This window comes from Bradyrhizobium cajani (assembly GCF_009759665.1).
In the GTDB taxonomy this organism is placed as follows: domain Bacteria; phylum Pseudomonadota; class Alphaproteobacteria; order Rhizobiales; family Xanthobacteraceae; genus Bradyrhizobium; species Bradyrhizobium cajani.
In genome coordinates this window covers 57,672-152,524 of sequence record NZ_WQNE01000021.1, presented here as the reverse complement: position 1 = coordinate 152,524, position 94,853 = coordinate 57,672, and the positions used below count along the sequence as shown (strand labels likewise).

The 94,853-nt window shown below is 62.4% G+C and carries 92 protein-coding genes and 2 pseudogenes (1 of these 94 only partly in view); 32 read left to right on the top strand and 62 right to left on the bottom strand.

Annotated features, from left to right (window positions below):
* Positions 1-4: 4 nt before the first annotated feature.
* The 4 genes from GPL20_RS24055 to GPL20_RS24040 are packed head-to-tail and all read right to left on the bottom strand — an operon-like array spanning position 5 to position 2,096.
* The gene (locus GPL20_RS24055) at positions 5-589 is read right to left on the bottom strand and encodes a TIGR00645 family protein (protein WP_157332227.1); all 585 of its coding nucleotides are present in this window, start codon (positions 587-589) and stop codon (positions 5-7) included.
* Positions 590-622: 33 nt separating this feature from the next.
* On the bottom strand, positions 623-1,261 hold the full coding sequence (locus GPL20_RS24050) for a TerC family protein (protein WP_157332225.1): 639 nt from the start codon (positions 1,259-1,261) through the stop codon (positions 623-625).
* Entirely contained in the window at positions 1,258-1,620 is a 363-nt protein-coding gene (locus tag GPL20_RS24045) for a hypothetical protein (protein WP_157332223.1), read from the bottom strand. Before GPL20_RS24045 ends, GPL20_RS24050 begins: the two co-directional genes overlap by 4 nt.
* A 2-nt stretch (positions 1,621-1,622) precedes the next feature.
* Positions 1,623-2,096 (bottom strand): TerB family tellurite resistance protein, encoded by a 474-nt coding sequence (locus GPL20_RS24040; RefSeq protein ID WP_157332221.1) that lies wholly within the window; start codon positions 2,094-2,096, stop codon positions 1,623-1,625.
* 498 nt (positions 2,097-2,594) lie between these two features.
* On the opposite strand from GPL20_RS24040, the gene pdxR reads away from it, so the two are divergent.
* From pdxR to GPL20_RS24015, 5 genes and pseudogenes are all read left to right on the top strand, one after another.
* Positions 2,595-4,049, top strand: a complete 1,455-nt coding sequence (pdxR, locus tag GPL20_RS24035; RefSeq protein WP_430641849.1) for a MocR-like pyridoxine biosynthesis transcription factor PdxR — start codon at positions 2,595-2,597, stop codon at positions 4,047-4,049.
* A 74-nt stretch (positions 4,050-4,123) separates the two neighbouring features.
* A complete protein-coding gene (locus GPL20_RS24030) occupies positions 4,124-4,753 on the top strand; it encodes an FMN-binding negative transcriptional regulator (RefSeq protein ID WP_157332217.1) in 630 nt (209 codons plus the stop codon).
* 142 nt (positions 4,754-4,895) lie between these two features.
* Positions 4,896-5,099: pseudogene (locus GPL20_RS24025) on the top strand (phosphate ABC transporter ATP-binding protein); the annotation flags it as partial.
* 205 nt (positions 5,100-5,304) lie between these two features.
* Positions 5,305-6,534: a carboxylate-amine ligase gene (locus GPL20_RS24020; RefSeq protein ID WP_157332213.1), complete on the top strand. Its 1,230-nt coding sequence runs from the start codon at positions 5,305-5,307 to the stop codon at positions 6,532-6,534.
* Between the two features lie 26 nt (positions 6,535-6,560).
* On the top strand, positions 6,561-6,785 hold the full coding sequence (locus GPL20_RS24015; protein ID WP_246250876.1) for a hypothetical protein: 225 nt from the start codon (positions 6,561-6,563) through the stop codon (positions 6,783-6,785).
* 89 nt (positions 6,786-6,874) lie between these two features.
* Here the strand turns inward: GPL20_RS24015 and gor are convergent, their stop codons facing one another.
* From gor to rpiA, 3 genes are read right to left on the bottom strand one after another with little or no spacing between them, the layout of a single operon-like run.
* Positions 6,875-8,263, bottom strand: a complete 1,389-nt coding sequence (gor, locus tag GPL20_RS24010) for a glutathione-disulfide reductase (protein ID WP_157332211.1) — start codon at positions 8,261-8,263, stop codon at positions 6,875-6,877.
* Between the two features lie 50 nt (positions 8,264-8,313).
* Entirely contained in the window at positions 8,314-8,835 is a 522-nt protein-coding gene (locus GPL20_RS24005; RefSeq protein ID WP_157332209.1) for a DUF2059 domain-containing protein, read from the bottom strand.
* Between the two features lie 2 nt (positions 8,836-8,837).
* The gene (gene rpiA / locus GPL20_RS24000) at positions 8,838-9,551 is read right to left on the bottom strand and encodes a ribose-5-phosphate isomerase RpiA (RefSeq protein WP_254125119.1); all 714 of its coding nucleotides are present in this window, start codon (positions 9,549-9,551) and stop codon (positions 8,838-8,840) included.
* Positions 9,552-9,705: 154 nt separating this feature from the next.
* Here rpiA and GPL20_RS23995 point away from each other — a divergent pair, with 154 nt between their 5' ends.
* The 5 genes from GPL20_RS23995 to GPL20_RS23975 all read left to right on the top strand — a co-directional run bounded on the left by GPL20_RS23995 (position 9,706) and on the right by GPL20_RS23975 (position 14,599).
* Positions 9,706-10,380: an HAD-IA family hydrolase gene (locus GPL20_RS23995; RefSeq protein ID WP_157332205.1), complete on the top strand. Its 675-nt coding sequence runs from the start codon at positions 9,706-9,708 to the stop codon at positions 10,378-10,380.
* A gap of 156 nt (positions 10,381-10,536) precedes the next feature.
* Complete coding sequence (locus GPL20_RS23990; RefSeq protein ID WP_167533178.1) at positions 10,537-11,001, top strand: hypothetical protein; 465 nt, start codon at positions 10,537-10,539, stop codon at positions 10,999-11,001.
* A gap of 109 nt (positions 11,002-11,110) precedes the next feature.
* Positions 11,111-12,163 (top strand): GTP 3',8-cyclase MoaA, encoded by a 1,053-nt coding sequence (moaA, locus tag GPL20_RS23985; RefSeq protein ID WP_157332201.1) that lies wholly within the window; start codon positions 11,111-11,113, stop codon positions 12,161-12,163.
* A gap of 171 nt (positions 12,164-12,334) precedes the next feature.
* Complete coding sequence (locus GPL20_RS23980) at positions 12,335-12,916, top strand: TRAP transporter small permease subunit (protein WP_157332199.1); 582 nt, start codon at positions 12,335-12,337, stop codon at positions 12,914-12,916.
* Positions 12,917-12,943: 27 nt separating this feature from the next.
* Entirely contained in the window at positions 12,944-14,599 is a 1,656-nt protein-coding gene (locus GPL20_RS23975) for a TRAP transporter large permease (protein ID WP_157332196.1), read from the top strand.
* Positions 14,600-14,781: 182 nt separating this feature from the next.
* On the opposite strand, the gene GPL20_RS23970 is transcribed toward GPL20_RS23975, so the two are convergent.
* The 5 genes from GPL20_RS23970 to GPL20_RS23950 all read right to left on the bottom strand — a co-directional run bounded on the left by GPL20_RS23970 (position 14,782) and on the right by GPL20_RS23950 (position 21,026).
* Positions 14,782-16,218 (bottom strand): sensor histidine kinase, encoded by a 1,437-nt coding sequence (locus GPL20_RS23970; RefSeq protein WP_254125121.1) that lies wholly within the window; start codon positions 16,216-16,218, stop codon positions 14,782-14,784.
* A gap of 1 nt (position 16,219) precedes the next feature.
* The gene (locus tag GPL20_RS23965; RefSeq protein ID WP_157332194.1) at positions 16,220-16,894 is read right to left on the bottom strand and encodes a response regulator transcription factor; all 675 of its coding nucleotides are present in this window, start codon (positions 16,892-16,894) and stop codon (positions 16,220-16,222) included.
* Between the two features lie 142 nt (positions 16,895-17,036).
* On the bottom strand, positions 17,037-17,600 hold the full coding sequence (locus tag GPL20_RS23960; protein WP_157332192.1) for a MarR family winged helix-turn-helix transcriptional regulator: 564 nt from the start codon (positions 17,598-17,600) through the stop codon (positions 17,037-17,039).
* A gap of 577 nt (positions 17,601-18,177) precedes the next feature.
* The gene (locus GPL20_RS23955; protein ID WP_157332190.1) at positions 18,178-19,131 is read right to left on the bottom strand and encodes an ABC transporter substrate-binding protein; all 954 of its coding nucleotides are present in this window, start codon (positions 19,129-19,131) and stop codon (positions 18,178-18,180) included.
* 167 nt (positions 19,132-19,298) lie between these two features.
* Positions 19,299-21,026, bottom strand: coding sequence for a cache domain-containing protein (locus GPL20_RS23950; protein ID WP_157332189.1), 1,728 nt, complete (start codon positions 21,024-21,026; stop codon positions 19,299-19,301).
* Between the two features lie 655 nt (positions 21,027-21,681).
* Between GPL20_RS23950 and GPL20_RS23945 the strand changes: the two genes are divergently transcribed.
* The gene (locus GPL20_RS23945) at positions 21,682-22,539 is read left to right on the top strand and encodes a metal-dependent phosphohydrolase (protein WP_157332187.1); all 858 of its coding nucleotides are present in this window, start codon (positions 21,682-21,684) and stop codon (positions 22,537-22,539) included.
* Positions 22,540-22,724: 185 nt separating this feature from the next.
* On the opposite strand, the gene GPL20_RS23940 is transcribed toward GPL20_RS23945, so the two are convergent.
* The 5 genes from GPL20_RS23940 to GPL20_RS23920 form a co-directional block, all read right to left on the bottom strand.
* A complete protein-coding gene (locus tag GPL20_RS23940) occupies positions 22,725-23,075 on the bottom strand; it encodes a YunG family protein (protein WP_157332185.1) in 351 nt (116 codons plus the stop codon).
* A 387-nt stretch (positions 23,076-23,462) separates the two neighbouring features.
* On the bottom strand, positions 23,463-24,551 hold the full coding sequence (locus tag GPL20_RS23935; RefSeq protein WP_157332184.1) for a TRAP transporter substrate-binding protein: 1,089 nt from the start codon (positions 24,549-24,551) through the stop codon (positions 23,463-23,465).
* A 164-nt stretch (positions 24,552-24,715) separates the two neighbouring features.
* Positions 24,716-25,804, bottom strand: coding sequence for a TRAP transporter substrate-binding protein (locus tag GPL20_RS23930; RefSeq protein ID WP_157332183.1), 1,089 nt, complete (start codon positions 25,802-25,804; stop codon positions 24,716-24,718).
* 228 nt (positions 25,805-26,032) lie between these two features.
* Complete coding sequence (locus GPL20_RS23925) at positions 26,033-27,172, bottom strand: Mrp/NBP35 family ATP-binding protein (RefSeq protein WP_157332182.1); 1,140 nt, start codon at positions 27,170-27,172, stop codon at positions 26,033-26,035.
* 108 nt (positions 27,173-27,280) lie between these two features.
* A complete protein-coding gene (locus tag GPL20_RS23920; protein ID WP_157332181.1) occupies positions 27,281-27,715 on the bottom strand; it encodes a VOC family protein in 435 nt (144 codons plus the stop codon).
* A gap of 186 nt (positions 27,716-27,901) precedes the next feature.
* Between GPL20_RS23920 and GPL20_RS23915 the strand changes: the two genes are divergently transcribed.
* The 5 genes from GPL20_RS23915 (at position 27,902) to GPL20_RS23895 (ending at position 32,734) form a co-directional block, all read left to right on the top strand.
* Entirely contained in the window at positions 27,902-28,774 is an 873-nt protein-coding gene (locus tag GPL20_RS23915; protein WP_157332180.1) for an NAD(P)-dependent oxidoreductase, read from the top strand.
* A 118-nt stretch (positions 28,775-28,892) separates the two neighbouring features.
* Positions 28,893-30,173 (top strand): sodium:proton antiporter NhaD, encoded by a 1,281-nt coding sequence (gene nhaD / locus GPL20_RS23910; RefSeq protein WP_157332179.1) that lies wholly within the window; start codon positions 28,893-28,895, stop codon positions 30,171-30,173.
* A 134-nt stretch (positions 30,174-30,307) separates the two neighbouring features.
* A complete protein-coding gene (locus tag GPL20_RS23905; RefSeq protein ID WP_157332178.1) occupies positions 30,308-31,903 on the top strand; it encodes a sensor histidine kinase in 1,596 nt (531 codons plus the stop codon).
* 44 nt (positions 31,904-31,947) lie between these two features.
* Positions 31,948-32,151, top strand: a complete 204-nt coding sequence (locus GPL20_RS23900; protein ID WP_157332176.1) for a DUF1289 domain-containing protein — start codon at positions 31,948-31,950, stop codon at positions 32,149-32,151.
* A 28-nt stretch (positions 32,152-32,179) separates the two neighbouring features.
* Positions 32,180-32,734: a TIGR02281 family clan AA aspartic protease gene (locus GPL20_RS23895; protein WP_157332175.1), complete on the top strand. Its 555-nt coding sequence runs from the start codon at positions 32,180-32,182 to the stop codon at positions 32,732-32,734.
* A 5-nt stretch (positions 32,735-32,739) separates the two neighbouring features.
* Here the strand turns inward: GPL20_RS23895 and dusA are convergent, their stop codons facing one another.
* A complete protein-coding gene (gene dusA, locus GPL20_RS23890; RefSeq protein ID WP_246250871.1) occupies positions 32,740-33,699 on the bottom strand; it encodes a tRNA dihydrouridine(20/20a) synthase DusA in 960 nt (319 codons plus the stop codon).
* Between the two features lie 271 nt (positions 33,700-33,970).
* Between dusA and GPL20_RS23885 the strand changes: the two are divergent.
* Both GPL20_RS23885 and GPL20_RS39640 read left to right on the top strand, forming a co-directional pair.
* Positions 33,971-34,099: pseudogene (locus GPL20_RS23885) on the top strand (lipoyl synthase); the annotation flags it as partial.
* A 134-nt stretch (positions 34,100-34,233) separates the two neighbouring features.
* Positions 34,234-35,424 (top strand): hypothetical protein, encoded by a 1,191-nt coding sequence (locus GPL20_RS39640; RefSeq protein ID WP_246250868.1) that lies wholly within the window; start codon positions 34,234-34,236, stop codon positions 35,422-35,424.
* A 58-nt stretch (positions 35,425-35,482) separates the two neighbouring features.
* Here GPL20_RS39640 and GPL20_RS23875 read toward each other — a convergent pair whose 3' ends face one another.
* The 29 genes from GPL20_RS23875 to dinB form a co-directional block, all read right to left on the bottom strand.
* Positions 35,483-35,965 carry a hypothetical protein gene (locus GPL20_RS23875; protein WP_157332171.1) on the bottom strand — a complete coding sequence of 161 codons (483 nt, stop codon included), beginning with the start codon at positions 35,963-35,965 and terminating at the stop codon, positions 35,483-35,485.
* 96 nt (positions 35,966-36,061) lie between these two features.
* Entirely contained in the window at positions 36,062-36,598 is a 537-nt protein-coding gene (locus tag GPL20_RS23870) for a tetratricopeptide repeat protein (protein WP_157332169.1), read from the bottom strand.
* A 64-nt stretch (positions 36,599-36,662) separates the two neighbouring features.
* Positions 36,663-37,061, bottom strand: coding sequence for a hypothetical protein (locus tag GPL20_RS23865; protein ID WP_157332167.1), 399 nt, complete (start codon positions 37,059-37,061; stop codon positions 36,663-36,665).
* Between the two features lie 11 nt (positions 37,062-37,072).
* Positions 37,073-38,701, bottom strand: coding sequence for a type II and III secretion system protein family protein (locus GPL20_RS23860; protein ID WP_157332166.1), 1,629 nt, complete (start codon positions 38,699-38,701; stop codon positions 37,073-37,075).
* Positions 38,702-39,121: 420 nt separating this feature from the next.
* Entirely contained in the window at positions 39,122-39,532 is a 411-nt protein-coding gene (locus GPL20_RS23855; protein WP_157332165.1) for a TadE family protein, read from the bottom strand.
* Positions 39,529-40,881: a pilus assembly protein TadG-related protein gene (locus GPL20_RS23850; protein WP_157332164.1), complete on the bottom strand. Its 1,353-nt coding sequence runs from the start codon at positions 40,879-40,881 to the stop codon at positions 39,529-39,531. The genes GPL20_RS23855 and GPL20_RS23850 overlap by 4 nt, the downstream gene beginning before the upstream one ends.
* 8 nt (positions 40,882-40,889) lie before the next feature.
* Positions 40,890-41,372 (bottom strand): hypothetical protein, encoded by a 483-nt coding sequence (locus tag GPL20_RS23845; RefSeq protein WP_157332163.1) that lies wholly within the window; start codon positions 41,370-41,372, stop codon positions 40,890-40,892.
* A 5-nt stretch (positions 41,373-41,377) separates the two neighbouring features.
* Positions 41,378-42,289, bottom strand: coding sequence for a type II secretion system F family protein (locus GPL20_RS23840; RefSeq protein ID WP_157332162.1), 912 nt, complete (start codon positions 42,287-42,289; stop codon positions 41,378-41,380).
* Positions 42,286-43,218: a type II secretion system F family protein gene (locus GPL20_RS23835; RefSeq protein ID WP_157332161.1), complete on the bottom strand. Its 933-nt coding sequence runs from the start codon at positions 43,216-43,218 to the stop codon at positions 42,286-42,288. The genes GPL20_RS23840 and GPL20_RS23835 overlap by 4 nt, the downstream gene beginning before the upstream one ends.
* Complete coding sequence (locus tag GPL20_RS23830; protein ID WP_157332160.1) at positions 43,215-44,651, bottom strand: TadA family conjugal transfer-associated ATPase; 1,437 nt, start codon at positions 44,649-44,651, stop codon at positions 43,215-43,217. The genes GPL20_RS23835 and GPL20_RS23830 overlap by 4 nt, the downstream gene beginning before the upstream one ends.
* Positions 44,648-45,844, bottom strand: coding sequence for a CpaE/TadZ family protein (locus GPL20_RS23825; protein WP_157332159.1), 1,197 nt, complete (start codon positions 45,842-45,844; stop codon positions 44,648-44,650). Before GPL20_RS23825 ends, GPL20_RS23830 begins: the two co-directional genes overlap by 4 nt.
* Positions 45,844-46,791, bottom strand: coding sequence for a Flp pilus assembly protein CpaB (gene cpaB / locus GPL20_RS23820; RefSeq protein ID WP_246250855.1), 948 nt, complete (start codon positions 46,789-46,791; stop codon positions 45,844-45,846). Before cpaB ends, GPL20_RS23825 begins: the two co-directional genes overlap by 1 nt.
* Positions 46,792-46,804: 13 nt before the next feature.
* Positions 46,805-47,311, bottom strand: coding sequence for an A24 family peptidase (locus GPL20_RS23815; protein ID WP_157332157.1), 507 nt, complete (start codon positions 47,309-47,311; stop codon positions 46,805-46,807).
* Between the two features lie 417 nt (positions 47,312-47,728).
* Complete coding sequence (locus tag GPL20_RS23810) at positions 47,729-47,935, bottom strand: Flp family type IVb pilin (protein ID WP_157332156.1); 207 nt, start codon at positions 47,933-47,935, stop codon at positions 47,729-47,731.
* Between the two features lie 321 nt (positions 47,936-48,256).
* Positions 48,257-48,472 (bottom strand): hypothetical protein, encoded by a 216-nt coding sequence (locus GPL20_RS23805; protein WP_157332155.1) that lies wholly within the window; start codon positions 48,470-48,472, stop codon positions 48,257-48,259.
* A gap of 43 nt (positions 48,473-48,515) precedes the next feature.
* Complete coding sequence (locus GPL20_RS39635; RefSeq protein WP_246250852.1) at positions 48,516-48,806, bottom strand: hypothetical protein; 291 nt, start codon at positions 48,804-48,806, stop codon at positions 48,516-48,518.
* Positions 48,807-49,139: 333 nt separating this feature from the next.
* On the bottom strand, positions 49,140-50,129 hold the full coding sequence (gene dhaK / locus GPL20_RS23795) for a dihydroxyacetone kinase subunit DhaK (RefSeq protein ID WP_157332154.1): 990 nt from the start codon (positions 50,127-50,129) through the stop codon (positions 49,140-49,142).
* A gap of 38 nt (positions 50,130-50,167) precedes the next feature.
* A complete protein-coding gene (locus GPL20_RS23790) occupies positions 50,168-50,599 on the bottom strand; it encodes a hypothetical protein (protein WP_157332153.1) in 432 nt (143 codons plus the stop codon).
* On the bottom strand, positions 50,596-52,221 hold the full coding sequence (ptsP, locus tag GPL20_RS23785; protein ID WP_157332152.1) for a phosphoenolpyruvate--protein phosphotransferase: 1,626 nt from the start codon (positions 52,219-52,221) through the stop codon (positions 50,596-50,598). Before ptsP ends, GPL20_RS23790 begins: the two co-directional genes overlap by 4 nt.
* On the bottom strand, positions 52,199-52,513 hold the full coding sequence (locus tag GPL20_RS23780; RefSeq protein ID WP_157332151.1) for an HPr family phosphocarrier protein: 315 nt from the start codon (positions 52,511-52,513) through the stop codon (positions 52,199-52,201). Before GPL20_RS23780 ends, ptsP begins: the two co-directional genes overlap by 23 nt.
* Positions 52,506-52,892: a dihydroxyacetone kinase phosphoryl donor subunit DhaM gene (gene dhaM, locus GPL20_RS23775; RefSeq protein WP_027557143.1), complete on the bottom strand. Its 387-nt coding sequence runs from the start codon at positions 52,890-52,892 to the stop codon at positions 52,506-52,508. Before dhaM ends, GPL20_RS23780 begins: the two co-directional genes overlap by 8 nt.
* Complete coding sequence (gene dhaL / locus GPL20_RS23770) at positions 52,889-53,503, bottom strand: dihydroxyacetone kinase subunit DhaL (protein ID WP_157332150.1); 615 nt, start codon at positions 53,501-53,503, stop codon at positions 52,889-52,891. Before dhaL ends, dhaM begins: the two co-directional genes overlap by 4 nt.
* Entirely contained in the window at positions 53,500-54,507 is a 1,008-nt protein-coding gene (locus tag GPL20_RS23765; RefSeq protein WP_157332149.1) for an ABC transporter ATP-binding protein, read from the bottom strand. Before GPL20_RS23765 ends, dhaL begins: the two co-directional genes overlap by 4 nt.
* Positions 54,500-55,597 (bottom strand): ABC transporter ATP-binding protein, encoded by a 1,098-nt coding sequence (locus GPL20_RS23760; RefSeq protein ID WP_157332147.1) that lies wholly within the window; start codon positions 55,595-55,597, stop codon positions 54,500-54,502. Before GPL20_RS23760 ends, GPL20_RS23765 begins: the two co-directional genes overlap by 8 nt.
* 6 nt (positions 55,598-55,603) lie before the next feature.
* Complete coding sequence (locus tag GPL20_RS23755; protein ID WP_157332144.1) at positions 55,604-55,816, bottom strand: hypothetical protein; 213 nt, start codon at positions 55,814-55,816, stop codon at positions 55,604-55,606.
* The gene (locus tag GPL20_RS23750) at positions 55,813-56,766 is read right to left on the bottom strand and encodes a carbohydrate ABC transporter permease (RefSeq protein WP_157332142.1); all 954 of its coding nucleotides are present in this window, start codon (positions 56,764-56,766) and stop codon (positions 55,813-55,815) included. Before GPL20_RS23750 ends, GPL20_RS23755 begins: the two co-directional genes overlap by 4 nt.
* A complete protein-coding gene (locus GPL20_RS23745) occupies positions 56,763-57,722 on the bottom strand; it encodes a carbohydrate ABC transporter permease (RefSeq protein ID WP_157332140.1) in 960 nt (319 codons plus the stop codon). The genes GPL20_RS23750 and GPL20_RS23745 overlap by 4 nt, the downstream gene beginning before the upstream one ends.
* 101 nt (positions 57,723-57,823) lie before the next feature.
* On the bottom strand, positions 57,824-59,170 hold the full coding sequence (locus GPL20_RS23740) for an ABC transporter substrate-binding protein (RefSeq protein WP_157332138.1): 1,347 nt from the start codon (positions 59,168-59,170) through the stop codon (positions 57,824-57,826).
* 351 nt (positions 59,171-59,521) lie between these two features.
* Positions 59,522-60,769 (bottom strand): DNA polymerase IV, encoded by a 1,248-nt coding sequence (gene dinB, locus GPL20_RS23735; protein WP_157332136.1) that lies wholly within the window; start codon positions 60,767-60,769, stop codon positions 59,522-59,524.
* 583 nt (positions 60,770-61,352) lie between these two features.
* Between dinB and GPL20_RS23730 the strand changes: the two genes are divergently transcribed.
* A complete protein-coding gene (locus GPL20_RS23730) occupies positions 61,353-61,745 on the top strand; it encodes a VOC family protein (RefSeq protein ID WP_157332134.1) in 393 nt (130 codons plus the stop codon).
* Between the two features lie 245 nt (positions 61,746-61,990).
* On the opposite strand, the gene GPL20_RS23725 is transcribed toward GPL20_RS23730, so the two are convergent.
* The 5 genes from GPL20_RS23725 to GPL20_RS23705 form a co-directional block, all read right to left on the bottom strand.
* The gene (locus GPL20_RS23725) at positions 61,991-63,082 is read right to left on the bottom strand and encodes an ABC transporter ATP-binding protein (RefSeq protein WP_157332132.1); all 1,092 of its coding nucleotides are present in this window, start codon (positions 63,080-63,082) and stop codon (positions 61,991-61,993) included.
* 9 nt (positions 63,083-63,091) lie between these two features.
* On the bottom strand, positions 63,092-63,925 hold the full coding sequence (locus GPL20_RS23720; RefSeq protein ID WP_157332130.1) for a carbohydrate ABC transporter permease: 834 nt from the start codon (positions 63,923-63,925) through the stop codon (positions 63,092-63,094).
* A 10-nt stretch (positions 63,926-63,935) separates the two neighbouring features.
* Positions 63,936-64,886 carry a carbohydrate ABC transporter permease gene (locus tag GPL20_RS23715; protein WP_157332128.1) on the bottom strand — a complete coding sequence of 317 codons (951 nt, stop codon included), beginning with the start codon at positions 64,884-64,886 and terminating at the stop codon, positions 63,936-63,938.
* Positions 64,887-65,017: 131 nt separating this feature from the next.
* Complete coding sequence (locus GPL20_RS23710; protein WP_157332126.1) at positions 65,018-66,280, bottom strand: ABC transporter substrate-binding protein; 1,263 nt, start codon at positions 66,278-66,280, stop codon at positions 65,018-65,020.
* A 1-nt stretch (position 66,281) separates the two neighbouring features.
* On the bottom strand, positions 66,282-67,163 hold the full coding sequence (locus GPL20_RS23705; RefSeq protein ID WP_157332124.1) for an N-acetylmuramic acid 6-phosphate etherase: 882 nt from the start codon (positions 67,161-67,163) through the stop codon (positions 66,282-66,284).
* Positions 67,164-67,319: 156 nt separating this feature from the next.
* Here GPL20_RS23705 and GPL20_RS23700 point away from each other — a divergent pair, with 156 nt between their 5' ends.
* From GPL20_RS23700 to GPL20_RS23670, 7 genes are all read left to right on the top strand, one after another.
* The gene (locus GPL20_RS23700; protein ID WP_157332122.1) at positions 67,320-68,198 is read left to right on the top strand and encodes a glucosamine kinase nucleotide-binding domain-containing protein; all 879 of its coding nucleotides are present in this window, start codon (positions 67,320-67,322) and stop codon (positions 68,196-68,198) included.
* Entirely contained in the window at positions 68,189-68,944 is a 756-nt protein-coding gene (locus tag GPL20_RS23695) for a GntR family transcriptional regulator (protein ID WP_246250849.1), read from the top strand. Before GPL20_RS23700 ends, GPL20_RS23695 begins: the two co-directional genes overlap by 10 nt.
* The gene (locus GPL20_RS23690; protein ID WP_157332120.1) at positions 68,941-69,966 is read left to right on the top strand and encodes an SIS domain-containing protein; all 1,026 of its coding nucleotides are present in this window, start codon (positions 68,941-68,943) and stop codon (positions 69,964-69,966) included. The genes GPL20_RS23695 and GPL20_RS23690 overlap by 4 nt, the downstream gene beginning before the upstream one ends.
* A complete protein-coding gene (nagA, locus tag GPL20_RS23685) occupies positions 69,966-71,102 on the top strand; it encodes an N-acetylglucosamine-6-phosphate deacetylase (RefSeq protein WP_157332118.1) in 1,137 nt (378 codons plus the stop codon). The genes GPL20_RS23690 and nagA overlap by 1 nt, the downstream gene beginning before the upstream one ends.
* Positions 71,103-71,150: 48 nt before the next feature.
* The gene (locus GPL20_RS23680) at positions 71,151-72,248 is read left to right on the top strand and encodes a Gfo/Idh/MocA family protein (protein ID WP_157332116.1); all 1,098 of its coding nucleotides are present in this window, start codon (positions 71,151-71,153) and stop codon (positions 72,246-72,248) included.
* A 165-nt stretch (positions 72,249-72,413) separates the two neighbouring features.
* Positions 72,414-72,998, top strand: a complete 585-nt coding sequence (locus GPL20_RS23675) for a YdcF family protein (protein WP_157332114.1) — start codon at positions 72,414-72,416, stop codon at positions 72,996-72,998.
* A gap of 190 nt (positions 72,999-73,188) precedes the next feature.
* Entirely contained in the window at positions 73,189-74,259 is a 1,071-nt protein-coding gene (locus GPL20_RS23670; protein ID WP_157332112.1) for a hypothetical protein, read from the top strand.
* A 266-nt stretch (positions 74,260-74,525) separates the two neighbouring features.
* Here GPL20_RS23670 and GPL20_RS23665 read toward each other — a convergent pair whose 3' ends face one another.
* Positions 74,526-75,086: a zinc metalloprotease gene (locus tag GPL20_RS23665; RefSeq protein WP_157332110.1), complete on the bottom strand. Its 561-nt coding sequence runs from the start codon at positions 75,084-75,086 to the stop codon at positions 74,526-74,528.
* Between the two features lie 449 nt (positions 75,087-75,535).
* Here GPL20_RS23665 and GPL20_RS23660 point away from each other — a divergent pair, with 449 nt between their 5' ends.
* The gene (locus tag GPL20_RS23660) at positions 75,536-75,844 is read left to right on the top strand and encodes a hypothetical protein (RefSeq protein ID WP_157332108.1); all 309 of its coding nucleotides are present in this window, start codon (positions 75,536-75,538) and stop codon (positions 75,842-75,844) included.
* Positions 75,845-76,185: 341 nt separating this feature from the next.
* On the opposite strand, the gene GPL20_RS23655 is transcribed toward GPL20_RS23660, so the two are convergent.
* Positions 76,186-76,689: a T6SS effector amidase Tae4 family protein gene (locus GPL20_RS23655; protein WP_157332106.1), complete on the bottom strand. Its 504-nt coding sequence runs from the start codon at positions 76,687-76,689 to the stop codon at positions 76,186-76,188.
* Positions 76,690-76,792: 103 nt separating this feature from the next.
* A complete protein-coding gene (locus GPL20_RS23650) occupies positions 76,793-78,550 on the bottom strand; it encodes a caspase family protein (RefSeq protein WP_157332104.1) in 1,758 nt (585 codons plus the stop codon).
* A 209-nt stretch (positions 78,551-78,759) separates the two neighbouring features.
* On the opposite strand from GPL20_RS23650, the gene GPL20_RS23645 reads away from it, so the two are divergent.
* From GPL20_RS23645 to GPL20_RS23635, 3 genes are all read left to right on the top strand, one after another.
* A complete protein-coding gene (locus GPL20_RS23645; RefSeq protein ID WP_254125128.1) occupies positions 78,760-79,533 on the top strand; it encodes a methyltransferase family protein in 774 nt (257 codons plus the stop codon).
* A 392-nt stretch (positions 79,534-79,925) separates the two neighbouring features.
* Complete coding sequence (locus GPL20_RS23640) at positions 79,926-81,794, top strand: caspase family protein (protein ID WP_157332244.1); 1,869 nt, start codon at positions 79,926-79,928, stop codon at positions 81,792-81,794.
* A gap of 136 nt (positions 81,795-81,930) precedes the next feature.
* The gene (locus tag GPL20_RS23635) at positions 81,931-82,923 is read left to right on the top strand and encodes a hypothetical protein (RefSeq protein ID WP_254125130.1); all 993 of its coding nucleotides are present in this window, start codon (positions 81,931-81,933) and stop codon (positions 82,921-82,923) included.
* Between the two features lie 27 nt (positions 82,924-82,950).
* Here the strand turns inward: GPL20_RS23635 and GPL20_RS23630 are convergent, their stop codons facing one another.
* The 3 genes from GPL20_RS23630 to GPL20_RS23620 all read right to left on the bottom strand — a co-directional run bounded on the left by GPL20_RS23630 (position 82,951) and on the right by GPL20_RS23620 (position 87,170).
* Positions 82,951-83,418, bottom strand: coding sequence for a DUF4384 domain-containing protein (locus GPL20_RS23630; RefSeq protein WP_254125132.1), 468 nt, complete (start codon positions 83,416-83,418; stop codon positions 82,951-82,953).
* 194 nt (positions 83,419-83,612) lie between these two features.
* Positions 83,613-85,391, bottom strand: a complete 1,779-nt coding sequence (locus GPL20_RS23625; protein ID WP_167533176.1) for a caspase family protein — start codon at positions 85,389-85,391, stop codon at positions 83,613-83,615.
* Positions 85,392-85,448: 57 nt separating this feature from the next.
* On the bottom strand, positions 85,449-87,170 hold the full coding sequence (locus GPL20_RS23620) for an NHL repeat-containing protein (protein ID WP_157332100.1): 1,722 nt from the start codon (positions 87,168-87,170) through the stop codon (positions 85,449-85,451).
* A 159-nt stretch (positions 87,171-87,329) separates the two neighbouring features.
* Here GPL20_RS23620 and GPL20_RS23615 point away from each other — a divergent pair, with 159 nt between their 5' ends.
* On the top strand, positions 87,330-87,611 hold the full coding sequence (locus GPL20_RS23615; RefSeq protein ID WP_157332098.1) for a hypothetical protein: 282 nt from the start codon (positions 87,330-87,332) through the stop codon (positions 87,609-87,611).
* Between the two features lie 98 nt (positions 87,612-87,709).
* Complete coding sequence (locus tag GPL20_RS23610) at positions 87,710-88,687, top strand: DUF4424 domain-containing protein (RefSeq protein ID WP_167533175.1); 978 nt, start codon at positions 87,710-87,712, stop codon at positions 88,685-88,687.
* A 9-nt stretch (positions 88,688-88,696) separates the two neighbouring features.
* On the opposite strand, the gene GPL20_RS23605 is transcribed toward GPL20_RS23610, so the two are convergent.
* The 4 genes in view from GPL20_RS23605 to tssM are tightly spaced (at most 6 nt apart) and all read right to left on the bottom strand, a layout consistent with a single transcriptional unit that may run on beyond the window.
* On the bottom strand, positions 88,697-90,505 hold the full coding sequence (locus GPL20_RS23605) for a serine/threonine-protein kinase (RefSeq protein ID WP_157332094.1): 1,809 nt from the start codon (positions 90,503-90,505) through the stop codon (positions 88,697-88,699).
* Positions 90,502-91,278 carry a PP2C family protein-serine/threonine phosphatase gene (locus GPL20_RS23600; RefSeq protein WP_157332092.1) on the bottom strand — a complete coding sequence of 259 codons (777 nt, stop codon included), beginning with the start codon at positions 91,276-91,278 and terminating at the stop codon, positions 90,502-90,504. The genes GPL20_RS23605 and GPL20_RS23600 overlap by 4 nt, the downstream gene beginning before the upstream one ends.
* Before the next feature lie 6 nt (positions 91,279-91,284).
* Positions 91,285-91,986: a type VI secretion system-associated protein TagF gene (tagF, locus tag GPL20_RS23595; protein ID WP_157332090.1), complete on the bottom strand. Its 702-nt coding sequence runs from the start codon at positions 91,984-91,986 to the stop codon at positions 91,285-91,287.
* On the bottom strand, positions 91,983-94,853 hold the 3' portion of the coding sequence (gene tssM / locus GPL20_RS23590) for a type VI secretion system membrane subunit TssM (RefSeq protein WP_157332088.1). It continues 666 nt past the right edge of the window; only the last 2,871 of its 3,537 coding nucleotides appear in the window; the start codon falls outside the window, past its right edge; it ends in the stop codon at positions 91,983-91,985. The genes tagF and tssM overlap by 4 nt, the downstream gene beginning before the upstream one ends.

Sequence of the window (94,853 nt, the reverse complement as noted above, 5' to 3'; positions counted from 1 at the left end):
GCACTCAGCCGTGGCCGGCCGCCTTGCGGTGGCCGCTCTCGCTGAGACGGTCGACCCAGGCGATGCCGATCGCCGAGATGATGAAGGTCAGGTGGATCAGCACCTGCCACATCACGCCACTCTCGGTGAAATTGCTGCGCGACGTGCCGAGATTGCCGGCCTCGATGAAGGTCCTGAGCAGCGAGATCGAGGAGATGCCGATGATCGCCATCGCAAGCTTGATCTTCAGCACGCTGGCGTTGACGTGACTGAGCCATTCCGGCTCGTCGGGATGACCGGTCAGGTTCAGCCGGGAGACGAAGGTTTCGTAGCCGCCGACGATCACCATCACCAGCAGGTTCGAGATCATGACGACGTCGATCAACCCGAGCACGACCAGCATGATCTGCTGCTCGCTGGCGTCGAACGAGTGCGCGACCAGATGGTAGAGCTCCTTCAGGAACAAGAGCACATAGACGGCCTGCGCGACGATGAGGCCGACATAGAGCGGCACTTGCAACCAGCGCGAGCCAAAGATGAGCTGGGCAAACGGGCCGATCTGCGGCGCCGGCGCGGCCTGCGCCGAAGGTGCTTTGGATTGAGACGTCATGGATCACTCCGGAATGCGGATATTAAGGCTGCCTCAGAGACTCGCGATGACCGGCGCGAGTTCCAGCGAGCCCCGATAGATCATCTCGAAGGCGACGTAAACGATGATGGCGAGGCCGACATAGGCGATCCAGCGTTGTTTCTGGAGCACGCGGCCAAGCAAATCTGCGGCAACGCCCATCATCGCGACCGACAACAGCAGGCCGAAGGCGAGGATGTAGGGATGCTCGCGCGCGGCGCCCGCGACCGCGAGCACGTTGTCGAGTGACATCGAGACGTCGGCGGCGACGATCTGCACCGCGGCCTGGCCGAATGTCTTTCGCTGCACCGGCGCTGCACCCGCGCCGCCGCCATGGCTGAAGGCGAGCTGGTTCGAATGCGCGGAGTGCTCGCGCAGCTCGCGCCACATCTTCCAGCAGACCCAGAGCAGCAGCACGCCGCCCGCGAGCAGGAGGCCGATCACTTGCAGGAGCTGGGTCGCAACGCCGGCAAAGATGATGCGGAGTGCAGTGGCGGCGATGATGCCGACGATGATGGCGCGCCGGCGCTGCCCGGCCGGCAGCCCCGCCGCGGCAAGGCCGATGACGACGGCGTTGTCGCCGGCGAGCACGAGGTCGATCAGTACGACCTGGAGCAGCGTGGCCAGCGCGTCCGTGGTGATGAGTTCAGTCATGATCGATCATTTTTCGATGCGGACGGATCGAGCCAATGCGGCTTCTTCCGCTCGACCCAATCCAGGACCTTCGAACGCGAGGAGCGCAGCGGTCGCACGTCTTCGGCAAGCAGCGCGAGGCCGAGCGGCAGCATCCAGACGCCGAGCACAGGCAGGAAGGAGAACACGCCGCCGACGACGAGCAGCGCACCCGAGGGGATCCTCACCCAGCGGCTGGACGGCTTGAGCAGATAGGTGACGGAGTCGCCCATGCGCGGCGGCAGGCGATTGACGAGCTTGTCGAGGCGCGGGTCGCCACCGGCCATCTGGCCGGTGGCACCGTCGGTCCCTGTCGCGCGCTCGTCCGCTGCTGTGCTCATGTTCACTCCTCGGCGGCGGTGCGCCGGTCGGCGCGCACAGCGCCCGGCGCGACCTGCTTTGCACGCGGCAGCGTCAGCGTCAGCAGGCGCAACAGCTTGATCGCCTGCACCTCGTGGGGATCCACATCCTCGTCGGCAGCCGCGACGCGCTCCGACAGTTCCACGAGGTGAGCCGAGAGTGACAGGTCCGCCACTGGCCGCAGCGTCTCGATCACCACGTTGGCGAAATCCGGCTCCTCCAGCCGTTCGGCGAGTGCGTCGAACATGGCAAGCAACCTTTCGTCGTCGATATGCGGCGCCAATCCGCGATCGCGGATGAAGCGGATCACCTCGTCGCGCTCGACCGGCGAGACGCGCCGGTCGGCCACGGCGACGAGCGCGCCGGCAATGACCAGCGCCGCCGCAGCCTGCTCGTTCAGGCTGGACGGCTCGGCGATCTCGATCTCGACTGGATTTGAATGCTTGGCGTCAGACATCGTTGCTCCCTTGGTCTTGCGAGATGCCGCACGGAGCTACGATGGGGACGAATGGTCGGAGAAACTTAACAAAAGGCCCGACAATCGGCCGATCCATCGCATTCGCGCGGGACAGGTCATCCGACATCACGAGGTTTACCGACATATGTCGGCGTCCTCGTCAGAGGGGCCCGGATTCTTGTTCCTGCCAGAAATAAAGATGGGCCCGTCGGAATCAAGGCGATACCACTGCGACCAGCCGCCGCATCGGGTTCCATGTCAGCGGATTTGGTTAAGCGGTTGTGCACATGCCCCGGACGCGCTGCCGCGTGCAACGCTGCTCCGCAGGGCCAGAACTCAAGTCCGTCGTTTCGGTTTCCGCTGCATCAGCCCCGTCATTGCGAGCGCAGCGAAGCAATCCAGAATCCCTCCGCGGGAAGACTCTGGATTGCTTCGCTGCGCTCGCAATGACGATCGCCGAGATATACAACCTCCGCACTGACCCTTCCTGAAGGCTGGATGGCCCGGATGAAAACCAATCCCGGCCGCATGGGCGCGCGCCAGATCTACGAGGCGCTACGCGATCAGATTCTGGCGCGGGTGTACGGGATCGACGGACTGCTGCCGTCCTCGCGGGCGCTTGCCGGCGAGATGGGCGTGGCACGGTCGACCGTAACCGTCGCCTACGAGCAGCTTGCCGCTGAAGGTTTTATCGAGACCCGCCATGGCGCGAGACCGCGCGTTGCCCGCGCCGTCGTCGAGCGCGGACGCATGCGCGCCGCACCGCGTCCGTTGGCGCGCAAGCCGCGGCTGTCGCAATTCGGCGAGCGGCTGCATCAGGACCCTCCGCGCTGGATCGAGCCGTCGCGCGGGCTCGTTGCGAACTTCCGCTACGGCGAGCTCTCGCCGTCGGACTTCCCCGTGCTGGCATGGAAGAAGGCCGTCACCGCGGCCATGACGCGCAAGCCCGAGCGGCTCGCCTATGACGATCCCTGCGGCGCACTGCGGCTGCGGACCGCGCTTCAGGGTCATCTCTGGCGATCCCGCGGCGTCCGCTGCGAGGTCGAGCAGATCGTCGTCGTGAACGGCTCACAACAAGGCCTCGACATCTGCGCACGCCTGCTGCTCGATGCTGGTGATCGCTTCGTGATGGAGGATCCCGGCTACCAAATGGCGCGGCACACTTTTGCGGCGACGGGCGCCGAGACCGTGCCGATTCCCGTGGACGCGGATGGGCTGGAGACGGCGCGGCTCGACGGGGTCGAAGCCCGCCTCGCCTATGTCACACCGTCACATCAATATCCGCTCGGCGGCGTCATGCCGATCGGACGCCGACACGACTTGCTTGCCTGGGCGCGGAAGGTCGATGCCTACGTGATCGAGGACGATTACGACAGCGAGTATCGCTACGACACCAAGCCGATCCCGCCGCTGCATGCGCTGGAGGGCAGCGAGAACGTGATCTATCTCGGCACCGTCTCCAAGACGCTCTCCCCAACCTTGCGGATCGGATATCTGGTCGTTCCCGCCGCCCTGCGATCCCTGTTCGCCGCCGCCAAGCAGATCATGGACCGGCACACGCCACTGATCGAACAGGACGCCCTCGCCGCGATGCTCGAAAGCGGCGCCTATGACAGCCATGTCAGGCGCGTGCGCCGGCGCAACGCCGTACGCCAGCAGGCGCTGCTCAACGCGCTTCGCCGCCGGCTCGGAGATCGCGTCCGGGTCGAGGGCACCGCCGCCGGCCTGCATGTGGTGGCATGGTTCGACGGTCTGCCGCCGAGGCGCGAGGACGCCTTGATCAAGGCCGCCCGCGCAAAGGGCGTCGGCATCTACCCCGTCTCCGCGCTGCTCGTCGGCGCTCGCCGGGCGCAAAAGGCGGTCGGCCTCGTCATGGGCTATTCGGCGCTGGAGGTTGCTCAAATCGAACGGGGTTGCAAGCTTCTGGCGCAGACGGTCGCCGAACTGGACTGACAAAATCATCAAAAACTGGACGTTTATGACAGGCCAGATTCTAGCTATTTCCGGGTCGAGAACGGAGATACGCCATGTACATTCCCCCCGCCTTCAAGGACGACGACATCGAGAGCATACGCGCGACCATCCATGGTGCCCGCCTCGCAAACCTAGTCACGGCCACCGTCGAGGGCCCGGTCGCCACGCCCCTGCCGCTATTCCTCGACGAGAGCGAAGGCGAGCATGGGGTCCTGTACGGGCATCTGGCGAGGGCCAATTCGCAATGGAAGCTGCCACCGATCGGAAATGCGCTCGCGATCTTCAGCGGTCCCGACGTCTATGTGACGCCGTCCTGGTACGCGACCAAGCAGGAGACCGGCAAGGTCGTGCCAACCTGGAATTACGTCGCCGTGCATGCCTACGGCCCGGTGGAGTTCTTCCAGGAGCCGGAGCGCCTGCTCGACGCCGTGACACGGCTAACGAACAGGCACGAGGGCGCGCGCACAAAACCGTGGGCCGTCACTGACGCCCCCGCCGACTTCATCGCCGCGCAACTGCGCGGGATCGTGGGCGTGCGCATTCCCGTCGTCCGGTTCGAGGGCAAGCGCAAGATGAGCCAGAACCGGCCCGAGGCCGACCGTGTCGGCGTTGCAGCCGGGCTCGCGGCAAGCGACAATGTGCATGATCGAGAGGTCGCGCCCATGATCCCGGTTCCGATCTGAAGCATGGCTATCGGCTTGCCCTAGGCAACACCTGCATGCACCATGGCAGCGGAGCATGCCGTCCGTGACAATTTTATGATGCAGCACGTCGCCTTCCGCCACCGCGGATGCGCTGAAATCGCCGCGCCGATTGATCGGCATCAAGATCGAGCAGACGATCGACGAACTCAAGAACGACTATGCGATCGTCATCGTGACCCACAACCTCCAGCAGGCCGCACGGGTATCGGATTTCGCCGACTTCATGTACCTCGGCGAGTTGGTCGAGTTCGGGACGGTGAAGGACATCTGCGTCAACCCGAAGGAGCGGCAGACCGAACGATTCATCACCGGTCGTTTTGGCTGAGGGCTCACGCGCTCCAAGCGGAACATTGGGACGAAACGCTTGTTGTGTCCCCGAGACCCATCCGACATCGCGCGCTGATCGCACGTACGCCCGAAAGCGGGAAGATTGTTCCGTTCGCTGTTGCAATTTCCGGTAAGTGCAACGCGGAACCCGTTCCCGCCAGAAGGATTATCGCCCGCAGCTACCACCTCGGCCGGGTGGCACGATGACATTGTCTACAGACGTCTTGAAACTGCTGCGGCTGGATCCCTCCGACGACAGGCAGCACCTCGTCATCCGCTCGGCGGGGGGAGGCGGCAAGGCGGCGGAATATTCCTTCGGCATCGAGGAGGAATACTTCCTCGCCGATCGCCGCAGCCTGGAGGTCGCGATCCAGACGCCCGACGAACTGTTCGAATCGGCAAGCTGGTCGACCGGCGGCCAGGCCATGCGCGAGATGCTGCAATCCCAGCTCGAGGTCGCCACCAACGTTCACGTCGACGTCAACGACGCGCGCGAAGAGCTCCGTTTCCTTCGCCGCGAAGTCGCGAACGTCGCGGCGCAATACGGCTTTGTCATCATGGCCTGCGGCACCCATCCGACGGCGGTCTGGCGTCTGTCGCAGCCGAGCCCGAAGCCGCGTTACGAGGAGATGATCGAGGATCTGCGCAGCATCGGCTACCGCAACATGATGTGCGGGATGCATGTGCACGTCCAGCTGCCCGATCCCGAGAAGCGTATGGCGGTGATGCGAGCGATGCTGCCGCACCTGCCGCTGTTCGTCGCGCTGTCGGCCTCCTCGCCGTTCTGGAATTCGCACAAGACCGGCCTGAAAGGCTACCGGCTGGCGGCCTATTCCGAGCTGCCGCGCACCGGCCTGCCCGAACTGTTCGAGACCAGGCAAGACTACGACGACTATGTCGGCGCCTTGCAGCGCTCCGGCGTGCTTCCCGATGAAAGCCACATCTGGTGGGCGATGCGCCCCTCGATGAGGCTCCCGACGCTCGAACTTCGCGCACCTGACACCTGCACCTTCGTTGACGACGCTGTCGCCATCGCCTCGCTCTATCGCTGCCTGACGCGCCATCTCTATCTGCGCCCTCACCTTTCGAAGCTGGTCACCGCCGTCGAACGTGCGGTTGCGGTCGAGAACAAATGGCGCGCCCAGCGCTACGGCACCGACTGCATCTTCGCCTCGAAGGACGGGCCGGTCACGATCTCCGAGCTGCTTTCGCGCGTGCTCGACGACATCGCCGAGGACACAGATGCGCTGAACTGCGCCGCCGAGGTCACGCACTGCCGGACCATCGTGGAGCGTGGCAGCTCCGCAGAATTCCAGCTTCGCGCCTATCGCGAAAACGGGGACGACATCGCAGCCGTGTCACGATGGATCGCTACATCTACGCTATCCGGAACGAGCGCCCCAGTCGGGCGCAGCGCGCAAGCGCCGTCATAGCGTCCGCGCAAGCTTGGGGAACGACAATGTCGTTCCTGATTTCGGTGATCGTGGAGAAACGCATGAATCGCGTCACATCTTGCGCCGGCTGCGGCCACGGGCTCGTCCCGATGCTGTCGGCCAGAGGTCGCGCGGAGCTCACCTGCCTCTGGTGCGAAGGCATCGACGCGCGAGCGGTGGAAATGGCGAAGTGGGCGGACAGCCCGTCCGGCAAGCCCGAGCGGCGGACCGCCCTTCAACCGTTCGAGTGAGCGGTCTCAGTTGATCCGGGCAGCCTGCGCGGCTGCAAGTTCAATGCACGGGCATCAGGATTCGGCAGGGCTGGACGCTGAGCGGCGCCCTACTCCGCCGCCTGGCGCACGTGGCGCGCGGTCGGCGTGCGCATGGTGACGAGCTCTTCGGCCGCGGTCGGATGCAGCGCGATGGTCGCATCGAAATCGGCCTTGGTCGCCTTCATCTTCACCGCGATCGCGACCGCCTGGGTGATCTCGGCGGCACAATCGCCGACGATATGGCAGCCGAGCACGCGATCGGTCGCGCCGTCGACGACGAGCTTCATCAGCACGCGGGTGTCGCGCCCCGACATCGTCGCCTTGATCGGACGGAAACTCGTCTTGTAGATGTCGACGTGGCTGAATTGCGCGCGCGCCTCGGTCTCGGTCAGGCCGACGGTGCCGACCTCCGGCTGCGAGAACACGGCGGTCGGGATGTTGGCGTGATCGACCCTGACCTCGCGCTTGCCGAACACGGTGTCGGCGAAGGCGTGGCCCTCGCGGATCGCCACCGGCGTCAGGTTGAAGCGGTGGGTGACGTCGCCGATCGCGTAGATGCTGTCGACCGAGCTCTTCGAGAAATGGTCGACCGCGATGCCGCCGTTGCCCGGATTGATGGCGACGCCGGCGTTCTCGAGGCCAAGATTGGCGACGTTGGGGTGGCGGCCGATCGCGAACATCACCTGGTCGGAGGCGAGGCTCGATCCGTTCGACAGATGCGTGGTGAACTCCTCGCCGTGGCGATCGACCTTGGTCACCGTGCATCCCGTGAGGATAGTGATGCCCTGCTTCTCCATCTCGCTGCGAACATGGGCGCGAACGTCCTCGTCGAAGCCGCGCAGGATGTTGTCGCCGCGATAGATCACGGTGACGTCGGAGCCGTAGCCGGCGAAGATGCCGGCGAATTCGAGCGCGATGTAGCCGCCGCCCTGGATCACGATCCGCTTCGGCAGCTTTTTCAGGTGGAACGCCTCGTTGGAGGAGATCACGTGCTCGATGCCGGGAATCGCGGCGCCATGGTTGGGCGCACCGCCGGTGGCGATCAGGATGTATTTCGCGCTGATCTTCTTGTCGTTCTCGAGCAGGCGGACGGTGTGCTTGTCCTCGATCACCGCACGGCTCTTGACGACCTGCGCGCCGGATTTCTCGACATTGGCCGTGTAGGCCGCCTCCAGCCGCGCGATCTCCTTGTCCTTGTTGGCGATGAGCGTCGCCCAGGCGAAGCTCGCCTGCGGAATGGTCCAGCCGAAGCCGGCGGCGTCCTCGATCTCGTGGCGGACATGCGAGCCGATCACGAACAGCTTCTTCGGCACGCAGCCGCGGATCACGCAGGTGCCGCCCATGCGGTACTCTTCCGCGATCGTCACGCGAGCGCCGTAGCCGGCCGCGATGCGGGCGGCACGCACGCCGCCCGAACCGCCACCGATGACAAAGAGGTCGACGTCGAATTCAGCCATTGTCCACTCCGACCTCTCTCTTTCAGGAACTTCCTGTCAGATAGGTACTGTCAGATTTCCTTGCCACGCTTCTTCATCTCGGCGCGAAACGCGCTCGCAATGGTTTCGGAGAAACTCTGCGCCCACGAATTCATGACCCTCATGCTCTGGTCGATCGCGCGAGGCTCGGCGGCGATCAGCTTCTGGCCCAGCGGCGACTTGTAAAATGTTACGAGATCCTTGAGCTCCTGCTCGGTGAACTGGGCGGCATAGGCCTGCGCCATGCCTTCGCCGATCTCCTTCTCGCGGCCGGCCAGTTGTTGCGCCACGACCGGCGCCAGCTCGTTGAGGTCCTTCTGGTAGTTGAGGTTCTGTCCGATCAGCGTAGCCTTGACCTTCTCGACCATGCCGGGCACCGCGTTGGCGTACATCGAGGTGGCGTTCTTCAAGGTCAGGATTTCCTTGGCCGACGCCACCGCCGCAGCCGAAGCCTTGGAGGCCGGCGCCGCCTGCTGCGCAACGGCCGGGGCGGCCGAAAGCGCCAGTCCCACAGCGAGGGTCGCGGCCGGCAAGAACTTCAAAACACTCTTCATTCCTAGTCTCCTTTCGGCTCACGCCGTTCAATCACGCGGATTCCCTCGCCACCCGCCAGAACTGCCGAGCTGGCCAAGCCGATGAACAACCCATGCTCGACCACGCCGGGAATCGTGCTCAGTGCCTTGGCGAGACCGGGTGGATCCACAATACGTCCGAGCTGGGCGTCGACGATCCAGTGGCCGCCGTCAGTGACGAAAACGTGGCCATCCTTGGTCTTGCGGACCGCCATTTGCCCGGAAACGCCGCATTCGGCAAACGCCTTCTCGATCGCCCGGCGCGTCGCCCCGAGCCCGAACGGGATCACCTCGACCGGCAGCGGAAAGCGGCCGAGCGTCGGCACCCATTTGGTGTCGTCGGCAATCACGATCATTCGGTCCGAGGCCGCGGCCACGATCTTCTCGCGCAGCAGCGCACCGCCGCCGCCCTTGATCAGGTTGAGCGCGGGGTCGATCTCATCGGCGCCGTCGACGGTGATGTCGAGATGGTCGATCTCGTCCAGCGTGGTCAGCGGCACACCGCAGCGCATCGCGTCGTCACGCGTTGCTTCCGAGGTCGGCACGCCGATGATCTTGAGCCCGGCGCGCACGCGCTCGCCGAGCAGCTCGACGAAATGCTTGGCGGTCGATCCCGTGCCAAGTCCGAGCTGCATGCCGTCGCGCACTTCCTCGAGCGCGCGCGCCGCAGCCTGCCGCTTCAACTGGTCCATGTTCACGTTTGCGCCCGCCTCTGCATCGAGAATGTGCCGCCGGCATCGGCCGGCTGCGGCGGCCTATGTAGCCTCGTTTTTCTCGCGGGAACAGGCCTATAAGCCGATCTTATGGCATCGCCCCTTGCGCTGATACGGCCGGGTCGGTAGCGCTGGGATCATGAATTCCCCTCACACCATCGTCTTCGATCTCGACGGCACGCTTGTGGATACGGCGCCCGACCTGATCACCGCGCTGAATTACGTGCTCGACCGCGAAGGCCTGCCGCCGGTGCCGATGGCCTCGGCCCGCAACATGATCGGCGCCGGCGCCCGCAAGCTGATCGAGCGCGGGCTGGAGGCCGAGGGCCGCACCGTCAGCCTCGCCGACATGGACCGGATGACGGCGGATTTCATCGTCTATTACGCCGATCACATTGCCGTCGAATCCCGGCCCTTCGAGGGGCTCGAGGCCGCACTCGACCATTTTGCCGCCCAGGGCCACCGCCTCGCGGTCTGCACGAACAAGCTGGAATGGCTCTCCAAGCGGCTTCTGGACCAGCTCGACCTCAGCCGCCGCTTCGCGGCGATCTGCGGCGCGGACACTTTTGGCGTCCAGAAGCCCGACCCGACCATCTTTCGCGAGACCGTGGCGCGCGCGGGTGGAGAGGTAAAGGCCAGCATCATGGTCGGCGATGCCGGAACCGATGTCGGCGTGGCCAGGCGGGCCGGAGTTCCCGTGATCGGGGTCAGCTTCGGCTATACGGACGTACCGATCGCCGAGCTCAAGCCGGACCGGCTGATCCATCACATGCGCGACCTGCCGGCCGCGGCCCACAGCCTGATGACGGCCTAAGCGACAATCAAGACGCTGATATTACTTCGCTATTTTTCGGCGCCCTGCGTTAACCATCTATTGACTATGCACCGGCCGTCGGTTGCCTGCCCCAAACGACCCTCCTAAGGTCCGTCGCGGGGAATGTGGCGGTTCGTCGCAGTAGAGTGGATGGTCATGCGTCGTGTCATCGCGATTGCGCTAGCGGGAGCGAGCCTTGGTGGCTGCTCCTCGATGTCTTGGGACATGTTCAAGTCGGACCCGCCGACCGTCCAGGTCCGGCTCGAATCCAACCCTCCGGGTGCCGACGCCACGACCTCGCTCGGGCCGGGCTGCAAGACCCCCTGCTCCGTTTCCGTTCCGGCTCCCGAGGCCCCCTTCACGGTGGCTTTCGCCCTGGCCAAGTTCCAACCGGCCAGCGTGCCTGTGAACGTGATCAAGAATCCCGGCGATTTCACCACGCCCGCCTCGGTGACGACCGATCCGAATCCGGTCTTCGCGGAGCTCCAGCCGGCCACGCCGCCGAAACCGGTCCGCAAGCCGCACCGGCCGAACAAGCCGAAACCGGCCGCGCATGCCGCTGCGCCGGCCGAGGCCGCACCGGCCTCGCCGTTCCCCGATCCGGGCGCGGGAAAGCGCTGATCTACGTACACCACCCGATTGTCCTTGCGCGATCCGATGCTTAGATTGCTTTCGGAGCACCGTTGAAGCAAAGGTGCGCCCGTCGCCGTAAGTGACAAGGCAGTTACGCATGAACGGATCTTCCGCGAGCCCCCTCGCAACAGCGAGCCCTCTCGCCGCGCTGTCGAGCCCGATGACCGATCCATTCGGGCGGACCATCAGCTATTTGCGCGTGTCCGTCACCGATCGCTGCGACCTGCGCTGCTTCTACTGCATGTCGGAAGACATGACGTTCCTGCCCAAGGCCGACCTGCTCACACTGGAGGAACTCGACCGGCTCTGCTCGGCCTTCATCGCCAAGGGCGTGAAGAAGCTGCGGCTCACCGGCGGCGAGCCGCTGGTCCGCCGCAACGTCATGACGCTGGTGCGCTCCCTGTCACGGCACCTGTCGAGCGGCGCCCTCAGCGAGCTGACGCTGACCACCAACGGCACCCAGCTTGCGAAACACGCAAGCGAGCTTGCCGATTGCGGCGTGCGCCGTATCAACGTCTCGCTCGACACGCTCGATCCCAAGAAGTTTCGCGAGATCACGCGCTGGGGCGAGATCGACAAGGTGCTGGAAGGCATCGAGGCGGCGCGTGCCGCGGGGCTCGCCGTGAAGATCAATGCGGTGGCCCTGAAGAATCTCAACGAGGACGAGCTTCCCGATCTGATGCGCTGGGCCCATGGCAAGGGCATGGGGCTGACGCTGATCGAGGTGATGCCGATGGGCGAGATCGGCTCGGGCCGGATCGACCAGTATTTGCCGCTGTCGCTGGTGCGCGCGCGCCTCGCCCAGCAATTCACGCTGACGGATCTGGCCGAGAGCACCGGCGGCCCGGCGCGCTATGTCAGCGTCGCCGAGACCGGCGGCAAGCTCGGCTTCATCACGCCGATGACCCACAATTTCTGCGAGTCCTGCAACCGGGTGCGCATCACCTGCACCGGCACGCTGCACACCTGCCTCGGGCACGAGGATGCCTCCGATCTACGCAAACCTCTGCGTGCATCGAACGAGGATACGCTTCTTGCGGATGCGATCGACCGCGCCATTGGGCTGAAACCCAAGGGCCATGATTTCATCATCGACCGCCGCCACGACCGCCCCAGCGTCTCCCGGCATATGAGCGTCACCGGCGGGTAGTCCCTCACCGGCGCGGGCGTTATTCCCCTGAACTATCAACAAACTTCCAATTGACTGGCGGCACGGCCGCTGGTTTGGTGCCTGCTGCCTCAAGCCGTTGCGGCGAAACAAGCCGCGCGCCGCGTCGGCGCAGTCAAGACGGCTGGGGTGAAATCGGGGGAGGACCTATCGTTGCAAGCGCTCCTGAAGCTGAGCAGTGGAATTGACGCGTTCACACGCTGGACAGGCAAGCGCCTGGCGTGGCTGATCCTGCTCGCCGTCATCATCTCGGCGGTCAACGCGATCGTCCGCAAGACCTTCGACACCTCCTCCAATTCGTGGCTCGAGCTGCAATGGGTGCTTTTCAGCATCGTCTTCCTGCTCTGCTCGCCCTGGACGCTGCTCGATAACGAGCACATCCGCATCGACATCGTGAACAACGCGCTGCCGAAGACGGCCCGCAACGTGATCGACGTGGTCGGTCACCTGTTCTTCCTCATTCCGCTGTGCATCGTCATGATCATCACCGGAGTGCCGTTCTTCCTGCGCTCGTTCCAGATCAACGAGCAGTCCGGCAATGCCGGCGGTCTGCCGCAATGGCCCGCCAAGTCCCTGATCATGATCGGGTTCGCTTTCCTGCTCGTTCAAGGCATCTCCGAGCTGATCAAGCGAATTGCGGTGATGCGCGGATTGATGCCGGACCCGCATGAATCCCAGGTGTCGGCGCTCGAGGCGGAAGTCGAGCATCTCGTCGAAGCGATCGAGAAGAAGTAGCGGTTGGCGACGGTTTAGGGGGGAATCATGACCGCATTCATCATCGCCAATATGGCGCCCATCATGTTCGCGTCGCTGGTCGTCATGCTGCTGCTCGGCTATCCCGCGGCATTCTCGCTCGGCGCCGTCGGCCTGTTCTTCGCCGTGGTCGGCATCCAGCTCGGCGAATTCCGCCCGGACTTCCTTCAGGCCCTTCCGGAGCGGGTCTATGGCGTGATGAACAACGACACGCTGCTCGCCATTCCGTTCTTCACCTTCATGGGATTGGTCCTCGAGCGTTCCGGCATGGCCGAGGATCTGCTCGATACCATCGGGCAACTGTTCGGCACCATCCGTGGCGGCCTTGCCTATGCGGTGATCTTCGTCGGCGCGCTGCTCGCCGCGACGACGGGCGTGGTCGCCGCGTCCGTGATCTCGATGGGTCTGATCTCGCTGCCGATCATGCTGCGCTACGGCTATGACCGCCGGGTGGCAGCGGGCGTCATCGCCGCATCCGGCACGCTGGCCCAGATCATTCCGCCGTCGCTCGTCCTGATCGTGATGGCCGACCAGCTCGGCAAGTCCGTCGGCGACATGTACGAGGGCGCCTTCATCCCGGGCCTCGTGCTCGCCGGCCTCTACGCCGGCTACGCTTTCCTCGTCAGCATGATCTTCCCGAAGGCCACGCCGGGCCTGCCGAAGGAGGCCATCGGCTTCCGCGAGGAGGGTGGCAGCCGCGGCCTCGGCTCGCTCGGTATTCTGTTCCTCGCGAGCGGCGTGTTCGGATGGTTCATGATGCGCAATTCGAGCGTGCATGGCGCCGATTACGTCGTGCTCAGCATGTTCTACGGCATCATCTTCGCGTTCGCCGTCGCCGTCTTGAACTGGGTCGTCGACAAGCTGACCGGCTTCCGCTTCCTCTCCAAGATGGCGCAGCAGACCACCTTCGTCATGGTGCCGCCGCTGTTCCTGATCTTCCTGGTGCTGGGCACGATCTTCATCGGTATCGCGACCCCGACCGAAGGCGGCGCGATGGGTGCCGCCGGCGCCCTCATCCTCGGTGCCGCGAAGCGGCGGCTGAGCTGGGACCTGATCCGGCAAGCCGCCGAATCGACCGCCAAGCTGTCGGCATTCGTCGTGTTCATCCTGGTCGGCGCCCGCGTGTTCTCGCTCACCTTCTACGGCGTCAACGGCCACGTCTGGGTCGAGCACCTCTTGACCTCCCTGCCCGGCGGCCAGATCGGCTTCCTGATCTTCGTCAACGCGTTCGTTTTCGTGCTGGCCTTCTTCCTCGACTTCTTCGAGCTGGCCTTCATCGTGATCCCGCTGCTCGGACCTGCCGCCGAGCACCTCGGCATCGACCTGATCTGGTTCGGCGTCATTCTCGGCGTCAACATGCAGACCTCGTTCATGCATCCGCCGTTCGGCTTCGCGCTGTTCTATCTCCGATCGGTCGCGCCGAAGGAACGATACACCGATCGCGTCACCGGCAAGAGGATGGACCCCGTCACCACGGGCCAGATCTATTGGGGTGCGGTACCCTTCGTCGTCATCCAGATCATCATGGTGGGCCTGGTCATCGCATTCCCCGCGATGGTGATGCACTACAAGGGCGTCCAGACCAACATCGATCCCAGCACGATCAAGATCGAGGTGCCGCAGATCGAGCTGCCGCCGCTGGATCTCGGACCGCCGCAGAAGTAGCGGACGCGGCACCTTTTCTTCCTTCTCCCCTTGCGCGAGAAGGTGGCATAGGCGGCCTACGGCCGCCGTTCTCAAGAACGCCGAAGCGAAGCTTCGGCTACGGCGCCGGATGAGGGGTCTGCCTCCGCGTGTTCGCCTGCAAGAGACGACTCGCGGAGCGAGACCCCTCACCCGTCTCGCCGCTATCGCGGCGAGCCACCCTCTCCCGCAAGGGGAGAGGGTGCAGCGTCTGTGCCGCGTCGATTCCTCTCAACGACATTTTCCGCCAAGCTGAACCGCAGCGTGAACTCCGCGCCGCCGCCGGGGAGGTTCTCCACCGCGACCGTTGCCGCATGATCGTCCGCCACCGCGCGCACGATCGAGAGGCCCAGGCCCGCGCCGTCGCTGCGCTGGCGGTCGCGGCGCCAGAAACGCTGGAAGATCAGCTCGCGCTCGGCGTCTGCGATGCCCGGGCCGCGATCGCGCACCCTCACTGAGCCGACCTCGCCCACCTCGACCTCGACGGAGGTGTCCCTCGCCGTGAACTTGATGGCGTTTTCGGCGAGGTTGAAGATCGCGCGCTGAAGCATCTCCGAATTGCCGTGGATCAGCACCGGTGCGTCGGCGCCCTTCAGCGCGATGTCCTTGTGCTGTGCGATCGCGAACGGCGCGATCGAGCCGACCACCTCGGCGCAGACGGCGCGCAAGTCCGCGGTCTCGCCGGGATCGAGCACCAGGGTGTCGAGTTCGGCGATCTCCAGCAGCTGGGCGACGATGCGGCTCATGGCTTCGATGTCGGCATGCAGCGCCTGCCGTGCCGCGCCGTCGCCAAGCGTCTCGATCCGCGCGCGCAGGATCGTGAGCGGCGTGCGCAGTTGGTGGGCCGCGTCGGCCGTGAACTGCCGCTGCACCCGAAAGCCGTCCTCGAGGCGATCGAGCGCCTGGTTGACCGCGGTGACGAGCGGCATGATCTCGCGCGGGATCTGCTCGGTCGGCAGGCGGATGTCGGTGCGCGCCGGGCCGATATTGCTGGCTTCCTCGGACGCCTTCCACAGCGGCGCGATCGCGCGGCGGAAGATGATGATGTCGGTGGCGAGCAGGATCAGCAGGGTCGGGATGGTGATCCATCCCACGCGCCGGAAGAAGTTCGAGACGATGTCGTCGATGATGACGTCACGATGTGCCAGATCCTCGGCGACCTGGATGCGCATCGTCCTGCCGTCGATGATCCGGGTGACGCCGGCACCGGAGATCGTGTCGGACAAGCGCGGCGGAGCCGGCGGCGCGGCGCCTGGTTTTCGGCGCGAGGTGAACAACAGATGACCCTCGGCATCGCGGATCTCGTACTGGTAGCGGCCGTAGGCCTCCGAATAGAGGCCCTTGAGGCTGTCAGGCAGGTTGAACGTCAACGAGCCGTCCGGCTGGACGACGATGCGCTCGGCCAGCACCTCGGCCTGGGCGCGCATGGCGTCGCGGTGCAGCTGGTCGATCTCGGAATTGAGCAGCCAGAACAGCACCAGCGGCAGGAAGATCGCGACCATGGCCACCGCGACGATGTGCAGGAACACGATGCGCCAGATCAGCGATCTGAACGTCGGCGATCTCGCGTAGCTCCTGGCGTGCGCCCCGGCCGCGGACACGCTATTTCTCCTCGGCCATGAGATAGCCGACCCCGCGGATGGTGTGGATCACCACCTTGGCGCCGTGCTCGGCGAGCTGCTTGCGCAGCCGCGACACGTAGACCTCGACCGCGTTGGAGGCGACCTCGCCTTCGAGTCCGAAAATGTGGTCCTCGACGTTCTTCTTCGGCACCACCCGCCCCTGCCGGCGCAGCAGGATCTCCAGCACCGAGGTCTCGCGCGCGGAGATGATGCGTGGCTGGTCGTCGACGAAGATCTGCCGGCTCTCGGTGTCGTAGACGAGGTTGGCGAGGCGCAGCGAGCGGCCGAGCAACTGGCCGGGGCGGCGCAGGATCGCCTCGAGCCGCGCCACCAGTTCCTCCATCGCAAACGGCTTGGCGAGATAGTCGTCAGCGCCGCTGCGCAGGCCGGTGACGCGGTCCTGCAAGCCGCCGCGCGCGGTCAGCACCAGCACCGGCAGCGGCTCCATCTGCCGCCGCAGTTCGCGCAGCACGGACAGGCCATCGCCATCGGGCAGGCCGAGATCGAGGATCATCGCGGCGTAGGTTACGCTGCTCACCGCCTCCCGCGCCTCGGCCGCGCTGCCGACAATGTCGCTCTCATAGCCGGCCGCCGCCAGCCCGCCGGCCACGAGCCGCGACAGCTCGACATTGTCCTCGACGATCAGTAGCCGCATCGCATATCCGCCGGATGTTCCGGTGTAATCACGCGGCTCGCGCCGCGTCTGCGCCTTTTTCCAGCATTCGGGGCGCCTCGGCCAGCGAAAAAGCAGCCGGCAGGCCGGTCGCCTGCCCTGTCAGGTTCGCGTAAGCCCTCTTTTAGGTCTGCCCCTCGAAATAGGCGCAAAACAGGCTCGTCTCCTTCTGTGCTAGGGACTTCCGAAAGAGCCGGCACTTGAACTGACGCTCCTTCCTCTCCCCGCTCTCGATCAGGAACATGCATTGACTGCAAACGTCGGTATGGTGACGGCGCTGAGCGACATCAAGGCCGACCAGGACGCGGCGGAGCGTATCGCGCAGCCGCGATCGATCGGGGACCTCGAGCGCCACAATCTGATCGCGCAGTGCGTTGATCGGATCGCGCTCCAGAAACCTTTCGCCGTCTCCTGTAATACAGAGCGTGATCGAGCGCTTATCATCGGCAGAGGGTTTGCGGGCGACCAGTCCCTTGTTCTGGAGCACGGCGGCGATCTGCGATGCGACGCTGCGGGTCGTACCCAGAAAGCTGGCGAGAGCAGTCGGCGTCCGCGAAAATCTGTTTGCGCGAGCGAGAAAGCGCAAGGCCATCCACTCACGATCGCTGAGACCCGAACGACTGCCTTCGAAAAGCCAGCTGTCGGCTGATTGAATCAGGAGTTGTACGATCTCGATTGCCATACTCATTGACAAGTCCCCACGGGAAACGGCCGTCTTGGCATGTCGATCAGGGATCGAGAGCCGCCGTGTTCGGTGAAAGCTGAATTCCCGTCGGGACTGGTTGAGTCCGGTATACCGTACCGTGAAGTCGAACGGCGGCGGTAAGCACACCTGACGCCGCCACGACTTCAGCCCGATTGCTGGATTCCGATAGCCCCGCGGTTCGGCAAAGGGAACACCGAAAAATTACGTATCACCATCGAAAACAAGTATCGCACTCGCAATGAGATTGTTGGCGGCAAATCTCGCGCGCCAGAACACGTTCGAGGAGCAAGCATCGGGAAGCAGGCCGCACTCCTGTCAGGTTTGTGTAAGCAATGAGGGTGCCCTCACGACGCTACGAATCTGTCCTGTTGGGATGCGAGTCGACACGGCCGCTTCTGCCGGTGGCGCACTGGCCTTCTTCCGAAAGCAACTGACGCGAGCTGACCAGCCCTGAATGATGGCGAACCTCTCGCGTTTCGCCGATCGCGCGGTGGAGTTGCGTGGGCCGGCTGCCGTTTCATGACGGCAACCACGCGCGCCTCCATCGGTGAAATCTGGTTTACTCGATCACCTCATCTGCGCCGGCAACGACCGCGGCGGAGAACGGATGGCCGAGCAGTTTCGCTGCCGTCAAGTTGACGACGAGCTCCACCTTTGTGACCAGTTGAACCGGAAGATCAGAAGGCTTCTCGCCCAACAGAACGCGTCCGGCATAGATGCCCGCGCGCCGGTGCGACTGCATGAAGTCTCCTCCATAGCTCATCAAACCTCCAGCCTTGGGAAAGTCTCGCGTTTGCGTGATCGCGGGTGCGCGATATTTCATCGCGAGAGCCGCCAACCGAGCACTGCGAAATGCAAAATATGGGTCGGAGGTGAACACAAGTCCGCTTGCCGCATCCTTCGCCACCGCCGCGAACACGGATTCAAATTCCTCCTCCTTGCTTGCGTTCAATATCTGCAGTTGAACCCGCAGGGTTTCTGCAGCAGCGTGAAGCTTCTGCAATTGTGATTCTGCGGTCGGACTCGTCGGATTGGCGACAACCGCCAATCTGGTCGCTGCGGGTAACAGGTCGCGCATCAACTCAAGCCGCTTCGGCGACACATCGACACTCAGGCTCGAAACTCCCGTGATGTTTCCGCCCGGCCGCGACAGACTGTCCACCACGCGCAGCTGAACGGGGTCGCCGCCCATCTCGAACACGATGGTCTTGGTCGTCCCCGTGGCTTTCGCGGCCAGCGCCACGGGCGCCCCTCCAGGCGCCACGATCACGGCTACATTTCGGGCGACCAGCTCGGCAGCCAAGGCGGGCAATCGGGAGTACTGTCCGTTGGCCCAGCGAAAGTCGATCGTCACGTTGCGACCCTCGACAAAGCCGGCTTCCGCCAGTCCCTGCCGGAAAGCCTCAAGTCGGCTGGCAAAGAGCTCGGGTGACTCCGGGCAGAGATAGCCAACGACCGGCATCGAGGGCTTCTGCCCATACGAGGCAGTCGTCCACGTCGCGGCGCCTGCCATCCAAAGAAGAACATCACGCCGCCTGGCGCGTCTGCCTAGCGTTACTGCTCCAGAGCTGGCGCACCTCATGCTTGCGGACCCGCTGCCGTCAGGCGTTGACAGAGCATAGCCCCGGATACTCAAACAGTCTCTAACGGATTGTGCCAGGCATCCGCGGCCAGCCTCGACTAGAGAGCATCAAAGGATATTCCGAAGACCGGAATAGCTTTGTCAAATCCCTTGATTGCGCGGTCTCCAAGATCCTCGACGGGGCGCTTGCCCTTCACGTCAGCGGCGACTTTCGCGTCGACCAGGATCTCCTTGTCTGCGGCAGATGCGCACAGTCGGGCGGCGAGATTCACAACGCTGCCAATGGCAGTGTAGTCGAGCCGGTCCTTGTAGCCGATCCGGCCGACAGTCGCCGGCCCGCTCGCAAGGCCGATTCCGAAGCCAACATGGTAGCCAAGCGACCGCCAGCCGGCGATAAGGGCTTGCACCTTCTTCTGCATGTCGACGGCGAGATCGATAGCCCTTAATGCAGGCTCGTCGACCGGGACAGGCGCGTTCACCAGCACCATCAGTCCGTCTCCGGAGAAATTGATCAGCGTTGCTTCGAACTTCGCGATGACCCTGCCAAGGTCTTCATAATACTCCGACAATACGTTCATGACGTCCTCAGGTGAAGCTCCTGCTGAAAACGCCGTGAAACCCCTCAAATCGCAGAAGACAACGACGACTTCCGTACGGCGGCCATCCAGCAGGCTGTCATCGCCGGCTCGATCGACGAGATCGGCGACCTGGGGGGCAAGGAATCGCTTGAGTTTGGCTATGCGCTCCTGGTGCTGCTGCGCCAGCGCCAGTTCGGCAGCCATCTTGTTGAAACTGTTTGCAAGGCGCTGGAGCTCGTCCCCGGTGTGGATTGAGATGCGATGGTCAAAGGATCCGGCACCAATCCTTTCCGTGCCCTCCTCGAGCAGCTTGATCGGCTCGGTCATCCGGTCCGCTAATGCATAGGCAAGAATCCCTGCCAACATGGTACTGATTGCAAGGAACGCGGCGGTCCGCCACAGGGCGCCATAGATCGGCGCGTATGCTTCAGATAGCGGCTGCGCGACCACGACCGTCCAATCGGGGCCCTGTACGGGAGCCGCGCTGGCAGCAACATATTGTCCCTGTGCATCCTGACTCGTTGCGAAGCCCGCCTTCGGCCCGATTGCATCCCGCATAGCCCGAAATGGTCCGGAGGTTGCTTCTTCCGCCCCGCGGAGAACGAGGCTGATGTCGGGATGGGCGATAAGGCGACCCGACCGATCCAGGACAAAGGCAAAGCCGGTCTTTCCGACCTTGATCGCCGAGATCACATCCCAGATCAGCTTGAGGTTGACTTCGGCTACGACTGCGCCGACAGCCGGTCGATTGCCGACAATCGCAACCGTAATGTACGGCTCGGAGCCTCGATAGTAGCTGACGTCGCTGAACCAGACCTGATCTGCTTTGGCACCAACCAGCGCGGGATCGGCTGATCGGTTTGTGCGGCTCTCAATTCGATTGAGGCCGATCCGCGAGATGTAGAGCCGCTCGAGACCATTGCTGTCGAGAAGCGTGAGGCTGGCGATGGCAGGCGCTTGTCGAAGGAGCCGCAACGCGTCAGTCCGCCGGCGTTCGTCGGGCTCGTCAGTCCATGGAAGCTGGACCAGCCAGCCAAGCTGACTTGTGATGCCGTGGATGAAGTCGTGTATTTCGGCGGCCGCGGATGCCGACTGGACGCCGAGCCATTGATCAAGCCTCGCACGCTGATCGCGATAGCCGAACCACGCTTCGGTGACGCCATTGAATGCGAGTGGGATTGCCACAGCCAGGAACAGCGCGATCAGATATTTATGAAAGAGCCCGCGAAACCGATCTTGAGGAATCATGTTCCGGTTTCCTGTACAATCACACAGATACAATAGCCGAGAATAACATGTCGCTGCGCCGTCATGCGGAATTCGTCGAATCCCGACGGATACGGGTGCACTCTTCGCGCTTTTGAGACGGTCTGGTCACGCGGTCTGGCGACAAGAAGGCGCCATGGCTAAGTCGCCGGCCGATACCAGCCTCCGACGGCACAGGTATTCGACGGCGCCAGTCTCCGGCCCACTGGCCATCCAAGTCAATCGGGCGGCGTCAGCGCGCCAAGGCGCTCGGCCCCATCGTGTCGTCCGCCGTTGGTCGTCCGCACCGACAAGGCAAACCATGACTTTGTCTTGTGTGGCCCTGGAGGGGACGTGCCGCCAAGATCGGCGTGATGGCGGCTTTTGTTCTCCCTAAGCGGACGTTGCTACCGGGCAGGCACCGCCGGGCCTCGCTCCCACCGTTGATCTAGGTCAAACATCACCCCTTTCTTTGGCTTCACGTTATGTTCAGCCGCATTTGAGGCGGCGACGTCACTCTTCAGTTCGCTGCAGAAAGCGGAGCATCACGATGCATCCGCGGCGCACCTGGCAACTTCCAGGTCGGCGTCGCATTCTTCCCGTCGCCTCCTCTCCCTCCTGATCCTGACGTGCGTCAACGAACGCGAGGAGCTTGTCCATGATCACGATTCCAGAGTTGACATCCCAGGCGCTCGGCGCGTTCCTCATCTCGGAGACAAAAGGCCGCTTCGGCGCATCGCATGCCAACTTGCCGGAATTGCTCCCCTACGCAGCGAAGCTGGCCATGGAATGCATCGGTAACAGCGATGCACTGTACCACAACGTCGAGCATACCCTGTTGGTTACGCTGGTGGGGCACGACCTTCTCATCGGCCGCTCTCTTCTAAGGCCGACGACAGCCAGCGATTATGCGCACTTTATCCTGGCATGTCTGATTCACGACATCGGCTACGTTCGGGGAATCATTCACGGAGACCAGGAGGGGGTCTATGTCGTCGATGGTACCGGCCGGACGGTTGAGTTGCCGATCGGCTCATCCGATGCAGCGCTTGCGCCATATCACGTCAATCGCTCAAAATTGTTCGCAATAGAGCGGCTCGACGCCGTCGACGAAATTGACGCCGCTCGTATTGCCCAAGCCATCGAGTATACCCGCTTCCCTTATCCGGACGCACCAACCGGCGAACCTAAGGATGACTTGGACGAGGAGGAAGGTTTGTTGCTGCGTGCCGCGGATCTGATCGGTCAACTCGGCGATCCGAACTACATGAAAAAATCAAATGCGCTCTTCTATGAATTTGAGGAGATAGGGCTCAACAAAACGCTCGGATACGCCACGCCCGCGGACGTGGTGTACAAGTATCCTCAATTCTACTGGACCAAGGTTGCACCGCAGGTCCAAACTGCCATCCGCTATTTGAACGTGACCTCAAGCGGAAGACAATGGATCGGCAACCTGTATGGCAATGTCCTTCGCGCCGAGCGAGAGGTCAGACTATCCGGCCCACAGATATAGATTGGCGTTTCCAAACGGTGGGTTCGGCACTGCCGGCAACGAAAAACGCTGGTCCGAAGTTCGTAGGATGGGTAGAGCGAAGCGAAACCCATCGCTCGGTCAGCCCCCGGAACGATCGCGCGCGCTGAATCTCCGGCGGTGAGAGGATGGGTTTCGCTGCGCTCTACCCATCCTACGAGGCCACCCTAACCTGACCTCATACGATTTTCCTGGAACGCTGCTCTGAGTTCAGCCAGTTGATCACTCGTTGCCCCCCGCTCTGCGTCGGCCCGATTTGTCAGGAAGTCCATGTAATCGATCGGCTGATCGAACTGGCTAGCCGTGAAGTCATATCTTCGGCCTTCGATCCGATTGTAGAAATGGTCGCCTTCCGGCAGAGGCGTCTTCAGCAAGTCACCGCCGAAAAGTTCGTGAATGAGCAACGAGGTGACGTTGCATTGCCCTGCCGCCGGATTGATCGCGGTCCACTGGCTGGCGGTCGACGCCGACCATGCCTTGCGCAGCGCGGTTTGAACACCATCTGGATCGAAGCTCATTGTCACGTCCCGGGATCGGCGCCGCCACGCAAATTTCGGATTTTTCGATCATCGCTTTTTGCCACTGTTTTGCCCGACGAGTCAAACGACTTCGCAGCTCGGAGGATAAAATGGAGCGAGGCGAAACCGATCGCCTGACCGGTCTCCAATGGCGTTGTCGAGGCGAAAATACGGGGCAGGCTTCGGCCTAGCCAGGATCGCGCCTTGCCGCCGGTTTGCCCAGCGCCGTCAAACAATTGGCGGCATCCGCCGGGCATCGCGCCCTCACCCCATGTCTACTGTGCATGGGGTTGTTTTCCATATTTTTGTTGGACGCTCTGCTGAACGCCCCAACAACAACGCCCCGAAGCCTTCGCTCCGGGGCGCTGCAATCGACAGATCGTGCGATCAGCTCTGCGAGCGCCGCGCCATGAAGATGTCGTAGCCGACCTCGGCCACCTGGAACCAGGCGTAGCCGTCGCTCGTGAACTTGGCGAGGGAATCGTTGACCTTCTTGAAGCTGGGGTTGGTCGCACCGACTTCGGCGTGCAGCTCCTTGGCGGCCTTGTAGCAGGCATCCATGATCGGCGGCGAGAAGGCGTGCAGCTTGGTGCCGCCCGCGAGCAGCTTCTTCAGCGCCAGCGGATTGGCGGTGTCGTAGCGCGCCATCATGTAATTGTTGGCATAGTGACCGGCCTGCTCCAGCACGCTCTGGTAATATTTCGGCAGCGCGTTCCACTTGTCGAGGTTGACGAAGGCCAGCAGCATCGGCCCGCCTTCCCACCAGCCGGGATAGTAGTAATGCGGCGCGATCTTGTAGAAGCCGAGCTTCTCGTCGTCATAGGGACCGACCCATTCGGCGGCATCGATGGTGCCCTTCTCAAGCGCCGGATAGATGTCACCGCCGGCGAGCTGCTGCGGCACCACGCCGAGCTTCTGGAGCACGCGGCCGGTGAAGCCGCCGATGCGGAATTTCATGCCCTTGAGATCGTCGGGCGTGTTGACCTCTTTCCTGAACCAGCCACCCATCTGGCAGCCGGTGTTGCCGGCGAGCAGCGAGACGACGTTGTAGCCCTTGTAGAACTCGTTGAGCACCTCGCGCCCGCCGCCCTGCATGTACCAGGCCTGGTTGATGCGCATGTTGGGGCCGAACGGCACGGCCGAGCCGAAGGTGAAGGTCGGGTCCTTGCCGAAATAATAGTAGGACGCGGTGTGGCCGATCTCGCAGGTGCCGTTCTGCACCGCGTCGAGCACCTGGAGGCCCGGCACGATCTCGCCGGCCGCGAAGATCTGGATCTGGAATTTGTTGTCGGTCGCCTCAGCAACCATCTTGCACATCATCTCGGCGCCGCCAAACAGCGTGTCGAGCGATTTCGGCCAGCTCGTCGGCATGCGCCATTTGATTTCCGGCATCGACTGCGCGATCGCGGGCGCCGCGAGCGTGGCGGCACCGGCCGCACCAAGTCCTGTGACCTTGATGAAGTCTCTTCTCTTCATGATTTCCTACCCTGATGGATCTGATTGTGGAGCCTTCTTGGCGAGGCTTGGGAGCAGCATGGAACATCGCCGAGCCGAATGCCATCCCGATCGCACTGCGACAAAGAAAAAGCCCGGCCTCCAATGGAGGCCGGGCCATTCGGTCTTACGACTTAAGCCGTAGATCAGCCGCGGGTGCGCGAGCGGATCATGAAGCTGTCGTAGGTGTATTCGGCGACCTGCCACCACAGATATTCGTCGGAGCGGTAGGCCTGCATGGCGTCGATCGACTTCTTGAAGTCGGGGTTCTTGGCCGAGATCTCCGCCCACAGCTCGTTGGTCGACTTGAGGCAGGCCTCGAGCACTTCGTTGGTGAAGGGGCGAAGCTGGGTGCCGCCGGCGACCAGACGCTTCAGCGCCGCCGGGTTCTGCATGTCGTAGCGGGCGGCCATCCAGCTGTTGGCGTTGGCCGTCGCGTTGGTGAGGATCGCCTGGTAGCTCTTCGGCAGCGCATTGAACTTTTCCAGGTTGGCGAAGGCATGGACGGTCGGACCGCCTTCCCAGAAGCCCGGATAATAGTAGTACTTGGCGACCTTGGCGAAACCGAGCTTCTCGTCATCGTAGGGGCCGACCCACTCGGCCGCATCGATGGTACCCTTCTCCAGCGCCGGATAGATGTCACCGCCGGCGAGCTGCTGCGGCACCACACCGACCTTCTGGAGCACCTGGCCGGCAATGCCGCCGATGCGCATCTTCAGGCCGGAGAGGTCGGCAACGGTCTTGATCTCCTTGCGGAACCAGCCGCCCATCTGGGTGCCGGTGTTGCCGCAGGGGAAGCCGATCACGTTCGACTTCTGGAAGAACTCGTTGCCGAGCTCCATGCCACCGCCCTGGTACCACCACGAGTTCTGCTGGCGCGCGTTGAGGCCGAACGGCACCGAGGCGTAGATCGCGAACGTCGGGTCCTTGCCGACATAATAGTACGAGACGGTGTGGCACATCTCGACCGTGCCGCTCGAGGTCGCATCGAGCGCCTGGAGGCCAGGGACGATTTCGCCGGCGGCGAACACCTGGATCTGGAACTTGTTGTCGGTCATCTCGGCGACGTACTTCGCCACCTGCTCGGCGCCGCCATAGATGGTGTCGAGCGACTTCGGGAAGCTCGAAGTCAGGCGCCACTTCACCTCGGGCGAGGACTGCGCGATCGCCGGCGAGGCCACTGCGGTTGCCGCCGCGCCTGCTGCCGACACTTTCAGAAAATCACGACGCTTCATCTTCAGGTCTCTCCTTGCTGGGGCGTTTTCCCCTTAAACTTCTCTTTCGCCACCGCTCATTCCGGCGACGCGTTGGGGCCGCGTCGAACCGAAGGGGCTTGACTGCCGTGGGCCTTTAACACGGAAGGGGCGCTTTCGAAACGCGACATTGGCATGACGGGGCTCTACGAAAGTCGCATCTCCCCAAAGGGATCCCAAGGGATCGAATGGCGTGGCCATGGCGGCCGGCTAGGCCGCGGCGATGACGCCCTTGAGCTGGTCCCGGACATGTCCCGCAATGGCGCGGTAGATCGCCGCATGGGCGCCGTCCGGCTCGCTGTCGACGACAGGATTTCCGGCATCCGAGGTGGCGCGAATCGCCATGTGCAAGGGGATCTCGCCCAGGAACGGTACTCCGAGCTTCTCGGCCTCGTGCCGGGCCCCACCATGGCCGAAAATATCCGACTTGGTGCCGCAATGCGGGCACTGGAAGTAGCTCATGTTCTCGACGATACCGAGCACGGGCACGTTGACCTTCTTGAACATCGCAAGTCCCCGCCGTGCATCGATCAGCGAAAGGTCCTGCGGGGTCGAGACGATCACGGCGCCCTTGAGCGGCACGTTCTGCGCCAGCGTGAGCTGGGCGTCCCCGGTGCCCGGCGGCATGTCGACGACCAGCACGTCGAGCCGGCCCCATTCGACGTCGCGCAGCATCTGCGTCACAGCCGACATCACCATCGGTCCGCGCCAGATCATCGCGGTCTCTTCCTCGACCAGGAAGCCGATCGACATGATGGCAAGGCCGAAGCGGCGGAGCGGAATCATCTTGCGCTCGGCGTTCAGCTCCGGCTTGTCGCGGAGGCCCGTCAGCCGCGGCACCGAGGGGCCGTAGATGTCGGCATCGAGCAGGCCGACCTTGAGGCCGAGGTCGCGCAGCCCCAGCGCCAGATTGAGCGCGGTGGTCGACTTCCCCACCCCGCCCTTGCCGGAGGCGACCGCGATCACGGCGGCGACGCCGGGGATTTCCGACTGCCGCGACATCGGCGATTGGCCGCCCTGCGGCGGCTTGTGGGCATGGACCGGCTGCACCCCGGGCGCGCCACGGCTCGGCGTTGGCGGCGGCGGCGGCGGCGCGGAGCCCGGCTTGCGTTCGGCGGTGAGCGCCACCATGACGGTGGTGACGCCGGGAATGGCGCGGACCGCGGCTTCCGCTTCGGCCCGGATGGACTCCCAGGCCCGCGCCTCGGCGGCATCGACATTGATCGAGAAGAATACCTTGCCGCCAGACGCGCTGATCGCGCTCAGCACATTGGCGTTGGTGAGAGCCACCCCGCGGGGCGACTTGATCCTGGCGAGGCTGTCGAGAACCTGTTGCTGCGTCACGCTCAAAGCGCATCTCCTGAACAGAGCATGATCCGGAAACGTGTGTCGCGGTCTTCCGATCAGATCATGCTCAAGGCTTTAGGATGCCCCATTAGAGCGGAAACGCCCAAAAGGCTACTGCCGGCCGATATCGTCAGCCTTCTCGGCGGGCGCGGCGCCCTGCTCCCGGGCCGCCTCGTAGTTGAGCTCGATCATGACCCCGTTGGGGTCGTGGACGAAGATCTGCCAGAGATCGCCGCCGGGCACCTGGCGGGCCTCGAACTTCATCCCCTTCGACGTCAGCCGCTGCTTCATGCCGTCGAATCCGCTGCTGACGAAGGCGACATGATGGACAACGCCGGAATCCGGCTTTTGTGGCTCGGAGGTCGGCGAAATATCGACGAGGTGCACCACCGGCCTGCCCTCGCTGTACATCCAGGCGCCCGGAAAGGCGAAATTCGGCCGGGCCCCGTTTTCCAGGCCCAGCACGTCCTCATAGAAGCGGACGGTCTCAGCCAGCTTGCGGGTGCGGATGTTGAAATGGTCGAGGACGCCGACGCTTACGCCCATGCCTTCACTCCCTTGATCATGCAATTGCCTGCCCCCGCCATCCTAGCACAGGAGGAGGCCAAACGAAGCCGTTGCCCTCCCGCCGCAAGGGTTTATGGTGCGCCCCAATCCGCCGCCACGGCGGAACCAGGCGCCCCCCGCCCGGCAAGAACCGTAAAAACCCAAACTACGGACAAGGTACCACACATGGCTAAAGTCGCTTTCCTCGGTCTCGGCGTCATGGGCTTCCCCATGGCCGGACACCTCGTGAAAAAAGGGGGCCATGAGGTCACCGTCTACAACCGCACCGCGGCCAAGGCGACGGAATGGGCTGACAAGTTCGGCGGCAAGACCGCAGCGACCCCGAAGGCCGCCGCCGAGGGGCAGGATTTCGTGATGTGCTGCGTCGGCAACGACAATGATTTGCGCGCGGTCACGATCGGCGCCGACGGCGCCTTCGCCGGCATCAAGAAGGGCGCTACCTTCGTCGACCACACCACCGCCTCTGCCGAGGTCGCGCGCGAGCTTGATGCGGCCGCCACCAAGGCCGGCTTCAAGTTCATCGACGCGCCGGTCTCCGGCGGCCAGGCCGGGGCCGAGAACGGCGTGCTGACGGTGATGTGCGGCGGCGCGCAGGATGCCTATGCCGGCGCCGAACCAATCATCACAGGCGCCTATGCGCGGATGTGCAAACTGCTCGGGCCCGCCGGCTCGGGCCAGCTCACCAAAATGGTCAATCAGATCTGCATCGCCGGCCTGGTTCAGGGCCTCTCCGAAGGCATCCACTTCGCCAAAAAGAGTGGCCTCGACGTCGCCGACGTGATCGATACCATCTCCAAAGGGGCGGCGCAGTCCTGGCAGATGGAGAACCGCTACAAGACCATGAACGAGGGCAAGTACGATTTCGGCTTCGCGGTCGAATGGATGCGCAAGGACCTCTCGATCGCGCTGGCCGAAGCCCGCCGCAACGGCGCCAACCTGCCGGTGACGGCGCTGGTCGACCAGTTCTACGCCGAGGTCGAGAAGATGGGCGGCAAGCGCTGGGATACTTCGAGCCTGCTCGCGCGTCTGCAACGCTAAGGAGCATCTTGACGGTTGCTGCTGGGCACTGCGACCGTCCCGGACCTTGTCGCGGCCTGCGCCGCGACGAGGACTGGCAGGCACATTGAGCTGAAGAAACAAGTTCGGGGGGACTGACTTGCTGAGCGTGATCGCCGCCGTTTTCATCGTTGCGTATGCTGCCATCGCCCTCGAACACCCGCTCGGCATCAACAAGAGCGCTACGGCCCTGCTGGGAGCGGGCCTGCTCTGGACCATCTACGCGCTGTCCGTCGGCGACGCCTCCCTTGTGAACCACCAACTCGACGAATCCGTCTCGTCGACCGCCCAGATCGTCTTCTTCCTCATCGGCGCCATGACCATCGTCGAGGTAATCGACGCCCACAATGGCTTCGAGGTCATCACGTCCGTGATCCGCACCACAAAGCAGACCTCGCTGATGTGGATCATCGGCTTCGTGACGTTCTTCCTGAGCGCGATCCTCGACAATCTCACGACAACCATCGTGATGATCTCGCTGATCCAGAAGCTGATCGGCAACAAGAACGACCGCCTGCTGTTCGCCTCCCTCATCGTCATCGCTGCCAATGCGGGCGGCGCCTGGACCGTCATCGGCGACGTCACGACGACGATGCTCTGGATCGGGGGGCAGATCACGCCCGTCAGCATCATGGGAGCGGTATTCCTGCCGTCCCTGTTCAACCTGCTAATACCGCTGCTTATCATTGGCTACTCCGTCAAGGGGAAGGACATCGCCCCGCCGCCGCAACGAGAAGCGCAGGTTCTCAGGGTTGAGGTGTTCGAACGCAATCTGATGTTCTATCTCGGCCTCGGTACGCTGATCGCCGTCCCGGTTTTCAAGGCCGTGACGCACCTCGCACCCTTCATGGGCATCCTGTTCGGGCTGGGCATCCTCTGGCTGGTCGGCGAGATCGTTCACCGCCACAAGGATGAGGATGCACGTCGCCCCCTCACCCTCGTCCATGCGCTGACGCGCATCGACATGAGCTCCATCGTCTTCTTTGTCGGCATACTCATGGCCGTCGCATGCCTGGAGCACGCCCGCGTCCTGGAACTGCTGGCAAAATGGCTCGACAGCACGGTCGGCCGTCTCGACGTCATCGTCGTCCTGCTCGGCCTGCTGAGCGCCATCATCGACAACGTGCCGCTCGTCGCGGCGACGATGGGCATGTACAATCTGGTGCAACACCCGCCCGACAGCTTCATCTGGGAGTTCATCGCCTATTGCGCCGGCACGGGCGGCTCCATCCTGATCATCGGCTCGGCCGCCGGCGTCGCCGCGATGGGGCTCGAGAAGATCGAGTTCCTCTGGTACGCCCGCCGCATCGCGCCGCCTGCACTTGCGGGCTATCTGGCGGGGGCTGCGGCCTATGTGGTCCAGTATGCGGCGCTGCACTGAGCGGCGGCCCGGATCAAAATTAACCGCAGGTTAACGTAATTCTTTAGCTCCTTAAGGCACCTCTTAAGGATTTGTTGCCAGAGATAGACAATGCAGAAGGCCCGTCTCGCGCGGGCAGGAATTGTTGTTGTTCGATGAGTAACCCCGCTGAAAAGCCTGAGGTTGTGCAGCTTCCGGCCGAGCCGGTGAGCGCTCCATCGGCGAGCAGCCGAAGGGCTGCGGCGCAACGGGTGCGCGAGGCGCGCGACAAGTTAACATCGACGAGCGGAACCCGGCCGGCCTTCGACGCCGAGATGCTGCGGCAATATGCCCAGACCCGGCTGTCGGCTTCCTACGTCGTGATGTTGCTGGTGGTCGCCACCGGCGTGCTGTTCGGGCTGTGGATGCAGCCGCTTCCGGCCGCAGCCTGGACCGGCGGCATGCTGTGCATCCACGCGGCGATGATCCGCAGTTGCCGACGTTTCCTGACGGAGCCTGCCTCGCCCGCGGCAACACGCGCGTGGCGGACCCGCTTCGTCGTGCTCGACCTGCTCTATGGCTTGTGCTGGATGGCGATCCTGATCCATCCCGTGCTCGACATGGTCACGGAAACGCTGATGATGTTCCTGATGCTGCTGGTGATCGCAGTGTCGAGCATGCTGGCCGCCAATCTGCCGATCGCCGCCCTGGCCGCCACCGCGCCGGTTGCGGTCGCGATGGCGCTGAGCTTTGCGGTCACCGGCTCGCTGGACAATTACATCCTGGCGGCGCTCGCGCTCGCGGCCGAAGGCTATTTCGTGCTGCTGGCACACCGCCTGCACTCCTCGACCTTTGCCACGCTCGAGGCACGCGCCGAGAAGGACGCGCTGATCGGCGAGCTGGAGCAGGCCAAGGCGATCTCGGACGAAGCGCGCCACCGCGCCGAATCCGCCAACGTCGCCAAGTCGCGCTTCCTTGCGCAGATGAGCCACGAGCTGCGCACGCCGCTGAACGCGATCCTCGGCTTTTCCGAGGTGATGAAGAGCGAGATTTTTGGCGCGCATGCCGTCGCGGTCTACAAGGAATATTCCGCCGACATCCACAATTCCGGCGTTCACCTGCTCAACCTCATCAACGAGATCCTCGACCTGTCGCGGATCGAGGCCGGGCGCTACGAATTGAACGAGGAAGCGGTGTCGCTGGTCGGCATCGTCGCCGACTGCCACCATTTGATGAAGCTGCGCGCTTCGAGCCGCGGCATCACCATCCACGAGGTGTTCGAGCAGGCGATGCCGCGGCTCTGGGCCGACGAACGCGCGATCCGCCAGGTCGTGCTCAACCTGCTCTCCAACTCGATCAAGTTCACGCCGCAGGGCGGCGAAATCTGGCTCAAGGCCGGCTGGACGGCATCAGGCGGACAATATCTGTCGGTCAGGGATACCGGCTCGGGCATCCCCGAGGACGAGATTCCGGTCGTGCTCGCCTCGTTCGGTCAGGGCTCCAACTCGATCAAATCGGCCGAACAGGGTGCCGGTCTCGGCCTGCCGATCGCAAAGAACCTGATCGACCTGCATGGCGGCACGTTCACGCTGAAATCGAAGCTGCGCATCGGCACCGAGGTGATCGTCACCTTCCCGCCGGAGCGCGTGATGAGTGCGCTGGCGCCGCTGTCGGACGATTCTCCGCCGCTCCAACCGGAGGGTTCCGTGATGCCCGACGAGAAGCGCCGGCCGCGCCACAAGCCGATCATGAGCGCCGGTACGGGCTCTTAACGAGATGCTTGCAGACATGCCCGACCATCCCCCACTATGCGCGAATGAGCAAAGAAACGCCGTGCGTCGCCGTCTGCATGATCGATCCCAAGACCAGGCTGTGCTTCGGTTGCGGCCGCACCTTGCCGGAGATCGCGCGCTGGCACGCGATGGAAAGCGCGGAACGACTGGCCGTGATGGCCCTGCTGCCGTCACGCATGACGGAAGCTGGACTTGCGCCGATCGCGGGATCGCCGAAACGGACCTGACCGACCTGCGCACGTGTGGAGGTGCGCAATGATCCGCTTCCTGCTCGTTCTCATCATGCTGGCCGGTACGGCAGGTGCCGTCGTCGCCTATGGTGATCCCGATCAGATCGCGCGCGCGAGCAACAAGGTCACGCACATGTTCCGCGCACGGACCGCCTCCCCCGCCCCCGCCGTGCAGATCTCGCGCGGCCAAGGCGGCGAATTCGCACTGCGCGCCAAGATCAACGGCGTCGCGACGCCGATGGTGATCGATACCGGTGCGACCTCTGTGGTGCTGACCTGGGAAACTGCGAAGGCGATCGGACTGCCGCTCGAGATGCTCGAATATGACGTCGACCTCGAGACCGCAGGCGGCCACACCAAGGCGGCCCGGCTCACGCTCGACCGTCTCGCCGTTGGCCATCTCGTCGAGAAATCGGTGCCGGCCCTCGTCGTGCAGCGCGGGCAGATGAGGACCAATCTGCTCGGCATGAGCTTTCTCGATCGCCTGGAGAGCTGGGGCGTGCGCGCCGACAAGCTGATGCTTACCGGCTATCCGGAGCTGCAAGGCAGCAACCGCCGCGCACGCACGGCGGTCGACTGACCAGGTTACGCCGCCGCCTCCGCCAGCGCCTGTGCACCGATGCGCGCGATCGCATCGCGCAGCACCTCGAGGCCGGCACCCGGTTTTACCCCCTGCTCGGCAAGATGCCGGCGGAAGGCGCGCGCGCCGGGCACGGCGTGGAATGCGCCGACGAAATGCCGCGTGATGGCGTGCAGCCGCGTCCCGCGCGCGAGCTGCTGCTCGATATAGGGCATCATCGCCTCGAGCGCGTCCTGCATCGACGCGTGCGGCGCCGCCTCGCCGAAGATGTCGGAATCGACCGAGAGCAGCCGCCACGGCTCCTGATAGGCGGCGCGGCCGAGCATCACGCCGTCGACATGGGCAAGATGCGCCTTCGCCTCGTCGACGCCCGGGATGCCGCCATTGATGATCACGGGCACGTCAGGCATCGCGCGCTTGAGGCGATAGACGCGGTCATAGTCGAGCGGCGGGATGTCGCGGTTCTCCTTCGGCGACAGTCCGTTGAGCCAGGCCTTGCGGGCGTGCACGATCAGCGCATCGCAGCCGGCAGCGACGACCGCACGCGCGAGCGCATCGAGCGCGACTTCCGGATCCTGCTCGTCGATGCCGATGCGGCATTTCACCGTGACGGGAACCGCGACCGCGCGCTTCATCGCCGCGACACACCTCGCCACCAGCTCCGGCTCCGCCATGAGGCAGGCGCCGAAGCGGCCGTCCTTCACGCGATCGGACGGGCAGCCGACATTGAGATTGATCTCGTCATAGCCGAACGCCTCTCCGATCTGCGCGGCCTGCGCGAGCTCGCGCGGGTCCGATCCGCCAAGCTGAAGTGCTACGGGATGCTCACTCGGATCGAACCCAAGCAGCCGCGCCCGATCGCCATGAATGATGGCGCCAGTGGTCAGCATCTCGGTATAGAGCAGCGCCCGCCGCGTCAGCTGACGGTGGAACACCCGGCAATGCCGGTCGGTCCAATCCATCATGGGCGCCGTGGAAAATTTCCAGCGTAATGCCTTCATCTTACTAAGGTTTTTTAGCCCTGATCGATCCTATATGTTGCTGGACCGACTGAGAAATTTGACTCAACCGCGCTTCCGCAGCTTGGTTCTTCTAGGCTCATTTAGGTCCGGATTGGAAGCGAAAATCGCGATTTCGGTTTCTCAGCGCGCACGTCCCGCACAAGAGAACCCGCGTGCATATGCTACCCGCAAAACGGGCATCGGAAAGATCGGCGGTATTCAACACAGCGCTCAATTGGCGCTCGGCGAAGACCGGGGCGAGCTGCGGCAATTGATGGACGATTTGCGCTCCGCACACGTCGACTTTCTAACCAACGGGCAATATCTGCAGCCCACGCGCAAACATCACCCCGTGGTAAACTTCGCGGCCACGGGCCGACAAACTGAGCGCCGACACCATCGCGCAGAAGCGCCGGGTATCGTAACACTCTCCTGTGTGTTACGAGGTAGCTTTCGCAATGACAGCGATTGGCGCGAACTGCGGTTTGGTGAACCATCGTGCGAAACAAATTGGCGGTTCTAATCGCTTTGGCAAATCGCGCCGAAAGGCGGGCGACGCTCGACGAACTCGACGACGACGTGGCGCGCCTTGTTGCAGAGTCCGCCGAAGAAACCAGAAATCCGGAGCAATTTGCTGCACTCGACCATGTCGACCTATTTGAGTTTGGACTCGTAGCCTGCGAAGGCGACAACCTGCGGCTCACCGAGAACGGCTGGTCGACCCTTCGCGCGCTGGGGATAGCGCCGCAAGAGCCGCCTGCGCCTGATTTTGCACCGACCTCGCAATCACTCAAGCTGATCGACGATCTGATCGGCCCAGAAGCCCGCCGGTCGATCAACCAAAGGGCAGATCCCATCACGCTTCGTAATGAGACAACCGGCTCGCAAGGTCCCCGAAAAAATTCCCCGCCTGCCGCCTCCGCTCGAGCTCCCGCCAGAAACAATGATGATCGGCCGAGCGACGAAGATCGCCCAGACGCGACGAGAAACGAAACATCCACCGCCCATAGTAAGGGCGAGATCGCTCCAGATGCTTTCACCCTGTCGGTCCATAAATTCGGATCCGGGACACAAGACGCCTCCCCGCCTTCCGATCTCCTCTCGAGGCTCACGGCGCGGGTGCAGCATGGGATGAATGTCTGGCGCCGCCACATCCAAAAGGATCAACCGCCGCTAGAGAACCGAAGTTCAGGTGCAAACATCGAGCGCGGACTACTCGCAGTCTTGAGTCTGCTCGCCATCGCGAGCTGCGCTGGCGCGGTCGGCGCTCTCATGCAGGTCAAATCCTTGAAATCAGAGCTGGCCACCCTGCAACGCGAGCTGCCTTCCCTGAAGGACCGGATAGCAAGGCTCGATGAGATCGAAAGGAGCAAAGAAGCCGCAGAGAGAGTGAGCGATCAAAAAAACCAATCAGCGCGAGAAGCTCGCGCTGAACCGGCCCCGCTCATTCTTTCCCGCGAAGAGGCTCAACTCATCCGCGACTATATCAAGCCGGCGCCCATCGCGGGCTCTTCCACGGCCCCGGTCGGCGTCGGTGATTCCATCACCGGGCCGACCATCCCCTTCCCGTCTCCCGTCACGGACAAGGTGCCCAAATTGCTCGGCGCGAAATTCACAATCAGAAACGGGGCGATCATCATCTTCAGGAGGGACAGTCGTCAGGTTGATGCTGTGCTGGGACAGAACTAGCCGGAAGGACTCTGACACCCCAGCAATAGAAATTGGATCCGACTGCTGGCGAACGATATCAAGCTCCCGCCCGAGCCGGACAAAGGTAGAGCAAGTGCGAAATGACGCACGACAGCAGGGTCACTCCCAGAATCCCCGCCAGAATGTAGAACCCTTCGCCTGACGGCACCGCGATCCATCCCAATGCAGCCTGCGTGGTTGATGGTGCGGGACTCTGCCACGACATCAGAAGGAAACCTGCGTATCCAGCCGCGAACTGCGTCGACACGGCCAAGGGCAACTTGGAGTGCATCACGAGACCGGCACAGGCCAGCGCAAAGATCGGCAGCGCAATCCCGAACAGCTGGAAGCCTTCCAGGTCGACGTATCCGCAGAGCGTCTCATGACTGCGCTGAAACAGTCCGAACACCCTCAGATTGAGATACCAAAGCGTTTCCGAGGAAGGCGCTCGTTCAAGAGCACGGGCGGCAAGCTCAGCCGACAGCGTGGCCACAAAGAGTGCCAACGGTCCCAGAAACTGAAGTTTGAGGAGCCGGCTCATGTGACAAGGTTAACGCCACAAACGTTGACCTTGTCTTAAAAGTTCCCCGAATAACAGCCGCAGAGCAGATCGCGCTGAATGACCCGTTAAGACGTGTCAGGGCTGGTTGTTCGGCGGCCTTTCGATGAATCTGCGGCTGCCGTTGAGCAGTTCGAGATTGTTGGCGATGACCGGATTGCCCGGGTCGAGCGAATAGGCCTTCTCAAATTTTCGCCGCGCCGCACTTAGGTTGCCGCGCAGCATGTAGGAGTATCCCTGATCGTTCAGGACCTGAACCGTCTCGCCACCGAGGCGGATCGCCTGCGCATAAGCCTGATCGGCCAGATCGAAGCGACGCAACCGGTCGTAGCTTGCCGCAAGGCCAATCCAGGCCGTCACGTCCTTCGGCGATTTCTCGACGGCGTCCTTGAAATAGCGCTGGGCGAGGCCGTAGCTGCCACGGTTATAGTGCTCCAGCCCCATTCGAACCGGCTCGTCCGACGGATAATATTTGACATCGGTCGGCTCCTGCACGGGGTCCCCGCCCGGCGGATCCACGGGCGCGACGATCGCGGCCTCCCTCAGCGTGTAGTCACACGCTGCAAGGCCAGTCGCCAACCAGCAACACGTCAGCATCAAGATGAGACGCCGCATCAATCCTATCCCCCGCGGCGCAGCAAGTCGCCGCACCGTTCGCAAACAAAAATCAATTCAGACGCTACCTGCCCCCTGCTCCACCGACCGGTACCGACACGCCGGCTGACGAACCCGCCCCCAATCCCTCAATGTTGATGTTCTGCGTCGTCGGCGGCCGCTGGCCCATAGCCTCGGTCGCATTTCCGATATCGGGAAGCTGGTCGACCGGCCGAGTCGTTCTGCCATAACGCGTGACGGCGGCGCCGGCACGTCGAGCATCGGTCGCGATCCTCCTATCGCCGACATAGCGCGGCCAGGGATGGATCGTATGGGTGACAGCGTTGACCTGCTTGGCATCGCCAGCGGTCATCGTGATGGTGTCGGAGCGCTGGAAGTAGCGGTCGACCTCGTCATGACCGGCGACCCCATAACATCCCCCGAGCAGGAAAGGTGCGAACAGAGCCAGATACCTGATGGTCATCGCCCGCTTCCTTAGTTGAGGGTTTTCACGACCGGCTGGTCGACAGCCGCGGCCGGCGCCACAACGGGCGCCCTGACTTCAGGCGCGATGATGTGGCCATACGGCCCCTTCACGTCGCCGCCGGAATTGACGTAGTCGTTGTAACGCTTGCGCACTTCCATCTGGCCGTTGAGGAAGAAGTCGACATCGTTGGCCGGCAGGCGCGAGTCGAGTGGCGAGGCCAATTGCTGGCCGGGCGCAGCCGGCGCAACCAGTCGCGGCGTTACGATGATGACGAGATCCGTTTCCTCCTGCTGGTACGACTTGCTGCTGAACAAGCTTCCAATCACTGGCACCGAGCCGATCCAGGGCAATTGCGAGACGTCCTGCCGGTTGCGGGTCTGGAGCAGGCCGGCGATGGCAAAGCTCTGACCGTCGCGCAGCTCGACCGTGGTCCGCGCGTCGCGGCGGGTCAGCGCTGGAACTCTGGTGCCCTGAATTGTGATCGCATTGGCGAAATCGAGCTCGCTGACCGAAGGTTCGACGCGCAGATTGATCGTGCCGCGCGTGAGCACTGTAGGCACGAAGGCCAGCTCGACGCCGAACTTCTTATATTCGATGGTAATGGTGGGGAATCCGTTGACCGTCGTGTTCGGGATCGGCACCGGGAATTCACCGCCGGCCAGGAAGCGAGCGGCATCCCCGGACAGTGCGATCAGGTTCGGTTCCGCCAGCCGGCGAACAAGTCCCTTCGTTTCCAGTGCGGAGATCAGCAAGTCCACCGAGCCGCCATTGGCCGTTCGAACGATGCTGGTCAGCAAGCTTCCGAACGGGACAGGAGATATGCCGCCCGCGGTCCCCAACAGAGTCCCCGCCGTTCCGAGCAGCGGAAGGCTACCCGTCGGAGGAGCGCCAACACCGCCATTTACGCCGCCAATGGGCACCCGGCCCGCATCCGTGTTCAGCCCACCTAGTCCCGTATTCGCGACATTGGTGCCATTGGCATTCGCCGCATAGAGGTTCACGCCCAGGTTACGGCCGGCGGTCCGATCGGCCTCGAGAAAACGCACCTCGAGCATCACCTGCTGCGGCGCAGCGACGCTCATGGCGTTGACGACGGTGCCGCCCTTGCCAACGGTGCCAGTTGCGATCGCCACGGCCCGCTCGGCGGCAACGGCGTCGGTCACCGTTCCGCTCAGCACCACCTGCCCCTCGGACGACGACACGCGAATACCGGGAGAGCCCGTACTGGCCCGGATGTTCTGCTGCAGATTGCCGGTGTCGATCGCGACCTCGACATCGAGGATCCCGATCTGCTTCATCGAGGAGTCGAACAGGATGACGTTGGTGGTGCCGGTCTGCTTGCCCTGAATGTAGATCAAACGGTCGCTCAGCGACTTCACGTCGATGATGTCGGATGAGCCCGCGACAATGGTCGCGAATGGCGTTTCGACCCTGAAGGTCCGCGACTTGTTGACGATCACCTTGACGCGCTGGACGTCGCTCATCTCGCTGACGATGACGCCGCCGGAAGACCCCCGCCGGTCTGCGGCTCCCGCGCGGTCGGTGGAACTCGACAATGCAAGCCCAGCGCCAAGACTCATCACGATCAAGGCCAGAAGCCTCGCTCGTGCTTCACTCGAAATGCGACCGCACCCCATTTCGATTCCCCCTCCGCCGCAATCGACGGCTATGCCCGTAATTGTACGTTCTCGGCGCCTCTTGACTCTTCTTCACGCACCCCGCCGCAGAGCTTACAACCTGTCCCGATATAAATCGTTACTTCGTCTTGCTGGCGCCCACCGCGCCAAATACGACGCCTAAGAGCATCATCGTCCGTCACGCCTCCTGCTTGCAAGGCCAGAGACTTACCGCGGTGCGGCAACTCAGGCGAATGTTGCTAATTGTTGCCAGCATGCACCACTCTCGGCGCCTTCGCGGGAACCGACTCGCAGCGCGATAGCCTTCGGGATTTCCACGGTTCTCCCAACGGCAGTCCTTATCGATTTTCGGAAGCTCCGTCTCCGCAATCGAGCTGCCTTTTCTTACCGTCAACGAGGCGCACTCCACTATGATGCCCACTAAAACGGAACGTTGGTGGACGCGCTCGGCGCGTTCAACGCCGTGCCCCATATCGGAAACAGCATGGTGAAACCCGGCTGCGATGCCGTAGTGGTAAGTGCGGAGGCTCCCGTGGCCGTACTCAGCGTCGGCGAGAGACCGCCGGCATACAGGAAGGGGGCAAGGGCTTTCTTCTTGTCATCAGGCAGGTAGTCACCGCTACACGAGGGAGTCATTCCTTTGAGAACGGCATCTGTGTAGCAATCGTTGATCATGGCCGCCCGCGCACCGGCGCCCGCGAGCGACCGCAACGACTGCATCGTGATGGCGTAACGGCCGAGATCGAAGATGGCGAACACCAACGTGAAAAACGCCGCCGCGACGACGACAAACTCGAACGACGCGACGCCGCGCTGATCGAGTTTCCTCATGATGACACCAGTCGAACAATTTTGCTTGTCGGCTTAACGCTAGCGGAACATCCCGAATTGTCGAAATTGGAATTGCCCGACAAGGTGATGGCGTATGCGATGACTTGGGTGCAAGTCGTGCTCTGGGTGCTCCCTTGGTATGTCACGGGAGTGTTCGGCACATAGGTAATGCCGCTGAAGTAGTTCGTGGAATTGCCTGTTAGAGTTATGCCATTCTTACTGTACGGCTCCGGATCATAGATCAGCAGGTTGCTCATCAGGTTCAGTACCGAAGCCAAAGCGGTTGGAACTTGTGTACCCGTTATGGACGCCGGCGCTGTGATCTGGATCGTTGGATTTCCTGAGATATTCAGCGAGGCCCCTTTGTCTGACGCCCTCACGAAGTTTGGAGGCAACAGTATCAATGTGGCCGTTCCAGTTATGGTTGTGTTGCCCTGGATGTTGATCTGCCCATTAGCAAAGAAGTAAACCCCGCTCAAATTGTAGGTCTTGTTGTTCTGGAACGAGAACGAGTCATAATAGCATTTGTTAGGGGATCCATACGCTGGCAACGCGATCGGTGAGGTTGTGGGTGGATTCGGGCATGCCCCGTCGGGGAAGTCGGCAGGTTTCAACGCGGAGATCGCTGAGTCCAGTCCGCTCAGCGGGTTGGGTACTGGTGGTGCATAGGTGATCGCCTTGCTGCATTGGTTGCCACCCGTTTGAGTGCACCCGCCCTGCCCTGAGATCGATCCAACCTTGCTCACGTCGATGCCGGTATTGCCCGTGAAGCTCACGGAACCAGACGCTGTGCTGTTCGATGCCAATCCGCAGTTTTGGGCCTGTACGGTCGGACTTCCCTGGAAACTGAGCGGATCATGCAGAGTCAAAACACATGGATTTGCCAGTGTACGAACTTCCGCCGTGGCTGCTGCACGGATATTCACGGTGGACAAACCAAGGATCTTTGCCAGGTAAGCCGGCTGTTGCTGGCTGACAGTGGCCGTCACGAAATTTCCGGCAACTGCGACCGTTACGGCCTGCGCGATCCCACTCGGATGGGTGGTGCACTTCGAGCCGGGGTAGGCGTTGCCGTCTGCCGAGTCGCAGAACGCGTTCTGCGCCGCGAATTCCTTGGCGCGATAGTCCAATGTCTGTGATGCCTGATCCGAGCAGCCTGTCCCCTGAGAGCAGGCCAACCACAGGCCGCCCGAAAAGGCGGCCGCGTCAGCGGCAGTCTGCGCGTGCTGCTTGGTGACGTACCACGACCCCGCCTCGGTCCCGAGTGCGAGAACTCCGACGAGCGGCACCATGGCGGCAACCGTTGCGAATGCGACCGAACCTCGACGGCAACGAAGCATCTTACGCATGGCACATCCTACTGAAACTGCTCCGAGTACGAGAGCGTGAACGTACAACCATTGCCGGTGCCACTCGTGCACAGAACCGATCTCAGCACGATAGGCGTCAAGGTAACGGTCGTCGTATATGAATAGTATCGCGGTTTCACATCGTTGGAGGCTGAGCAGGGGAGATTGCTATCACCGCAAACAAGCCTGAAATCGGAGATCGGATATTTGGAATCGGCTTTAGCAAGTGCCGCAGTCGCCCAGCTCGTCGTGTCTACCGTGACGTCATCTGGCGGAGTGTACTGGATTGAGTATCCGAAGTTTCGCAATGCCTGCCGCGCCGAGGTAAACTGGAATCCGGCGATCGCAACGTCGGCAAGCGGCAGAAGAATGCTCAACATCAGAAAAAGGTAGACTGCGGGCAACTCGAGCGCGACGGCGCCGCGTTGGTCCGCGATGAAACACGCTTTGCGGCTCTTAAGCCTACCGCGACAGGCGCGAACCGTGCTCATGCCTCTTATCCATGACCAAATTTGCTGAACGCACGAATGAGGTGCAGGAACGAACTTCCACCCAGAATGACGAACATCGCTGGAAGCAGAAACAAGACCATCGGAACGGTCAGCTTTGCGCCCAATTTGTGCGCTCGTTCTTCCAGCTTGGTAATGCGTTCGCGCCGCAGGTCCTCGGCGATGCTGCGCAGTGCCTGGCTCAGCGGCGTCCCGTATTGCAGGCTTTGGCTGATCATGGTGCCGAAGCGGCGGAGGCCGTCCGACAAGGTGCCCAGCTTCTCGAAAGCGTCGAAGCGATTTGGCAGGATCCGGAGATCGTCGAGCAGGCCGCGCAAGACACGGGCCATGGCCGGATTGGTCTCGGCCATCTCCGCCGCCACACGCTCCAACCCGCTCTCCAAGCCCATTCCCGCCTCGCTGCACACGACCAGCAGATCGATGGTATCCGGCGTGCCCAGCCGAACGGCGGCATCGAAGCGCCGTTTCAAGACCCACAGAACCAGTCGCGGCCCCATGATGCCGATCATCACGCCGAAAAGCGTGAGGATCAGCACATCCATCTGCTCCCGCCCTGAGAACTGCGCAACCACCAGGGCGACCGCCGGAAACAGGAACATGCTGACAGTCTTGATGCCGATCCAGATCGGCAAGACCCGATGATGATTGAATCCCGATGATTGCAGGACCGCCCGCAATTGCTCCAGATTCTCCTCGGCGTAGAAACGCCGATACCGCATGCCGATCGACGACATCCAGCCGATCATGCCCTGGGAAGCAGTTGACCGGTCAGAAATGCCGATCACGGCATTTGCCACCCGCGTGTTCAATGTACGAATGTGGACTTCGCGGATGACCAGCAGCACGGTCGCAGCCGCGGCCGCAACGGCAAGGGTCGCGATACCGAGAGCGGCAGTCATAGCGCCGTCTCCCTTCTGATCATCCAGCGGATCACGAAGTGCCCCGCAAGCACCGAGCCTGTCGCATAAGCCAGGAGCATGTTTCCAGTCGAGTCATGGAACAGCATATCGACGGATTGCGGGCTGATCGTGTAGAGGATCCCGCCTATGATGAGAGGCGCGCATGAAAGCGCGCGGGAGGAAAAGATCACCTCGCCCGCCAGAGCCTTGGCACGAGCAGCGAGCGCGACCCGCTGCCTCACCGTCTCTCCCAGAGTCTGCAAGGTCTCGGCCAAGCTGCCGCCCGACTTCAGCTGCACGGCAAGCGTCACCGCGAAGATCCCATACTCCGCCACTTGCGTTCGCCGATAGATGCCCTCGATGGCCTCCTCCGCAGGTCTCCCCAGATTCAATTCGTTGCATACGATGGCAAACTGCCCGGCGGTTGGTTGCGGCATCTCGCGCGCGATGGTGCGAAACGCTTCCTGCACCGGCAGTCCCGATCGAACCGTGCTGGTCACCAGTTGAATTGCGTCTGGAAGCTGTCGAAACAGCTTGTCGACGTAGCGACGTTGCTGCCATCCAAAAAGACCCCGCACCACCATGATGCTGGCACCTCCAGCGACGATAGAAACGTAGAAGCTGGAAAAACCGAGGAGGCTGTTGGCATAAAAGATTGCCGCTGCCGTCATGACACCCATGAGCAGCACATAGGCAGGGTGCAAGGCATAAGGGATCTGAGGTCTGTAACTGGCCAGGCGGTGGAGAAAATGCGAACGGGCTCCGGTCTCCGACCGACGAATTGAGGGCAGACCGGCCGACTGCGAGGTCGGCAGAGCCGCGGCGAGCTGACGATCGACGCGCCTTTGCCGAGCATCAAGCCACAGCGACGTGCATGCTGCGCACATCAGGAGGGCCAGGACAATGAGGATCACGGAGGTCGGTATCATATCTGCCTCATCGCCTCAGCCCAGGCTCGATCCAGGCCATAATAGACAAGACGGCTCTTGAACTTTGGGACTGCGTGGGTGGACTTGTAGGTTCCCGATATCCTCCCGTGAACATCCTCGTCCTTGTATTCGAACGCGGCGATGTCGTTGGTGGTGATCACATCGCTTTCGAGGCCGACCACCTCGCTGATCTGGACAATCCGTCGCTGCCCATCCCTCATGCGTTCAACCTGCACGATGAGATCCAGCGCAGCGACGATCTGAGTTCGAATCGCCCGCGACGGCAGATTGACCTGCCCCATCTGCACCATGTTTTCGATACGGGTCAGTGCGTCGCGGGCGCTGTTGGCATGCACCGTCGAGATGGAGCCGTCATGACCGGTGTTCATCGCCTGCAGCATGTCGAATGCTTCAGCACCACGCACCTCGCCCACGACGATCCGATCGGGGCGCATGCGCAGCGCATTCCACAACAGATCGCGCTGGGTCACCTGCCCTGTGCCCTCGAGGCTCGGGGGCCGGGTCTCCAGGCTGATCACGTGCGGCTGCTGAAGCTGCAGTTCCGCTGCGTCCTCGATGGTGACGATGCGCTCGCTGTGATCGATGAACTGGCTCATGGCGTTGAGCAGCGTCGTCTTGCCGGAGCCCGTGCCACCGGAGACCAGAACATTGAGCCGGGATCGGGCAGCAATCTCCAGCAATTGCCCGATGGCCGCGGTCATCGAGCCGTTCTCGATCATCCCGGCCAGATTCAAACGGCGGCTTGGAAATTTTCGGATGGAAATGCAGGGACTATGGATCGCCAGCGGCGGAAGGATGATGTTGACGCGGCTGCCGTCCGGCAGGCGGCAATCCACCATCGGACTGGATTCATCGACGCGCCGGCCAACCCGAGCGGCAATCTTCTGCCCCACCGATGCAATGTGATCATTGTCGCGGAAACGTACCGCGACGCGTTCGAGCTTCCCGCTTCGCTCGACGTAGACGTTGCTCGGGCCGTTGATCATGATGTCGTTGATCGATTGGTCCAACAGGAGCGGACGGAGCGGACCGTAACCGGTCATGTCGTCCGCGATCTCGTCCGCGAGTTGCAGCTGCTCGCGTCCCGACAGTTCGAGACGCTCCTCGTTGGCTATCCCGTGGATGATTTCCTCGATCTGGCGCCGAAGCACCTCGCGCGAGACAGTTGCGGCGGCCGCCGGGTCGATCTGCTCGATGACCCGTTCCCTCAAGGAGGCCGACATGACGGGATGATGGATCGGGCTCTCGTCGCGCGTCGGCGTGACGGCTGGCATCGAAGCGGGCAAGCTCGACGGCGGAGGCGGCAAGATCGCGGCTGCGGAAGACGCGCTCGGCGCCGCCGAAGGAGAGCCTTGCGACAATACGGGCAAACGACCAGGGGGGTCGTCGGGGCGCCTACCAAACTTCTTCATAATCCCAGAAGCCTCCTCAGCCGGCTCTTGCGCTCGGCGCCGAGACCCGTGATCTCCCGGACGATCGGTGCGAGGTGACGTCGCAGTCCTGACACGTGCTTCAGCGCCGGAATTCCCAGATTGACCGCCTGCGTCATGCCCTTCCCGAGATCGGGAATCACCATGTCCGGCTCGGCGCCCAACGCCTTGACGATCGTGGCTCTCGGAAGCCCCCCTGCGCGGTTGGCACGGTTCAGCAAGGTGAAGACCCGGTCTTGGGCAGCAATGTTGGTGACCGCGGCGCGAAGCGCATGGGCATTGCGAAGTCCGGTCACCTCCGCTTCCAGCAGGACCAGCACGTGACGGGACAGATTGATCACGGGGTGCATGGACGGCGGAAACGGGACCGGCACGTCGACGACGATATAGTTGAAGCGCTGACGGAGCAGGCCGAGCACGTGTCTCACGCCCGCTTCGGTGACGTCCAGCTGCGCATCCAGGTCCTCGTCGGCGGAAATCAGGGACACCCGCTCGTTGACTTCGATTGCCGCGCGCTCGATGAACAACGTGTCCGCGCGCATCGGGTTTTCCAGAGCGATCCGCAGCCCGGGGCCGGGTCGAACGCCCAACATCACGGCGGCCTCACCGCCTTGCAGATGAAGATCGAGCAGCGCGACCTTGGCCTTGGTGGTCTCGGCGATCTGGAATGCAAGATTGATGGCGATGCTCGTTGCGCCGGCGCCGCCCTGCGCCCCGCAGATCGAGACCACATGTCCACCGCGATCGACCGGAGCGTGCGTAGCGTCGCCGAGCAGCTTCGGGCGCAGCTGGTCCAGCACCATGTCTCGCGTGAGCGGCTTCGGAAGGTACTCGGTCAGGCCGAGCTCCATGAGGTCGCGGTAGAAAGTGATCTCCCTGCTCTCACCGATCAAGGCTACGCGGACGTCAGGTGGGCAGACGCAGGCCAGGCGCTCCAGCTCGGTGAAGGGATCATCGATGCCGCTGATGTCAGCCACCAGGGCGAACAGGTCGGCGTCCGTTTCGAGCATCCGTATCGCATTGCGGATCGTGCCGTGCCTGATCGAGAGGTTGCTGCCTTCGAGACCTTTGCGCAGGGCAGCAGCACTGAGCTCATCATTGACGAAACAGACGACCTGGTTGCGCGTGACGACGGATGTCGTGCCTTCGGGCGGAGTTGCGATGGCCATGTTCATTAGTGCTTCTCCGTCAGCTTGGCAGTATCACGCATCGCCGTCGCTGTCGGGCCCGCGACGCCCGACGCTCCATCGCAGCTCACGACAGCATCGATGTATTCCGAATCCTGCTTCCTGACGGTGTATTGCTTGACCTCACCGCCGGAATGCACGACCACCGCCGTTCTCTGGCCGGCAAGTGCATTCTGGCGGGCAAGCTCCGGCGAGACATCGCAGCTCGACATCGCGCCGGTGTCTCCCTTGTCCCACTGATCGACCGCCGCGCGTACGGCCAGGGAGAGCGTTCCGAGCTGCTTTGCAACGGTGACTTTCTTGACCTGTTCCTGCGTCAGCTCCAGCGACACGGTTTGCGCCAGCTTGCCTGCTACGCCGTTGATGCCTCGTCCGCCTTCCGTGATCTCCTGGTCAATCGCAATGACCCGGACGTTGCGCAGGACGGTTTCGCTGAGGGCACGACGTACGGGATCCGCCTTCTCGAACACCTGGGTCAGGACGACATCCACATGGTCGCCTGGCCTGATCAGCCCCGAGACACCGGACTCCTCGTCCACCTTGATGCTGATGGCACGGCTATCCGGTGCGAGGACACTGGCGAGGAAACCCCGATCCCGGGGGCGCAGGATGTCTTGCAGTGTGACGGGGCTGCCTGTCTCGACGAACTTGCGAACGAGGGAGCCGGGAAGCCCGATCTTGGTCTCCGGCGTTTCGAGGATCGCTCCTGTCGGAACCTGCTCCGGCGTCACCGAGCGGACCGTGAAATCTTCCTGGCGGGCCAGCGTCCCCTTCGGTAGCGGTCGTGCCGCAACAAAATAACCAACTGTGGCAGGCGCCGCAGGCCCCTTCGCTGTGACCTCCACCGGGACCTGCTTCGGCAGGTTCATGTTGTAGGCAATAAGCCCGAGCGCAGTGGTAGCGAGCAACAGCACCATAATGATCGAAAGACGCAAGCTGGACGACATGTCAAAATCCTCGACTGAAAATGGCCCAGATGCCGCCGCAGGCGATGGCGACGCCGTAAGGCAGCGGTGCATGACGCAAATGACGCCAACGCTCGACCGCGTAGACGCGGCGCGCGAACGACGATCCTGCCGGCGCCATCTTGGGATATGGCAGGTTGCGCATCAGCAGATGCATCAGAGCAAGGACGCCGCCGGCCAGCGCGGTGACGGTCAGCAACTCGACGATGCCCGTCAGGGGAAGACCAACCGCCAGGGCAACCAGCAACTTCACGTCGCCACCACCCATCCATCCCCGCGTATAGATGAAAAACAACAACAGAAAGAGGAGCGCAGCGGATATCAGGGACTCGGCAAGCTGCATCGGGCTGGCGATTTGACTGGCGATTCCGAGCAGCGCCAGCGCCAGGCAAATCTCATTTCTGATCAATCGTGTCGCGACATCGAGCGTCGCAACGTAGAGCAACAACAGGATTTCCAGAATCGAAGCTATGGGAACAATCCAACTCATAGAACGCGTGTCCCAAACTCATCAAATATCGTACTCAGAAAGAACCTGTGGCAGATGCAGATGTCCGCCGGCCCAAACGGCCGTACTAACCTCCGCCAACAGTGGAAACAGCAGTGTCGAGCTTGCTCATTGCGCTGGTTAGCGCGGCCGTCATGGGACCAGTCGCAGCCGCCTTGAATGCCGCACTTACTGTGGCGACAACAAACGCCGTAAGAACTACGTGATCCAAGGAAACCACGCCATCGTCGTCCCTGCCCGGACGCTTCAATGCGTCGATGGAATCAATGCAATATCTCGACATAGGAGAAATCTCCCGAAGGCAACATCTTCAGTAGCGAGTAATCACATTCCTCAAGATGAATTCGTCCAGGATGGCAGAGTGGGCGGAGGGGGCCTGCCCCTCCGCCGCAGGCAAACTCAGAGGGTGCCGATAGCGTCGGTGATTGCGGTGAGGCCAGTGTTCAATGCGCCCCTGATCGTGCCAGCACCGGCACCGTTGAACACGGCGATCACGACGGTGACGACACAAGCCGCGACGATCACGTACTCGAACGACACGACGCCGTCCTTGTCCGTGCGCAGCTGCTTCAGGGCTTCGGTGGTCTTGATGTAAAATTTCAACATGAGCGAAAATCCCTCTTACTAAGATTAATTCACTGACAATGTTGGCACTCAAAATTTTACCGTTGGCCGATAAAACTTTGTGCCAACTATCGGCAAGCTTAAATCAATCGCAACGGGATTGTCATCCGATAATCGTTCGTTAACCCTACCCTTGGGGGTAATCCGAAATCACCAGCGCCGTAAAAATACGGATCGAACGATACGACGATACCGGGGCGCAACAACAAATCGAGCCGCGCTCATCGAAGTTGCGGGAGATCGAGCTTGGCGAGCCGACTTCTCTTGCGACGGCCGTCATACGCGGTGCGGGAACGCACGTCTCTAGTAGACGCACTGTCGGACGTAGTAGCCGCCGCTCACCCGTATCCACTGGCAGGGACTCGGCGGAGGCTCCTTGACGATGACCCAGCCGTGATAATCGATGTTGGTTGGCGCGGTCACGCCGCGCCAAAACACCGCATGGCCCTCGGACGTGCTCAGAATGATCGATGCGCCAAACGATACCAGAGCGGCGCAGAGCAGAAAGAACGTTCGCATTGTCGGCCTCCCGCTTGGACGTTGCTTACAGCAGCCATCAAAATCAGAATGCAAGCGAGTAGCTGAACTTCCGCGCCAGCTCGGGATCGACATATCCACTCCCGTCGATCCATTCGTGAGGACAATAGCCGATCGATAAAGGATCGATGAAAAGTCCGTCTCGAACGATCGCTTCGCGAGTGCCGATCAGACCCGTCGCAACTCTGTCGCCACTCCCCACATCAAGACGCAACGCGTCAAAAACCGCAGTATCATTGATCACGGCAATACTGGCCCGTCTCAAAAGAACGATCTGCAATGAAATGCAGCGTATCGCGTGGGCGCGCGAGAGCAAGCAATATCGTTTTTGCAATTGCTCACACCGGCCGCGGAAACTGATCACCTGAAAACGGCGGACGCTGATAGGCCACCGTCCAGCTCGGACGCCGACTCGTTCTCCCCACCTTGCGCCATCGCGAACACTTGAGGCCAGAAACTTGCGTGAGCTAATCCCTAAAAGGATGCGCCGGCGCACGAGACCGCTGCGCCGATCGTATGAATAAGTCCGCGAAGTCGAGCGTCTGACCACGCTCCTGGGGCAGTCCCCCGCGCTCCTATCGCGACTCCGTCCCCCGAGATCACAACCGCTGCCTGACGGCTGCGGCATCACCCGACCACGACAAATCCATCAGATACCCCAGCGCAGCGCAGCGGTATGCACTGGGGCGTCCCACAGTTCTTTTGCCTGGCTGTCGAGCACGGAGACGGTGATTGAGACACCGGCCATGTCGAGGGACGTCACATAAGAACCGATCAGGAAGCGCGTCGCCGTGCTCCCGAAGCTGTCCAGAATGCGTTTGGCGCTGTTGGCCATCAGATAGAGTTCGATGAGAGGCGTCGCGCCGAACCCGTTGATGAGAAGCAGGACCTCGCTGCCCTTGCCGGGTGCGAGGTCCCGCAGGATCGCGTTGAGCATCTCGGCAGCAATGTCATCGGCAGAGGCCAGCGGCACCCTGCGGCGCCCCGGCTCACCATGAATGCCGACTCCCATTTCCATTTCATTCTCAGCCAGGGTGAAGTTCGGCCTGCCCGCCGCCGGGACAGTGCACGGCAGCAGCGCCACGCCCATTGAGCGGGTGCGCCTGTTAACATCATCACCAAGCATCTTGAGCGCGGCGAGCGGCATCCCCTTTTCGGCCGCGGCACCGACCATCTTCTCCACGATCAGCGTTCCTGCTACGCCGCGACGACCGGTGGTGTAGGTCGATTTCTCGACCGCAACGTCGTCATTGGTCACCACGCTCGCGACCTCACGCCCGGCCATCTCGGCGGCCATGGTGAAATTCATCACATCGCCTTCGTAATTCTTGACGATGAAGAGCACGCCTGCTCCGGTGTCGACAGCCTCCGCCGCCTCGATCATCTGATCCGGCGTCGGCGAGGTGAAGACCCGGCCCGGACAGGCGGCATCGAGCATTCCATGGCCGACAAAGCCCGCATGAAGCGGTTCATGGCCGGAGCCGCCGCCAGAGATCAGTGCAACCTTTCCCGGCTTCAGGGTGCTGCGGCGCACGAACTTCCGCTCGGCGCCAAGCAGCAGGATATCGGCATGGGCTGCTGCCAACCCGTCGAGACTCTCTTCGAGCACCGTATCGGCGCTGTTGATCAGCTTCTTCATGGCGTCCTCCCGGTCATCTTTTTGGCGTTTCGAATTGGTCAGCCGATGCTTTCCGCGTAGCGGGCGAGCTGGGCAGCAAAGTCGACGATGAGCTGCTCGAGCGCGCGATTCTTCTTGTCGTCGCCGAGGTCGGGCACCGTCACGGTAACGACACGGGTGCGCGCCTCGCGATGGGCGCCGCGCAGCCGGCCCGGGTGCGCGCGACCATAGGCTTCGAGGAACGCCGCTCGCTCGGTACCGGAGAGATGGCAAACCTCGAAGATGATCGCGACATGCTTCGCCGGGATCGGCACCAGATAGGCGGGGTTGGTGATCTGGCTAACGAAAGAGCGGTTCTTGCCGAGCGCCGCCGCGAGCTTCAGCCGCGTCCCCGATGGCCGGTTGTCGAGGGCCCGCCGCAGGATCAGCTTGTAGTCCGCGACATTGCTGTCGCCTGGCCGGCTTGCGTCTTCGCCTGCATCGTCACTCATGCGATCACCCCGGCAATGGCGGCCTTGAGCCGCGCCACCGCAATCGGCGAGACCGAGAGCGTCGTCAAGCCTGTCGCCAGCAGCGCGTTCGTCAAGCGCGTATCCGCCGCGGCATCGCCGCAGAGCGAGACCTCGACACCACGCCTGCGTCCGGCCTCGACCGTCCGCGCAATCAGCGCCAGCACCGCCGGATGGCCGGCATCGTTGAGGTCGGCGACAGCGCCGATGTCGCGCGCCGCTGCCATCGTGTATTGGGTCAGATCGTTCGACCCGATGGAATAGAATGCCGCATCAAAATCCTCGGCGCATAGCGCAGCCGAGGGGACCTCGACCATGATGCCGAGCGGCGGCCGGGCGCAGGCGATGCCCTGTGCCGTGAGTGCCGAGAACTCCGCGTCCAGCATGGCCTTGGCGCGGTCGAGCTCCGACGGGACCGCGACCATCGGCAGCATCACCTTCAGCGTTCCATGGACGGCAGCACGGCACAGCGCCCGCAACTGCACGCGAAACACCTGCGGCCGCGCCAGCGAAAGCCGGATTCCGCGCAAGCCCAGGAACGGATTGCGCTCACCATCGACCGTCACGCCGGGGATCGGCTTGTCGCCGCCGGCATCGAGCGTGCGGATCGTCACCGGCCGTCCCGCGGCCCAGTCGAGAATGCGCCGGTAGACCGCGTATTGCGTATCCTCGCCGGGCAGGCCTCTCGATCCCTCGAACAGAAACTCCGTCCGCACGAGACCGATGCCGTCGCAGATTGCAGGATCGAGGCCCCCGAGCTCTTCTGGCGCGGCAACATTGAGAAGAACGGCGATGCGCTTTCCATCCGCCGTCAGTGCCGGCTTGAGGCGACCGGCGTCGGCAGCAATCTGCGCAGCATTCGCCGCCGCCATGCGATGCTCGAACAGACGGCGCGTTTCGGGATGGGGATCGAAGATCACAGTGCCGGCGTCGCCATCGACCAGCGCCAGTGACGGCGGCTGTCCATTCCATGGTAATGGCCCCAATCCGACTACCATGGGGGCGCCGCGCGATCGCGCAAGCATCGCGACATGCGACGACGGTGATCCGCCAGCGAGCGCAATGGCACCGCCGCGGGTCCAGTCAACGGCGAGGAATGTGGACGGCGAAATATCATCACCCGCGACGACGGAATCGCCGGATATCTTTGCGATCGTGTTTGCACCATTCAGGCCGGCAAGCACGCGATCGCGAATGTCGACGAGATCGGCAGCTCGAGCCCGGAAGTATTCCTCGTCCGCGGCGCGATAGCCTGAAATCTCCGCGTCGAGTGCAGCGCGCCAAGCGTCATCCGCAGCCACGCCGGCCGCAATGGCTTCATAGGCACCTTCAGCAAGCGCATCGTCACCGAGCATCGCGACCTGGAACTCCAGGATCTCTGCAGCCTCGTCATGAACCCTCGCAATCAGGTCGGCGAGCTCCACGGCGGCCCCTTCGATCGCCGCCTTGAGCGCCGCCGCCTCCTGCACAGGATCGCCCTTCGTCACCCTGCTCACAACTGCACTCGTCAGCACGGCCACCGGGCCGATGGCGAGGCCAGGCGAAGCGGGATGGCCGGTGAGATGGATCTCGCCCACGATTCTACGCCTCGCCGAAACCGTCATGCACCAGCGCCAGCATGGCCGCGAGCGCCGCCTCACCATCAGGACCGGCGACGCGAAAATGCAGCGTTGCGCCCTGCGGCGCTTTCACACGCATCACCTTCACCGGGCTCTTGGCGTCGGTCCAGGGTCCCTCGGCGGCAAGCGCGATTTCGATCTTCGCGATGAAGCCCTTCGCGCATTGCGTGAGCTTCACCGATGGCCGCGCGTGCAGGCCGACCGGATTGACGAGAACCGCCGAGGCGGTCAGCGGCGCAAACATCTGAGCCGACCGGTTGGCGTTGGCGTCATGCATAGAATTCCTCCGCACTGCGCTTGACGGCGGCAAGCGATGAGCCGCCCGAAGATTCGGTCGCAGCGATCACAGCCCCCTCGACCACCGGGGCATTACAGACCAGCACGCGCGCGCGCCGGTCTTCGGGGAGCATCTCGACCGCCATCTCCGAATTGGTCTCGGCACCACCGAGATCGACGAGGATCGCAACGCCCGCCGGTGACCAAGCCGTCTCGATCGCCTCGAGGATTCCTGCAACGTTCGTACCCAGGCCGCCATCGACATCGCCACCGGTCCAGGCCAGCGGCACTGCGTCCCCGACCATCTGGCGCACCATGTCGGCCGCGCCTTCCGCGATCTTCGGCGAATGCGACACGATGACAATTCCAACGTTGCTCATGTATTGACCTCGAACTCCAGTGTCTCAACTGCTGCGCCGATCAAAAGGGACGCCGAGCGCGAGCCCGGGTCCATATGACCGATGGAACGTTCGCCCAGAAACGACGCGCGACCACGGATCGCCTGCATCGGCGTGGTGCGATCGGCCGCTTGGGCAGCCTCAGCCGCGATCGCCTTGGCATCGCCGCCTCCTGCGAGAACGGCGTGAACCGGCACCAGGACATCGAGCAATGTCTTCTGTCCCGCTTCGGAACGACCGCGCGCCTTGACAGCCTCGATGGCTTTCTCCGTCGCCGCGACCAGATCCGCCCGGCTCGGCTGCTCCGGAAGGGCCTTGCCCAGTTCCATGAAGAAAGTTCCGACCAGCGGCCCCGACGCACCGCCCACCTTCATCACCAACGTCATTCCGATCGCCTTCAGCATTTCCGGGAGCGACTTGTCGGCAAGGCCCGGCAATACGGCAAGCACAGCCTCAAAACCGCGCTTCATATTCAGCCCATGATCCCCATCGCCAATCGCCTGATCGAGACTCGTCAATTCGTCCGCGTGCGAGATCACTGAAGCTGCCAGCGCTCGTACCAATCTTTCCCTGGCTACCCGATCGAGGCTCATGCCGCTACCCTCCAGCCCTTCGCGTCGAAAAACAGCGGTTTGTTCAAACGGAGCGACACGACGTCTCCGGCGCTAAAGCCCGCTTCGGGATCCGCCAGGGTCACAACGGGCCGGCCAGCGAGGTCGAGATGGAGATGACTCTGGTCGCCGAGATGCTCGACCCGCTTGACGGTCGCCGAGACGTCGCCACCACCGCGCGCGATCGTCAGGTGCTCAGTCCGTGCGCCGATGGTCTCGGCACTATCAGGCGCGCCGGCGAACAGGGTCGCCGGCAGCAGATTGATCACCGGCTGGCCGAGCCGCGCCGCGACATGAGCGTTGACCGGATTCTCGTAGATCTCCCGCGGCGAACCGATCTGCATCAGCCGTCCGCCTTCGATCACGCCGATGCGCGACGCCATGGTCATCGCCTCGGTCTGATCGTGGGTGACATAAAGAATCGTCGCGCCGAGGTCGACCTGGATCCGCTTGAGCTCGAGCCGCAGCTCACCGCGCAGCTTGGCATCCAGCGAGGACAGCGGCTCGTCCATCAGATAGATCGAGGGCGAACGGACCAGCGCCCGGCCGATCGCAACGCGCTGCATCTGCCCGCCCGACAGCTGCGTCGCCTTGTTGTCCAGCTTGGTTTCAATGTGAAGAAGACGCGCGACCTCCAGCACCTTCGCGCGGATATCGGCTTCGGGTACGCGGCGGGTCGGCGCACGCAACGCGAATGCCATGTTCTCGAACACGGTCAGGTGCGGATACAGCGAATATTGCTGGAAGACAAAGGCAACATCGCGATCGGCCGGTGCATCACCGGTCACATCGCGTCCGCCGATCCGGATCGAACCACAGTCCGGCCGCTCCAATCCGGCGATCAAACGCAGCGCCGTGGTCTTGCCGGCGCCGGTCGGCCCGAGCAACGCGACGAATTCGCCATCACAGACGGTCAGCGACAGATCGCTCACGGCCTGCGTCTTGCCGAATGCCTTGGAGACGGCGTTGATCTCAACCTCAGCCATGCGTGCCTCGCTCATGTAACGCGGTGCGGATAGCCCGGCCCGACGCCTTATCGAAGATCGAGAGCGTGTCGGGCCGGAAGTCGAGCCCGACAGTCTCGCCGGTCCGGAAGGATCTGCTGCTGGGTGAGCGGGCCTTGAGCGCACCGTAATGCGTCGTCACGGTCACGATCTGCGTCGTGCCCAGATATTCCGTGCCATAGACCTCGCCGCGCACCATGCCGCGATCGGTGAAGCGCACGTGCTCGGGCCGCACCCCGAGCACGAGTTCGCTCTCCGCCATCGCTTCGCGCGCCGCGGGAATTGCCACATCGCGCTCGCCGAGCCTGATTGCCTCTGCGCCAGTCTGAAGGCCGCCACGGAACGGCAGGAAATTCATGGGTGGCGAGCCGATGAAATCGGCAACGAACAGTGAAGCGGGCCGATCATAGATGTCGCGCGGGCTCGCCACCTGCTCGACGACGCCGTTGTTCATCACTGCGATCCTGTCGGCCATCGCCATGGCTTCGAGCTGGTCATGGGTGACGTAGACGGTAGTCGCTCCCAGCCGGTCATGCAGAGCCCGCAGTTCATGAATCATGGCCTCGCGCATCTCTGTATCAAGCGCGCCAAGCGGCTCGTCCATCAGAAAGCATTTCGGCTTACGCACAATGGCTCGTCCAAGCGCGACGCGCTGCCGGTCGCCGCCGGCAAGGCCTGAGACGGAGCGGTCGAGCAGGTGCGAGATTCGCAGTATCCGCGCGGCCTCGACGACCCGACGGTCGCGCTCGGCCGGCCCGATGCCCTCGCACTTCAGGGGAAAGCCGATGTTGCGCCGGACATTCATGTGCGGATAGAGCGCGAAGAGCTGGAACACGAAGGCGATGTCGCGCGCGGATGCGCGGTTCATCGTCACGTCTTCGCCATCGAGCCTGATCGTACCCGCCGTCGGCAGCTCCAGGCCGGCGATCATGCGGAGCGTGGTGGTCTTGCCGCAGCCTGACGGTCCGAGCAGGCAGAGGAACTGGCCGTCCTCCACCGTGAAGCTGGCGGACTTGACCGCATGGAAGTTACCGAAGGATTTGTCGAGCGCCTCGACCTTGATCTGTGCCATCGCGCCCTACTCCCGAACCTTGGACACGATGGTGAACATCACCGTGCCGAACAGGGTCGTCGCAAACGACCAGGAATACAGCGTCAGGGAAAATGGCTGCATCAGCATCACGACACCGGCGGCGATGATCGTGGTTGCCAGGGCTTCGAGTGGACCACGCCGCAGAACGCGGTCGGCGAGATCACGTCGTGCGATGGTTGGGCTGGCATCGAGGCTCATTTGCGAACAGCTCCAAAGGTGATGCCGCGCAGCAGATACTTGCGAAGCAAGACCGTGAACACCACGATCGGCACCAGGAACAGCGTCGTGCCGGCCGCCACCGCGGGCCAGTCCTGTCCGCCCTCGCCGATGATGATCGGAATGAACGGTGGCGCCGTCTGCGCGTTGCCCGAGGTGAGAAGCACCGCGAAGGCGTATTCGTTCCAGGCGAAGATCAGGCAGAAGATCGCCGTCGCAGCGATTCCCGTGGTGGCCTGCGGCAGCACCACCTTCACGAAGGCCTGGAAGCGGGTGTAGCCGTCGATCATCGCCGCTTCCTCGTACTCACGCGGGATTTCGTCGATGAAGCCCTTGAGCAGCCAGACCGCGAGCGAGACGTTGACCGAGGTGTAGAGCAGGATCATCCCGAGCCTGGTGTCCGACAAACCGATGGTGCGGTACATCAGATAGATCGGGATCGCGACCGCGATCGGCGGCATCATCCGAGTCGATAGGATGAAGAACAGCAGATCATCCTTCAGCGGCACGCGGAAGCGCGAGAAGCCATAAGCCGACAAGGTGCCGAGCGCGACTGCGAGCAGGGTCGAACCGAACGCAATGATCAGCGAATTGACGAAGCGCGGCACGTAGTTCGAGGGACCGGCGACCACCATATTGCGATCGCGTGCAATGCTGTCGCACAGCCCTTGCGGCGGTCCTAGCGAGCGGATGAATTCCGGCGTCTGACGCGAGCGCGTCGTGAACAAATTGCAAAAACCTTCGAGCGACGGCTTGAACATCACCTTGGGCGGATAGGAGATCGCGTCATCAGGCGACTTGAAGGCGGTGAGCATGATCCAGACCAGCGGGATCATAGTGATGATGGCATAGAGCACGACGAGCGAGCCGGCAACGCGGCGCGTGGTGGCCGACGGCTCGACGACCGAATGAGCTGTGGTGGCTGATGTCATCGGCTTTTCACCTTGTTCAGCGCCTTCACATAGATATTGGCGAGACCGAAGACCGTCACGAACAGGATGATCGCGAAGGCCGAGGAATAGCCGGTGCGCCAGCTCTCGAACGCCGCCCGCTTGAGCGTGATTGAGGCAACTTCCGTGGTCGATCCCGGCCCACCGCCGGTGAGCAGATTGACCATGTCGAACATCTTGAAATTCTCGATGCCGCGGAACAGCACCGCCAGCATGATGAACGGCAACGCCATCGGCAGCGTGATGGACCAGAACTGCCGCCATTTCGACGCACGATCGACCTCGGCCGCCTCGTAGATGTAGTCAGGGATCGAGCGCAGGCCAGCGAGACAAATCAGCATCACATAGGGCGTCCACATCCAGGCATCGACAATGACGATGGCCCAGGGGCTCAGCGTGACGTCGCCCAGCATCTGGAAGGACGAGGCCGCGCGGCCGGTGAAGAAGGCGACCACGTAATTGAACAATCCGATCTGGGGCTGGTACAGGAACGTCCAGAAATTGCCGACGACGGCCGGCGACAGCATCATCGGCAGCAGGATGATCGTGGTCCACATCCCGTGCCCACGGAATTTCTTGTCGATGAGGTAGGCTAGGCCAAATCCGAGCACGGTCTCGATCACCACCGTCCAGATCACGAAATGCGCCGTCACCTGCATTGCCGCCCAGATGTCGGGATCGGTCAGGATCGACTGGTACCAGTCGGCGCCAAGCCAGATCGTCGGCGCGTTGGCCCTGTTAGCGCGGTAGTTCGTGAACGACAGATAAATCGTCCAAAGCAGCGGGAAGATATTGATCGCCAGCAGCAGCACGATCGTCGGCGTGATGAAGAGCCAGGCGAGCGTCCTGTCCGACAGGCCCCGGATACGACGCGCCACGCCCGGTCGGACCATGACGGCCCGATAGGTGATCCGCGAAGAGGCACTCAATTCATTCATTGCTTTGGCCGATCCTGGCACCGGGTCGTCGACACTGCGACGGTCCGGTCATCTCGAAGGAAAGCCCGGAGCGCGAGCGCACGCGCTCCGGGCGGCTTGCCTCAGAACTTCTTGCCCTCTTCCTTGAAGATGGCCTTCCAGTCCTTGACCAGACCATCGAGTGCTTCCTGTGCGGTGCCCTTGTCGGCCACCACATAGTCATGCACGCGCTTCTGCTCGGCCTGCAGGAGCTGGGCATAGGAAGGCTCGGCCCAGAAGTCGACGACCATTCCCATCGACTGCAGGAACTCCTTTGCAAAGGGCGCGCTGCTCGGAAAGCTCGGATCGTTCAGCACGGACTTGGCGCAGGAATAACCGCCGAGTGCCCACCACTTCTTCTGCACATCGCCGCCGGAGAACCACTTGATGTACTGCAGCGCTTCGGCCTGGTTCTTGGAGTAGGTAACGACCGAGATTCCCTGTCCGCCGAGCTGCGTCGACTGTGCGGCAGGACCGGCCGGATTGACGAAGAAGCCGATCTTGTCGCCGCCGACATTCGGATCCTTGTAGAGGCCCGGGAAGAAGGCGAAGAAGTTCATCTGCAGCGCGACCTGGCCGGACTTGAAGGCATCAAGCCCCTCCGACATGTAGGAATTGGAGGCGCCGGGCGGCGTACAGCACTTGTAGAGCTCCTTGTAGGCCTCGAGCCCCTTCACCGCGCTGGCGGAGTTCACGAACCCATCCATCGCATAGGGCTTCTTCGGATCGTCGTATTTGAAGCCGTAGTCGTAGAGGTAGTTCGACACGCCCATGGTGATGCCTTCCGAACCACGCTCGGTGTAGATCGAGGCGCCATAGACCTTCTTGCCGTCGATCTCGCGGCCCTGGAAGAATTGTGCAATGTCCTTCAGCTCATCGAGCGTCTTCGGCACGCCGATCTCGCGGCCGTACTTGGCCTTGAAATCCTTCTGCACGTCCGGCCGCGCGAACCAGTCCTTGCGATAGGTCCAGCCGACCGCATCGCCCATCGCCGGCAGCGCCCAATAGTTCGGCGTGTTCTTCGGCCACTCGGAATAGCCGACCACCGTCGCCGGCATGTAGTCGTCCATGCTGATTCCTTCCTTCTTGAAGAAATCGTTGAGCTTGACGTACTGACCGTTCTCCGCGGCGCCGCCGATCCATTGTGAATCGCCGATGATGAGGTCGCACAGCGAGCCGTGCGAATTGAGTTCGTTGAGGAATCGATCGGCGTAATTGGTCCACGGCACGAACTCGAACTTCATACCGATACCCGATTTGGCGGTGAAGTCCTTCGACAATTCGACCAGCGCATTGGCCGGGTCCCATGCGGCCCAGCACAGCGTGATGGTTTTGCCCTGCGCCTGTGCGGGCGTGGTCCCCGCTCCGACGCCAAACGCGGAGACAGTAGCCCCGCACGCAACAGCAAGCGCCTTCAATGTCTGTTTCATTAAGCGTTCCCTCCGAGTGGACCGGCCATCGACATGGCGCGGCTTTCCTACCCGCTCGAATGCTTCGAGCAGAGCGACACAGTCCGTGACGAGCTGAATAACTAAACTGGTGTTTCCTCGCGCCACCCGGATTCTATAGGCCCGGCAGGCTCGATTTGTTTAGTGAACCACCAATTACTAAACATTGCAAGCGGAGTTGTTTTCGGCACGGCCTCAGCTCGCAGCCGATAGCGGATACCTGGTGGCGTTCATTCCGCCGCAAGAAGCGGGTCGAACATCACCCCGCGATATCGTTGCTTGTACTGCGCGTTTACGGCAAAGACCCAACCCGCGTCGCGTGACGGTCGAACGTCAAAGATCCTTTTCGGCGAGTTTCCGAAATTCATCGGGCACGGAACGAGATAAGCCCAGCGCTGCCGAACCGTACCCGATGGCATCCCGCCCGAAGCGATTGCGAATCTTGTCGACAGCACGGTCGGCCGCCCACCGCGCCATGCCGATCCTGCTGCCAGTCCGGCGCGCTTCATCCCGAAGTCCAAGCGGCAGCTCCAGTTCGAGATCCCAGTGCTCCTCGAGATGCGACACGGAAATCGCCAGCAAGGAGATGGTCTTCTCGTCCGGATAATCTGCAAAGATCGCGCGCACCAGCCCCTCGGCGAGCTCGGTGAGGATCATGGTTGCGAAAATCGGCGCATCAAGCGTGACCGAACGGGTGACCGACCTCAGATCGGCGAAGCGAACTCGGACCGTCACGGTTCGGCCGGGCCTCGACTTTGCGCGGAGGCGAGTTGCGATACGGTCCGCGAGGTGAAGCAAGGTCGGTCGAATAACCCGCGCTTCGGCCGGCTTTCTGCCGATCGCTGATTGCGCTCCAGCCGATCGGGCCCGACGATGAGATCTGATTTCCCGCGGGTCGCGATTCCACGCCAACGCTGCGAGTTTCTTCCCGGCCGCGGGACCGAGCAATCGCTCGAGCGACCTTCCCGGTAGTTTGGCAAGCTGCCCGATAGTCAGTACACCGATCTTGGCCAGCCGCGCCCGTGTGACCGGGCCCACTCCCCACATCAGCTCGACGGGCAGGTGGTGAAGGAATTCCAGTTCGGTGTCGGGATCGACAACCACCAGCCCGTCGGGCTTGGCCACTTGCGAGGCAACTTTCGCGAGATGCTTGGTGCGCGCGACGCCGACTGAAATCGGAAGCCCAAGCTCGGCCCGTACGCGTTGCCGGATAGCCCTTGCTATTTCGGGAGGCGACCCGAAGAGATGAGTGCAGCCCGCAACATCGGCAAAGGCCTCATCGATGGAAATCCGCTCGACGAGGGGAGTGAAATCGCCGATCACCTTGACGGCAGCGTCACCCAGTCGTTGGTACTCTTGGAAGTGTCCGCCGACAAAGATGAGTTGCGGACAGAGCTCGCGGGCTTGACGTCCGGGCATGCCGCCGCGGACCCCGAATGCCTTAGCTTCGTACGAAGCTGCAAGTACAACCCCGCCGCCAACAGCGATGGGTTTACCGCGCAACGACGGCGAAAGTAACTGCTCTACCGAGGCGTAGAAGGCATCCAGATCCGCGTGCAGGATGGTTGCACTGTCTGCCATCCGAGTCCGCCCCAAGGAAGCTCGCACGAAGAGAACATAATGAGAACGCGCTCCGAGAATGTCAAGCCCGCGGCGCCGACGAACCCGCGCACGTGACACGCGTTAGGTCAGACACCACAGACCTGGGTCAGACATGCGACTTCGCGTTGTGACGCTTAACTTCTGGAATCGGAGCGGCGATCCCAAACGAACCGATCTGATCAGTCGGGAGTTGCACCGGCTGGCTCCCGACCCGGTCGCCTTTCATCAATTCCGACGGACGCCGGATGCGGCCAGCATCCGTTAATCTCGGCGGATTGCAGTTACTCGCTGGCCGAAGTGTGAAACATCACGACGCCCCCAAGGCAGTCTGCGAAATTCAGACCGCAAGGCTCGCGTTCGAGTGCCCGCTGGACGGCCTCTGGCTAAGCGATCATTTCGGCGTCGGTCGATCTCGAGGTGCGCGCCGATCGCGTCTGATAGGCGCCAAAGCTCTAGGTCAGGCTTCCCATTGCCAGTTCCATTGATTGCGTGCCCGTCGAAACAGGAACAACCTCGATGCGCGCCGTGTTTGACTTCACCTGTAACCTAGGGAGATCTGAGCATGGCAATCGAGTTCAATCACACCATTTTGTCGGCTCGCGACAGCAAGGCATCGGCCGAATTCCTGGCCGAGATGCTCGGCCTGTCGGAGCCGCGCCGCTGGGGACCGTTCTACATGGTCAGGACCGACAACGACGCCAATCTCGACTATATGGACTCCCAAGGAGAGCTCGCGCCTCAGCACTACGCCTTCCTGGTCGGCGACGCCGAATTTGACGCGATCTTTGATCGGATTCGCGAGCGGAAGCTGACCTACTGGGCTGATCCCGCGCGTCGCAAGCCCGGCGAGATCAACGATCACGACCGCGGACGCGGCCTCTATTTCGAAGACCTTAACGGGCACCTGCTTGAAATCATCACGCGCCCATATGGTAGCGGCGGCTGGAACCCATAGACCGTATAACGCCGAAATCTGGAAGGGGGCTCGCACCGACTCCATTTTTACTCTCATTGCCAATGGCCGCGAGAACGACGGCAAGCCGAACAGAGATCTCGGTTCCAGAGAGGGACCGGAATTGCCGGATCAATACTCACTTGAGGGCGCGTAAGATAGCGTACGAGGCCCATCATGATTGAATGCTCACACTATCAAGCCCGCTTGTTACCGGTCGGCGCCCAAGCCGGTGGTTTCCCGAGCACTCAAACATCGTTCGGCGTCGCGATCCGCAACCCCGAGGCGTCGAAGACGTGCACGTCCCGAGCCGCAGCAGTGAGCGTGACTCGCTCGCCGGGGGGCGGCGTCTGTCGACCGCGGATTTCGGCTACGAACAGCCTGCCGTCATCGCGGCGCAAATAGGCAAAAGAGGATTCGCCAAGCCGTTCGACAAGTTCGACGACACCTTCCACAGCGAGGGGACCGTCCTCTCCTTGGGCAAGATGCTCCGGACGGATGCCGACCGTCAACGCGTCTCCGATCTTCAGATGCCCCGCCGGCAGGTCGAGGCTACGGAATCCGGGTCCAGCCACGCACGCGCGTCCGCCCTCGACACTCTTGACCCTCGCTTCGAAGAAATTCATCGCGGGCGAGCCGATGAAGCCGGCGACGAACAGATTGGCCGGCGCATAGTAGAGGTCGAGCGGCCTGCCGACCTGCTCGATGCAGCCCCTGTTCATCACGACGATGCGGTCGGCAAGCGTCATCGCCTCGACCTGGTCGTGCGTGACATAGACAATCGTCGATTTCAGCAGTCTGTGCAGATTCGCGATCTCGACGCGTGTCGAGACGCGCAACGCCGCATCGAGGTTGGAGAGCGGCTCGTCGAACAAGAAAACAGCCGGCTCGCGCACGATCGCACGGCCGATCGCAACGCGCTGACGCTGGCCACCAGAGAGATCTCGCGGATAACGCTCGAGCAGTTCCTCGAGCCGCAGCATACGGGCCGCCTCGGTGACGCGCCGCTCGCGTTCAGCCGGCCGCACTCCGGTGAATTTCAATCCGAACGTCATGTTCTTGCGCACATTCATGTGCGGATAGAGCGCGTAGGACTGGAACACCATCGCGATGCCGCGCTCGGCGGGCGCCAGCGTGTTGACGAGCTTGCCGGCGATATGGATGTCGCCGCCCGATGCGCCATCGAGCCCGGCAATCATGCGCAGAAGCGTCGACTTGCCGCAGCCTGAAGGGCCGACGAGAACGACGAATTCACCGTCCTCGATGTTGAGGTTGATGTCGTTGAGCACCGTCGTCACGCCATAACGCTTGTTGAGGTGCTCGATGCGCAGATCGGCCATTCTGACAACCTATTTGACTGCGCCGGAGGTGAGGCCTGCGATGAGTTGGCGCGAGAGGATCACGTAGATCACGACCACCGGCAGGATCGCCATTGACAGCGCGGCAAGCACGGAATTCCAATCGGTGATGTACTGGCCAAGAAACTGCTGCACGCCGAGCGTGACTGTATGCGTCGAGTCGCTCGACGTCAGGATCAGCGGAAACCAGAGGTCGTTCCAGATCGGCACGATGGTGAAGACAGCGACGGTCGCGATCGCCGGCCGCAGTAGCGGAGCGACCACTTCGAAGAAGATGCGGGTTTCCGGCACGCCGTCGCAGCGCGCGGCGTCGCGCAAGTCCTTGGGGACCTGCTGGATGAACTCACTCAATATGAAAATCGACATCGGCAGGCCTTGCGCAACGTAGACGAGGATCAAGGCCGTCAGCGTGTCGTTGAGGCCGGCAGACCGCATCATGCTGAGGATCGCGACGGAGCCAAGCCGGATCGGCACCATGATGCCGATCGACAGAAACAGCGCGAGCGCCGTCGAACCGCGAAAGCGGTATTCGGTCAGCGCCCAGGCCGCCATCGCGCCAAACAGAAGCACGAGTGCCATGCTGACGAGGGTCACGATCAGCGAATTCGAATAGTAGGTGAGGATATGGGAGGAGCGGAAAACCTTCTCATAGCCGGCGAGGCTGAAGGTTGCGGCGTCCGGCGGAGCAAGCGGGCTACCGAAGATGGCGCTGCGCACCTTGAACGAATTCATCACGACGAGCAGAATCGGACCGACCGCGAGCACGCTGTAGGCGATCAGGACGAGATGGACGCCAAGGCTCCTTGCGCGCTGCTCCACCGTCATGCTGCTCCCCTCAGAAAGCGTAACGGCGGATGCGCCGCTGCACGAGGAAGAGATAGAGGCAGAGGCCGACGAGGATGATGAAGAACATCACGGTCGCGACCGCCGAGCCCATCGTCGGATTGCCGAGCTGGAGCTGGTTACCGAAGAACGTGCGGTAGAAAAACGTGCCGAGAATGTCGGTCGCGAAATTCGGCCCCGCAAGCGCGCCCTTGACTGAATAGATCAGGTCGAAAGCGTTGAAGTTGGCGACGAAGGTCAAGACCGACACCAGACTGATCGTCGGCAGGACGAGCGGAAGCTTGATGTGCAGGAAGATGCGGAAGTGTCCGAGCCCGTCGACGCGTGCCGCGTCGATCAACTCTTCAGGGATGTTGAGCAGCGCGGCATAGATCAACATCATCGGGATGCCGACGAATTGCCAGACGGAAATGAGGGCCAGAGTTACGAGCGCACTCGATTCGAGCCCCAGCCAGGGTGCGAACAGGGAGCCCAGGCCCACGGCCTTCAAGGCACCGGCAGCTACGCCCCAGAGCGGCGAAAGGATCAGGTTCCAGGAGAAGCCGACGATGACAACCGAAAGCATCGTCGGCAGAAACATGACGGTACGATAGAGGCCCTTGAGCCTCAGGCCCGGTAGGCTCAGTAATCCCGCGAGCGCAATGCCGATCGGATTCTGCACGCACATGTGCACGGCGAAGAAGATCAGATTGTTGCTGAAGGCATTCCAGAACGGCTTCGACCACAGCGCATCACCGAGCAGGGTTTCGAAATTGGCGAGCCCGACGAAATGCCGCCCGCCAGACGGATCGCTGGTGTAGGTGGACAGCGCCATCGTCGCGACGAGCGGATAGATCGAGAACAGGGTGTAGATCGCGACCGCCGGTCCGAGAAAGAACAGCAGCAGCCCCGCGAGTTTTGCGCGAGGCATCTGGGCGGTGATGTTCGAGACCGATTCTGGCATGAAGAGATAAAGCCTACCGCGCGTTATCGTCCCTCTCCGCGCTTGCGGCTCGTGCAGGGGGCAGCGGAGTATGCAGCAACTGTCGAACAAGGGAAGTCCCTCCCCCGCAAGAGCGGAGAGAGAGACTGGCTTCACTTGGCGGGCTTGTACCACTTGTCGAGGCCGTCCTGCAGTTGCTTGCCGGCAGCATCAGGCGTGAGCTTGCCGTTGACGACCTGCGCGGACACGTTCCACAGCTCGTTCTCCAAATTCGGCGTACCGCGCGACAGGATCTGATACGAGTTGCGGATCGTCGACTTGCAGGTCTGGCGCCATCCAACCATCGTCGCCGCGACGTCGTCGTCGACCTTCACCGGAGTCTTGGCGAGAGGAAAGAATCCGGGAAGCGAGTTGGCGTAGATCGTTGCGAATTCCGGCGTCGTCAGCCATTCCAGGAACTTCTTCGCGTCTTCCTTGTTCTTCGACGCTGCGTTGACACCCATCGCGATGTCGGTGTGATCGGAGATATAGCAATCCGTCGTGCCGGCCGGCTGTGGCGGCGGGAATGCGCCCATGGCGAATTTCGCCTGGCCGCGGAACGTCGAGATATCCCACGAGCCAGCCGCATAGATCGCGCCCTTGCCGAGAGAGAACAGGTTCTGGCTATCGGCGTAGGTCTGCGCCTGGAAGCCTGACCCGAGATACGGCGCCCAGCTTGCGATCTCCTTGAACGCCGCGACGTATTGCGGATCCGTGAGTTTTTCCTTGCCCGCAATCAGGTTGGCGCGGCCGACCTCGCCCTTCCAATAGTCGGGGCCGACGTTCTGGAATCCCATGGTGGCGGCCTCCCACTGGTCAGCCGTGCCCATCACCAGCGGGACGTAGGTGCCGTCCTTCTTGAATTTCTCAAGCACCGCGTGGAATTCATCGAGCGTCTTTGGCTCGGACACGCCGACCTTGGCGAACGCTTCCTTGTTGTAGATGAACCCTGCGATGACGGAGGCGATCGGAACACAGAAGGTGGTTTTGCCGTCGTCGGTTTGCCACGCGGCCTTCGCGACATCAGAGAAATTGTCCATACCCTTGAGGCCGTCAACCGCGTCGAGCTGACGCTTTTGATAGAGCGCGAGCGAGGCGTCGAACGGTCGGCACGTGATGAGATCGCCCGCTGTGCCGCCATCGAGCCGCGCGTTCAGGGCGGCGTTGTATTCCTTGGGCGCCGAGGGCGCGAATTCGATCTTGATGTCGGGATAGTGCTTGTTGAAGGCAGGGATGATCTTCGAGTTCCAGATGTCGGCGTCGTCATTGCGCCAGCTCTCGATCTTCAACGAGCCTGCCTGGGCCGATGCAAGCCCCGCAAGCAACGCCAACGCGGCAAGCTCAGCTCCCATTGCGGCCTTGAATGTCCGTCTCATGCTACGCTCCCTTGTTCGGGCCTTCGCCCGTGATCCCGTTGACGCCTGCGCGGCGCAACGCGTCGTCTATCCGGCCTTCCGCAGCAGCCAGCCACGTCACGGCTTCACTCATGCTGACGATACCGCAGGCAATCAGAATCGCCGGCTTGACCTCGCCGCCGGCCTCACGCAGCGCCGTATCCGCTTTGGCATCGCTGACGCCGGCGATTGTTGCGACGATCCCGCGCGCCCGCTCGCGCAATTTCGCATTGTCGGCCTTCAGGTTGACCATCAGGCCCTGGTGGATGTGACCAAGCTCAAATCCCATCAATGACGAGAGCATGCCGAGCGCGGCCTTTTGCGCGGCTCCGGCCGCGAGCCGTGTCGAGCCGCGCAGCGCCTCCTCCCCGCTCTCGAGCAAGATCGACGCGTCGGCACCGACGAGCAAAGGCGAACCCGGACGATGCGCGATGCCGATCACGAAGGCGCCGCGACGGCGTGCCTCGGCGGCGGCCGCGACGGTGAACGGCGTCGAGCCGCTCGCCGATACGACGATCACGGCATCACGAGTGAGGTCACCGAGCCCGGTCATAGCCCGCTCACCGGCTACGGCATCGTCCTCCGCGGCCCCATCGATGCAGAACGGCTCGGTGGTCCCGCTGGGCAGGACAATTGCGATGCGGCTCTGCTCAAGGCCGAACGTGCCAGGGAGCTCGGCTGCATCTTCGGCCGCCGCAAGTCCGGAGGAGCCTGCACCCGCATAGACCAGACGCCCACCTGCTCGCCAAATCGCGGCGAGGCGAAGCGCGGCGGCGCGGATGTCTCCGGAGGCAGCCGCGACCGAAGCAATCGCTCGGCGGTAGGACGCGAGCATTGCCTCCGCGAATACCGCCTCATCGATCATTCCGACACCGCCGGTGCTGTGCCACCTCTCTCCGTCCGTCTCCAAGCTCGGCAGTACCGACATCGTGAATACCAATGGTAGATACCTCTTGTATTTGTTTTAGCCACGTGACATACCACTTGTCTAGAGGCGTTAAGAAATTTTTTAGGAGGCTCCTTGGCGACGGCCCAGTTCTTCCTCGGTGTGGACGGCGGCGCCACCCGCTGCCGCGCGAGACTGCGGGATTCGTCGGGCCGCGAGCTCGGGCGCGGCCTCGGGCCGGCCTCGAACATCTATCTCGATTTCGACGAAGCCATGCGGGTCGTCCGTGAAACGATCGAGTCCGCGATCGCCGCTGACGCGCCAAGACAGGAAATCGCAGTCGGCCTTGGCCTTGCCGGGCTTTCGGACGAAAAGGAAGCAGAGCGCGTCTCCGCCGCCCTGCCCGGCTTTGCGCGCATCGTCGCCGTCAATGATGCTGTCGCCGCCTGCGTCGGCGCCAATGGCCTCGGCGACGGCGGCCTGATCATCGCGGGCACAGGCTCGGCGGGTATCGCTCGCGTGGGAGCTCGAACGACCATCATCGGCGGACGCGGCTTCTGGCTTGGCGACGACGGATCTGCTGCACGCCTCGGCGAGTCGGCGTTGCGCGCGACGCTGCGTGCGATCGATGGCCTCGAGCCGATGAGTGGCCTGTCGCAAGCGCTCGGGCGCCATTTCGATGACGATCCATTGCGGATGAGCCGCTGGGCAGCGGACGCGAGGCCCAGCGATTATGGCGCCTTCGCACCCCAGATCCTGAACGTCGCCAGGTCCGGAGATATGCGCGCGCGCGAAATTGTCGGCGAAGCAGCTTGTGCGATAGCGGCGCTTGCGAACGCGCTCAATGCGCTTGGCGCCGAGCGCATTGCGCTCGCCGGCGGCTTCGGTGAGCCCTTGCGCCCCTTCTTGCCGCCTGATGTGGCCAAGCGCCTCGCCCCGCCGCGGCGTGACGCAATCGACGGCGCAATCCTGCTTGCCGGCGGAACGCTCGCGGAGGACGCGGCATGTCCCTGACGGTCGAAACCGCGCCGGGCCAGAGGCTCTATCGTGCCGTGGTCGACGCGCTTCGGCGCGAAATCGAGACCGGACGCTTCGCGGAGACGCAATTGCTTCCGGCCGAGCGCGTATTGTGCGAGCTGCTCGACGTATCACGCACCACGCTGCGCAAGGCGATTGCCGATCTGATCGCCGAAGGAGTGCTGTTTCACCGCCATGGCGCCGGTACCTTCATCCATCGCGCAACGCCGCGCGTCGAACAGCCCTCCTCGCGCCTGACGAGCTTCACGGAAGATATGCGGCTCCGCGGATTGGAAGCGAGCTCGCGCGAGCTCGAGCGCGGCGTGTTCCTGCCAACGCCGGAAGAGGCAATGATGCTCGGCGTACGGCCGAACGAGCGCGTGTTCCGGCTCGGCCGACTGCGCCTGGCTGACGGTTCGCCCATGGCAATCGAGCGCGCCGCGGTGCCGATACGCTATCTGCCGGAACAGGATTCGGTCGGAGGCTCGCTTTACGAAGCGCTCTCCGCACGCGGATTCAAGCCGACCCGCGGCCTGCAGCGCTTGCGCGCGACCCTCGTCGATCATGCGGATGCGGAGCTGCTCGGCGTCGCACCCGACAGCCCGGCGCTCTATATCCAGCGCATCGCCTATCTCGCCGACGGATCCTGCGTCGAATTCACGAAATCCTGGTACCGCGCCGACGCCTACGATTTCGTCTCAGAACTCACACTGTCGCCGCCGCCCCGAAAGACACACCGATGACGACCCATATGCTTCAGGAGATCGGCGAAGCAGGCGATGCAGTCGCGCTCCAGCGTGCCCAGAATGCGGAGCGGCTCGCTGAACTTGGGGCGCGCCTGCGCGGCCTCGATCCGCCGCTCGTTGCGACCATCGCCCGCGGCTCGTCGGATTGCTGCGCGCTCTATCTGAAATACCTCGTCGAGATTGTTTCAGGGGTGCCTTGTGCCTCCATCGGCCCCTCCATCGCGACGCTCTATCGTACGCCGATGCGGCTCGAAGGCGGCGTTTCCGTCGCGATCTCGCAGTCGGGACGCAGCCCGGACATCGTCGAACTGCAGCGCGCCGCACGACGCGGCGGTGCGCTCGCCGTCGCAATGGTCAACGACGTAGCCTCGCCGCTCGCGCAAGAGGCCGGCGTGCTGCTGCCGCTGTGCGCCGGAACGGAACGTTCCGTCGCGGCGACCAAATCGATGGTTGCAGGTCTCGCCGCAGGTGCAAGCCTCGTCGCGGCCTGGCGCGAAGATCGGCAGCTCGCGGACGCCCTCACCGGCTTGTCCGAGATCCTGCGCGGGCAAACGGTGCCGCCGCCCGCGGCGATGCTCAGCCAGCTTGCGAATGCCCGCAGCGCCTTTGTCCTCGGTCGCGGTGCCACGCTTGCGATCGCCGCGGAGGCAGCGCTGAAGCTCAAGGAGACCTGCGCCATTCACGCCGAGGCCTATTCCGCGGCCGAGGTCCTGCATGGCCCGGCCGAACTCGTGGCCTCGGGCTTTCCCGTCATCGCCTTCCTGCCGTCCGACGCAGCGCGCGAAGGCATGCTGCCGACACTTACGGTGCTGGCCAATGCCGGCGCAACGTTGATTACCATCGAGGCTGGAGGCGACGACGGGACCGATCGTCTCGCGACGGCAAAAGTCGAGGCGACGCTGCTCGAGCCTATCGTCATGATCCACCGCTTCTACCGCCTTGCCGAGGCGCTTGCACTCCGGCTCGGGCGCGACCCCGACCGCCCGCGCAACCTGCGCAAGGTGACGGAGACCGTCTGATGATCGTTTTGACCGGCGCACGGATTTTCGATGGCGAGCGTTTTTTCGATGACCACGCGGTCGTCGTCGAAGGTGACCGCATCGCCACGGTCCTCCCTTACTCCGAGAGACCTCATGGCGCGACACGCGATCTCGGTGGTGGCCTCCTCGCGCCCGGCTACATCGATGTGCAGGTCAATGGCGGCGGTGGCGTCCTGTTCAACGAGGACCCGACGCCCGAAGGCATCGCCCGCATCGCCGCAGCGCATCGCAAGCACGGCACCGTCGGGCTGCTGCCGACACTGGTAACTGACACGCCGCAGGTGATGGCAGCGGCAATCGCCGCGACGCGCGAGGCGCAGCGCCTGACGCCTGCGACACTCGGCATCCATCTGGAAGGACCCTTCCTGGATCCGGTTCGCAAGGGCGCGCATGAGCTCAGATATATCCGCAATCCCGAACTCGGCGACATCGCGACGATCGTCGAGGCGAAATGCGGCGCCGTCATGCTGACGCTCGCGCCCAATCGGGTCCGCGCGGAGAGCATCGCCGAACTCGCGCAGCATGGCGTGCTCGTCTCGCTCGGCCACTCCGATGCAAGCTATGCGGAGGCGTGCGCGGCCGTCAAAGCCGGCGCACGCGCGTTCACCCATCTCTTTAATGCAATGAGTGCGCCCGCCGGGCGCGAGCCAGGTATGGTTGGCGCAGCGCTCGATCTCAACGAGGTTTTCGTCGGAATCATCGCGGACGGTCATCATGTGCACGAGGCGAATTTGCGTATAGCCTTCGCCGCCAAGCGGCATGACCGCTTCATGCTGATTACCGACGCGATGCCACCGGCGGCCGGCGGGCCCGATCAGTTCGATTTGCAGGGCCGTCGCGTGACTCGCGCACAGGGATGCCTGCGGCTCGAGGATGGAACGCTTGCTGGCTCGGTTCTGACCATGGACGAAGCCGTACGCTTTGCCGTCGAGGTGGCGCGGCTCGGGCTCGGCGACGCACTCGCAATGGCCTCGCGCATTCCGGCGACCTTTTTGCGACGCGAGACGGAGTTCGGCCGCATCGCGCCCGGCTATCTGGCGAGCCTCGTGCATCTCGACCATGATTTGCGCGTGCTGGAAACCTGGATCGAGGGTCGGCCGTCTGACGGCTCCTGATGCACCTATCTGGCGGGCGTTGTCTCGATTGAAGGACGCGATTGAGCCATGTCTTCTTCATCCTTATCGACAGAGCGCCCCATCCGCGTTCTCGTGGTCGGCCTCGGCACCATGGGAACCAGCCACGCCCGCGCCTACGGCGCGGTCGAAGGTTTCGAGCTCGTTGGCCTCTGCACTCCTCGCGCGGCCGATCGCCACGACCTCGAGGTCGAGTTTCCCGGTCTGCCGCGCTTCGAACGGTACGACGAGGCGCTCGCGACGCTGCGTCCCGACGCCGTCGCCATCTGCACCTACACCGAGCATCACGCGGCGATGGCCCTGCGAGCTTTCGCGGAAGGCGCGCACGTATTCTGTGAAAAGCCGCTGGCTGACACGTTGGAGGTCGCCAACCAGGTGATCAATGCCGCGCGCTCGAGCGGAAAGGCGCTGCTGATCGGCTATATCCTTCGCGTCCATCCATCATGGTCGCGCTTCGTCGAGATCGGCCGCACGCTCGGCAAGCCGCTCGTGATGCGCATGAATCTCAACCAGCAATCGGCCGGCTCCTTCTGGGAGGTTCACAAGAAGCTTATGCTGTCGACCTCGCCGATCGTCGACTGCGGCGTGCACTATGTCGACATCATGTGCCAGGTGACGCGCTCGCCGCCGATCGCGGTGCACGCGGTCGGGGCGAGGCTCACGGACGAAATCGCGCCTGGCATGTACAATTACGGCCATCTTCACATCGTGTTCGAAGACGGATCAGTTGGCTGGTACGAGGTTGGTTGGGGACCGATGATGAGCGAGACTGCTCATTTCGTGAAGGACATTATTGGGCCGAACGGCAGTGTGTCGATTGTTGCGAAGGAAAGCACCGATGCGACTGCGAGCTCGGCGGACCATAACACGCATACGCGCACCAATGCACTCCGTATCCATCACGCAGCCCGCAACCCGGAGGGCCGCTTCGCAAGGCCCGACGAATTCCTCTCGACCGAGGACGAACCGAACCACCAGGATCTCTGCGAGCGCGAGCAGCGGCTATTTCTCAGGGCCATCCGTGGCGAGATCGATTTGTCGGAGCATCACGAGGCTGCGATCAACTCGCTGAGCATCGTCTCTGCCGCCGACACCAGCGTTCGGACCGGTGAGGTCGTACGTGTGTAGCAACCGAATTTCGGATGGTCGTTTCACGCCGGCAAGCTGATGAGCTCTCGGATGTCGCTGATCGTCGCGGCCTCGTTTGACGAAGCGGACAACTTGCGACTGATCGACTGTAGGGATATATCCTGACCTACGCTTGTGGAAGCGCGACTGGATCACATTAGACCGATGGCGGAACCGGCTCGAACGCTGACTGTCGAAGAGATCGCTCGTATAAACTCCGTGCATCTACTTACAACGCCTCTGCAGCCGGCAGATCTATTGTTCGTTTTTGGCACACGAGATGGCGTGGTGGAGCGCATAGACGCCGCTTACTCACTCTGGCATCGCCGATATTGCCGTTGGCTACTTGTTAGCGGAGGGATGACGCCGGGCTCCGATCTTACCGAGTGCCGGATCATAAAGGATGGGCTGGTGTCACGAGGTGTTCCGGCTGAGTTGATTTTGGAAGAACATCGCGCGACTAACACGGGCGAGAACGTCATTTTCTCCCTGCCTATCATCGAAGCGAAGATCGGATTGAGCAAAATACGATCGGTAATTTGCTTAGGAAACTTTTGGACGTCACGCCGTTATCCGATGACTCTTCACCGACACTGGCCCGACCCAGAAAAGATGCTGGTTGTCGTGAACCACTACGAAACCCCCAATAACCTCTGGCACACCGACGCTGAGCTTTGTTCGCGGGTGCTCAGCGAATGGGATAAGATTGAGCCCTATAAGGCAAAAGGGTTCATTGCTGAGTGGCCCTAAGGCGCGCGCCTCTGATTTGGTTCAGGCTGCGCCACATCCGTCAACATGCCCTTGCGTGCGACGCCCCTCTTGCCGGAACTGGTTGAAATCCCGCTCGCACAGGCCCCCCGCTAGAAATCCCTGACGGCGCGTTGAACCGCTCCAAAAGCCCAACTGACAAAAAAGTGGGCCGCAAATTAGGAGCAGTTCCATGGGCATTCCAAAAGATGGGACTATGTCGGTGCGCATTACATGCGTCGGTCACGCAAGCCGGCGCTGGAGAAGTGCCCGTACAAAAGCGGCGGCGTCCGCACTGAATCAACGCCTGTCGGAATCCAGGGCGAAGACCATTTACGACCAGGTTGATCCCATCGTCAAAATGCAGCTGCCGGGATTACCGATAGCGCTTGGCCAGAGGGCTGTCGGGAGTACAGAACCGTTCCCGACTGTTAGCGAAGACAACGCGGCCATAGATCGCAGCGTCGTCCTCATGGTCGACTTAGTTTGGACAGGTACGGGGGGTTACAAGAAAGTACCGCGCCCACCCCGACTGATTTATGCCCCGAGCACCTTATGGGAACTGAAAATCGCAGCTCTCTTTGGCGCCTCGGGTATAGGATTTAAATCCAGCTTGCTTCGCGTAAAGATCAAGAACTTAAACACTGGACGCGAACTATCGCTTTTTGGCCCGATTTTCGGCGGTGATCTGACCATCGGACCTGGCATGTTCAAGAAGGTGCCCAAGGTAAAGCCCGTCAACTTCGACAAGGTGGATCCTAAACAATTGCGGGATGCGCAAGTGGGCAAGCCGGTAGTCTTCACTACGCCATTGATGGACTTCGAAGACTGGATCAACGGATCGGAGGGCCAGCTCGTGCGATTAGTCCACGCTCATCTCAAAACTGGCGTGACTAAGTCGCAGACCAGCTTTCTCCAGTTTGTCGGCGTCGATACTCATCCCGGCTCATTGGTATTCGATCTGAAGGCGCTCGGTTTCTCGTTGGGTATCCCCGAGGTGTCCGATCAGGTGCAGGCCGGGAAACTAACCGCCGAAAACCATCCTACAGATATGTACCTCGTCGACACACCTGATGACACTATCCCTATCCAAGTCGCACAGCACCGTAGCGAAGGCATTCTAATCAGTTTCCCCACTGAAAAACATCAGTGGAAGGACCTAAGTTCGAGCCAGCAAGATGAAGTGAGACGATTTGTGTTGAACAGAACGGCAGCCATTCGGGATCTGGCCGACTTTAAAGATGTGGTGGCCCCTACACCTTAATTGAGCATTACGCTGACAAACCACTTTCCTGACAGGCTGTAGCGCGCGGCGCCAACCCAGGGCGCCGTCTCAAGGAAACGCTTGAACGCCCTCAGCGCGTTAACTGCGTCCTTCTTGGTGATGTTCGCTCCGTCGCCAATTTCGTTTGACGACGCCGACGTCGTTGAGCAGCGTCAGCACGCTATTGGACAGGTTGGGGCGAAATCGCTGACATTGACGCGCGCTAAGCGCTGGCAACATCGGGATCAATTGTATCCAGGCGACCGTCAGCCGCCAAATCGCTTGACCAGTTTTGACCCCCTTGCCGTTTCAATTTGCCGCTTAGTCAAGTCGCTACCCACGCTCAAGCCTTTCGTCATGAGATTGCCGCGCAGTGCCGCCGCCTGCCTCTCGTTGGTGTAGTCGATCTCGACGTGGTCGACACTCATCAGATGACCGAGTTCATGAGCCCAGGCACGTCCATTGGCGAAGTCATTGCCGTACCACTGGACGAAGCTGGCCGGTTCGGGATCGCCGTGAAGGTAGGAGCCCCCACCTGCCGAGAGATTCTCAATCGGATTGAGGAGATAGATATGGACCGCGTTATCCGGATCATGGCGCAGGCTGAGAACATCCAGCAGCCGCTGATCATTGTTGCGGGCGTTCTTTGCCATATCGAGCGGCTTGTCCGTCAGGCAATCCTTGATCACGAACACAATGCTGGCCTTTGACCAGATCGTATTGACTACATCCACCGCCTTCTTGGCCGTATCGCAACTCCATTTTGCAGACTCCAGAGCACCTCTTTCGGCAAATGGCGTGATGTAAATTCTCAGCGGAATGGGCATGGGTTTCTCCGGGGTTGGATTTCGACTTCATCTCCTGCACGGTGCGCTTCGCGCCCCGATGAATGGACTTCCAAAACAAGGCAACGCGTCCGGATCTCATCCGATCGAATGAGCCCATCATTCGATCGGATGAGCCCTCCGGCGCGCATGTTGTCACGAGCCGCGCCCATCTATCGGTCAATCTTGCTTTTGCATTCTTCGCATGCTCCACACACCTTGCTTTGAACATCGTGATGACGATTTGGTCGTCGAAACCAGCGCGAGGCTCGGTGCGAACTACGTCTCGATCTGACATATGGATCGGCGCAGTCGAGAATCTGTGTCTTCATCCCAGAAGATCAGCGTTGGATGACCGTGACTTTTACACAAAGCTCGCGAACCTCGATCAGGGCATGGCGGATCGTCGCAAACGAGTCTCTCGCTTAATTAGATCTCAGTGAGGTTTCCCCATGAGCGATGATTTGCTTACTGCAGGGGTTGAACTCAAAGGCTACGTGACCACGCTTCTAGAAAATCTAGAAAAAGACGTTGATGAGCAGTTCGACAAATGGTGCGATGCCGTCACAGGCTATCTCGCTCACCTTATTGGATGTTACGAGGGAGCCCAGAATGATCAAGTATCTGTGTTGCGTGAGCAAGAGCAAGAACGACAGCGAGCTCTCCAGCGCGCTCTATTTCTCCTGAACTTTCTGGCGATTGGCGTAACGGCCTGGCTCGGTGTCGCCCTGGAGAAGGCGGCTGGTCCGCGGGTTCTTTGAATACGAACAAGTTGGGCCCGCCCTGCCGACCAACTGGCTCCAGAAGCTTCCCAAGGAATTCGATGGCGCTCTTTTCGGCAATTTGGGGAAGGACATCACCAATGCGTTGGTTGGTGTGTCGAACGAGAACCTAGCCCAACCCGAGGAGGTCGCGGCTGTCGACGGAAGGACGGTTGTCGCCTGACCGATGCTGAATCGCGATACTGGAACGGCGCCGTCAAGGACTGGCCACGCCAGAAGAAGAGAGACGACTACGACCGCCTTGGTGCCATTCTCAAACAAATGATGCTGGACAACGATTTGCAGATCAAGCGGCGGTGACCTGCTGGCCTCGGCATCCACTACGAACTGAGGTCCCAGAAAAATATCCTGTCATTTGTCACTGCGGAATACCAATCGCTGAAATACATGTCGGCATCGTGTATTTGCCCATTTACCCAGATGTCGGTATGGCCAATGGTACCTGTGTCCGTGGGTTCAAATATGATCACTCCCTTGCGGTTACCCAGCTTGGATGTGCTCGGAAACATCTGCCCGGCGCCATACCTGTTATTCAGGTACTGCCGAAGATCGAGCGTTGAGAATATATACTCCCAACCGTCATTGTCCGTAAGAAACCGAACTTTTTTGACGAGCACGCCACCCTTTCCGTAGTCTCCATCGCAATTCACATAGTGACCATCGACATGGTTGAGCGCCCAAGATATTTTCGAGGCGCATGTATTCTTATGCCCCGGCTCGTCGTGGAACTTCTTTATGGGACCGTTGATCATGGTCTTGAAATCGTCAGTCATACTTGGGTGGTTATTCAACATCGTGTTGTAGTATATGTTGATAAGGCCCATGATCTCCCATCCCTAACAGCGTTATGCTTTGGCGTCGCGGTATCAGGCGACAGAAATGCGCATGCGCACCCGTGGGCGGGTCCGCCTATATCAGCAAGAGTCTTCAGGGCAAGAAAAACATGAATGGCATTCCGCCGCCCTCCGGCTTATTGCCCGCGCTGGCCTCGGCTTTGGGTCTTGCGGGTCTTGCCGGAGCAGGCTCCCTCTCTCTGCGTTCAAGCCTTGCGGACGGGACCTGACGGACCTTGCGCTTCTCGCATTCATCGTCGTCATTCAGAAAGTAGCCCGCAGCGCAAGTAATCTTGACGCAGTGATCGCCGTCGCGTTTGAGGCCGGATCCGCAAATCAACGGGCAAACCCGCGCCGACTTGAGCTTGATCGCGTCAAGCGCATCGGCGCGTGCGGCCTTGGTATCGAACTTGGTGCCGGCATTCTGATTGAACAGCTCAAGCGAGCGCCGCGACGCCGCATCCCACTCCCCACTGGCCGATCCCGTGAGGCAGCCGACCCGACGCAACTCGGTTTGCACCGATTTTGCAAGCTCGGCCGGCGAAAGTGGCGGCGCGGGCGCCTGCGGATTGGGGAGCGCTGCGACTTTTGTATCCGTATTTGAGTTCGTTTCCCGCAGTGGGTCTGGTGCTGACGGTACAGCGTTCTTCGCGGCTGCCGCCGTTTCAGCCGCGACACGCCTCTGTTCGGCCTGAGCGGCCTGATGCTGCGCGGTTTCCTTGGCAGCCTCGGCGGCGGCCCGAGCTTCCTGCGCTGCTTTCAGATCCGAGGCGGCCTTGGCAAGTTGCGTCTGTTGAGCGCCCTCGTTGACGAGCCGCGCCTGTTCCTGCTCGGCCTGACGCGCCTTTTCGGCCGCAGCAACACGCTTCTCCTCCGCATCGATCTTGGCGAGTTGAAGCTTTGCGAGACTTGCGTAGTAGCCATCCGGATACTGGGCGATGAAAAAGTTCAGTGCATCCTTGTTGCCGACCTGCAGCGCGAGTTCGTAGTCGCGCCGCATTTCGGATCGCTGCGTTGTCGACGAGACGGCCTCCTGCGCGGGCGCCCTCGCAGGTTCCTTGGCGGATTCCTTGGCCGGCACCAGCGGCACATCGTCGCCGCCAAGCGTGCCATAGACATAGGGCTCTTGCCGATTACCTGTCGCTTTCATGACGTCGTCGCGAACGAAGCCGAACACTCTGCGCAAATCCAGGCCCGGAGTTCCGATATATTTGACCAGTGCGGCCGCGTAAGGACTGTTCTTGCTGCCGCCGTCCGACGCCGTCGAGCCAGCTTTGGCGGCAAAGGCAACCAGAGTATTCGGCGTCGCCGGCTCAATTCGGGCAAGGCCCCGGCTGATTGCGCGCGAGCCGACCGTTCGTTTCATCTTCTCGGAGAAAGGATTATTGCGGCAAGCGTCGAGGATCACAAGCCGCAGCTGCCTTGCCGGTTCAATCGCCAGCATGACGCGATCGAGCGAAAACGCCTCATCGTACACATCCGTGTCGCGCTCGAGCGTGGCATCGACCGGGATCAGATAGTTCGTGCCCTCGATCTCGATACCATGACCGGCGTAATAGACGACGGCCACATCTGCGTCGCGAGCCTGATCGGCAAAATCGCGCAGCGTTCGCCGCATCTCGACCGCCTGAAGATCCAGGCGGGTTTGCACGACGTCAAAACCCGCACTCCTCATCGTCGCTTCAACAATTGCAGCGTCATTGACGGGATTCGAAAGTGGCGCGGCGTTTTTATAGGCAGAATTGCCAATGACGAGCGCGACACGATTCCCCGCCCATGCCGGCTGACAGAAGAGCAGCGCAATGAGAAGGAACAAGATTCGGCGCAATTTCGCGAATCCGTGCAAATTCATGGCAGTACAACTCTTATAGTGAGCTTTTATCATACGTGTCGCGACGACGGAATCGGTTCAATGACATCTCGCTGATCCGGAAGACCTGCAGAACGTGGAACCGCATCGGAGACGCTGGCGTGGCCGCGCTGGAGATCTGGCCAGCCGATTGACCTCCCCGAATGCCTGGCGTCTAGTGAGGCGGATTTCGAGCGAGCGAGGCCACTGCTGTGACTGACGCGAAGGTCGGCCAGGAGGCGACAGCCAGGAACGGGATCGCCGGTTGCGGCGTCAATCCGTGGCTGGACTGGACCGCGAGGGCAGCCGTGGTGATCGTCTATGGCGCATCCGCTCTCATTGGCGCTGCCAGCATCCCTCTCCTGCTTCCGTCGGACACTGTCCACGAGTGGCTGATGGTCGCGGCAAGCATTGCCAACGTCCTGTTCCTCGGCCTCGTTGCACTGACGGCCATGATCCGGCTGGTCCCGATCATGAAGTCGAAGGGCATTGAGACCCGGATCTCGGCCTTGCTGGGTTCATTTCCTAGCGCCGCACTCGCTTTTCTTCCGAAGGCAGAGCTCGGCCCGATCTGGTCGGCTCTGTCCACGACGTTGATCCTGGTGGGGATCTCGCTTTGTATCGTGGTGCTCCGCTGGTTAGGCAAATCCTTCAGCATTCTGCCGGAGGCAAGGCGCCTTGTGACGGAAGGTCCTTATCGAGTCGTCCGGCATCCCCTCTACCTATGTGAGGGAATTGCGTTGGTCGGCGTCACACTTCAGGTCCTTTCACCGCTTGCCGTGCTTATCGCCATCGTGGTTGCGATGATTCAATGCCGACGAATGATCAACGAAGAACGGATTCTGAGACTGGCCTTTCCGGAATATGACGTCTATGCCGCGACAACGCCTTTTCTGATCCCAGGTCTGATCCCCGCGAAACCTGCGCGATTGGCTCGTCAAGTCGGGCCGGAGCTGTCGACCAAGCCTATCGATCCGCACGCCTGACACCGCGCTTCACATCCCCTCGATGTGCGGTTCAGCGGAACCTTCGTTTGATTTTCGCCGCGCCCCTCGCAGCACTTCAACCGCACCACCGATAAAGAACCATAATATGAATAATATCAATATCTTGCATTGAAATCTCACATTGCTGCAAAGCGTCGATGAACGCAATCATCGTCATCGAGGGGGCACACGACGCGTCGGCGCCAACAATCTTCCGTGCTTTTTGAACGCCTTCACCGAATTAAGCGACAACACTATGAATGGATTGGGCTCGAGATTGATACTGTACGGAGATTTTTGGCGGCCAGTAGCCTGCGAATTATTTGAGCGAGGATCTGCGCGGCCATCTTCGTGACGCTACCATTCCTTGGGCAGATGCTGGACGTTTCGCCATGAACTTGTACAGACACCTCCGAGTTTGTCTTTTCGTTGCTGCTTCGCTGTTCCTTGCCTCTGAGCCAGCCTCGGCGACAAAGCGGGTGGCTTTGGTGGTCGGCAATTCCAGCTATCAGAACGCCCCACTGCTTCCAAACCCGGCCAATGACGCTGCGGCTATCGCCGCGACCTTGAAGGGCGCAGGTTTCGATGTGGTTGACTCAAGGCTCAACCTCGCCGCGACCGACATGCGGCGGGCACTGAGAGAGTTTGCCGATCAAGCGCGCGATGCCGATATTGCCCTGGTGTACTATGCGGGTCACGGCATTGAGATTGATGGAACGAACTATCTGATCCCGACAGACGCGCGACTCGAACGTGACACGGATATCTACGACGAGGCGTTCTCTCTCGACCGTGTCCTGCTGGCAATCGAGCCTGCGAGGCAGCTACGGGTCGTGATCGTCGACGCATGCCGCAACAATCCTTTTGCCGACACGATGAAACGGACGGTCGCCTCGAGATCGATCAGCCGCGGGCTCGCCAGGGTCGAACCCACGGTGTCCAATACGCTGATCGCATTTGCCGCGAAAGCCGGATTGACGGCGCTCGACGGCAACAGCAAGAACAGCCCGTACGCGATGGCCCTGGTCAAGTATATCGCAAAGCCGGGGCTCGACTTGCGCAGGGCTTTCGGCTTTGTCCGCGACGATGTTCTGCAGACGACGGGTAACCGACAGGAACCCTACGTTTACGGCTCGCTGGGCGGCGAGGACGTTGCGCTGGTTCCTGCTCCCAAGGCACAAGAACCGGCACCGGCGGCCAACCCCCAATCGGAGGTTCGTCGAGACTACGAGTTGGCCTTGCAGCTCGGCAACAAGGGCGCCCTGAGCGCGTTCCTTGCCCAGCATCCGGATGGATACTACGCAAGTCTGGCCAAGCTTCAGCTGAACCAGATCGACGCGGAGGAGGCACGCGTTGCAGCGACCGAGAAAGCGCGGCAGGCTGAACAGCAACGAGCTCGGCTTGCCTCGGAAGGGGCTCAGCGCGCGGACCAAGAGAAGGCGGCAGCGGATTCGAAGGCTGCGGATGAGGCCCGAATTGCAGCCGAAAGGACAAAACAGGCGGCGAAGGAGCAGGCAGCCGAGGCCGAACGCAAGCGGGCTGCATCTGAAACCTCGGCAGCCGGCGTGCTCTCCGGCAATAGGCCTGCCATTGAGAATGCAGCCCCTGATAGTCCGGCAGTCGCCGCCCCTGGCCAGGATAACAAGGGCGCGAGGGTAGCCGCTTTGAGCACCGCACCGCCGCAGGCCGATCTCGCCAAGTCGGTACAGAGCGAGTTGAGTCGCGTTGGCTGTTTCACAGGTGCCGTCGATGGCGAATGGAATGCGGCTTCGCAGCGCTCGCTGGCCCTGTTCAACCGGCACGCAGGCACCAAACTGGAGGTCAAGCTTGCAAGTCTGGATGCTCTTGACGCGGTCAAACTCAGGCCATCGCGGGTCTGCCCGCTGATCTGTGATCGCGGCTACAGGCCCGACGGCGACCAATGCAGCAAAATCACCTGTGCCGAGGGCTCGTTCCTCAACGACGACAATGAATGCGAGAAGCAGCGCGGGAGGAAGCCGGTTGCCAAGCGCAATACGGATGACCGCCCGTCGCGCGCGGATCGTTCGGCCCGCCAGAGCCGGCAGCCGACAGCGGACGTTCCGCCGCGACAGGCGAGCCCGAAGCCGCAGGCGGATGGTGCCAGGCGCAGCGCATCAGGCGCGGGAGGACAGATCTACTGCAATGACCTCTTGTGCCGCCCCGTCAAGCGCGGCTGCCATCTCGAATATCGGGGTGGAGGTGGCCCCTACGCCAATGCCAATGCCGAGGTCTGCAACTAGCGCGGCGAGACGCCACGCCGGCGTTGTCAGGAAGCTATCGGGACACCGGATGATCTCGAGTGTGCCGAGCCGACGAGCCTAACCTCGGCTCGGTCGACAAGCTTGTGTCTGACTTGGCCGAAACGGAGCGACCTGCGTGGTGGCGTGTGAGCTTGAGCAGAAGGATGTCAACGTCTTTCCCGGGGTGACGCTCTTCACGAAGCGGAAGGCGCCCGGCATGAAGCCGACGGCGCTTTATCTTCCACCAAAGCACGCAACAGCAGCCACCAAGTTCGATGTCGTGATCTGGCTGCACGGCTTCTACGTCAAAGACCATGAATTCCTGTTCCACAACGATCCCGCGCGACTGCGCGAGCAGGTGCGGGATTCCGGCAAGGACGTGGTGCTCATCGCGCCCTTCCTGGGCTACGAATATGCCGTCGGCGACAGCTTTGCCGGAGACTACAACGTGAAGGACCTGGCAGCCCCGACATGGGGCGAGCGCTACCTCGACGAGATCCTTGGAGCTCTCGCCAACTTCCTGGGCGCTTCCTCGACGTCCATTCCGCAACTGCAGATCGGCAAGCTCATCATCGCATGCCACTCCGGTGGCGGTAACGGCATGCGCAACCTCGTAGGGAGCCTCGGAAAGTATCAGTCAAAGCTGACGGCATGTTGGGGATTTGACTGCCTCTACGGCGCCAGAGCGCAGCCCGACGATGCGACGTTCTGGTACCAGTGGCTGTCGGGACAGAACGGCCGCGCGCTCGAAATCGTGTATGGTCCGTCAACTCTCCCGCAATCCGTGAAGCTGGACCTGATCGGACGCGGGCTGGCGACGACCGATGGCAATCAAGCTCAGCCCCAGCGCCCTGCCCTCAAGAACCTCACCGTGAGCTTGGGCCACTACGATCTATTTCCGGCATTTGGCCAGATGGTCAGGGTCAACGATCTGGACCCGGCTTTCGTGGATCGCTTCATGATTCCGCAGGTCGCCGACCAGCCCCGGCTGAACCATAAGCCCACACCGCGGCGCGGGGAATTCCTCCAGCACGCGATTTCCAACGTTCGCAGCGCCTTTCCCTTTCCGAAGGACATTCACTACATGATCGCCCGGGGCGGCTTCTTTAGCCGACTAAGCAAACTTTAGCCTTCACAAGGCCTTAGCCTGACGGGCTCACTTGATGGTGTAGGATTTGATATCGAAAGACCAATTGTTCGACACCAGTTTTCCGCTGCCGTCGTCCGGCACGCGCAGCTCGCTGGTCCAGGCTGATAGATAGCTCAACGCCGCTGCCTGCCCCTGCAGCTTGCGCGGCAAATCGGGCAGATCGAGCAGTTGCACACGTCGCTCGCTCAGGATCGCAACCATCATGGCGGATCCCGTCGGCGGTGCAACGGCATATTCGAAGCCTTGCTGCCGTGACGCCGAGGTCGGAACGACGAATTCGACGCCCGGCCTGACGAGATTGATGTCGCGACCGTCCGACCGCGCCAACAGTTCGGGCGTCGGAAAGATCTGGGACATCCGCCCTTCCGCGTCGACGTCTACCAGAAGGAGATATCCCGGCTTCCTGGCGGTGACACCGAACGAGATCTTGCCGCCGACGTCGACGGTCTGGCTCGGCAGGACCTGAAGGGACACATTTGCGGCGTTGATCTGCCCGCGCGCTGCCTGTACGGGCCAAAGCCATGGTGCATTTGTCGTGCTGACATGCAGCGATGCCGACGGCAGTGGCGCCGCGGACGCAGCCCCGCTACCCGCCAGCAGCAGGAGTGCTAGCCATGGTCGCTCTAGACGGATCGGCTGCGATGGCGGCATGGCTCGTCCCCGAAATATCAGGGTGCGCTAAAAAAGCCAATCGAAGCGATCCGCGCGTCAGCGGGCAAATAACGCTCGAGGCTCTTGATGACCTGCCCCGAGGCGCGGCGCCGGTTGAGCTGCATCAGGACAGTCTCAAGATCGACCATGCGCTGCTGCGAGGTCACTGCAACGATCTGCTCCGCACCAAACGGCTCGCCCACCCTGAGCGGTAGCCGCAAGCTCGCCGATCGGGCCAGCGCCGCATCGGAACCCACCGGATACAACATCTGGATGGTGCCATCGCCCGACACGTTAAACAGCAGCACCGCCCTTGATGCCACATCAGACAGGTCAACTTCGACGGTCTGGCCGGCGCGCTGCTGTCGATCGTCTGGCCAAATACGCATTATCTGCGGCGACCGGGTCGCCATGCGCTTGAGTTCACGAATTGCCGCCGTCCGGTCGACCACCGTCGGCAGACTGGCGACCTCCACCCCATAGGCGACCACATCACCCCACGCGATCACGTCGTGGGACACAGGATCCCAGATCAGGTCGGGATTGTCGGTCGGTTGAACGGCCTGCATCGTGACGTCCTTCGGAGTCATACTCGCAAAATAGTTCGTCTTGCCGTCGAGCGCCGCCACCCGGATCGGCACCGCGGGACGGAGGGGCGTCGGCGCGGCGCTGGTCGGAACTGCATTGGTCGCGGCGGCAAGGGTCGGAACGGTTGTCGCCTTGGCCGTGACGGCCGACGGCGCAGGTCGCTTTCCCTCGACAGGCGCCGCGGCTCCGGCCTGACCAGAAGCCGCTCTTGCAGCCGGGCCTTGGATCAGCACCACACCGCGCGTCAGTTCGAAAGCGACATCGGTTTCCGGAGTCTGCGCCGGCGATGATATCGTCACAACGTTCTGTCGCTGGTCCGAGAGCTGATAGACCACCTGTCGAACGTTGCTGAAGAGCTCCTTGAGCGTCACCTTTCCATCGTGATTGATGTCGGCGCTGCCTTCCATCGCCCGCGCGACCGCGTAACTGAGAGCCCCGCGCAGGCCATCGATTCCGGGGATCCGCACTTCCGGCGCCTTGGTGTAGCGATCAACCGCAGCCAGGAACGCCGTGTGGTCGAAGTCGAGCTCGGACTTCGGATCGCTGCTGTCTGAAACTGGTTTCAGTTCATCGACCAGCAGCGTGTAGCGCGGCACCTGCCGGAAGCTCATCTCTGCGGCACGCGGATCAATGTCGCGTACCATTCCGCCGCCGTGGCAAGTGTCAGCCACGAAGATCACCTTCGCTCCGCGCAGTTCGAACTGACGGATGAAATGGTTGAACTCGCCGCCCAGAATACGCTCTACGGACCCGGCTGGCGTGGTTTCGAAACCCGGCAGCAGGAACACGTTCTCCATCCCGTCCGGCTCCGATCCTTTAACGCGCTCCGGCTCTTGGGTGCCATGACCGGCGATCGACAGAAAGATGAGGTCGTTGCTCTTTGTCCGCTCTACCAGGGCACCCATCTCGCGCAGGACGCCTGCCCTGTCGGCCCGGGCGTTGGTCAGCTCGACGACATCGCCAACACCCATGGACTTCAGGCTGGCCACGATGTCGGTGGCGTCGGCGACCGCACCCTTCAGTTTGCGCACGTGCTGATAGTCGTCGATGCCGATCACGAGGGCACGTACGGCTGCGCCGTCCGGATTGCTAATCGCCAGCCCTCCTGCCGCACGCGCGTACGGGATTGTCAGCCCGATCAACGCGACGAGTCCGACGGTGGCGCATAGCCGCCCGATCTTATGGTCAAGTCCTCTGGGCATCCGCATCGTGATCCACCTCGACATCATGCCTACCCATTCTGTAGCGCCGACGACACACAGGGTTCAGCGCCTCTTGCTTGCCGTTTTGCGACCCGCCGGCGGCTCGGTCTCTTGATAGGCGTTCGCTGATACTGTCGTCTGATCGTCCGCAAAGGCGCGAAAGCGAACCGGAGCGTAGCCGCGCGCGAGCAGGCTCGCCAAGGGATAGACGTTACGGCAGACGCGGCCGTTGCAGCCACCGGTCGAGGATTCCATCACCTCGGCCTTTCGATCAGGCGTGAACCGCAAGAACAACATCACGTGCGAGCCCGGCTTGTTCAGCGCATCGCCGGGCCTCAGGTCCCAGGGGTTGGCCACGGGCGCTGCGATCGCGGGAATGGCGGCGGTAGTGTAGTGAACACTGAGCCCCCACGCGGCGCTGACGAATGCCGAACAGTCGACGCCCGCCACATCCGGCCGCGGCGCGTTGCGGGTGCAGACATTACCGGCCAGAGTCCCGCTCTCGATCCGCTGCCGGAAGTTCGCGAGCGAACCGTGGCAGCCCCAACAGTAGGGCACGCCGCGCACCTCCTGGTTCACCTTGCCCTGGAGGTACCACGGCCGGCGAATGCGGCTGAAGCCACTGCATTGGCTGTCCGGATCGCTGCCGTAGTTCGCCTGCGTCAGCTTCCACTGGACACCCTCGAATGCAAACGCGGTCTCGATCGCCTGCTGGCGATTGGACGGCCGCACGGCGGCTGTCGCGTTGAATTTGACGTCAGGTTGCGGCGCCGGCGCGGCTGCTGTTCGCGACGGCCTCACGTCGATAACCGAAACGTTGCCCAGGGGCCGGAAGCCGACGCCGACCACTTCAATACCGTCCGGCTTGGTCCGCAGGAAATAGACGTCGCCATCGCCGGAAACCGTGACGAACCTTCTGGTCAGCGGGGTATTTTCCAGAGGCAGCTCGTAGATTCCTTCGAGACGCCCGTTCGCGGCATAGCGCGCGACGAATGTGGAAGCATTCTTCCCCGAGGACGGAATGTCCTCGGCCAGCACGTAGAAGCGGTCGCTGTTGTCAATCTCGAGAAACTCCACCGTGCCGAGCTGGTTGCGTACGCGCAGGCCGAGCTGGCCGATCGTCTCGTTGGTGACCATGGTTTGGATCTCGACCCGAACGCTGGCATTGCCCTTGTCCGGAATGATATCGGCAATCACCGACCCCTTGCTTCGGGAAGCGACATATTGCCGGTCGGGTTGCCGCGTCGTCTTGACGATGGCCGCGCGGGTGTTCTGATCCAGCAAGTCCGCAGCGCTGCCGGGCGCCTGCGAACCCATCTGAGCGAACGCCGAGACGGCGAGCTGATCGTCAGTACCACGGCTCGAGACCTCCTCGAGCTGGATCTCGTCGCCACCGAGGCCGCGTGTGGATTGTCCCGGCGCCGCCTTGAGAGTACGCACGCCGCCATCCCAAACCATGATGTCGTCGTTGTGCACGACGAGGTCGGTCGGCTGGACGTCCCTCGGCATCTTGAGGACGTCAGGATCAGAGTTTGGCTGTTTGGGATCGAACTGCAGAATGCGGCCGTTGACCTGATCGAGCACAAACAAGTTGCCTTGCCCGTCGACAGTGAGCGCTTGCGGACCTGCGAGTTCCACGGCCTGGCTAGCCGGGACGATGCCGACCATGGACGCAGCCGAACCGCCGGCAAAGCTACGCACGACAGTATCGTCAGCGTGCGCCCCGGTTACGAAAATGCCGGCGCCAACAATGAGTACCCAGATCCAATAAGTTGGACGAAGCATGTTCGCCTCGATGTACCCCGAACCGATCGCCGCATCGGATCGACTAATCTGAGATGCCGTTGATGCGGCGCGTCAATTAGTGGTGAGCAATCTCAATCGCGTTCAATTCTATCACTGGACGGTGATAGTCCGAACTGCTTCAGCTTGCGGTGCAAAATCATGGCCAGGAATAGATTTGAGCCGGTCAATGAAATCCAGCCCGACGCGATCACGCTGGTCCTGAAGCGCGATAATGACGGCGCCTCCGGGTCGATCGTGCTGCCGGCAGCCGCGAGCGGGGGGCGGCTGACAACTGACCAAGTGAGCGCACAGTTACCGGCCCAGGACGCCTTTCGCGGGGCGATTCGGTTGGCGAACGACGTAAAGCTCGCGATCGTGGTGTGCGATCCAGACGGGGTCTGGAAATCTGAATGGGGCGACCTTTATCAGCCGATCGAATGACGCGCTCCGGATGGAACCGGCATATGCTGCGGCGCCACATGGAGACTAGCGTGGTGAGTAGACTCTCAACCCGGCCGTCGTTCCGAGTACCAGCCCTAATGGTTGCGCTGTTGGTTGCGAGCGGCTGGCCAGCACGGGCCAACGACTCGGCCGCGGAATTGTCGATCGGCGGGCTCCAGTTCGTTCGCACCAATGACGTCGCCATGGCGAGCGAGGACCTTCGTATCGCGCTCGACAGGGTCAGCGTTCGCTACCAATTCGCCAACGCCACCAGCAAGCCGGTTACGCTTACCGTTGCCTTTCCGTTGCCCGACATCGACCTTTCGGAGGCCGAGAACGTTGCACTGCCGTCGAACGATCCGGTCAACTTCGTCGACTTCGAGACTATGGTCGACGGCAGCCCAGCACCGCTGACCATCGATCAGCGTGCCATGGCGGGCAACAAGGATGTCACCGCCCTGCTCCGTGAGCTCAAGCTGCCGCTGCTGCCGATCGGTGGCCGCGAGATCCGGGTGGCCGACCTGCCCGAGGCAACCCGAACCCGGCTCGTGAATGATGGCCTTTTGATGCCTGCCGGCATGAGCGATAACGGTCGCCAGCAATATGCGCCAGGCTGGACTATCAAGACCTCGGCTGTACGCCAACAGGTGTTTCCGCCCGCACGCACCGTCACCGTCGAACACCAGTATCGGCCGAGCGTCGGCTCCAGCCCTGACACAATTCTGCGCTCGAGCCTGCGCCGCAGCAGCGCGCTCGGTCAGGAAGTCGCGCGTTACCGGAAGGAGTACTGCGTCCAGGATGCGTTCCTCGCCGAGCTCGACAAGCGCGCAGGCAACAGCCAAGCCAACACCGCGAAACTGCAGGAGCGGCGCATATCGTACGTGCTCAAGACCGGCTCGAATTGGGCCGGGCCGATACGGTCGTTCAAGCTGACGATCGACCCGGGCGGCAGCGACCGCCTGGTGAGCTTCTGTCCGGGGCGGCTCAAGGCAACCTCCGGAAATACGCTTGAATATTCGGCAAGCGACTTCAGACCGGATGCCGACCTGAAGATCCTCGTGATCGGAACGTTTTGAGCGTGCCAATCAGTTCGTGAGCAGCACGTAGCGTGCGGCCGCGATGATCGTCACCTTGTTGCGCTGAGCCTCGCTCAGCGCCTGCAGGAAGAACGTGTCGGCGGCCGTCGGTCGCGGCTGGCGCAACGAGTCCAGAACCTGCGGGGTTGCCACGACCAACAGCAATTGCGGACCGTTCGCGCCCCCTGTCGGGAGCGTAAACGAAAGCGAGTCGATGCCGGGCTTCAGAAGATAAGACAGGCTCTGAACTTCGCCGCGATCCGACACCATGAGCAGCTCCACCACGCGGTTGGCGAAATTCTCGATTGTGCCATTGAGAGTTTCGCCAGCTTTCAGCTCCGTCGCCGATAGAGTGACGCGTGGCGCCCGCGCCTGATCGCTACCGACCTGGCTCAAAAATTTGACGGCCGGGCATTGCGCCTGCGTCACTTGCCTGACGCCGACCGAAGCCTCAAATCCCTGTTCCCGCCGGAACGCCTTGTCGAATGTGTCGAATGGGGCAGTCGAGGCGCCGAAACCTTCGATGACGGCGGCGTTTTGGCTCACGGCAACCGGCAGGACGAAGAAGCAGTCACCACCAGTATATTGGGCCACATATTTTCGGATGCGCTCGACTCGCCCCGGTCCATCGGGTGCCGGAGACGACGTCACCGTCGGCGGCACGGGCAGCTTCACCGGCTCCTGGCGTCCCGGCTGTGGTCCAGCGGGCTCGACTTTCGGCGGCGACATTGTCCCGGCGAGTTTCGGAGGTGGCGGCAAAGCCGCCCCACCGGGCGCCGTCCAGACCAGCTTGTAAAAGGCATATCCGCTCCCGCCGAGCAGAAGCAGCACTGCCACTGCGCCCGCACCCAGCCAGAGGCTGCGCCGACTCCGCACGGTTGGTGGCATCCTGTCCTGCGACGACGGCGCCGCGCTTTCCGGCCGCCGCAGCGGATCGAAGCCATACAACGGCGCGTCGGGTGTCTGAGCCGAACCAGTCGGCCTCCAGTTGGCGACCTCCGCCATGGTCGGTCGCAATGCTGGATCAGGCTGCAGCATCTGCTCCAGCAACGGCCGGATGCGCATGTCCAGCGCACCGAGATCGGGCACACGCCGACGCTTCTCCACCAGTTGAAACTGGCTGCCGCCCATGTCGAGCTTCTGTCCGGTCAGCGCATGAAACAGCACGAGACCGAGACTGTAGACATCGGATTTCGCGGTAACCTCGTTGCCGTACAATCCCACCTGTTCCGGTGATGCGTAGTTGTCCTTGCCGGCGAAGCCCGAGCCGATGATGGTCTTGTCACCCATTTGGGTGGATCGGGCGATGCCGAAGTCTATGATCTTGGCCCGCTTGACATCGTCTAGTGGCACGATGATGTTGTCCGGGGAAACGTCGCGATGGATGATGCCGTGCTCATGGGCGGCCTCCAGTCCCGACGCGACACGACGCATCAGTTTGATGAGCGCCTCGAAGGTCAATGGCCCTTCGTCGAGCATGTTCGAGAGCGAGCGCCCGTTGACGAACTCCATGGCGAGGTACGGTCGCTGCAGCACCGGCTCCACGGTGAACAGAAAGTAGCGAACGATCGCATCGTGTGGAAGGTTGTGGAGCGCCGCAGCCTCCCGACGGAACAGCGCGAGCGCCGCCTCGTTGTCGACCATGTCGGGCAGCAGCATTTTCACCGCGACCAGCGATCCGGTCTGAATCTCGCGGCATTTGTAGACCTCACCCATGCCGCCAGCGCCGATCACCGCTTCGATCTCGTAGATGCCGTTGAGCCGGGTGCCGGGCGGCACGCCGTGGTAGGACGATTGGAGAGGATCGTTCGGAGTCATGGTTGCGGCTCCCGATTGAGCGGCGATCGGGTCGGCTCCGTAGATCGCGGCATCAGCAGCCGCACGATCACGATCGTCACGTTGTCGAGTCCTCCGCGATCCAGAGCCGCCGCGAGCATATCGTCGCACGCCGCCTGGGCGCTCCGCGTGGCCGCGTGCTGCAGGATCTCGTCGTCCTGCAAGTGCCTGGTCAATCCATCGCTGCAGATCACGAAGATGTCTTCCGGCTCAGCCGGGCCTGTTACCACTTCGAATTCCGGATCATCGGCGACGCCGACGGCCCGGGTAATGGCATTGCTCGGCCAATCCCTCACGTCTTCGCGCGACAGCGCGCCTTCGGCGATCAGTTCCTCCAGTTCGCTGTGATCATGCGACACCTGGTTGATGCCACCGCGGTTGATCAAGTAGACTCGGCTGTCGCCTGCCCATATGCAGGCATAATAGCCGTCGCGCACGAGCAGAACCGCTGCGGTCGTACCGACGGTAGCCCCCTGTCGCTCTTGGCTAAGCGCCAGGATCTGCCGGTTCGCGCTGAACAGCCGCTCCTCGCATTCCGCCAGCAGGTCTGCGGCTGACTCTGGCGTGCCGATCGCATCAAGGGACTGCACCACGATGCGACTGGCGAGATCGCCGGCCTCATGACCGCCCATGCCGTCGGCGACCGCCCACAGGCCGACGTCGGTGCGTACCAGACATGAATCCTCGTTCCGTTCCCGTACCCGTCCGGCATGGGTGATGCTACCGACCTCGAACAAGGATGGGATGTGTACCATTGCGCATCACCCCGTCCCGGACGCCGCGAAGCCAAGTTCGCCGGTCAGCAGCGTGGAATAGTGAAACGGATCCGGCAATCCACGGCAACTCAGCGCCAATGGCGGAAAGCCTTCGCCTCCCGCAGTCCACCAGAAGCTGGCCGCGGCGTAGACTTGGGGATTGGCGGCGCAAAGTGCGGCAAATGATCCGGCAAATGCGTCGACCGTCGAAGCCTTTCCCATGGCCGCGGCCCCCAGCGACGTGATCGGCGGACCGTCGGCGGCTATCGTCTGCAGACGCGGCACCGCGAGGCGGTCCAGCCCATCGGAGATCTGCTCGAAGGTTGCGGCCCGATCCAAGGTCGAGAGCAAGAATGTCTCGGCTTGACCGAACCATTCGTCCTGCGGATCGATGCTCGGCGGCGGCAGTGAAACGTCATCACCCATCATCGCGTGCAGCGTCAATGGATAGTACCGCCCTACCCCGTCGAGCGAGGGCATGATTGCGCCTGCCACCGTTCTGCCGCAGATCGCAGCGCCGAGCCAGAAGCGCCAGACCGGCGCTGTCAGGAAGGCCTGTTGCCAGCCTGGACCAAGCTGGTGGCGACTTGCCGACAGCGCGGCCTGCACCCAGGGCTCCCAGGCTTCCAGGAAACTGCGCGGGGTCGCGATCGCGATGAAATCGCGTTTCGCGCCGATCTTGCCGAATAAACCGCAACGCATGGTCATATTCCGGTCGGGCAACGAAACTCGCGGAGCACTGACAGGTTCAGCGGATTGCGCAACGATCCGGTTGATATCTGATAGTTGAGCTCGCGCCCGGCGACGATGAAAGTCGCGCTGGCGGTTTCCGCCTTCGCCACCAACGAGCCAGCCTCCAGCATCCGGAACAACGACCAGGGGCCGATGCGCTCAAGCACGGATGGCGGGCCAGTATCATTGCTGACTGAAATTGCCGTCCGCGGCGATGGCCCTGGCCACAGGACGGTCGTCGGAGCATTGCTCTGTGGCTGTGGCGGCGGCGCAGGTTGCGGACCGCCGAAGAAGGACGGAGCGGCCGGTCCGGGAGTGGTCGGGCTCGTAATCGTAGTGCCACCGATCTCGGTCTTGACCGTCACGCCAGGCCCGGCTGCCCCCGGCGGCCGGATCGCGAATGACACCGCCGGCACACCGCCGCCGGTCTGGAAGAAGGCGTCGCGGATATAGGCCGCATTCTGGAATTGCTTGAGCGTGTCCGGCGAGAACGACCGGCCGACGGGGCTCTCCTTCCGCCAGACCCAGTCCGACCGCGACGTGTCGGCGTAAGGTGCCAGGTATTGGGTGAAGAACTTTTCCATAACTCCATTCGGACTGAACAATTTGGCGAAGTCCGCGAGCGGGACCTCCTGGTTGCTGCTGCGGACGAATGGATAGCGGTTGGTCACCGTCTGCTGGCAGACCGGCGTGACCTGATCGCGCAACGTCTGCAGGATCTGTCCGGCGGTCGAGGCCGCAATACTGCCTTCGAACTCCCCGGCTGCCGCACGCAGCATGTCGGAAAACGGCGGTGGCATGCGCGAGGCATTGTTGCGGAGCGCTGCGACCTGGGTCTGAAGCGCAGCCGTCGCCTGTGCGGTCAGTTGCGGGTTCTCGATAATCAGCGTCAGGTTCTGCGCGATGTCGTTCAAATTGGCGATGGTCGAGTCGATCGGCCGGTGAGTGCTCTCGCCCTCGAGCACCGCATGGTAAGGTTTGAACTGTGCCTCGATCGTCGCCCCAGGTGGTCCATCCTGGGCGTTGGTGAAGAGTGCCGGCGCCGGCGCGCTGGCGGCCGCCGCAGCGTTCGCCGGCTTCGCCCGTTCCTTTGTCAGCATCGTCTCGTCGCGCACCGACTCCAAGATTTGCCGCATCGGCGAGGTCGGCGCCGAGAGCGCCCTCAGCACCTCGTATTTCGGCTTGTCGGCGAGCAGCTTCTTCAGGCGCAGGCTCCCGAGCGCCGTTCGCCAGGTCGTCACGAAGTCGTTGGAATAGATGCTGAGCAGATCGCCGGCCAGATTGTCATATTGCTGGTCGATGGCCGATTGCTGACCGGCATCACCCAAGACCCACCGCTCCCGCTTCATCCGCTCCGACAATCCGGGTAATCGGGCGATGAACTTCTGATGGAAGCCGTTATACGTGAAAAACTCTGGCACCCGCACGGCGTCCAGTGGCTGCCCCGTCGTGCTTTCAAACACAACGGCCATGTCCGGCCCGCCGCGGCGGCTGGCGAGCCAGTCGCCGGTGGTCGATGCGCGTGCCTCCGATTTCAAAAACTCGTAAGCACGCTGCGACACGCTCAGGCGCGCCAGGGAATTCTGGGCCTGCTTGATCAACCGGCCGTCGAGCGCGACCAGCGGCGGCTGCTCGGTCTCGAGGTCGAACATCGCCACGAGATTCTCATCGAGCAGACGCCGCCCCTCCGCGTTGGTCGCGCCGGGGTAGAGATTGTCCGCCCAGTCACGTTGCATCCAGGAACGGATCAGTTCGCGGTCCGGCGCCTGCAGGCCGCCGAGCATCAAATAGACCTTCAGCGCCTCGTAGACGAAGGCAGGCTCGTTGATGCGCGCATTGAGCTGCTCCTCCAGGCGATACAGCAGGCGCGGCCGGAACATGCGCTCGAGCGCCGTATGATAGGCCGCCTTCGAGGGCGACATCAACCGCGCGTGCTGACTGAGCCCGTATCGAGCCGACAGTGGCACCGGCTCGTTGCGCGACCCATAGCCCGCCGGAGCGTTGCGCAGCCGGTAGAGCAGCGGCAGCACCTTGTCGAGATCGTGATCGGCGATCAGTGTCTGCTTGATGAGCGGTGCTCCAGCGGACGCATACTCGCTATCCGCCTGCAGGCTCTGCTCGATCAAATCGGAATTGCGCTTGTAGCTGGTTAGCCACGCCGCAATCAGTCCGATCGAGACCAGGCCAATCAACGAAAACGCTGCGGTTTTCAACATCAGTGCGCGGCGCACCGCGGCACGGTCGGTCGAGACCCAGTCAGCCTCACCGATGATGACCTTGGAAATCAGATCGGCGAGGAAGTAGCTCTTGCCCGTGCCCGAATAGGATCCGGAACCGACCTCCTCCGCTCCGAACGTACGCGCCAGTGATCCGATCAATTGGTCGATCGGCGTGCCTTGCTGCGTACCCGAGGTGAAATAGAACCCGCGCAGGTTTGCGTTCACGTGATAGCGCGTCGGTTCGAATATCTGGTTGAGGAAGTCGTGGATCTGGGGCTTGAGCCGCGCCATCTGAGCCGGGAATCCGAACAGTTGCACGCGGTGCTGCGGCGTCGGCTCGTCCTGCAGACGGTCGAGCGTCTCCTCGCTCAGGCGCTCCAGCAGACGGTCGAACTCGACCGGGATCTGCCCCACCAGATTCTGGGTCTTATCGGCGGTCTGGAACGTGGCGCCCCATACCTGACGGCGGCCGGCTTCGCCGAGGTAGGCGAAATATTCGGTGAAACCGGCAACGAGATCGGTTTTGGTAAATAGCGCGTAGACCGGGAAGCTGACCTTGAGCCTCTGGTGAAGCTCAAGGAGGCGCATCCTGATGGCGTCGGCATGAAGCGAGAGCTCCTGCTT

Coding starts and splice junctions, on each gene's coding strand:
- GPL20_RS23995 (WP_157332205.1), top strand. CDS start 9,706: ATGAATTCCCCTCACACCATCGTCTTCGATCTCGACGGCACGCTTGTG.
- GPL20_RS23710 (WP_157332126.1), bottom strand. CDS start 66,280: ATGAGACGGACATTCAAGGCCGCAATGGGAGCTGAGCTTGCCGCGTTG.
- dhaK (WP_157332154.1), bottom strand. CDS start 50,129: ATGAAGAAGCTGATCAACAGCGCCGATACGGTGCTCGAAGAGAGTCTC.
- GPL20_RS23790 (WP_157332153.1), bottom strand. CDS start 50,599: ATGAGTGACGATGCAGGCGAAGACGCAAGCCGGCCAGGCGACAGCAAT.
- GPL20_RS23640 (WP_157332244.1), top strand. CDS start 79,926: ATGAACTTGTACAGACACCTCCGAGTTTGTCTTTTCGTTGCTGCTTCG.
- GPL20_RS23975 (WP_157332196.1), top strand. CDS start 12,944: ATGACCGCATTCATCATCGCCAATATGGCGCCCATCATGTTCGCGTCG.
- GPL20_RS23930 (WP_157332183.1), bottom strand. CDS start 25,804: ATGAAGCGTCGTGATTTTCTGAAAGTGTCGGCAGCAGGCGCGGCGGCA.
- GPL20_RS23915 (WP_157332180.1), top strand. CDS start 27,902: ATGGCTAAAGTCGCTTTCCTCGGTCTCGGCGTCATGGGCTTCCCCATG.
- GPL20_RS23750 (WP_157332142.1), bottom strand. CDS start 56,766: ATGACATCAGCCACCACAGCTCATTCGGTCGTCGAGCCGTCGGCCACC.
- GPL20_RS23675 (WP_157332114.1), top strand. CDS start 72,414: ATGGCGGAACCGGCTCGAACGCTGACTGTCGAAGAGATCGCTCGTATA.
- GPL20_RS23610 (WP_167533175.1), top strand. CDS start 87,710: ATGGTTGCGCTGTTGGTTGCGAGCGGCTGGCCAGCACGGGCCAACGAC.
- GPL20_RS23835 (WP_157332161.1), bottom strand. CDS start 43,218: ATGATACCGACCTCCGTGATCCTCATTGTCCTGGCCCTCCTGATGTGC.
- GPL20_RS23855 (WP_157332165.1), bottom strand. CDS start 39,532: ATGAGGAAACTCGATCAGCGCGGCGTCGCGTCGTTCGAGTTTGTCGTC.
- dhaL (WP_157332150.1), bottom strand. CDS start 53,503: ATGAGCCTCGATCGGGTAGCCAGGGAAAGATTGGTACGAGCGCTGGCA.
- GPL20_RS23830 (WP_157332160.1), bottom strand. CDS start 44,651: ATGAAGAAGTTTGGTAGGCGCCCCGACGACCCCCCTGGTCGTTTGCCC.
- GPL20_RS23870 (WP_157332169.1), bottom strand. CDS start 36,598: ATGCGGCGTCTCATCTTGATGCTGACGTGTTGCTGGTTGGCGACTGGC.
- GPL20_RS23805 (WP_157332155.1), bottom strand. CDS start 48,472: ATGCGAACGTTCTTTCTGCTCTGCGCCGCTCTGGTATCGTTTGGCGCA.
- GPL20_RS23705 (WP_157332124.1), bottom strand. CDS start 67,163: ATGATCGATGAGGCGGTATTCGCGGAGGCAATGCTCGCGTCCTACCGC.
- GPL20_RS23760 (WP_157332147.1), bottom strand. CDS start 55,597: ATGGCACAGATCAAGGTCGAGGCGCTCGACAAATCCTTCGGTAACTTC.
- GPL20_RS23845 (WP_157332163.1), bottom strand. CDS start 41,372: ATGAGCACGGTTCGCGCCTGTCGCGGTAGGCTTAAGAGCCGCAAAGCG.
- GPL20_RS23900 (WP_157332176.1), top strand. CDS start 31,948: ATGAGCAAAGAAACGCCGTGCGTCGCCGTCTGCATGATCGATCCCAAG.
- ptsP (WP_157332152.1), bottom strand. CDS start 52,221: ATGACGGTTTCGGCGAGGCGTAGAATCGTGGGCGAGATCCATCTCACC.
- GPL20_RS23865 (WP_157332167.1), bottom strand. CDS start 37,061: ATGACCATCAGGTATCTGGCTCTGTTCGCACCTTTCCTGCTCGGGGGA.
- GPL20_RS23905 (WP_157332178.1), top strand. CDS start 30,308: ATGAGTAACCCCGCTGAAAAGCCTGAGGTTGTGCAGCTTCCGGCCGAG.
- GPL20_RS23860 (WP_157332166.1), bottom strand. CDS start 38,701: ATGGGGTGCGGTCGCATTTCGAGTGAAGCACGAGCGAGGCTTCTGGCC.
- GPL20_RS23745 (WP_157332140.1), bottom strand. CDS start 57,722: ATGAATGAATTGAGTGCCTCTTCGCGGATCACCTATCGGGCCGTCATG.
- pdxR (WP_430641849.1), top strand. CDS start 2,595: ATGGCCCGGATGAAAACCAATCCCGGCCGCATGGGCGCGCGCCAGATC.
- GPL20_RS23670 (WP_157332112.1), top strand. CDS start 73,189: ATGGGCATTCCAAAAGATGGGACTATGTCGGTGCGCATTACATGCGTC.
- GPL20_RS23840 (WP_157332162.1), bottom strand. CDS start 42,289: ATGACTGCCGCTCTCGGTATCGCGACCCTTGCCGTTGCGGCCGCGGCT.
- GPL20_RS23740 (WP_157332138.1), bottom strand. CDS start 59,170: ATGAAACAGACATTGAAGGCGCTTGCTGTTGCGTGCGGGGCTACTGTC.
- GPL20_RS23920 (WP_157332181.1), bottom strand. CDS start 27,715: ATGGGCGTAAGCGTCGGCGTCCTCGACCATTTCAACATCCGCACCCGC.
- GPL20_RS24005 (WP_157332209.1), bottom strand. CDS start 8,835: ATGAAGAGTGTTTTGAAGTTCTTGCCGGCCGCGACCCTCGCTGTGGGA.
- dusA (WP_246250871.1), bottom strand. CDS start 33,699: ATGATGGATTGGACCGACCGGCATTGCCGGGTGTTCCACCGTCAGCTG.
- GPL20_RS23965 (WP_157332194.1), bottom strand. CDS start 16,894: ATGCGGCTACTGATCGTCGAGGACAATGTCGAGCTGTCGCGGCTCGTG.
- GPL20_RS23690 (WP_157332120.1), top strand. CDS start 68,941: ATGACGACCCATATGCTTCAGGAGATCGGCGAAGCAGGCGATGCAGTC.
- GPL20_RS23655 (WP_157332106.1), bottom strand. CDS start 76,689: ATGGGCCTTATCAACATATACTACAACACGATGTTGAATAACCACCCA.
- moaA (WP_157332201.1), top strand. CDS start 11,111: ATGAACGGATCTTCCGCGAGCCCCCTCGCAACAGCGAGCCCTCTCGCC.
- GPL20_RS23730 (WP_157332134.1), top strand. CDS start 61,353: ATGGCAATCGAGTTCAATCACACCATTTTGTCGGCTCGCGACAGCAAG.
- GPL20_RS24020 (WP_157332213.1), top strand. CDS start 5,305: ATGACATTGTCTACAGACGTCTTGAAACTGCTGCGGCTGGATCCCTCC.
- dinB (WP_157332136.1), bottom strand. CDS start 60,769: ATGGCAGACAGTGCAACCATCCTGCACGCGGATCTGGATGCCTTCTAC.
- GPL20_RS23680 (WP_157332116.1), top strand. CDS start 71,151: ATGTCTTCTTCATCCTTATCGACAGAGCGCCCCATCCGCGTTCTCGTG.
- GPL20_RS23780 (WP_157332151.1), bottom strand. CDS start 52,513: ATGCATGACGCCAACGCCAACCGGTCGGCTCAGATGTTTGCGCCGCTG.
- gor (WP_157332211.1), bottom strand. CDS start 8,263: ATGGCTGAATTCGACGTCGACCTCTTTGTCATCGGTGGCGGTTCGGGC.
- GPL20_RS23720 (WP_157332130.1), bottom strand. CDS start 63,925: ATGACGGTGGAGCAGCGCGCAAGGAGCCTTGGCGTCCATCTCGTCCTG.
- GPL20_RS23825 (WP_157332159.1), bottom strand. CDS start 45,844: ATGAACATGGCCATCGCAACTCCGCCCGAAGGCACGACATCCGTCGTC.
- GPL20_RS23755 (WP_157332144.1), bottom strand. CDS start 55,816: ATGAGCCTCGATGCCAGCCCAACCATCGCACGACGTGATCTCGCCGAC.
- GPL20_RS23895 (WP_157332175.1), top strand. CDS start 32,180: ATGATCCGCTTCCTGCTCGTTCTCATCATGCTGGCCGGTACGGCAGGT.
- tagF (WP_157332090.1), bottom strand. CDS start 91,986: ATGACCATGCGTTGCGGTTTATTCGGCAAGATCGGCGCGAAACGCGAT.
- GPL20_RS23625 (WP_167533176.1), bottom strand. CDS start 85,391: ATGCGGATGCCCAGAGGACTTGACCATAAGATCGGGCGGCTATGCGCC.
- GPL20_RS23600 (WP_157332092.1), bottom strand. CDS start 91,278: ATGGTACACATCCCATCCTTGTTCGAGGTCGGTAGCATCACCCATGCC.
- GPL20_RS24055 (WP_157332227.1), bottom strand. CDS start 589: ATGACGTCTCAATCCAAAGCACCTTCGGCGCAGGCCGCGCCGGCGCCG.
- GPL20_RS23660 (WP_157332108.1), top strand. CDS start 75,536: ATGAGCGATGATTTGCTTACTGCAGGGGTTGAACTCAAAGGCTACGTG.
- GPL20_RS23940 (WP_157332185.1), bottom strand. CDS start 23,075: ATGAGCTTCGATCCAGATGGTGTTCAAACCGCGCTGCGCAAGGCATGG.
- GPL20_RS24030 (WP_157332217.1), top strand. CDS start 4,124: ATGTACATTCCCCCCGCCTTCAAGGACGACGACATCGAGAGCATACGC.
- GPL20_RS24045 (WP_157332223.1), bottom strand. CDS start 1,620: ATGAGCACAGCAGCGGACGAGCGCGCGACAGGGACCGACGGTGCCACC.
- GPL20_RS23665 (WP_157332110.1), bottom strand. CDS start 75,086: ATGCCCATTCCGCTGAGAATTTACATCACGCCATTTGCCGAAAGAGGT.
- GPL20_RS23935 (WP_157332184.1), bottom strand. CDS start 24,551: ATGAAGAGAAGAGACTTCATCAAGGTCACAGGACTTGGTGCGGCCGGT.
- GPL20_RS23695 (WP_246250849.1), top strand. CDS start 68,189: ATGTCCCTGACGGTCGAAACCGCGCCGGGCCAGAGGCTCTATCGTGCC.
- GPL20_RS23955 (WP_157332190.1), bottom strand. CDS start 19,131: ATGGCAGGCGCCGCGACGTGGACGACTGCCTCGTATGGGCAGAAGCCC.
- GPL20_RS23945 (WP_157332187.1), top strand. CDS start 21,682: ATGATCACGATTCCAGAGTTGACATCCCAGGCGCTCGGCGCGTTCCTC.
- GPL20_RS23875 (WP_157332171.1), bottom strand. CDS start 35,965: ATGAGCCGGCTCCTCAAACTTCAGTTTCTGGGACCGTTGGCACTCTTT.
- dhaM (WP_027557143.1), bottom strand. CDS start 52,892: ATGAGCAACGTTGGAATTGTCATCGTGTCGCATTCGCCGAAGATCGCG.
- GPL20_RS23765 (WP_157332149.1), bottom strand. CDS start 54,507: ATGGCTGAGGTTGAGATCAACGCCGTCTCCAAGGCATTCGGCAAGACG.
- GPL20_RS23815 (WP_157332157.1), bottom strand. CDS start 47,311: ATGAGTTGGATTGTTCCCATAGCTTCGATTCTGGAAATCCTGTTGTTG.
- GPL20_RS23615 (WP_157332098.1), top strand. CDS start 87,330: ATGGCCAGGAATAGATTTGAGCCGGTCAATGAAATCCAGCCCGACGCG.
- GPL20_RS24040 (WP_157332221.1), bottom strand. CDS start 2,096: ATGTCTGACGCCAAGCATTCAAATCCAGTCGAGATCGAGATCGCCGAG.
- GPL20_RS23650 (WP_157332104.1), bottom strand. CDS start 78,550: ATGAATTTGCACGGATTCGCGAAATTGCGCCGAATCTTGTTCCTTCTC.
- GPL20_RS23725 (WP_157332132.1), bottom strand. CDS start 63,082: ATGGCCGATCTGCGCATCGAGCACCTCAACAAGCGTTATGGCGTGACG.
- nagA (WP_157332118.1), top strand. CDS start 69,966: ATGATCGTTTTGACCGGCGCACGGATTTTCGATGGCGAGCGTTTTTTC.
- GPL20_RS23715 (WP_157332128.1), bottom strand. CDS start 64,886: ATGCCAGAATCGGTCTCGAACATCACCGCCCAGATGCCTCGCGCAAAA.
- GPL20_RS23950 (WP_157332189.1), bottom strand. CDS start 21,026: ATGATTCCTCAAGATCGGTTTCGCGGGCTCTTTCATAAATATCTGATC.
- GPL20_RS23605 (WP_157332094.1), bottom strand. CDS start 90,505: ATGACTCCGAACGATCCTCTCCAATCGTCCTACCACGGCGTGCCGCCC.
- GPL20_RS23810 (WP_157332156.1), bottom strand. CDS start 47,935: ATGTTGAAATTTTACATCAAGACCACCGAAGCCCTGAAGCAGCTGCGC.
- GPL20_RS23960 (WP_157332192.1), bottom strand. CDS start 17,600: ATGAGTATGGCAATCGAGATCGTACAACTCCTGATTCAATCAGCCGAC.
- GPL20_RS23990 (WP_167533178.1), top strand. CDS start 10,537: ATGCGTCGTGTCATCGCGATTGCGCTAGCGGGAGCGAGCCTTGGTGGC.
- GPL20_RS23850 (WP_157332164.1), bottom strand. CDS start 40,881: ATGCGTAAGATGCTTCGTTGCCGTCGAGGTTCGGTCGCATTCGCAACG.
- GPL20_RS24015 (WP_246250876.1), top strand. CDS start 6,561: ATGTCGTTCCTGATTTCGGTGATCGTGGAGAAACGCATGAATCGCGTC.
- GPL20_RS23620 (WP_157332100.1), bottom strand. CDS start 87,170: ATGCTTCGTCCAACTTATTGGATCTGGGTACTCATTGTTGGCGCCGGC.
- GPL20_RS24050 (WP_157332225.1), bottom strand. CDS start 1,261: ATGACTGAACTCATCACCACGGACGCGCTGGCCACGCTGCTCCAGGTC.